This is a genomic window from Bacillus sp. 95MFCvi2.1 (assembly GCF_000374965.1).
Taxonomy (GTDB): Bacteria; Bacillota; Bacilli; order Bacillales; family Bacillaceae_G; genus Bacillus_A; species Bacillus_A pseudomycoides.
The window spans coordinates 1-115,343 of record NZ_KB895703.1 but is presented as its reverse complement, the minus strand read 5'-3'; the positions used below and the strand labels follow the sequence as shown (position 1 = coordinate 115,343).

Genomic DNA, 115,343 nt, shown 5'->3' with positions numbered 1-115,343 from the left:
ACACATTTCTTATAATAAGATGTGTTTCTTTTTTTTATGAATAAAAGATAGGGCTTTCATCGTGTGAATAAAGAATTCTTACGAACGAAATTGATAAAAGATAAAAAAATGTTCGTTTTTAAATTGACTTCTCTTTTCATTTTGGTACAATTATATTGTTTGAAAAGTTCGTTTGAAAATTGCGGAGGTGCTTGAATAATGTCTTCAGTAGTAGTTGTAGGAACACAGTGGGGCGATGAAGGAAAAGGTAAAATTACTGATTTCCTTTCTGAACATGCGGAAGTAGTTGCAAGATATCAAGGTGGAAACAACGCAGGACATACAATTGTTTTTGGCGGTGTTAAGTACAAACTACACTTAATTCCATCTGGTATTTTCTATAAAGAAAAAATTTGTGTTATCGGAAACGGTATGGTAGTAGATCCAAAAGCATTACTTGTAGAATTAAAATACTTACACGATCGTGGTGTAAGCACTGATAATTTACGTATTAGTAACCGTGCGCACGTTATTTTACCTTATCACTTAAAACAAGATGAGTTAGAAGAAGAGCGTAAAGGTGATAACAAAATCGGTACAACGAAAAAAGGTATCGGTCCAGCATACATGGATAAAGCTGCTCGCGTTGGTATTCGTATGGCTGATCTTTTAGATCGTGAAGCATTTAAAGAAAAGCTTGAACGTAATTTAGCGGAAAAAAATCGTCTATTTGAAAAAATGTATGATGCAGAAGGCTTTAATGCAGATGAAATCTTTGAAGAGTACTTTGAATATGGTCAAAGAATCGCGCAATACGTATGCGATACATCTGTTGTATTAAATGATGCGTTAGATGAAGGACGCCGCGTATTATTTGAAGGTGCACAAGGCGTAATGCTTGATATTGATCAAGGTACGTATCCATTCGTTACATCTTCTAACCCAGTTGCTGGTGGTGTAACAATCGGTTCTGGAGTTGGTCCTTCTAAAATCAATCGTGTAGTAGGCGTATGTAAAGCATATACAAGCCGTGTTGGTGACGGTCCATTCCCTACTGAACTTCATGATGAAATTGGCCATCAAATTCGTGAAGTTGGTCGTGAATATGGTACAACAACAGGTCGTCCACGTCGCGTAGGTTGGTTTGACAGCGTTGTTGTAAGACATGCACGCCGTGTGAGTGGTTTAACAGATTTATCTTTAAACTCTATCGACGTATTAACAGGTATTCCAACTGTGAAAATCTGTATTGCATATAAGTATAATGGAGAAGTTCTGGATGAAGTTCCAGCAAACTTAAACATTTTAGCAAAATGTGAGCCTGTATATGAAGAGCTTCCAGGTTGGACAGAAGATATTACTGGTGTAAAATCATTAGAGGAGCTTCCTGAAAATGCAAGACATTATGTAGAGCGTGTGTCTCAATTAACAGGTATCCAATTATCTATGTTCTCTGTTGGTCCAGATCGTAATCAAACAAACATCGTTCGTAACGTATACGGTGTTTAATTGATATAAAATTGGTTTATTTAAGAAAAAACTCATGTAAACATGAGTTTTTTCTTATCTTGTATAAAAAATATAAAAAAGGTATTGCAAAAACAAAAGTTATTATGTTATGATAACTCTTGTCGTCACGAAAATATGACGTTGGTGAGTATGAGCCATTAGCTCAGTTGGTAGAGCATCTGACTTTTAATCAGAGGGTCGAAGGTTCGAGTCCTTCATGGCTCACCATTTTATTTTTCGTGGCCCGTTGGTCAAGTGGTTAAGACACCGCCCTTTCACGGCGGTAACACGGGTTCGAATCCCGTACGGGTCATATCTTTTATATATGTTTTGTGGTCCCGTGGTGTAGTGGTTAACATGCCTGCCTGTCACGCAGGAGATCGCCGGTTCGACCCCGGTCGGGACCGCCACTTTTGTTTATACCACCATTAGTGGTTTTATATATATATGTTTTGGCTCGGTAGCTCAGTCGGTAGAGCAGAGGACTGAAAATCCTCGTGTCGGCGGTTCGATTCCGTCCCGAGCCACTCTCAGGATATTAAGTGGGCCCACTTAATATCCTTTTTATATTCTTCAATTTTACAAATGAGAGTAGTTATTTTACAATAGAATGAGGAGCCTCTAGCAGTTGAAGCTAGGGGTTTTTCTGTAGATTGTATAGTGTTCCACTTTTATGTGGATCATACGTGATTCTATGAGAATAGAGGAGAAAATACTCAAACAAAGGCTACGAATGTTTGATTATACGCTATACAGATAGCTGTGCATGTTTGAGGATGATTGACCATATTTTTATTAGGAGGAAACAAACAATGATGGGAAAGAAAATCTTAGTCGTTGATGATGAGAAACCGATTGCAGATATTTTAAAATTTAACTTAGAAAAAGAGGGCTTTGAAATTGTGATGGCGCACGATGGTGACGAAGCTATTGAAAAGGCAAATGAGGAACAACCAGATATGGTTTTATTGGATATTATGTTACCAGGGAAAGATGGGTTAGAGGTTTGTCGTGAAATACGAAAAAGCTCTGAAATGCCAATTATTATGCTAACTGCAAAAGATTCTGAAATCGATAAAGTATTGGGATTAGAGCTTGGAGCAGATGATTATGTAACAAAACCATTTAGTACGCGTGAATTATTAGCACGTGTAAAAGCAAACTTGCGTCGTCATCAACAAGGTGGCTCAGCTGAAAAAGAAGAAAATACAGAAATGGTTATTGGACCAATTGTGATTAATCCAAATGCGTACAGTGTAACGAAAAGAGAAGAAAGCATTGAGCTTACACATCGTGAATTTGAATTACTTCATTATTTAGCGAAGCATTTAGGACAAGTTATGACGCGTGAGCATTTATTACAAACGGTTTGGGGCTACGATTATTTTGGAGATGTACGTACAGTAGATGTAACAGTACGCCGTTTACGTGAAAAAATTGAAGATAACCCAAGTCACCCAACTTTAATTGTAACAAGACGCGGGGTAGGGTATTACTTGCGTGATCCAGAGCAGGAATAGTATATGAAGAAAGTTGGTTTTTTTCAATCGATTCATTTAAAGTTTGTGCTCATCTATATGCTATTAATTTTGATAGCAATGCAGGTTATTGGTGTATATTTTGTTCGTGAACTGGAGAAAAGTCTCGTACAAAGTTTTAAGGATTCATTAACACAACAAACGAATTTACTGTCTTATAATTTGAAGCAAGAGTTTGCAAAAGAGCGTGAAAAAACAGATCCCCCTTTAGAAGATGCACTTAAAACATCAATTACTGACTTTGCATCAGACCGGAAAAAGGATATTCAAGAAGTACGTGTGATTGACCCAAACAGGCGTCTATTAGCAATATCTAATTCATCTAAGCAAGGTATGGTAGGGAAAACAATAACAGACATAACAGTGCAAAGGGCTATTGTACAAAAAAAGGCTGAAGGAAAGATTGAGAAAGATGGAAAAACCGGTCATCGTGTTCAAGTTATGGCTACCCCAATTGAAGGAGAAAAGGGGAAAATAATTGGTGTCATTCACATCGTTGCTTCGATGGAAGATGTTTATAAGCAGATGAAGGATATCAATCAAATTTTTGCAACGGGGACAGTGATTGCTTTATTAGTAACAGCAGTTCTAGGGATTTTATTAGCTCAAACAATTACAAGACCAATTTCAGATATGCGAAGGCAAGCAATTGAAATGGCAAAGGGAAATTACTCCCGTAAGGTAAAAGTACACAGTCATGATGAAATTGGTCAATTAGCACTAGCGTTTAATAATTTATCAAAAAAATTACAACAAGCGCGTTCTTCGACTGAAAGTGAAAGACGTAAGCTTTCGTCTGTTTTATCTCATATGACAGATGGTGTAATTGCTACTGATCGAAAAGGGGACATTATTTTATTAAATGATCCGGCAGAAAAGATGTTAAACGTTTCACGTGAAACGGCATTAGATCAGTCTGTTTTAGAAGTGCTAGGCATTCAAGAGGAATTTACACTCGATCATCTATATGAAGAACCAGATTCTGTTTTATTAGATTTCAGTACGCGAAATGAACCGTATATCTTGAGAGCTAGTTTTTCTGTTATTCAAAAGGAAACAGGTAAAGCAAATGGTTTAATCGCTGTGTTGTATGATGTAACAGAACAAGAGCGAATTGACCGTGAGCGCCGTGAGTTTGTAGCAAATGTATCACATGAACTACGGACGCCGTTAACAACGATGCGTAGTTATTTAGAGGCACTTAGTGATGGTGCATGGCAAGATCCGAATATTGCACCGCAATTTTTAACAGTTACACAAGAAGAAACGGAAAGAATGATTCGACTTGTGAATGCCTTGTTACAATTATCTAAATTAGATAGTACAGAACATCGTTTAATGAAAGAATGGGTAGATTTTACGGATTTCTTTAACAATGTTATCGATCGTTTTGAAATGTCGAAGGAACAAAATGTAATTTTCAAGCGTTCATTCTCTAAGAAATCTCGATTCATTGATATGGATGCTGATAAAATTACACAGGTTTTATACAATATCATTTCAAATGCGTTAAAGTACTCTCCTGAAGGTGGAACAGTAACATATCGCCTGCGCGATCGAGAGGATATGTTAGAAATTAGTGTGAGTGACCAGGGAATGGGTATTCCAAAAGAAAATGTAGAGAAGATTTTCGAACGTTTTTATCGTGTAGATAAGGCGCGTTCAAGACAGATGGGTGGAACAGGCTTAGGTTTAGCCATTGCTAAGGAAATGATTGAGGCGCATGGTGGATCTATTTGGGCAAAAAGTGAGGAAGGAAAAGGGACAACCATTTATTTCACCCTTCCAATGGCGAAGGAAGAAGAGGACGATTGGGAATGAATATGGAAAACTTTAAAACCATTGTCCTTATTAACTTAGTTGTCATTAGTCTGTTTCTTACTTTTAATTTATGGACTTATGTACCTGATTCTAATTCATTGCAGAGCACAAAATTTGTTCCAGATAACGCAACAGCACCGAAACAAGATGTTTCAAATGTAATTGTCCCATCTTCTATGATTGTTCATAAGGATAACAATCATTTTGTAAGTGAAAAGAAAAATAATATTAATTTATTATATACTTTTATTCAAAAAGGGGAATTGCACGATTTTAAGGATATTACAAACTCTATATCTAAAGGTGATTTCCTCTCTTATGTGCACGGGGAAGGCAAGATTGAAATTGTCTTTCCGACAGAGGTTCCGTTTGATGCGATTAGGAGCGTATTAACAATTAAAGATAAGAAATTGGATATGTTGAGTTTTGATCGTATTGTTGTTGATCCTTCTAAAAGTCGTGATCAAAATATTGATGTGAATTTCGTTTCTTATAGTACTCGTAAAGTGTATAAAATGACATTAACAGGTGTGAATCTAAGGGACATTATAAATGCACAAAATCAATTTTTAGCTTTAGCAAGACCGTATTTTGCGTATGAAATAAATGATACGAAAAATATATTTTTACCAGATGGTTCAACAGAAATGCAGAATTTAATATATTTTGCGCGAGTCATGGAAGTAGAATCATTTAAAAATGCACTATTTAGTGATCCGCGTTATGTGCAACCTTTTTCTAACGAAATAGAGGATACATATACAGATGGCATTCGTCTTATGCGAATAAACAAACAGAATCGAATGTTAGAGTATACAAATTCATCTGTATCTGGTGGTGCACCTATGAATGGTACCTCTCTTATGCAGCGGAGTTTTGAATTTGTTAATAGTCATAGTGGATTAACTGATGCTTATCGATTTGATTATATAAATTCTAAAGGGACTAAAGGGACAACCAAATTCCGTTTGTATGAAGAAGATTTGCCAGTATTTAACCGAGAAGGAATGACCGAATTAAGGCAAGTATGGGGATCAGAAGAATTAATTAGTTATAGACGCCCATTATTTAAATGGTGGTCAATTGATAAAGATGGAGAAACAACGCTTCCAACTGGTCGGACGGTTATCCAATCCCTAGAAAAAAATTCGAAGATAGCTAAAAATTTGATTCAAAACATTGGAATAGGTTATAAATTAGTACCGGAAGTTGAGCAAAACGGACAAATTACAAATATAAAGTTAAAGCCAATTTGGTACGTAATTTATGGTGAAGATCATCACGCATATGAGTGGAGTGAAGAGAAGGAGGGAGAGCTAATTGGACTGGAATCGGATTAAAACAATATTTATTGTTACCTTTTTTATTTTAGACCTCTTTCTCGTTTTTCAATTCATTCAAAAACAAGATAGTAACCAATTAGAGCTCATGGCAGAAACAAAGGTTGATCAGCAGTTAAAAGATGATAAAATTACCATTGGTGATTTACCAAAAGAACCAAAGAAAGATTCCTTTATTACAGCGAAAAATAAGGAATTTAAAGAAGAAGATATACGTTCTTTAAAAAGTCAAACAGTTACTTTACGAGATTTAAACACAATTGAAAGTAAATTAAAGGAACCATTGTTAAATGCAAAAACACTTTCTAAAGATAAATATAGTGAGTTCTTGAAAAACTATGTGCTAGATGGTCAGAAATATGAGTTTGGTAAAGCAGAAGCAACGAAAATCTATTTCTTTCAAAAGTATAAAGATAAACCTATCTTTTATAATGATCATGGGATGATTGTTGTGGATGTAAATGAGAAAGGTGAATTTATTTCGTATACACAAACAATGTTAACCGATTTAAAAGAGATGGGTGAGAATGAAAAAGCAAAAGAGCAAGAGATTATTACCGCTCAAACAGCTTTAGAAAATTTATACTTTAAGACTGAAATAAAAATAAAACAAAATACACATTTTAAAGAAGCACAGATTGGATATGCAACTCTTGTAGCATCTTCTGCTTCTAATATACAAGTGCTTGCTCCGACATGGAATTTAAAAACAGATCGAAAAGTAGATTATTTTGTGAATGCCATTGAGGGACAAGTTATTAAGTTAGGGAAAGAAAAGGAAAATGAAAAAGAAAAAATAATGGAGTGAGCAGAAATGAGTTTGCATTTTAGTGTACTTGCAAGCGGCAGTACAGGAAATGCGCTATATGTAGGGACCGAGAAACAAAAATTGCTCATTGATGCAGGCTTGAGTGGAAAAGCGACAGAAGCCCTATTTCAGCAAGCTGAATTGGATATCCAAGATATATCAGGTATTCTTGTCACACATGAGCATAGTGATCATATTAAAGGTCTCGGCGTTTTAGCACGTAAATATCAGTTACCTGTGTATGCAAATGAAAAAACGTGGAGCGCTATGGAACATTTAATTGGTAACATCCCAACTGATCAAAAATTTGTTTTCTCAATTGGCGATGTGAAAACATTTGGAGATATTGAAGTGGAATCATTTGGCGTTTCTCATGATGCGGCAGAGCCAATGTTTTATGCATTTCATCATAATGGTAGAAAATTGGCCCTTATTACAGATACAGGTTATGTAAGTGATCGTATGAAAGGTATCATTAAAGGAGCAAACGCATTTGTGTTTGAAAGTAATCACGATGTTGAAATGCTTCGTATGGGACGTTATCCATGGAGTATAAAACGACGCATTTTAAGCGATGTGGGTCATGTTTCTAATGAAGATGCAGCACTTGCAATGGCTGATGTTATTACAGATGAGACGAAACACATTTATTTAGCGCATTTGAGCTTAGATAATAATATGAAAGAACTAGCACATATGTCTGTTGCACAGGTGCTAGAGGAAAAAGGTTTTGCAGTTGGGGAAGCGTTTGAGGTACATGATACGGATCCAAAGGCACCAACGAAAATTCAATACGTATAATTCTTGATTTTAGTAAACAATAAAGGGGAATATAGTTGTTTTCGGGAGGATTGGTGAACAAGTATGTCCTTTATTGATGAAGAGAAATTTCGTATGAAACGAACAGGTAAAAAGAAGCACAAAGGTATCGTTATTTCTAGCATAGCAGGAACAATCGTAGGGGCTTCATTGTTTGCATTTGGAGCTCCTTTATTTTCTCAATCTGAAACTGGCCCCTTGCAGCAAGCTGAGGCAAGTGAAGAGAATATGGTAGTAAAGCAATCACAAACAGCGAATCATTCTGGTTTTGTAGATGCTGTTGATCGTGCATCGGAAGCCGTTGTTGGTGTAATAAACATTCAACGTGATAATTTTTCAGAAGCAGATTCAGAAGCTGGAACAGGATCAGGCGTCATTTATAAGAAAACAAATGGTCATGCTTATATCGTAACAAACCATCATGTTGTTTCAGGAGCGAATCGTATTGAGGTGAGCTTAAGTGATGGAAAAAAGGTTCCTGGTAAAATATTAGGTAGCGATGTGGTTACAGATTTAGCTGTTCTAGAAATAGATGCAAAGCCAGTTAAGAAAGTAATTGAAATTGGTGATTCTAATACAGTGCGTCGAGGTGAAGCAGTCATTGCAATTGGGAACCCACTTGGATTACAATTTTCAGGAACTGTTACACAAGGAATTATTTCTGCAAATGAGAGAATTGTTCCTGTAGACTTAGATCAAGATGGGCATTATGATTGGCAAGTAGAAGTACTGCAAACAGATGCAGCTATTAACCCAGGGAATAGTGGCGGTGCACTTGTAAATGTAGCAGGACAACTTGTTGGAATTAATTCGATGAAAATTGCAGCGAAAGAAGTAGAAGGAATTGGGCTTGCCATCCCTGTTTCGAGAGCAGTTCCTGTTATGAATGAACTTGAAAAGTATGGGAAAGTAAAACGTCCTTATGTTGGAATTGAACTGAGATCTCTAAATGAAATTCCGAATTATTACTGGTCTAAAACGCTGCATTTACCAGGAAATGTAACAGATGGTGTCTGCATTTTAGATGTGAAAAGTCCATCGCCGGGTGCAGATGCAGGACTTAGGGAACATGATGTAATTATAGCTGTTGATGGAAAAACAATACATGATATTATTGGATTCCGAACGATATTATATAATAAAAAAATTGACGATAAAATGACTCTGACATTTTATCGTGGTACAAAACGAGCAACAACAACGGTGAAATTAGGCAGTCAAAATTATTAAGAAAACAGGAGGACAGCCCTCCTGTTTTCTATTGTGAAAAAGTGAGGTGAAAGATATGAAGTTACCTTGTTGTTTAGAACATGTAGAATTAGCGTTGGATATCATTGTGGATGAGTGTGAAGTAGCGCCAGTTATCAACAGTGTGGATAACTCAGAAAAAGAACAAAAAACATGTGAATTTTGTCAAAACAAGGCGACATATGTTGTATCGAACACAGATTCTCACACAATATGTGGGTAATACTTGTGGATATGTGGATAAGTTTTGTGGATAACGTGTTTGTAAGGTGGGGGATAGGTGTGAATATCTCGATTATTTCAATCGGAAAATTAAAAGAAAAATATTTAAAACAAGGTATTGCAGAATACTTAAAACGATTATCTGCGTATGCAAAAGTAGAAGTTATTGAATTGCCGGATGAAAAAGCACCGGAAAATTTAAGTGAGGCAGAAATGCTAATTGTAAAAGAAAAAGAAGGAATACGAATACTAGATAAAATTTCAGATGATACACATGTTATTGCATTAGCAATCGAAGGAAAACAAAAGTCATCAGAAGAATTTGCAGCGAATCTTGATCGTCTTGCTACATATGGAAAAAGTAAAGTAGCATTTATCATTGGGGGATCACTCGGGCTTAGCTCGGAAGTGATGAAGCGCTCTAACGAATCACTTTCATTCTCGAAAATGACATTGCCGCATCAGCTGATGAGATTGGTACTTTTAGAGCAAGTGTATCGGGCTTTTCGGATTAATCGTGGTGAACCTTATCACAAGTAAAAAGGAGACAGCTGTAGATGTGGTGTAACGATTAGGATAATTCGATATATGGCAGAATACTTTTTATTAAAATTTCTACAATATGATAGTTATCCATTAGATCATTACTATTAAGAAGACCATCGGAGAAAAATCCCCTGATGGTCTTTTTAACGCTTCATAATAATTGGACGAATTACGATTTAGATTGTAGTGAGATAAGTAAAATACAATCATATGCTTCCAAACAGAGAAATTGGTAAAATTAGTTTCCTTGAATAAGTATGTTTCTATTTATAAAAAATTATGCTGTAATATTGATAGAACAATATTTCATTTTGTTCTAAGTAGTTAAAGAAGTGGGGAATTGAGGTTGAAAAAGTTTAAGAAGTTTTATTTAGAGATTACTAGTGTATGTAATCTTGCATGTAGCTTTTGTCCGCCAACAGAACGACAGAAGCAATTTCTTTCTGTGGAGGATTTTTCTAAGAGATTAGACCAAATTAAACCTCACACGGACTACATTTATTTACATGTAAAAGGTGAGCCGTTGCTTCATCCTAAAATAGATCAATTGTTAGACTTAAGTCATGAAAAAGGGTTTAAGGTTAATATTACAACCAACGGAACGTTAATTAATAAAAAGAGGCATAAATTATTAAATAAACCTGCACTAAGACAGATGAATTTTTCACTTCATAGTTTTGATGGTCATCCAGGATCTGAAGATAAAGAAGGGTATGTAAGAAGCATACTTTCTTTTATTAAAGAAGCAACGAGTCAATCGGAATTAATTGTTTCGCTGAGACTATGGAATCTTACGCAAGACAATAAGACAAATCTTGAAATACAGCGAAACAGAAATTTATTAGAAATTATTGAGAAAGAATTTGATTTACCATATAAAATTGAAGAGAAGATTACACCAGGAAGTGGCGTGAAGATTGCGGATCGCATCTTTATTAACCAAGATTACGAATTTCAGTGGCCGGCATTGCATGAAGAAGAGGACGATGGGAAAGGATTCTGTCATGGTCTTCGAAATCAAGCAGGTATTTTAGCAAACGGGACTGTTATCCCTTGTTGTTTAGATGGTGAGGGAATTATCAACCTTGGAAATATTAATGATGCTTCATTTTCTGATATTATCGAAAGGGATAGAGCCCAAAATCTTATAGATGGATTTTCACGAAGAGTGGCAGTAGAGGAACTATGTAGAAAATGTGGATATCGTAAGAGGTTTGGAAAATAGAGAGATAATAAAAAAATGAGCAAGTACGAAATAAAGTACCTTGCTCATTTTTTATATAATAATCAATACTTATTGTATTTAAAGGGTAAATAAAGCTTAATATACTTTATCACCATTAAAGATTGAGTTTTTCACGACAACATAATCTACAGTACGAATTGCATCTAATTTCGTTCCACCAGCATAAGAAATAGAGGACTGAAGATCTTGTTCCATTTCGATCAATGTATCTTCTAAAAATCCTTTGTGCTCGACAAACATCTTTTTGCCTTCTACGTTTTTCTTTTCACCTTTTTGGAATTCTGAAGCTGAACCAAAGTATTCTTTGTAGAGTTTCCCATCTTTTTCAATTGTTTCCCCTGGAGATTCTTCATGTCCGGCAAACAATGAACCAATCATAACCATAGTTGCGCCAAATTTAATGGATTTAGCTACATCACCGTGAGTACGAATACCGCCGTCAGCAATAATTGGTTTACTTGCAGCTTTTGCACACCAACGAAGTGCAGCTAATTGCCAGCCGCCAGTCCCAAAGCCTGTTTTAATTTTTGTGATACATACTTTACCAGGTCCGATACCTACTTTTGTTGCATCAGCACCAGCATTTTCTAACTCTCTTACTGCTTCTGGAGTTCCTACATTTCCTGCGATAACAAAGCTCTCAGGTAAATGTGTTTTAATGTGTTGAATCATTTTTATCACCGCATTGGAATGCCCATGTGCGATATCTATCGTAATATATTCAGGAGAAAGCTGTTCAGCAGCTAATTGTTGTACAAATTCATATTCTTCTTCTTTCACACCAACACTAATAGATGCGATTAAGCCACGAGAGTGCATATCTTTAATGAAAGAGATACGCTTTTCTGGCTCAAAACGATGCATTATATAGAAATATTTATTTTCCGCTAAATATACAGCAATTTTTTCATCTATAATTGTTTGCATATTTGCAGGTACGACAGGTAATTTAAATGTATGTTTTCCTAAAGTTACACTTGTATCACATTCAGAACGGCTATTTACTATACATTTTGCCGGAATTAATTGAATATCTTCATAGTCGAATACTTTTTCCATGAATTACACCCCTAAATACGAATATTTTATTTTCAATTTAAAAAAATGTTCGCCCAAAAGATAATGTACATCATTTTTTTTGTTAAGTCAAAGCTTTTAGTTGATATTTAGAAAATATAGGGACGGAATTCAAAGGAATAATGAGTAATACCGAATTAAATAGTTTGTACATATCTATATTGTTCGTTTTTTTGGAAAAGTATATTGTAAAAATTTAATCGATAATAGTGAAATAATATTTCGGAATATCATAGTAAAATAACAGAGAAGCAGGGTGCTAAAATACCCTGCTTCTTTGTTATTTATTGTCTTCAAGAAATTGATACTTCTTTTTCAATTCTTTTAAATCATTTACCAATTGCTCTCCAATTGTAGGAGCAAGATCTTCGTATATAGGAGATAATGCTTTCTCCCACTCTTTTTTTTGTGAAGCCGTCAATTCGTGAATTTGAATCGGTGAACTTTGTTTAATAAGCTCAAGTTGTTCTTCATTCATTCGGATGGACTGACGATTGTTCCATTCAGTCGTTTCTTTCATTGCTTCAAGTAATATTTGCTTCGTTTTTTCCGTTTGTTGATTCCATGTTTTTTGATCCATCATTACAACATAGCCTAAATACCCATGATTACTAATTGTCAAATAGTTTTGAACGTTATAAAATTTTTTAGAGTATATATTTGAAATAGTATTTTCTTCACCATCAACTTTCCCTGTTTCAATTAATTTATATGTGGAATTAAATGAATCTTGATGTGCATGAACTTTTAATAAATCAAATTGGGATTGAATAACATCACTTTGCATAATGCGAAAGGATTGTCCTTTTATATCTGCAGGTGTATAAATAGGCCCCTTATTTGAAGTGATTTGCTTAAAGCCATTTGACCAATGGGCAAGCCCTTTAATGTTGTCTTTTTGTAAGGACTGAAGTAATTGTTCTCCAATTTTTCCGTTCAAGCCTTCTTGAATAGCTTCATAATTTGGAAAAGCAAATGGAAGGTCTAATACACCCCATTCGTGAGATAGCATTCCGAGCTTTGAGGTAGAGGGAGCAATAAAATGAACTTGCCCAGCTTTTAAAGCACGGATTTCTTCTATATCAGAATAGAGGCTCCCGTTTGGAAAAATTTCTATTTTTATAGTTCCGTTTGATTTCTCATTAACAAGCTCAGCAAATTTACTAGCAGCAAGCCCTTTAGGTGTATTTTCTGCTACAACATGACTAAATTTGAAAACAATTTGTTTTTTCAAGCCTGCTTGGTCATCGTCATAAGCAAGCTCACCTTGAGAAAAAAGACTTTGAAAACCTATAAATAAAGCACTAGTAATTAAAACAATAAAAAGGAGTATAAAAGCAACTATTTTTTTCATTTTAAACCTCCTCTTGGGTTGTTAATGTAAGCATACCGAGAAGATTTTTATTCGTAAAGATGCTTTTAGGGGAAAGGGGAACAAACAGTGAAACAATTGCCCATCCGCTGGAAAATTACGATTTTATCCTATGCGGTAGTTATTTTTTCATTACTGATAGGTGGAATTGTTATCATTGCAAATATTCAACAAAAAGAAGAAAAAGAAGTAAGAATTAGATCTATGAATACAGCTCGGACGGTAGCAGAACTGTCAGATGTAAAGAAATCACTTCAAGAAAAAACGGGATGGTTTACATTGAATCCTGTTATTGAAAATATTAGGGTGATTAATGAAACAGACTATATTGTAGTAATGAATATGGAGCGAATTCGATATTCTCACCCTGTGAAAGAAATGATTGGAAGGCCGTCAAAAGGGACGGATGAAGAACCGGCATTTGCGGAACATATTTACTTTTCAAAAGCAAAAGGAGAGATAGGTACTGTAATTCGTGCCTTTATGCCTATTAAAGATCAAAACTTAAATCAAATTGGTGTTGTTGTTGTTGGAAATAAAGTCCCGAATTTTTGGGAGATTATGCTGGGGCTAGCAGAAGAGATTTCTTTTATTGTTATATTAACTTTAATATTCGGATTAATAGGCTCATTAATGCTTGCCAACCATATTAAAAAACAGATGTTTCAGTTAGAGCCATATGAAATTAAAAGGATGTTAGAAGAAAGGACAGCAACCTTTCATTCGATTAATGAGGGTGTGATTGCAATTGATAACCAAGAAGTTATTACAATTTTTAATGAGAAAGCAAAGCAGGTTTTTCATGTAGATGGAAATGTTGTAGGAAAGCCTATTCGTACAGTATTAAAGGATACAAGACTTCCAGAAATCGTGGAGAGGAATCAGCCAGTATACAATGAAGAGATAAAAGTAAGTGGAAAGGTAATTTTAAGTAATCGTATACCAATCAAGAAAGATAATGAATTAATTGGAGCTGTGGCAATCTTTCAAGATCGTACAGAGGTTACAAAGCTCGCAGAGGAATTAACAGGAGTGAAAACATTTGTAGAGGCACTTCGAGTACAAAGCCACGAGCATATGAACAAACTTCATACAATAGCAGGTTTAATTCAACTAGGTAAAGCTGATAAAGCATTACAACTTGCTTTTCATACTTCAGAAGAGCAGGGGAGTGTAACAAACTTTTTAAATGAGACGATTAAAAATGATGCTATTGCAGGTCTCCTCTTGAGCAAAGTAAGCCGGGGCAAGGAATTAGGGATACAAGTTATAATTGACCAAAATAGTTATTTAGAAGCGTTTCCTTATCAACTGGATCAACATGATTTCGTTGTATTACTAGGTAACCTAATCGAAAATGCGTTTGGATCATTTGAGCAAACTGAGGTAGAGAATAAAAGAATTGATATTAGTATTGAGCAGTCAGAAGATGTATGTGCAATATTGATTGAGGATAATGGATGCGGCATAAAGGAGGAGCATTTACCAAGAGTGTATGAGAAAGGATTTACTGTGAATAAAATGAGTGGGACAGGTTATGGACTTTTTCTAGTAAAGCAAATTGTTGAAAAGGGGAGAGGGGAAATTAGTGTTTCATCTTTTCAAGGTGAAGGAACTTCTTTTATCATTACTTTTCCAATGGAGATGGAGGCGGAATTGTATGAAATATAAAGAGGAAATCAAAGTACTATTGGTTGAAGACGATCCGATGGTTCAAGAAGTAAATAAAGAATTCATTAGAAGTGTAAAAGGATTTCAAGTAGTAGCCGTCGCTAACAATGGCGAGGAGGGGATTAACCTTGTCCAAAAAATGAATCCAGATCTCGTTATTTTAGATATTTTTATGCCGAAAAAGGACGGTATTAAGGTATTACAGGAATTTAGAAAACAAGAGTTAGAAGCAGATGTAATCGTTGTTTCTGCTGCAAAAGATAGGGAAACAATTAAACTTATGCTTCAAAACGGAGCGATGGATTATATTATTAAGCCATTTAAGTTATACCGAATTCAGCAAGCTTTAGAAAAATATCGCCAATATAGAATGAGTCTGAAGGAATCCGGAGCGATTTCACAGGAACAGCTTGATTTATTATTATATTCTGGGCGTTCTAAAAAAACAGCAAACAATTTGCCAAAGGGATTAAATGAATTTACATTGAATGAAATTGAAGAGTATGTAAAAAAACAAGATGAACCTCGTTCTGCAGAAGAGGTAGCCAGTGCAATTGGGATAGCCAGAGTTACCGCGCGGCGATACCTAGATTATTTAGAAAAAAAGGGGTTGATTCATTTAGCAGTTCAATATGGAGGGGTTGGAAGACCAATTAATCGCTATGTGTATCGTGAAGTAAAAAAGTAAGACCAAAATGACCAAAATATTCGTTATGACCATAAACTTCTCACTTTTAATTGAAAACGCTATCATTATGTAAAACATAGGGATAGTAAAGTTTTCAAAGATGAAACAGTGGGGGGAGAAGTGAAGGTGAAACGACTGTTCAAAAATTTAACTTTTCAAGTATTAACGGCTATTGCACTCGGTGTATTAGTTGGGCTTATGTGGCCAAATGTTGGGAAGGAAATGAAGCCGATAGGCGATACGTTTATTAATGCTGTAAAAATGGTAATTGCACCAATTATTTTCTTAACAATTGTACTTGGTATTGCCAAAATGGGAGATATGAAGAAGGTTGGTAAGGTCGGCGGAAAGGCTTTTATTTATTTTGAGGTTGTGACAACATTTGCACTTATTGTTGGATTGATCGTTGTAAATGTTATGAAGCCGGGTTCAGGTCTTAGCTTTAATGAACTTGCAAAAGGAGACGTATCTAAATATACACAAGGCGGAGGACAGGGTATTAATTGGATTGATTTTGTTACTCATATTGTTCCTTCTAATATGGTTGATGCGTTTGCAAAGGGTGATATTTTACAAGTATTATTCTTTTCTATTTTATTTGGGGTTGGGCTAGCTGCTCTTGGAGAAAAAGGAAATTCGGTGATTGATTTCTTAGACAAACTTTCACACGTATTCTTTAAAATTATTGGTTATGTAATGAAGGCAGCGCCGCTTGGGGCATTTGGTGCTATGGCATATACAATCGGTCATTTTGGGCTTGCTTCACTTGTACCACTTGGAAAATTGATGATGTCAGTATATATAACGATGTTCCTATTCGTATTTGTTGTCTTAAATATTATTTGTAAGATATATGGGTTTAGCTTATGGAATTATTTGAAGTTTATTCGAGATGAAATACTAATCGTATTAGGAACAAGTTCTTCGGAATCCGTACTTCCGAGAATGATGAATAAGATGGAGCGATATGGCTGTTCAAAATCTGTTGTTGGCCTTGTTATTCCGACGGGCTATTCTTTTAACCTTGATGGTACATCCATTTATTTATCCATGGCAGTTGTCTTTTTAGCACAAGTATTTGGTGTCGATTTAACAATCGGACAGCAAATTACTATTATTCTAGTACTTATGTTAACGTCTAAAGGAGCTGCTGGTGTAACAGGAAGCGGATTTATCGTGTTAGCTTCTACGTTAGCGGCACTAAAGGTTATTCCTTTAGAAGGATTAGCATTACTTCTCGGTGTTGATCGTTTTATGAGTGAGGGAAGAGCAATTGTAAACTTAATTGGAAATGGAATTGCTACAATCGTTGTTGCAAAGAGTGAAAATGAATTTGATGAAATGAGGCATGCAGAAGCAGTTTCCAATATGAAGGTGTTAAAAGAGACAAAGACAGGGGAAGCTGTATAAATATCGGAATTATTCTAATGCAAGATAAAGTTTCTTATCTGGATATAATGTATGGGAATATAAAGGGACATAAATCGATAAATAAAAAGGGTCTATCTACTCTAGGGGGGAGAAAAGCCCTTTTTTATTTATTTTTCTATTTTTGGATAGTAAGACCCTTGCCTCAAGATTCAGAGGAAACACGAGGAAGGTAGGGGGAAGGAGGAATATCTATAAAAATCTGATTGGTTCAACTAATAATTAGCGGGAAATGAAACCCCTATTGGTTAGTATTTCACTCCATAAGTATTATTAAATACAAATAATAGGATATTAATAATTCCATTATTTATTTCGATTGGCAAAAATTGACGTTATTTGCATGGTATGATATCATTTGAAATTGTGATTTTAATTAATAATATTGAGATGAAATATAAAAAATGAGGAGGGTAAATATGGATTCATTAAGCAGTAGAAAAAGTGGCTTTCGCTTAAAAAATTTAAGTTGGCTTCATTTCTATTTCCTTATATTAATTGTATTTTCGTTTTTAATACGTATATATTTAGCTTCAAACTTACCAGGGTTTCTTGGTGATCAAAACTTTTTTGTTAACTGGATGGAAACTGTTGGAAAGTATGGGTTAGCCGATGTTTATGCATACGGTGACGGTGTAAATTATCCACCATTCTTTTTAGCACTTTTAGGTATATATGGAAAAGTGCTAGCTGCTTTTAATTTACAAGCAGTAGCTGGTGATGTTTTAGTTCGTTTACCACCTATTTTATTTGATATAGTGGCTATAATTATCTTGGCTATAGCTTCTAAAAAAATAGCAAATCCTTTTATAAGAGCGATATTGGTAACATTTTTGGCATTAAATCCTGCAGTATTACTAGATGGACCTATTTGGGGTCAAATAGACATGTTACATGCTATACTAATGGTTTGCTCAATATTATTACTTGTTTCTAATCCGCTATTATCTGGTGCTATTTTTGCTATAGCATTACTAGCAAAATTTCAATCTATTGTAATTGCTCCTGTTTTTGCTATTTATTTCCTAAAGGTAATGTGGGAAAAAAGGGAATTTAAACAACTGTTTAAATATATACTTGGATTTTGTATACCACTATTAATATTTGGGGTCTATTTTGCAGTTCATGGTACATTTTATGCTATGTTACAGCAAGGATATTTAAGTGCAGTAGGAACTTTTCCAGCCGTAACTTTAAATGCAATGAATATTTGGTATTATATAATTGGAACTACACCTGATGTAAGTGACTCAATTATTATCTTGCCACATTTAAGTTTAAAGAGGGTTGGATTATTGATTCTAGCCGCAGCAGTATTGTTGACATGGCTGTATGTTTTCTTTAACCGTAAAAGCAGTACAGTGGTGCTATTGAAAGCTTCAACATTTATATGTTTTGCATTTTATATGTTACCTACTCAAATGCATGAGAGATATAGTTTCCCAACGCTAATTTTTGTGATATTTGTATTATTATATGATATAAAATGGACAGGCATAACCCTTGGATTAACCTTTGCAATCTCTTTAAATTTAATGTTTGTTCTTTATTCACGTGAGAATAATATGGCAATGTTCATAGCAACATTAAACTGTTTTGTATTTTATTCTATGGGTAAAGCATTATTAAAAGATTATAGTGATGACATAGAATCCTTAGTGAGCAAATACAACAAAGAGTAATTTTATATTTTTGCTACTGTATTTTTAAATATCAAGTACGGTAATGGGTGTAAGAAGGGGAGTAGAGAATCTGAAGGGATTCTCTTTTTTTGATGCGCCCAGTATGCGTCTATTCTTTAGAGTTCAAGTCTCGAATCGCGAAGGCAGTAAGTAGTAGCAGTTAGCTTAAGACAAGGGTATCCATGGTGACGCGGTGGTAAATCTCCGGTCTGAGGAACATGAACTTCCACTGAATGGGATTTCCAAACAAATCAAAGTCCATACTGCCAAAGGTGATACAAAGTAGATGAAGCCGATTTTTAATTTAATGATGAACATAGATTTCGATTAGGGAAATAATTTCAGTATAATGAAGTATAGGCAATGACAAATATAATATTTAGGTTATGGTTAAATAATAAAAAAATTAAAATACATAACAAAATGAGGTTAGTATATGAGCAAAAAAAGCTTTAAAGAGTATGCATTAAGTAAGGAAATTGTAAGAGCACTTACTAGTTTAAAATATGAGCAGCCAACAGAAGTACAAGAAAAAGTAATTCCAGTTGCACTAGAAAAGAAAGACCTTGTCGTGAAATCACAAACGGGAAGCGGGAAAACGGCTTCCTTTGGTATCCCGCTTTGCGAAATGGTCGAATGGGAAGAAAATAAGCCACAAGCCTTAATTCTTACGCCAACGAGGGAACTTGCTGCGCAAGTGAAAGAAGATATTACGAATATAGGAAGATTTAAACGGATTAAAGCGACTGCCGTTTATGGAAAATCACCATTTGCACGACAAAAATTAGAATTAAAGCAAAAGACACATATTGTAGTTGGAACCCCTGGGCGTGTGTTAGATCATATTGAAAAAGGAACTTTTTCTTTAGAGCGTCTGAAATATTTGGTGATTGATGAGGCAGATGAAATGTTAAATATGGGATTCATCGATCAAGTAGAAGCAATTATTGATGAATTACCTACGGATCGAATGACAATGCTATTTTCCGCGACACTACCAGAAGACGTTGAAAATTTATCTCATACATATATGAAATCACCGACTCATGTCGAGATTAAAGCTTCTGGGATTACGACAGATAAAATTGAACATATCCTGTTAGAAGTGAGAGAAGAAGAGAAGTTTTCACTTCTTAAAGATATAACAACTCTTGAAAATCCAGATAGCTGTATCACCTTCTGTCGCACACAAGAAAATGTAGACCATGTGTTCAGACAGTTAAAACGTTCTGGCTATCCTTGTGATAAAATTCATGGTGGTATGATACAAGAAGATCGTTTTGCAGTAATGAATGACTTTAAAAGAGGGAAATTTCGTTATTTAGTCGCTACAGATGTAGCAGCGCGAGGAATTGATATTGAAAATATTACCCATGTCATTAACTATGACATTCCATTAGAAAAAGAAAGTTATGTACACCGGACAGGAAGAACAGGGCGCGCTGGTAATAGCGGAAAAGCAATTACATTCGTAACGCCGTATGAAGAGAGATTCTTGGTAGAAATTGAAGAGTATATCGGTTTTGAAATTCAAAAAATAGAAGCTCCGTCAAAAGAGGAGCTTGCAAAGGGAAAGGCAGCCTTTGAAGATAAAATAAATGCGAAACCAATTATGAAAAAAGAGAAAAGTGCAGGATTAAATAAAGATATTATGAAGCTGTACTTTAACGGTGGGAAGAAAAAGAAGATTCGAGCGGTAGATTTCGTTGGTACAATTGCTAAAATCCCAGGTGTCACAGCAGATGATATAGGAATTATTACGATACAAGATAATGTTTCTTATGTTGATATATTAAATGGAAAAGGCCCACTTGTTTTAAAAGTAATGAAAAACACAACAATAAAAGGTAAGCAGTTAAAGGTTCATGAGGCTATTAAGTAAAAGGAACTACCCACTCTCACAGGTGGGTAGTTTTTTTTATAAAAAATAAGGGGATTATGTAAGGATAAACTTGTTGTATTCGTATATATAAGTGAAGGGGGAGAAGATATGAATGATAGGGAATTAGTAGATGAAATAAAAAAACAAAATACGGAAGCATTGGATCAATTGATTCTTCAATATAGTAAATTGATTTATGGAGTAATCGGAAGTGTACTTGGAGAGAACCATGAAAGAGCAGAAATTGAAGAGTGCTATAACGATGTTCTTCTCATACTTTGGTATAAAATAGACAGTTTTCAAATAGAAAAAGGACAACTTAAAAACTGGATTATTTCTATTGCGAAGTTTAAGGCACTAGATTATAAAAGAAGGTTGAAGAGAAAAAGAATTGAACAAACAATAGAGCAACTTATTTTACAAGATGATGAAGATGTAGAAAAAGGATTGCTCAAAGAAGAGGAAAAAGAATTCGTTTTGAAAGCAGTTCGCCAGTTAGATGGTGTAGATCATAGTATCTTTTATCGAAGGTATATTGTGGATGAAAGCATAGAGGATATTTCAAGGAGACTACATATGAGTACCGGTTCAGTTTATACCAGATTATCAAGGGGAAAGGAGAAATTAAAAAGGATAATGGAGGGATATTATGAATTGTGAAAGCTATAATATAGATCAAATTGTTTTCGAGCAGTGGGATGAACAAGAAATATCTCGATTTGAAGCAATAGGGGAGCGCCTTGTTGGAAGCTTGGAGAAGAAGAAAAAAGATATCAGAAAACGAATTGCTAGAGAAAATTTTCAGGAGATAGAAGTAAAGGCAAATAATGAGTTAAAAGAAAATGAATTTATTGAATTACAATTCCAAGCAAGAGCTACAGGTGGCTACTATTTGGGTGCAATTATGTGTTCAGCAGACTATGCCGTAATGCCATTAGCGCTTATGGATGTAGGAAATCGATTTGTGGTTTTTGGAACAAGACATAAAGTTATGATTTATGAAGTAAAGGAACTTTATCAAATTCAAAGAGCATACATTATAGATTATGATGATATTTTTAAATACTATTACAAAATAAAAAAGAACGATACGATATTATGTTTTAAAGCCAAGAAAGATAAGTATGGGCAGCTAAGAGAATGCTCAAACTGGATGTTATATGGGTATTTGCAAGGGAGAATTAACATGATTATTAATAGTTCAGATAGAGATATCATAGCTAAGTACCTTGATAGGGAGATTAATTCGAAAAGAGGTCATTAAAAAGGAAAAAGTACATTCTTTTGGTGTAAGATGTACTTTTTTGATCAATAGGGATATGAAAAAGTTATTTGGTATTTATTTTTGAATTTTCCATTCGCATATCATATGAAGCTGCCCATCTTTTAATTTTGCTTGAAGTGAACCACCCATTTTCAGCATAAGTGTTTTTACAATAGCTAATCCAAGCCCTGTTCCTTTACCAGATCGATGATGATTAGTTGTATAAAAGCGGTCAAACAGGAAAGGAATGTCCTTTTCACTTACATTTTTAGCATCGTTACTAATGATAAATAGTAAGATGCTTTTTGCTTTTGTAGAGTAATGGATATATTACCACTTGCATGATTAAGGGTGTTATAGATTAGATTTTCCATGACACGCTTAACGGCAGATTCATCAGCAATGATTTGAATATCTTCGTTTTGTATATGAATACTTGGTTCCATTTTCTTTTCACTAAATTGATCATAAAAAACGACTAAGGTTTCCCATGCTAAGTGATTTATTTTTACCATATGAAGGTTTAATTGATAATCAACAGAATCAATAACGGACAGTTCAAAGAAGTCATTTACTAAGGCCTGTAAACGTGTTGATTTATTTTTAATAATCTTCAAATAGTGTTCTTTTTTATATGTTGTTAGTTCACTTGAATCTAATAACTGAATATATCCTATGATAGAGCATACTGGAGTGAACACCAATAGATTTAGCAATTGTTTTTCCACCTTCAGTCCTCTCTAAATATCGTCTCACCGCTCGTGTTTTTTCTTTCGAAGAAAATTTAGCCATAAAAAGTGCACCTCCAATTGTTAGACTGTGTCTAACAATTGGGGTGCACTTCAGAAGTAGGTGGCTTTATTCATGGTTAAGATTCTTTCAAATCGTCAACTAATTTTTCTGCTAAACGTCTATACATATTGCTCATTGTTACAAATGAAGTTAGCAATAAGAGTTTTTCTAATTCTTTATCCTCAAATGAAGCAGCAGCTTTTACCTCAGCCACCCGATTATCTACATCCCTTTTAAAGTTCTCAACATTTGTTTCTGTAAGTTCAAGATAATCTTTGTAGAGGGTATCCAGTTCGAAAGTATCCTCGTTTATGAGTCTTTCATTGAGAGTCACTAAAGAACTTTTAATATCATTAATCGAGAGGGCACCCTTTAATTGATAAATTAAACTAATTAAAATCATATGCTCTTTTGAGTATTTTTTATTTTTTATGGGGATGAATAATTTTCCCTTTGCATAGTTATTGATCATCGTTTTTGTAAGTACTTTTTCATCTTCTGTTCTTGTTGTATCACCGTAGTTATTTTCAAATAGTTGAACAACTTGATCTACATATAAATCCACATTAGGGATATCTTCAAGCCTAATGTTTTTTTCTAAATGTAATGTTTCGAGTAAGTTCTTTATGTTTTCCATATAAACCCTCACCTTTGTAGGAATAATGTACACTTTATCTTTAAATATGGTATTACGAAACAAATGAATTGTAAATGTTGACCTCTATATGAATTGTGTATATAATTACATGTAGTTATAAAAACTACATGTAATTATATAAGGGGTTGTTAATGTGAATGCTTATGTGAGAGAACCAGTTAATGCGTTTACCCATCTAGGAGGCGCCATTTTATCATTTATTGCTTTGCTAGCTATGCTTGTGAAAGTTTCTGTGAAAATGCCATCTATTTCTACAATTTCAGCGGTTATTCTATTTGGAGTAGGGATGATGATTCTTTATGCAGCTTCGGCTGTGTATCACAGTGTTGTAGCAAGCGAACGTGTTATTTATTTCTTTAGAAAACTGGATCATTCTATGATTTTCATTTTAATTGCAGGCACATATGCACCTTTTTGCTTAATTACATTACAGGCTGCAAATGGTTTACTATTATTTGTGCTAGTTTATGCTACAGCTATATGTGGTATTGTTTTTAAAATGTTTTGGTTTAACTGTCCGAGATGGTTATCAACAGCAATCTACCTTATGATGGGATGGTTAATTGTTTTATTCTTTGCACCGCTATCAGAAAATCTAAGCATAGAGGGTATTTTGTTTTTAGTACTTGGTGGTGTTTTTTATACGATTGGTGGATTTATTTACGGAGCAAAACCAAAATGGCTAGAATTTAAATATATGGGGCATCATGAAGTTTTCCATATTTTTGTGTTGTTAGGTAGTCTGGCCCACTTTGTATGTGTATATTGTTATGTGATTTAATAAGTTCTATGTAAGGGTTACATATCACGAGGTATGTGACCTTTTTAATGGGAATAATTTGAAGTGAAAATTTAATCTCACTATATTATAGATAGGAAGAGTGAGGGGGACGGCAAAATTAGAATCAACCTAAGATAGGGCGATTCTAATTTTGCTCAATTACGTGCATGTTCATTAAAGGATTTGATTAGGAATATATCCTTGATGAACTCGAACAAGTTGTTTATGATATACTTTATCACCTTCTTGTCCTGTAGATGAAGATGAGCTACGTCCGAAGCAATTTGTAATAATATTGGAATGATCGAAGTGAGTGATACGAATTTCATAAAGACTAATTTTGTCATCTAAGTTCGCATACAGAACTACTAATTTTTCACTATCAAGATAGTAGGGGGAATTTGCTTTTTCCTTTTCTCCAACTAGGATTGGTAGTTGTATAGGATTAGAATGGTTGGACCAATCCCATATCTCTACATTAATATAACGTGCATAATTTCTATCTAAGTTTACAATGTTTGCTACGACAGAAGCTGTTTGTGGTTCACGTGTTAATACATCTGTTGAGTGAACGACTTGTTTAGGCATATAATCTCACCTTTCATAAAACATAAATTTTAATTTACGATATTTTATGATAGAAGTGCTAGTTTGGTATATGGCAAATGCTTGCTTCTACTTGTTTCTAAAAGAAATGGGTAGGGAATAATATAGATTTTGAATTTTATTCCAGAATTTTCGGCGTTTATTTTTAGATATAATGCTGTTATGATGATGTTATCGTTTTCAGATTGTGTTATATGAGATTGACTTTATCTACTGTTGGAAAGAAATATACTATTTTGAAAACGCTTTAATGATATGGTACAGTGATTGCATTCTTTGGATTTCTTTTTGTTTTGAGGTAGGAAGTCTGACTTATTTTGAATAAAAAGTGCTAGTACGCATGAAATAATAATTGTTTCTTGTGTATGCAATTTGAAATGGGTAGGACAATATCACTAGTATAATTTTATGTTACGAGGAGGTTAAGGTGTGAAAAAATATGATTTTCACACGAACATATATGGGTTACGTTGGGTTATTGCTTTCAGGCGCAGCTTTGTTTTTAAACAGTCTTGTCATATTAGGAAAAGCAGAGGAAAAAAGCGCAGGTGTTTTTAATTTATTTGTAGGGGTGCTGCAAATTGTCATTCCGTTTTACCTTATTATGATTTCTGATCAAAGTAATTGGACTGTATATTCATATGCAGCCACTTTTTTATTTGGTTTAACGTATTTGTATGTGGGTATCACCTTTATTACGGGAGTGAGTGGCAATGGGCTAGGATGGTTTTGCCTCTGGGTGGCTCTTGTTGCACTATTTTATATGGTTGTGTCATTCGTTCAATTCCAAGATATTGTTAATGCACTGACTTGGTTTATGTGGGCGCTTCTTTGGTATTTATTCTTTGTGTTAAATGTACAAAAAAAGAATATAAACCAATACCTTGGTAGGATCGCATTTGTACAATCATGGGTAACGCTCACGTTGCCATCGCTTCTTTATTTTATGGGGATATGGGGAACACCAGTAGTTTATCAGGCATGGATTTATGTATCGGTAGTTTCTATTTTATATTTCTGCTATTGCATTTTAAAATATCGAGTACGTTAATAGTAGTAAGATGAGGGAAAGAGAATCTGGCTGGATTCTCTTTTTTATGTGGAAATAAATTCAAGTATAATGAAGTTACAAATACTTATTCAGTCACCATAGAACATTAAAGTAACTAAGGGAATGATACATATGACGAAAATATTAGTGTTAGGCGGAACAAGATTTTTCGGAAAACGATTAGTTGAAAGCCTCCTGCAAGCTGGGCACGATGTAACAATTGCAACGCGGGGACTTAAGACAGACTCGTTTGGTAGTGCTGTTAAAAGAGTCGTTGTAGATCGAGAAGATGAAGGGATGCTAAAGGAAATGTTAGCGGGTGCAAGTTATGACGTTGTGTATGATAACCTATGCTATAGTCCGAATGCAGCGAAGATTATATGCAAAGTACTTCATAGTAAGGTGAAGAAATATATTGTTACATCCTCAATGGCTGTATATGAGTCGGCACTATCTTTAAAAGAAGATGATTTCAATCCGTATCAGTATCCAATTGTTTATGGAGATAGGCAAGGTTTTTCTTATAGTGAAGGAAAAAGATTAGCAGAGGCCGTTTTGTTTAAACATGCAACATTTCCTGTAATTGCAGTGCGCTTTCCAGTTGTTATTGGTGAAAATGATTATACAAAGCGATTGCAGTTTTATGTTGAAAATATCGTGAAGAAAATACCTTTTGTAGTAGAAGATATAGAAGGCAAAATGTCTTTTATCCATGAAAAAGAAGCAGGTGGTTTTCTAGCATATCTTAGTACGATGAATATAGATGGTCCAATTAATGCATGTAGTAATGGTGTGATTTCTATGCGAGAAATTATTGATTTTATAGAAGAAAATACAGGCATAAAAGCTTGTATTGAAGCGGAAGGAAAAAATATAGCTCCGTATAATGGCATGACAAGTTGTACGATGAATAATACAAGAGCGAAAGAGTTAGGATTTCAGTTTAGAAAGTTAGAAACTGATGTGAATCATATATTGAAACACTATATTGAAGTAATATAATGATTATTCATAAATCCCCGGGTGGCAATGCGAGGGATTTTGGAGGATTTCGACGATACTAGTTTACATTATCAAATTTACCTTATACGCATGATTAATATTCTTGTGATTTAATTGCTTGTAAATATTTTTCATTTACTTGATCCCAGTTAACAGTATGCCACTAATTTGTAATAAATTCTGGACGGTGGTTTTGATACTGCAAATAATAAGCATGTTCCCATACATCAATTACGAGCAATGGGATTTTTCCTTCTTGCAAGGGTGTATCTTGATTTGGTTTGTTACTACACTCTTTTTTGCTTATACTGTAAAGTAATAGTGTCTTGTTAAAGTAGAAGGAGATTGTTTATGGATAAAATGAAAGAATTAATAGATGAAGCAAGGAAGTTTATTACAATTTGTTATCAAGAGCTTGCTAGAGAGCAGCAAATAGAAGAGCGTCTCAGCCAAATTGTGTCGGAAATAGAGCGGACAGGAACATATGAACACACCTTTGAGGAACTTGTTCATGGTGCACGTATGGCTTGGAGAAATAGTAACCGATGTATTGGAAGATTATTTTGGAATAAAATGCATATATTAGATGCTCGTGAAGTGAATGATGAGGAAGGGGTATATAATGCACTTATTCATCATATTCGATATGCAACGAATAACGGAAAAATTAAACCGACAATTACAATTTTTAAGCAGTATAACGGTGAACAAAATAACATTCGAATTTATAACCATCAGTTGATTCGTTATGCGGGATTTGAAACAGAAATGGAAGTGATAGGTGATTCTCATTCGATTCCATTTACAGCATTTTGTCAGAAACTTGGCTGGCCTGGAGAAGGTACGCATTTTGATGTATTGCCACTCGTATTTTCTGTTGATGGACGAGAACCTGTATATAGGGAAATTCCGAAAGAAGAGGTAAAAGAGGTTGAGATTGAGCACCCAGAATACCCATTTGTATCCTTAGGTGCAAAATGGTATGGGGTACCAATGATTTCAGATATGCGTCTAGAGATTGGTGGCATTTCTTATACAGCTGCTCCTTTTAATGGTTGGTATATGGAAACAGAAATTGGGGCTCGTAATTTGGCAGATCATGATCGTTATAATTTACTTCCAGCTGTTGCAGAAATAATGAATTTGGATACTTCGAGAAACAGTACATTATGGAAAGATAAGGCGTTAGTTGAATTAAATGTAGCTGTTTTGCATTCTTTCAAAAAGCAAGGAGTAAGTATTGTAGATCATCATACAGCAGCACAGCAGTTTGGACAATTTGAAAAGCAAGAGGCGGCTTGTGGCCGTGTCGTGACGGGAAATTGGGTATGGCTCATTCCACCATTATCGCCAGCTACTACCCACATCTATCATAAACCTTATCCGAATGATATTCTGACTCCAAATTTCTTTCATAAATAAAAACAAAAGCATTGAAATGTAGAATTTCAATGCTTTTTGATTAAGTTTAATCTAGTACTTTTCCTTTCGTTTCCGGTACACACACTAGCATTGTAATTAATCCAATTGGATAGATAATGAAAATAAGTGATAGAGCTCCGAATAAATTACCACCTGTAGCAAGTAAACCGATAATAACAGGGACAAATCCTGCGAGATACATATCATTCTTCTTGACGATACCTTCACTATTTTTCGATAATAAAACTAATTAAACAAATAAAGGATGAATCACAGATGCTAGATTTAGTGCTTATGATGATTGAACGAGTTGGATTAATTGTTATATTAGGTTTTTTACTTTCGCATATTAAAACATTTAGGCGCCTTCTTCATAAACAAGATGGATATAAAGATAAGCTCATGCTTATTTGTATTTTTTCGTTATTTACAATTATAAGCAATTACACAGGAATTGAAATTGCAGGGAATACCATTATGAATGAAAATTGGCTGCAAGGTGTCTCTTCATCGAGTACGATTGCCAATACACGTATTATGGGAGTTGGAATTAGTGGTTTACTAGGTGGACCGATTGTCGGGATTGGCGTTGGATTTATTGCTGGCATTCATCGTTATATGCTTGGGGGAACAACAGCCCTTAGTTGTGCGATTTCATCTATTTTAGCAGGAATTATTACCGGTTATATTGGCCGTGTTTTTCAAAAGCATAACCGTGTGATTACACCTAAATTCTCAGCTGTTTTAAGTGTTTTTATTGTATCTTTGGAAATGATTATGATCTTATCTATTGTAGAAGATGGATTTGACGTTGTAAAAAAAATCGCAATACCGATGATTCTTGTGAATAGTTTCGGGAGTTTTATTTTATTGTCTATGGTACAAGCTATTTTACGCCAAGAAGAAAATGCCAAGGCTTTACAAACTCATAAAGTACTTCGGATTGCTGATAAGACATTGCCTTATTTTCGCCAAGGCTTAACGGAGGAATCTTGTAAACATGTGGCACAAATTATCCATCGTTTTACAGGGACAGATGCGGTATCTTTAACAGATACAGAAAAAATATTGGCGCACGTTGGATTAGCGTCTGATCACCATATCCCTTCTCATAGTTTAATTACAGGATTATCAAAAGAAGTATTAAAAGCAGGGAAAATAATGAAAGCGAAATCACGAGAGATTATTAACTGTCAACATGAAGAATGTCCTTTGCAGGCAGCAATCGTTATTCCGTTAACTTCGCATGGCAATACAATTGGAACATTAAAGCTTTATTTTAAAAATCCGAACCAATTAAGCCGTGTGGAAGAAGAATTAGCAGAAGGGTTAGCGAAGATTTTCTCAACACAGCTTGAGTTAGGAGAGGCAGAATTACAAAGTAAATTACTTCAAGATGCAGAGATAAAAGCATTACAAGCACAAATTAATCCGCATTTTTTATTCAATGCGATTAATACAGTATCAGCTTTATGCCGTACAGATGTAGAAAAGGCAAGAAAGCTCTTATTGCAACTTAGTGTTTATTTTCGGTGTAATCTACAGGGAGCACGCCAGTTACTTATTCCATTAGAGCAAGAACTGAATCATGTACATGCATATTTATCATTAGAACAAGCAAGGTTCCCAAATAAATATGAGGTGAAAACATATATAGAAGAAGGATTACAGACAATTTTACTCCCACCATTTGTACTGCAATTGTTAGTGGAAAATGCACTTCGTCATGCCTTTCCGAAAAAACAACCAATTTGTCAGGTAGAAATTTATGCACACGCGCAGGGAGATATGGTTCATTTTAAAGTGAAAGATAATGGTCAGGGAATTGAACAAGGGCGCTTAGAGCAATTAGGAGGGGCAGTCGTTCCATCGGAAAAAGGAACAGGAACAGCGCTATATAATATTAATCAACGGTTAATAGGACTGTTTGGGAAAGATACAACACTTCATATCGAGAGTGAATTAGAAAAAGGGACAGAAATTTTATTTACAATTCCGATTCAAAACATAGGGGAGGAAGAAAGCGGTGTTAAAGGTATTAGTAGTTGACGATGAGATGTTAGCACGGGATGAATTGAAATATTTATTGCAGCGTACGAAAGAAGTGGATGTAATTGAAGAAGCTGATTGCGTGGAAGATGCATTAGAAAAGCTAATGGGGAATAAGCCGGATCTTGTCTTTTTAGATATTCAGCTTTCAGATGATAATGGATTTGAGATTGCGAATATATTAAAGAAAATGAAGAACCCACCGTCCATTGTTTTTGCAACAGCTTACGATCAATATGCGCTGCAAGCATTTGAGGTGGATGCATTAGATTATATTTTAAAGCCGTTTGATGAAGAGCGAATTGCACAGACACTGAAAAAATATAAGAAACGAAAGCAAACTGAAACAGAGAAAAACCAAGATGTAAGAGCTAAAGATGTAGCTGCGGAGATGCATAAGCTTGCATTGCCAATAGAAGAATCCATTGTGCTCGTGAATATTGAAGATATTGTTTATGTGGGACTTGTGGACGGGAAAGTAACTGTAAGGACGATTCGGGAAACATACGTAACCCATGATACGCTTGTTATTTTAGAAAAGAAGCTGCCGCAAACGAGCTTTATGCGCGTTCACCGTAGTTTTCTTGCGAATATCAACCATATTTCGGAAATACAGCCCTGGTTTAACTCTACTTATAATTTAATTATGAAAGAGGGATCTAAGGTACCTGTAAGTCGTACATATGCAAAGGAACTTAAAAAGCTGCTTCGTATTTAAGAAGCAGCTTTTGCATTTCATCCCGTTATTTTTGTAACTGATTCCGTATATTTGACGTCCTGATATGTAAACGCTTACTTAATCGTTTACATCATATACAATGAAGGTACCAAATCGAAAGAGGTGGCCAAAATGAGTACAAAAAAAGTATACAGTTTCTTATCACAAGCATTTGTTTTTTCAGCTATCATGTTGGTTTCTCATATTATTGCAACGCACTTACCAATTCCAATGCCTTCATCAGTAATCGGATTAGTCATTTTGTTTAGTCTATTATGTTTAAAGGTTATTAAGTTGGAGCAGGTTGAATCACTTGGAACGGTGTTAACAGGTATTATTGGATTTCTTTTCGTACCATCTGGTATTTCCGTTATTAACTCTCTTGGGGTAATGGGGCAATACTTTGTACAGATCATAACTGTAATTGTTGTCGCAACAATTATTTTACTAGCAGTAACAGGTTTATTTGCACAATTTATTCTAGGTAAAGATGAAAAAGAAACAACTGATACAAAACAATTAGATGTTGTAAATAAAGGACGCAAACACGGAAAAGTTGCGTAATATATCAGACCATATATGGTTAGGAGGTAATGAACATGGCAAGCACAATGACTCCATACTTCGGAATCGTCGTTTCATTAATCGCATACGGGATCGGAACATTCTTATTTAAACATTCAAAAGGATTCTTCTTATTTACACCACTGTTTGTAGCAATGGTACTTGGTATTGTCTTTTTAAAGGTTGGAAATTTTACATTTGAAGAATATAATACTGGCGGTAAAATGATTAGTTTCTTCTTAGAGCCAGCAACAATTGCCTTTGCAATTCCGTTATACAAACAAGTTGATAAGCTAAAAAAATATTGGTGGCAAATTTTATCCGCTATCGTTGTTGGATCTGTTTGTTCGGTGATTGTCGTGTTCATTGTCGCAAAAGCAATTGGTTTAGATACATCTGTAATGAACTCTATGCTACCACAGGCAGCAACAACAGCAATTGCACTACCAATATCTGAAAGTATCGGTGGTATTCCAGCAATTACATCTTTTGCAGTTATCTTTAACGCAGTTATTGTATACGCACTTGGTGCTTTATTCTTAAAAACATTTAAAGTGAAAAATCCAATTGCGAAAGGATTAGCGCTAGGAACTGCGGGACATGCACTTGGCGTTGCGGTTGGGATTGAAATGGGCGAAGTAGAAGCAGCGATGGCAAGTATTGCAGTAACGGTCGTTGGGGTTGTAACGGTAGTTGTTATTCCGATGTTTATGCCATTTATCGGCTAACAGAATATGTTTTGTGAAAAATATAAAAGCAAGCTATTCGTAGGACAGATTTCTACTGATAGCTTGCTTTTTGTGTTACAGTAGTGGTAAGACCTATTTTATATAAAAATAAATGAGATTTTCCTTAAATCTTCATTAATACTTTAGATAATACGTTCTGAAAAGGACTATTGTATTGTAAAATAGAAAGTAGCTAATGTATCTTGTTCTTAAATCTAGCGAAAGCAAAGAAGATAGGTAGGAGAGTCCATAAGCACTCGATTTGTGGGAGAGATAAAGAAAATCCCACTTATTAAAGTCTCACTTTATAGGACAGGAGAGATCACTCGTCGATTATGCAAATGAAAAGCCTGTTTCAAAGCAAAGGATTCCAAAGATTACTTGTACTGCTCTTGTTGGCTCTTATATTATATGGGCTACAAAGTATGTTTAATTTAATTTTAATTACGTTCATTCTTACGTATTTAATGGATCGATTCCAAAAGTTTATTTCTCGAAAACTCGATCATTTTATGCCGATTAATCGAAAAATTATTATATCGTTATTATATGTGATGTTAGTTGGTGGAATCACTGTTACGTTAGTTAAGTATCTGCCGGTACTAACGGTGCAAATCTCACAATTAATCTACCAGTTTAATGTATTCTTTAAAAATCCACCAGATAATGAAATTATAAAGGCAGCAATTAATGCCATTAACCATATGGAGCTTTCCAAATATATTGGGCAAGGTGTGGACATTCTTTATAAATCCATCGCCAATGTTGGGAAGTTTGGGCTGCAATTTTTCCTTTCTCTTATTTTAAGTTTATTCTTCTTACTTGAGAAGGCACGTATTGTCGCTTTTACCGCGAAATTTAAAGAGAGCAGACTTGCCGTTTTTTATAATGAAATTGAATATTTCGGAAAGAAATTCGCACGTTCTTTCGGAAAAGTAATTGAAGCGCAGTTTTTAATTGCTATTGTTAATTGCGTTTTATCTGTTATTGCGCTATGGATTTTAGGATTTCCACAATTGCTTGGTTTAGCGTTAATGATCTTTTTACTCGGCTTAATTCCAGTAGCTGGTGTAATCATTTCGCTCGTTCCGCTTTGTATGATTGCTTATAATATTGGTAGCATTACGTATGTAGTTTATATTTTAATAATTGTTGCTGTTATTCATGCGCTTGAAAGTTATGTGTTAAATCCAAAATTCATGTCACAAAAAACGAATTTACCGATTTTTTATACATTTATGGTATTAACTTTCTCTGAACACTTTTTAGGTGTGTGGGGGCTTATTATTGGTATACCAATTTTTGTGTTCCTATTAGATGTGTTAGATGTGACGAGCGATGAGATAGAAAAAGATTCTGCTAAAAAATAGAGTAAAAAAAGCATCAGACGCCGGTGCTTTTTCTTTTATAACTTCTAACTTCTTATGCCATACTGTAAGAAGAATTAAATAATTGGGGTGAAATAAATGGCTATAAATGAAAAGGTAGAAATTGCAACGTTTGCAGGAGGGTGTTTCTGGTGTATGGTTTCACCATTTGAAGAGATGGAAGGTATTATACAGGTTATTTCAGGTTATACGGGTGGGTATAAAGAGAACCCGACTTATAAAGAAGTTTGTTCTGAAACAACAGGGCATTATGAAGCGGTACAAATTACATTCGATGCAAATAAAATGCCATATGAAAAATTATTAGACATTTATTGGAGGCAAATTGATCCAACAGATATTGGAGGTCAATTTCATGATCGTGGACAATCTTATGAAACTGTAATTTTTTATCATAGTGAAGAACAACTTGAACAAGCAGAAGCTTCAAAATTGGCACTTGCTGAGAGCGGTTGGTTTTCGAAACCAATTGCTACAAAAATACTCCCAGCTACTACATTTTATCCAGCTGAAGAGTATCATCAAGGATATCATAAGAAAAATGCATTTCGCTATGAATTATATCGCCAAGGATCAGGACGCGATGCGTTTATTAAAAAGCATTGGCTGAAAGATAATGCGCATTTAAAAGAGCGATTAACAGATATGCAATTTTATGTAACACAAGAAAATGGTACAGAGCCTCCGTTCCAAAACGAATATTGGAATCATAAAGAGGAAGGAATTTACGTAGACATTGTTTCCGGTGAACCACTATTTACTTCTTTAGATAAATTCGATAGTGGATGCGGTTGGCCGAGTTTTACAAAACCAGTGATGTCCGCTAGTGTAAAAGAGAAAATGGACGTTAGTCACAATATGACGCGTACGGAAGTAAGAAGTAAAGAAGGTGATTCTCACCTTGGGCATGTGTTCCCAGATGGGCCAGGTCCGAATGGTCTTCGTTACTGCATTAATTCAGCGGCGCTTCGGTTTATTCCGAAAGAGGAATTGGAGAAAGAAGGCTATGGAGATTTTTTAATCTTGTTCGGAAATAAAAAATAACCTCGCATATTGCGAGGTTATTTCTTTATTTTACTGTTTTCTTTTTAAACTTACTGAGTACCTCATAAACAATTGGAACGATAAGAAGTGTTAGTAATGTTGAACTTGTTAACCCACCAATTACCGTTACTCCAAGACCTTTAGAAATTAATCCACTTCCTTCGAATCCTAGTGCAAGCGGGATAAGGGCACCAATTGTTGCGATTGCAGTCATTAGAATTGGGCGTAAGCGTGTTGCGCCAGCTTCTAACAATGCTTCGCGTGTTGATAGCCCCTCGCGCTCCTTATGAATAACACGGTCGATGAGAACAATTGCATTCGTTACAACGATACCGATTAACATAAGGGCACCAATCATTGCCGATACGCTTAACGTTTCACCAGAAATCAATAAGGCAACAAGGGCACCAATGATTGTAAATGGTAGCGAGAATAAGATTGCGAGTGGTGCAAGTGCACCGCCGAATGTAACGACAAGAACGAAGTATACAATGGCAATCGCAGCTAACATTGCTAGGCCAAGTTGTTTAAATGATTCTTGAATATCTTTTGTAACACCACCCATAGAAACATCTATACCAGAAGGAAGATCCATTTTATCTACTTCTTTCTGGACAGCAGCAGATGCTTTAGAAACATCATCAGATGTTAATTTTGCACTTACTTCTGCATAAACGCGACCATCACGATGTGTTACTGTATCGGAAGTTTCACCTTCTTTTACAGTCATAACATCTTTAACAGCAACCTCGTTGCCAAGTGGTGTTGTAATTTTACGATTTGTTAAATCATCAATTGTTTGATAATCATGTTTTTCTGCTTCTACATATACGTTAACATCTTTACCGTCTTTTTTGATTGTAGTAAGGACAGGGCGATCATGTTGGTTAGAAAGTCCCATTCCAATTTGGGCAGCGGTTAGCCCCATCTTACTTAATTTTTCTTGATCAGCGACTAATGTGTATTCTGCGTATGTTTTTGCAATACTAGAGTCAACATCTTTTAAATCTTTATTCTTTTTCATGATGTCCTGAATATCTTTAACAACAGGTTTGATGTCTTCTGAGCTATCTCCGTATACGTACAGCTTGATTTCATTGCTACCGCCACTTGCTCCGAAGTCTTGGCTTTTCCATTCACCTTTTCCTGCCATCTTTTGTAAGTCTTTAATAACTTGTTCTTTTTCTTTGTCGAAGTTCTTTGTGTCATTATCATACTGAACGAAGAACATAGCTTGATTTGTTTTACCTGGACTCATTGGGTTTTCTCCGCCTAATGAGAACTGAATTGTTTTTACATCTTTTTTATCTTGGAAGTGTTTTTCAGCTTTTGTTGTAATTTTTTCAACATCTTCTAAAGTTTGCCCTGGTGCAGGGTTATACGTTGCAATAATCATTTTCTCTTCTTCAGATGGTAAGAAACTTACACCGATAATTGGTACAAGTGCAAGGCTACCTACTAATAAAAGAACAGCAAGGCTAGATGTAATGATTTTATGGTTTAATGCCCATCCAAGCAGGCGTTTATAGCCATTTGCTAATTTACTTGGTTTTTCTTCATGATGTACTTGTTTTTCTCTTGTACTTTCCTTTTTAAATAAAGAGTGTGCTAACATTGGTACAATTGTAACTGCTACAAGTAATGAAGCTAACAAGGCAAAGACAATTGTTAAAGCGAACGGTAAGAACATTTCACCAATCATACCTTTTACAAGTCCAAGAGGTAAAAAGACTGCAATTGTTACAATTGTTGAAGACATAATCGGAACAAACATCTCTTTTGTCGCTTCACGAATTAAGTCTCTACCTTTTAATTTTTCGTCTGATAAGGACATGCGTCGGTAAATATTTTCAATAACAACGATCGAATCATCGACAACGCGCCCAATGGCAACGGTCATCGCTCCAAGCGTCATCATGTTAAGTGTAATATCCATCTGTTTTAATACTAAAACAGCAATTAATAAAGAAAGTGGTATAGAGACAACAGAAATCAATGTTGTTCGAATGTTTCGTAAGAACAACATAATAATAACAATAGCAAAGATGGCGCCAAATATTGCTTTGCTAAGCATAGTATCAACTGATTTCTCAATCGGTGCACCTTGGTCAAATGTTGAGATGATTTCTAAGTCTTTATATTTTTTCTCAAAGTCCTTCACTTTGTCTTTGACCGCATTTACGACATCAACTGTATTTGCATCAGCAGCTTTTACGATTTGGATACCGATTGCTTCTTTTCCATTTGTACGCGAAATAGATTCGGCTTTTCCTACTTCTTTAATATCAGCAATTTCTTCTAATGTAACAGTGGGAATTCCGTTGGCTGCAGCTGGATTCATCTGTGGCACTTGGGCTTGGGAACCTGCTCCTGTTCTAGTGTTACCTTGGCCACTTGCTGCTGAAGGGACAGCAGGAATTTTCATTTCTTTTAAAGCTTTGAGCGTTGTAATATTACCATCTACAACAACTGATTTCTCCGTATCTTTAAATGTATATAGGCCAAGTGGTAAGGATACGTCAGAACCTTTAATCATATTTTTAACAGTATCTTCACTTAAACCTAATTCTTTCATCTTATCTTTTTTGAAGATAAGTTGTACTTCATCTACTTGTTGTCCAGCAATTTGAACAGATGCAACACCATCAAGCCCTTTTAATCCTGGAACGATATTTTTTTCAACTTTTTCAGTTAAGGCAGCTAAAGATTCATCTTTACTTGCTACGCTTAATGAAATAACAGGGAAGGCATTAAAGTTTACTCGAGAAACTTTTGGGTCTTTCACGCCTTCTGGTAATTTTACATTTGCAAGTGCTTCTTTAATTTCAGTTTCAGCTTTTTCCATATTCTTATCAAAGTCATACTCTACTTGAATAGACGAAGCATTTTGATAAGAGGAAGAACTGACAACGTTCACGCCATTTAAATTCTGCAGCTGTTCTTCCATCGGTTTCGATACCTTATCAGCTACTTCTGCTGGTGTAGCACCAGGATAAACCGTTGTTACCGTTACAACAGGGGTTGTAATGTCAGGAATTGTTTCTAGCTTCATATTAAGGCCGGAGTAAATCCCTGCAATGGTAACAATAATGGTTAGTAGCCAAACTGCGAACTTATTTTTTAAAGAAAAGTTAATGATTTTGTTCATGTTTGCGCTCCCTTTTTAACGTGTATTGACCAATCGGTCAGTCTAATACATAATATAACTGACTGATTGGTCAGTCGTCAATGAAAAGGAATGGTATAATAAAGGGAAACTTCCATCAGTGGGGAGGGTTCTTCATCCCTCATTGATAGTTAGTCCTTACCAATTGGGCTTTTACAGGCAGTTACCCTCCATCTATCTTCCTCGTTTCTCTCTGAACCTAGAGGTGGAGGGACTGCCTGTTAATGCGGGATAAAGTTAAGGTGAAATTTTATGATGCGAGATCGAATTAGGAGAGAAAATATGAAAGAAAAAGAACGTTTAATTATAGAAATGGCAATGAAGTTATTTGCAACTAAAGGTGTGAACGCAACGTCGGTACAAGAGATTGTAACAGCATGCGGTATATCAAAAGGAGCATTTTATCTATATTTTAAATCGAAAGATGAATTGTTATTAGCGACACTCCGATATTATTATGACAAAATCCATAAAAAGATGATGGCTATTGATGGAGAATCATTACTGCCACGTGAAAAGTTTGAAAAACAACTACATTGTCAATTTAATGATGTACAAAAACATAAGGAATTCATTATTATGCACGCGAGAGAAAATGCAATTCCTTTTAATAAAGAAGTAGAAGCATTTATGATGAGAATGAAGCTCGAGTCACATGCATTTTATCGAAATAGTTTATTATCAATTTATGGTGGACAGGTTACTCCATATCTTTTAGATCTTGTTATTATGGTAGAAGGGATATGCAGGGGTTATTTAGAGTTAATTATTTTAAATGTAGCTGAAATAGATTTATTTCATGTTTCATCATTTATTTTAAAGAGGGTGGATGATCTTGTAGCAGGTCTTGTACAATCTAAGGATACGCCTGTTTTACATGAAGAAAAGCTGGGACAATTCTTTTGTAGTTCAGAGCTTATTAAAGAGCAGGCAAAAGAGCATTTTTTACAGGAAATTGTTATGTTCAAACGTACATTAGCAGATCAATTAGAAAATGATGAGTTGTTAGTTACTTTAGATGTTCTCGAAGCTGAAATGAGGTTGCTAAATCCGAGAGTTCCAGTTATTCAGGGAATGTTAGCAAATTTAAATGCCTATCCTGATTTAAAGGATTTTAAATTACGGCTTAAAGGGCATTATAATATAAAAGGGTTTTAAGTTTGTGGTTATCGTAAAGAGTTGATATGAGAAAAAGTCGGTTTTTTATATAAAGTAAAACTTTAGTCAGTGGGGTTTTCTTCATCCACCACTGATTATTAGGGCTCACTAATCGGGATAAAAAAGGTATCGTTACATTTTTGCAACGATACCTTTTTGTTTCTATATTATAATGAATGTACTGTTTCTCTTTTAGGATCAGAAGTATCTTTCTGATCGACATTTATTGTTTCTTTCACAATATAAATTGGACGGTTTTTACTTTCATCATAAATACGAGCAATATATTGACCGACGATTCCAAGGCCAAGTAATTGAATTCCACTGAAGAATGTAATGGCAACCATAATAGATGCCCAACCTGTTTGGATATCTTTTCCGATTAATTTTACAATAACAGAGTATAGTAGAACTGCAATGGAGATGAAAACAGACATTATACCTAAAGTCATGACGATTCTTAACGGCTTTGTGGAGAATGCGATAATACCATCTGATGCAAATTTAATCATTTTCTTTAGTGGGTATTTTGTTTCACCAGCAAAACGTTCATCTCTTTCATATTCAACATATGTTTGGCTAAATCCAACCCAAGACATCATCCCGCGAATGAAACGATTTCGCTCTGTCATTTGTTTGAAAACATCGGCTACTTTACGATCGATAATTCGAAAATCACCTGTATCCTTTGGAATATCGATATCAGACATATAGTTTAAGAAGCGATAAAAATATTTAGCTGTTAAAAGTTTAAACCAAGTTTCACCCTTACGTTGCTTTCTTTTTGCATAAACAACTTCATAGCCTTCTTGCCATTTTGCTATAAGCTCAGGAATGACTTCTGGCGGATCTTGTAAGTCTGCATCTATAATTACGATAGCATCTCCACTTGCGCAATCAATACCTGCTGTTACAGCTGTTTGGTGACCGAAATTACGTGCGAAATTAACGACTTTAGCACGATAATCGTTTGCAGCAATTTCTTTTAAAATTTCCATTGTTCGATCTGTACTTCCATCATTTACAAATACAAATTCATAATTGATATTATTTTGAATCATGACAGATTTTAAACGATTATAGCATTCCTGTGCTACTTCTTCTTCGAAATACATAGGAACTACAATTGAAACGAGTTTGTCCATGTTTCTGTCCTCCATAGTTTCAATAAATTTTAATAGATTCTAATTAGTAGGAGTTTTCGCTTTGATTAAACGTCCAAATTTTATTAAGGAAAAAGTTTATCATCATACCAATACCGATCGCAAAAATTTGTGCAATAAATTCATTATATAAAAGTTTGTCTACCAATATAAACAAGCTAAATGTATTAAAAGCTAATACGATTAGATTTACAATCAGAAATTTTAAAAAAATTGATAGATTTTTACCGTTAGATTGAAACACCCAATTTTTATTCCAATAATAGCTATTTGCAACGCCAATTAAATAAGAAATAATATTTGCAATAAGGTAATTCATTCCAAATTTAACTAAGATTATATAGCTAATAATTGTAATCAGTGTATTAAAGATTCCTACTAAACCGAACTTTAAGAATTTCTCCATAATAGTATCCTCATCTTTATAAAATATATAAATAAAATAGATTGTACTGGAATGTTATTCGTACATAACAACTAACAACTAACAATTATAGCATAGATGTTAGTAACATGTTACATATTTTGGGTAGATTAATTTTTTTACTACGAATAGCATTTTTTATTTTAATCCTAATATTTAGAAATAATAATGTTTTAATTGCAAAATTTCTTGAAGGAAAAAAGTTAGGCGAGATGAAGGGTGAATGGGGAATTTCTCCTAGAAATATAATTCTTATTGTTTACAAATTTGATATAAGGGACTAAAAATTTCCTTTTATATAACTTTGATTAGTCTAATCGTTGGTATCAAATCGAATATGGCAATCCCAGTGTTATTAATGTATAGTAATTTGTAGTGGAATCCAATGATTGGGATATATGAGAGTTGTTTTAATGAGGAAAATAATACTCGGGAATTTTTGGGTTATTCCGTGTTTTATAAAGTAATGCAGACCAGTATTTAGGAATGTTTTTGTGAACAATATAAAGATGCTCTTGTAATATTCTTGTATAAATATAATTTAAAAGGGGTGAAATTGTTGAACGCATTTTTAAAAGGGTTATCAACTTTTTCGGCACGAACCGTATACATTATTTACGGGTTTTTTGCTTCAGTATTAATTATTAATTACTTCTCTGATACGCAAAAACACAATTATGTATTATTGGTAGTTAGTTTTTTATTCTTGTGTTTGATTGGGACTTTTATACTTAGAAAAGGTTCAATGTATCTTGAAAAATTAAACGAAACAAAATGTTTTTTGGTATTATTAATTGTTTGTTTGGCAGTTAAATTAACTTGGATTTTCTTATATAAAATTGAGCCACTCGTAGATTATGCAACTTTTTATTATACTGCAGAATCACTCAGCAAAAATTTTGTTATTAGTAGCAGGTATGTAGCGCTGTTTCCACATATTTTTGGATATGCATCATTCTTAAGTATTTTCTTTAAAATATTTGGAGTAAGTTATATGATTCCACCTATTGTTAATGTAGTATTGTCGACGATATCAATGGGATTAATATATTTTATATGTAGAAAAATTGGCGGTGTTAAAACAGCAATAACTGCAAGTATTTTATGGATTCTTTTGCCTTCACAAACTATTTATAATATGTTTGCAATTTCTGAACCGCTGTATTGTACAATACTGCTGTTAATTTGGGCGATCATGATTATTGTTTATGAGAAGCTCCCCAATATGGGTGTTAAAAAATTGCTCCTTTATTCAGTTTTATTAGCTGCATTACTTACGTTAATGAATATGGTACGTCCAATTGCAGCGGTGCCTATCATAGCTTTAGCTATATGGCTTTTTATAATAGATACAGGGCATATGGGTAATAAAAAAATATTTTTAAATAAGGTGACATATATAGGTGTTATCATATTGGGATATTTTGTTTTTTCTTCAGCAGCAAATCATTATATAACATTGCGTTTGGGAGAAGAGATAGCATCAACACCTGGATACAATTTTTATGTAGGATTTAACACGGAAAGTTCAGGAACATGGAATGCGGCAGACTCTGAATTGCTTTTACATTACAATGATAGACCAGGATGGACTGCGAATGAGGTTCAAAAACAAATGTTAGAAGAAGCAAAGAAGAGAATACAAAGTGGTAGTATAGATTTTCCAAAGCTATTTTTTGATAAGTTTATCATTTTTTTAGGTGAAGATAGTCAAGCTGTTGGATATGCACAATCAGTAATAGATCATAATGTACGATACGCTGTAATGTCTAATATTTTTTATTATTTTTTAATTGCAACCTCATTGATAGGTGTTTTGAAAGCATTTAAAAATAGAAATAAATCTTCAGTTTTCATTATTTGTCTTTACACGATAGGGTTAACATTAGCACAAATGTTGGTAGAAGTAGCGCCAAGATATCATTATTCTGCTACAATGCCTATGGTTATTTTAGCTGCTTATGGTATTAGTCAAATTTATAATAAGAAAAATGATATCGATCCTATTAACAGGATGAATTATAAAATAAGATAGAAAGATATCATATCCTTAGAAGTATTATTAATAAAAAAGCTATATAGTTGTTCTTTTGGTAGTACTTATATGTTTAGTATGGAAGAATAAGCTAAGAAAACAAGCAGCTGTTCAGAACAGCTGCTTGTTTTTTATCTCGCATTAACGGAAGGATTTTTAATATAGATAATTAAGCGTTTTGCCCAGCCCATTCTTCTACATTCCAAACTTTCGTTATCCAATCTTCATAAAAGTCTGGTTCGTGACATACAAGAAGGATTGTTCCTTTATATGCTTTTAAAGCTTTTTTTAATTCTTCTTTAGCTGTAACATCAAGGTGATTTGTTGGTTCATCAAACAGGATCCAGTTGCTTTCTTCACCCATTAATTTACATAGACGGACTTTCGCTTGCTCTCCACCGCTTAATTGGCTTAATGGACGAGAAATATGCTCGTTTTTCAAACCACATCGTGCTAACATTGCCCGAACTTGGTGCTGATCTAGGCTTGGGAATGTATTCCATACATCGTCGATTGGTGTTAAATTCTCAGCTTTTACCTCTTGTTCGAAGTATGCAGGTTCTAAGAAGTCACCAAGGCTTGTTTTCCCACTTAATGGTTTGATTTTACCTAGGATTGTTTTTAATAATGTTGATTTACCAACACCATTACATCCAACAATCGCGATTTTTTCTCCACGCTCAATTGTCATCGTTAATTTTGGTAATAATGCATGTGTGTATCCAATTTCTACATCTTCACCTTCAAAGACAAAGCGACTGCTTGCGCGACATTCTTTGAAAGAGAATTCTGGTTTAATTGCTGTTTCTGGGCGATCAATACGCTCCATGCGATCTAGTTGTTTTTGACGGCTCTTCGCACGGCCTGTCGTAGAATAACGAGCTTTGTTTTTTGCGATAAAATCTTCTTGTTTTTTAATGAATTCTTGCTGCTTTTGATAAGCGTTTAAATGTTGATTTTTATTGATTTCAGCTAGCTCTAGGAATTTTTCATATGTCGCTGTGTAACGCGTCATTTTTGAGAATTCTAGATGGAAAATAACATCAACACATTTGTTCATAAATTCCGTATCATGGGAAATTAAAAGGAACGCATGTGGATATTCTTTTAGGTAATTTGTTAACCATTGAATATGTTCAACATCTAAATAGTTGGTCGGCTCATCAAGTAATAGTACCTCTGGTTGTTCAAGTAATAGCTTTGCAAGTAATACTTTTGTACGCTGCCCACCACTTAATGCAGAAACATCACGGTCTAATCCAATTGCATCAATTCCAAGACCACGTGCAGCTTCTTCGATTTTAATATCTAATAAATAGAAACCACCTGCTTCAAGCGCATCTTGAATCTCTGCCATTTGATCAAGAAGTTCTTCTAATTCTTCCGGCGTAGCTGTTCCCATTTTCTCAGTAACGATATTGAGTTCTTTTTCTTTCTCAAATAAAGGTAAGAACGCATCTGTTAATACGTCACGAATCGTTCTGCCCGGTGTTAATATTGTATGTTGGTCTAAATATCCGTAATGTGTACCAGGTGTCCATTCTACGCGTCCTTCATCATGGATAAGTTGTCCAGTAATAATATTCATAAATGTTGATTTACCAACGCCGTTTGCACCAACTAAACCAACATGTTCTCCTGCTAATAAACGCATTGATACGTCTTTAAATAGTGTACGATCACCAAATGTATGACCTAAATTTTCAACTGTTAATAAGCTCATAATGTCCTCCGTCCATTTCAAAATAGTATCTTGAATCATGATACTAAATTCTTGGATATAATGCTATCCTTTCAAAATGTATATTTTTTCAAAAATAGGGTTGCTTATTTTTATAAAAGGAATATACTGTAATTGAACGGTGGTTAATTAAATTGTGAGGTATGAGAAATGTCGCCAAGAAGAGCAGTTAAACAAGAATTAACGAGAGAAATGATTATGAATGCAGCGAGGGATTTATTTATAAAACAAGGGTATCAGCATACTTCAATGCGTAAAATCGCAGCAGAATTAGGATATAGTCATGGATCAATCTATTATCATTTTAAAAATAAAGCAGAGCTTTTTTATGCGATGGTTGAACAAGATTTTCAATTATTGGATCAAAGGCTAGATGAAACGATTGCTCAAAATTTACAGCGAGAAGAACAATTAAAAGCAGTGTTATTAGGTTTTATTGAATTTGGTCTACGAAATCAAAGTCATTATGAAATTATGTTTTTGATTAAAGATGAAGAATTAAAAGAATGTCTAGCAGATGAGCCAAATGCTAGTTATGATAAGTTCGCTAATGTTATATCTTCCTTATGTAATGGAAAGGTAAGCATAATGACTATATGGTCTGTTTTTTTATCATTACATGGGTTTGTATCCCATTATTGTAGAAATGTCCAAACGTTTGAAGATGTACAAGATTTAGCTAAAGCACATGTGAATTTTATTGCAAAATCGCTTCGTATGTAAGTGATTTTCTTTTTACAATTAATTGAACGGTGGTTAATTAAAAGGGGGATTAAGATGAAAAAGGCGTTAGTATTGGGAGCATCTGGAGCAATGGGATATGCAATTACAAAGGAATTGTGCGGGAGAGGGATTGATGTAATTGCTTTTGCGAGAAATAAGGAAAAGCTAGAAAAGCTGTTTTACGATGAGGAAAGAATACAAATAATAGCGGAAGATGTATTTAAGCAAGCAGATATAATGGAAGCTGCTAAAGATGTAGATGTGATCTTTCATGCTGTAAATATTCCGTATACAGATTGGGAGATAAAACAGCCAGAGTTACTAAAAAATATATTAGAAACGACGAAACATCACGGTGCTAAATTAGCGGTGGTAGATAATATTTATGCGTATGGAAGACAAGGACGAGGGAAGGTAACGGAAGAGGCTGTAAAGAATCCACATACAAAGAAGGGGAAAATTCGTTTACAGCTTGAATTGATGGCGAAACAGGCTGGTGTACCGGTACTTACTGCTCATTTCCCAGATTTTTATGGGCCAAATGCAGAAAGTACGCTTGTTCATCATACGTTACAAGGTGTTCTTGCAAATAAAATATCTAGCTTTGTCGGGGATAAGAAACTTGCTAGGGAATATATTTTTACGCCAGATGGAGCTAAGGCAATGGTTGAATTAGCATTACGTGATAGTGCATACGGGCAAAACTGGAACATACCAGGAGCGGGTGTAATTACAGGGGAAGAGATGATCGGGCATATAAGAGAATTAACTGGATATACAAAACCTATAATGACTGTAAAAAAACGTATGATTGGAATGCTTGGCTTATTTGATAAACAAATGAAAGAGTTTGTAGAAATGTTGTATTTGACAGAAGAACCGGTTGTATTGAGTGGAGAAAAGTATGAGAGTTGTATTGGTAAAGTGCCAAAGACAGCTTACCGTGAGGGACTAAAGGAGACTATTTTGTTTTTGGAGGGGGAAGCTAGATAAAAAAGAAGAGCAAACTGTTCTAATATTGAACGATTGCTCTTCTTTTTTCTTCTATTTAAAATATCCTCGAACGATTCCTTTTAAACGATTTGCATGGAATTTGCGTTTATCATTCGAAATATTTTGCGTCATACGGAATGTAGCGGCTGCAACCGCACGTAAAAAGTATGGGAAGCCATAATGTAAACGAATTACTCTTCCGAAACCACCGGCATAGGAAATGGCTCTTTTTAATGATTGCTCATTAATGACTTCTTCTTTTACTGGATGGTATACGAATAGTTTTTTTTTAAATAGTCCTGTATATCCATTTTTCATACCGCGTAGTACGAAGTCAGTTTCTTCACCAGCTCCGTAAATTGTTCCTGATCCAACACCTAAGTCTTCATCAAATGTACCAACATCGTGCACAAATTGTTTCGTAAAGAATAGTGTGAAAGACGGTCCCATGAATCCATATTTATCATTTAAAATAATATCTGTTTCTGGCGCATGTACTAATGAGCCTGTTCCTTCAACATTTGTAGTATTTGTTGATATAAATTGAATATCTTTATCCTTATTAAATGTTTCTAGAATGCTTTCCAACACGTTTGTTTCATAAATACAGTCATCATCCGGAAATGCGATAATATCACCATCAGCTACTTTTAATCCTGCATTACGGGCACGGGATAATCCTTTAATAGGCGTATAAATATAGTTGATGGAAAATTTTTCTTTATAATCTTCAAAGAGATCAGAAATTGGTGTATCGTTTTGGTCAACTACAATGAGCTCAAAGTTTTTATAAGTTTGTTTTTCTAATGAGTTTAGTAAATCAAGAATGTCATCACGTCTGCCGCAAGTGGCCATGATTAAAGAAAATTTCAATTGTAACAGCTCCTTCAAGAGGGTTCATTTGTTCATATACAGAAAATAGTTTGTATTTCTTACGTCATTTTACATTAAGCTCTTTTAAATCTTGCTTTTATTTTGTCTAATAGCATAAAGAGAATTTCATCTTTCGCTATGAATAGGATAAGTGCATAAGCCAATCCACATGCTAACATTGTGACGATCACTTGTAGAATTTGTCCGGAAATTATCGTATTCACTAAGAATGCTATTGGTAAAAATGTTAGTGAATAAAACAGGTATTTTAGCTTTTGCATATCGAATAATGTGTAATTTACTTTTAATTTCTTTTTTATATAAATATATTCCAATACAATCAATGCACAGTTAGCAATCGTTGTTGTAATAATTGCTGTTGTTGGTGTAAGTACATGGAAGAATACAAGCGCAAAATTTAATACAAGGTTTATAAAACCACAAATGAATAAAAAGCGAACTAAAATACTTTCTTTCTTTTTCACATAAATAATTTGGTTGGATAAAATAGATTCAATTCCTACCGAAATCATATAAAATGCGAAAACCATTAATGTGTCACCAGCTCGGGCATATTGCTTTCCGCCATAAATAATAACGGCTCCGTGAGCGATAAGCATTAAACCAATAGCAGCTGGGAACAACGTAATGAAATATACTTTTGAGATTTTGTTTAGTAATGATTCATATTCTCCTTCAGTTGCGTTTCCTGATAAATAAGAAAGCCTTGGAATTGTAACTTGGACAACACTTAGCATAAGTGTATTAATAATGGTCATAATTTGAAAGGGCATTACATAGAAAGCGACCGTAGCTTCTCCTTTATTTTGTAATAAGAAGAGGCGATCTAATTGTGTATATAACATATTGGCGTTTGAAAAGATAACGACTAATACTAAAGGTTTTAAATGTGGAACAATTGTTAAATTAGAAAAATCAAATTTGACTTGACGCTTCACATATACAAAGCTAATAATGTGGTTTAAAAATGTTGATAAAGCTAATAAGCCAGCGAATTTTTTATAGTCATCTACTCCGTGAATTAGAGCGAAAAGAAGCACGACATAAGTAAGTCGGACGATAACTGTTTTCTTCGTAATGAAATCATAATTTTCATGTGCCTCGTTAAACCATTCTACGTAAAACAAATTTGAAATAAAATTGAATCCGAAAATGAGCAGTACAGGAAATAAATTCTGATCACCATATCCAAGGTAGCTAAAGAGTACGAATGTCACTAGAGCCAGGATACTGGTTGTAAAGTTAATCACATATAGACTTGTGAACAATTGTGAAACTTTTTTCTTATCATTTTTTACTAAGCTGATTTCACGTAATCCATATTGATATACACCAAATACAGCAAAAATGAAAAAATAATTAAAAATGGTTTCAGCGGAGCTAACGGTTCCTATTGAAGTAGCCCCGAGTGTTCGGTATGCGTAAGGGCCTACTAAAATTGGAAGAATGATATTAAAGGTATTGAGCAATATTTTATAGAAAATATTTGATACAAGTGACTTTTGCATAATTTCACCTTTCCGTACAAATGAAAGTCAAATAAAGTACCTTTCATGTGAATCATATTAGTTATTGGAATAGATTCCTTAATGAATCAATTATTATTACTTGTAGTTAATAACTACGGGTATAAGTTTACCTCACATAAACTTTGTAAAGCAACTATTGGTTGATAGGTCAGATAGAATAAAGACTTCAGGTGAAATATGAGATTTGTTCTATTTGTATTTAGGCTAGTGGACGATTATATAGTAAGTATAGTGGTATTATGAAATCTCTGTAACGGTGAATACAAAGGAACATAGAGAGGGGATGCAAGTAAAAGATACGGAATAGATCTCTTTGAAATTCATGTGGTAACAAGAGTGAAATTAGACAGAATGCAATGCTAATTATATTAGAAAAGGAAGATTATTCTTATGTAAATAAAAAAGCTGCCCTAAAGTATCTACTCAGTTACTTTGAGGCAGTCTCCTTAATTGATGGATGTTTTAATTTATACACTCCAAGGTTTGCTCAGTGTTAATACATCAGCCATTTCTTTACTTTTTGAACGGTTTTCTTTTTTGCTTTGTGCACGTTCTTTTCCGGTTTTGTATAACCAATGTTCTTCTTCTGTTTCTGGTAACACTTGAGGTACAGAAGACGGCTTGCCATCTTTTAATGCTACGAATGTAATGAAGCAAGTAGCAGCAATGCGGCGTTCCCCTTCTAATAAATTTTCTGCAACGACTTTCACAAATACTTCCATAGATGATTTTCCCGTATAGCAAACGAATGCCTCATAGCAAACGGAATCCGTTTGATGGATTGGAGTTAAAAAGTCAACGGAATCAATGGAGGCCGTTACGCAATGTTTCCTACTATGTCTTGCTGCTGCAATAGATGCGATGCTGTCAATTTCCGCTAATAATTTTCCGCCAAATAATGTTTGATGATTGTTTAAATCATTTGGGAAAACACGCGTTGTTTTAATTGCTTTTGATTCTCTCATAAATTTCTTATCCATATAATCTACTCCTATTTCTGTTTCCTATATAAAAAAGATGGGTATTTTCTATCGAATATTATTTGTTATTTAGACGATTGAGATCCGATAAAAAGTTTACTTCATTAAAATAGAATAATATTGTATTTCTATGCGTGTAACTGAAAGAAAATTTAATTTGTATAGATTGTAGTGTAAAAGAGGTTTCGCTTACATTGCAAGCGAAAAAGTGAATGTTATATTTTTCTATATAAAGTGAAACTTTAATCAGTAGTTTTTTTCATCCCTCACTGATTATTAGCACTAATCAATTAGTACTTTTACAGGCAGTTCATCTCCTAGTTAATTCCGCTCCTTCTATTTGAATTTCGTGGTGAGAGTATTACTTGCTCGCAAATAGCGGGGTAAATTTTCTAACTGTCATGTGCCCATTCATGATAGAATCGTTGTGTTATGAATGGAAATAGAGGTGCAATATACATATGAATAACATACAAACAGGGTTTTCATCTTTTTTTAGTAAAATAATTATTGGAACTATGCTTGCCTTTTTTGTTTATTCTTGCTGGAACGCCTTCGAGGGAAGTAAGCAATTTTTGGGAGGAAGCGCCACAAGTTTAACGATTGTGCTATCAATTTTCGTGATACTCCTTTTACTTCTTGCTTCTATTTTGCAATATCGATTTACGGATAAACAGTTTCTCATTTTTCTAATGAGTATGACAGTGCTGGTTAGGCTTGGAGCAGTTCTCTTTTTTGATGCTCCAGTTATAGGTGATATGAGAGCTATGTATGAGACTGCAAAACAAGTTGCGCTAGGAAGCAGTAATGTAACTGTTGTTAGTCAATTACCTTTCATTATATATGAGTCAGTATTGATTCGTGTGTTTGGCGATGCTACATTTGTTTTGCAATTTTTTAATGTTTTGTATTGTGCAGGAACAGCGTTTTTCATTTATCGAATTGCTGCAAGTTTATTTCAAGAAGAATGTGGCCGAATTGCTGCAGTGTTTTACTCGCTATATTTGCCAAATATTCTTTCATGTTCATTATTAACAGGGGAATTATTCTCTATATTTTTATTTTACTTTGCGAGTTATATATTACTACATAAAGGATTGAGTCATTCTTACATGTGGGCATGTGCTGCGATACTACTTGCTCTTAGTAATATGATGTATCCAGTAGGCATATTTATACTTATTTTAGTAATTGTGTATGTCTTGCTAGTGGAAGTATTCCAAAGTGCAGATAAACAAAATGTATTGTTAAAATTAATAGGGATTTTAGTCGTATTTTATGTTACTCATTTTGCTGTGAATTATGGGATTCAAGCAATGGGAATAAAACAGTATGCCATTTCTAACGATGCGTATGTGCAATCGGTTTTAATCGGGGAAGAGCGTAATAAACAAGAAACCGTTCAAGCACAAAGTATGAAAGAGCGCTTGAGTCAAAAGTTAAAAGAGTTAGAAGCAGAGCGGTTAGCTGTGGTTAAGCCAAGTATAGATCAGGTATCATCAGAGGGAATGAATGGAATATTGCTAAAAGGTGAAAAACTCATCTTTATAGCTGTAACTTTATTTATGTCAATTGCGCTTTTACACTTCCTTATTCAGAAACAAAAGAGCGAAGGCTATATGTTGTTACTGTTACTTATAACAGGATATATTGGAATGAAGCTTTTTAATGCAGATATTGTGCACGATGGTTTAACGATACCAAGTCTTTTCATTTTACAAAGTTTAGGTGTATATATGTTGTCATCCTATTGTCAAAAGCTATTTTTCAAAAAATAAAGTGAAGCCTTGCGTAGCAGGAAGGTTTGATCTTATATTTAGGCAATAAGGAGTAACTATTATAAATAAAGAGAATTCGATTTGAATTCTCTTAATGACTTTTATTAGCTTTTGCATGAGCCTTAAAGAAGACTGGAAAATGCACATTATATATAACAGTGACTACACGTATGATGAACGTTACTAGTAAGCAGATATAAAAGGCTAATACGTGTGCACCCATTTCATACGTAATTAGGAAACTAATTGCACCTAGAATAGAAGCAATTGCATAGATCTCTTTACGGAATACATAGGGAATATCTTGAGCGCAAATATCGCGCATAATCCCTCCACCAATACCTGTAATAACACCCATCGAAACAACTAAAAATGAAGCATCAACGTGATGCGACATTGCAGCGTTTGCGCCAATAGCAGTAAAAACGCCTAAACCGACAGCATCTGAAAGCATGATTACAACTTGAAGTTTATTAATGCGTTCAAAAAACATACAAGTAAAGAGAGCTGCTAATACACTGACTAAAAAGTAAATCGGTTGTACAAATGCAACGGGAGGTAGGTTACCAATCATAATATCACGAATAATTCCGCCACCGAGTGCAGTAGCTACAGCTAAACAAAGGACACCAAATAAATCTAGATCTTTCTTTAAACCAACTAATGTACCAGAAATGGCAGCGGCGACAATGCCAAGAAACGTAAATATTTCGATTAATAACATAGCTCTAATCCCTTCCTCTTAAAGATGTTCCAGAGCAAAATATACACTAAAGTTTTAGAAATAACAATTACTTTTCGTTACATGTAGAAAAAAAGAAAAAATGGGAAAAGAAAGCGTTTGAAGATACCAGATATATGACATGTGAGAAGGGGATTTATTATCTTTTATCTGCATAAATAGGAAGTGGTTAACTAAAAAATTATGGTATAATAAATATTTGAGACGAGTTAGAAGTTTATTGTAAATTGTATAAAGTGAGATAAGGTAATGATAGTTATGGGGGTTCGAGATGTTAGGAAATAATAATTTAAGTAATAAATTCGGGAATTTTTTATTGATTTTCATTATGTTACAGCCGGTTTTAGACTTACTCACGTCATTTTGCATCATGGTTTTAAAGATTGATACGACAATTGGAATTATTACGCGTCTATTTGTAATGGTTCTTGGTGGAATCTATATTTTATTTCAGGCAAGAGAAAAAGAAAATCGTAAATATATCATATATTTAATAGTAGTTGGAATTGTTCTTGCTGCAGGTTTAGTAAATAATAAATTGGTTAAAAGCCCTATCATGTTGGGAGAAGAAATTAAATTTATAGCAAAAGCATTATATCCATTTATCATGCTTACTTGTTACATTTTTGTGTTTAAATCATTACGTGAAAAAGCAAATGCATATTCAAAAATGCGTAACTATATTGTGTATTCAGCATTAATTATAAATAGTATCATGGTTATTTCAATTGCGACAGGAACTGATTATAATAGCTACGAGTGGGTGAAACTTGGTTCACGTGGGTGGTTCTATGCAGGAAATGAACTAGGATCTATTTTAGCAGTTATATGCCCAATTGTTGTTCTATATTCAATTGAAAAAACAACAAGCATAGCGAAAAGTTATTTTTGGATTCCTTCTATTTTAATTATCTTCTCATTATTTGCTGTTGGTACGAAGGTGGGAGTTGGAGCCATTTTTGGCACAATGGTTGTTGCTGTTTTCATGTGCTTTGTTCAGGCATTTTTACAGCGTAAAGATAGAAATAAGAAGTCATATTTACTGAATGGCATCCTTGCAACTGTTGTTTTTGCTGGAGCACTAGCATATACACCGTTTTCGCCATTCTTAAAAAATATGGGATTTCACGTCCAAGGTCTTAATGAGAAAAAAGAAGTGAAAAAGGCGGAAGAAAAGAAGGAAGAAAAAACGCATCATAAACCGCCTGTAACACAAGAGGAAAAAGCAAAAGCAAAAGAAATAGAGAAAAAAGAGGAAACACAAGCAATAATCTTCAGTGGACGTGAGATATTTGAGAAAATGTATGAAGATTACTATGCAGAAGCTCCAACATCTCAAAAATTATTCGGTATGGGATATGCTGGGAATTTCAAAGAGAAACCGAAGCTAATTGAAAGGGACTTTCATGATTGGTTCTATACATTTGGGATTGTCGGTTTCATCCTACTTTTAATCCCATTTTTATACTTCGGTGTGAAAATTCTTCTCGTACTAGTAACTAGGTTTAAAGAGGTATTTACAGTAAGATACGGGTTATTAGCAACCGCATTAGGATTAGGTATGGGTATTGCATTTATAGCGGGACATGTATTTACAGCGCCTGGAGTAAGTATTTATTTCGCTGTGATTTTTGCATATTTAATCGTTGATTTAGAAATTGAATGATAGAAAAATAAAAGCTAGCGTCACGTTAGCTTTTATTTTTTGTTATAGTAAACTATAAGAGAACATAAAGATGGAGGAAGAAAGAGATGAAAGTGTTGCATATGAATGCTGGAGCAGAAGAAGGTGGCGGAAAAACCCACATTATTTCACTTTTGTCGCAATTTCCAAAAGCTGAAGTTGAACTAGTTGTGTTTGAAGAAGGTGCAATTGCTAGAGAAGCAAGAGAGCTCGGAATTAAAGTGCACGTTTTTTCTCAATCATCTCGTTATGACATATCGATTCTTTCTAAAATACGTACGTTTATTAACGAAGGACACTTTGATATTGTGCATACACATGGTGCGCGCGCGAACTTTTATCTTTCTCTTCTAAAAAGGAAGATACGTGCAAAATGGGTAACAACAGTTCATAGTGATCCAACTCTTGATTTTATGAAACGTGGTTTGAAAGGTTGGATCTTTACAAAGTTAAATTTACATTCATATAAGAAAGTTGATTTATTTTTTGCAATTACAGAACGTTTTAAGCAAAATACTGTGGCACTCGGTGTGCCAGCAGATAAAATTTGTACCATTTATAACGGGATTGAGTATGATGACATTCCAGCGAAACCTTATAACTTAAAAGATGAATTAGGTATACAAGAAGGAGTATTTACAGCGATTCAAGTAGCCCGCCTTCACCCTGTAAAGGGGCATAATATTTTATTCGATGCCTTGCAAAAAATAACAACTCCTAATATGAAAGTATTGTTAGTTGGCGATGGCCCGATTAAAGAAGAGTTGAAAGAAGCAGTAAGGCAGAAAGGGTTAGAAGATAAAGTATTATTTTTAGGTCATCGTTCGGATGTAAAAGAATTATATGCATCCGCCGATATTAATTTATTAACTTCTTATAGTGAAAGCTTTCCGCTTGTGTTATTAGAAGCTGCAAATCAACGTTTAACGTCTATTGCAACGAATGTTGGTGATATGGAACAGTTGATTGTCGATCCTACATACGGATGGATTGTGCCAATTGGTGATGCACATGCATTAGCAAGTGCATTAGAGGAAGGATATAAGAAGTGGGAGAATGGCGAATTAGCGGCGATGGGTGAACGTTTGTATGAGCATGCTTTTTCTCATTTCTCATTACGAAATCTATATGAAGATACTTATAAAGCATATAAAAAACTTTTATTGAAATAGAGAGGATTATAATTATGGCAGTACAAACAGTTGATATTTTAGGTGTCCCTTTTTCTACGATGACAATGGAAGAGACAATTCAATATATCATGAAGCAGCTAGAATCAGAACAAACTCATACATTTCAAGTTGTAACAGCGAATCCAGAAATCGTAATGTGTGCCAAAAAAGACCCAAGTTTTCATCAAACCCTTTTAGAAACAGATTTGATTACACCGGATGGTATTGGTGTTGTAAAGGCAAGTGGTATGCTAGGGACACCATTAAAAGAGCGCGTAGCAGGTTTTGATTTAATGAGTGATTTATTTGGAGCGTTATCGAAAGAGAATAAATCTGTATCTGTTTTTTTACTGGGAGCGAAACCACATGTTGTTAAGGGTGCTGCTGATCATTTAGCAAAAACTTATTCAGCTGTATCTATTGTTGGTACGCAGGATGGGTATTTTAAACAAGAAGAGGAAGAGGGCATCATTGCTCGCATTCAAGAAGTAAAACCGGATATTTTACTTGTAGCTCTTGGATTCCCAAGACAAGAAAACTTTATTCAAAATAATAAGCATTGCTTACAAACAAAAGTAGCTGTTGGTGTAGGTGGCAGTCTGGACGTTTGGGCAGGAGAAGTAAAACGTGCACCAAAATGGATTCAAGCAATTCATCTAGAATGGTTTTACCGTCTGTGTAGCAATCCGACGCGTTGGCGTCGGCAGCTTGTATTAGCTGAATTTCTAAAAGAAGTGATGCGTTCGAAAAAGTAGCGATATTTCGCTACTTTTTTTATTTGTGAAAGCTAAAAATGTAGTATTCTCCACTAATGGAAGCTCTATTTTATGGGAAGATTAAAAGGAAACTTTTAAGTGAAAATAGGGATAAAAGTATTTTACTTATACAATATACACATGTAAAATGAAGTGTAAAGACACCTGTGTAAGGAGGACTTCTAGTGGGGGATATAAAAGAAATTTCAAAGCGCAAGCTTCTTGGAATAGCCGGGCTTGGTTGGTTATTTGATGCAATGGATGTTGGCATGCTTTCATTTGTCATCGTTGCGCTGCAAAAAGAATGGGGAATAAGTAGTCAGGAGATGGGATGGATCGGAAGTATCAATTCTATTGGTATGGCGGTGGGAGCATTTTTATTTGGCATATTAGCAGATAAGTTGGGGCGCAAGTCTGTTTTTATTATGACATTATTATTATTTTCTATCGGTAGTGGGTTAACGGCATTAACAACAACATTAGCTATGTTTCTTATATTGCGTTTTTTAATCGGTATGGGGCTTGGTGGAGAATTACCAGTAGCTTCGACACTTGTATCTGAAAGTGTTGAGGCTCATGAACGCGGGAGAATTGTTGTATTACTAGAAAGCTTTTGGGCAGTTGGCTGGTTAATTGCAGCTCTAATTTCTTATTTTGTAATTCCAAAGTATGGCTGGCAAGTAGCGATGGTATTAAGTGCGATTCCAGCTCTTTATGCACTATATTTACGATGGAATCTACCAGATTCGCCGCAATTTGAAAAAGTTGAGAACAAACAATCTGTTATTACAAATATAAAGGCGGTTTGGTCTGGAGAATATCGAAAAGCGACGATTATGTTATGGATCTTATGGTTCTGTGTTGTCTTTTCTTATTATGGCATGTTTCTTTGGTTACCAAGTGTAATGGTACTAAAAGGATTTAGTCTAATAAAAAGTTTCCAGTACGTATTAATTATGACATTGGCACAGCTTCCCGGATATTTTACTGCTGCATGGTTTATTGAACGCCTCGGCCGTAAGTTTGTGTTAGTTACGTATTTAATTGGCACAGCATGCAGTGCGTACGTCTTTGGAGTAGCCGAATCGCTTACAACATTGGTGATAGCAGGAATGTTACTGTCCTTCTTTAATTTAGGAGCATGGGGTGCGTTATATGCATATACACCTGAGCAGTATCCGACAGTAATTCGCGGTACTGGAGCAGGTATGGCTGCAGCATTTGGCCGTATTGGTGGTATTCTCGGTCCATTGCTAGTAGGTTATCTTGTTGCTTCACAAGCGTCTCTTTCATTGATCTTTACAATTTTTTGCGGTTCCATTTTAATTGGAGTGCTTGCAGTAGTTATGCTAGGGCAAGAAACGAAGCAGCAAGAGTTGGTATAACGAAAGAAGGGAGTCCAAGAGGCTTCCTTTTTTGGTGTTTTTAAGGAAAGTGATGGTATAGTAAATAGAAAATAAGGCTAGAAAAAGGGATTGTTTCTTACTAAGGCGAATGTATACAACAAGACATATGGACAAAAGAATTAGGTGGTTGGGCAGATGAAAATTTTACTTATCATGGAAGATGCAGAACATCGAAATCGATTCATTGAGATATTTACAGAAAATATGCGAAATGTAGAGTGCTTTGAAGCAGGAACAGGAATGGAATCTTTACAAGTAGCTAAAAAGCATATTCCTGATTTCGTTTTTTTAGATACAGAATTAAAAGATGGTACAGGGTTTGAATTCTCTAGTTTATTACAACAATTAAATTGCGATACAAAGTTTATTTTTATCGGTGAGGATATAGAAGAGGCGATAACAGCTTTTCGCTTCCAAGCGTTTTATTATTTACTACGACCATTTCGTGAAGAAGATTTACAATTTCTCGTATATAGAATGGAACAAGACAAAGGAAAGAAAATAAAAAGCCATTTGCGAAAACTTCCGATTGAAAGTCACGAAGGGATTACGTATATTTTTCCAGAGGATATTGTATATGTAAGTAAGAATAAGGAGAATAAAACAGTTTCAATTTATACAGCGAATAATCAGTATATTTCAACATATACACTTCAAGAATTGGAAAATAAATTAACAGCATATGATTTTTTACGTGTTCATAAAAGTTATTTAATAAATGTTATGCATGTTCAGGCATTAAAGCCTTATTATAATGGAACGTATAACCTTTATTTAGATAGGTATGATGAGAAACCGATTCCTGTTAGTCGAAACTATGTAAAACGACTTCGAAATAAAATTGAACTATGACAAGTTGTAAGTGAATTTCAACATGTTAACATAAGAATCCTTCATGATAAGGAGGATTCAAATTAAATATTCAGAAAATTTAGTACAATCTCCACTAAGAAGTAGTATAGGGGGGATTGTATGTGAAGGCGTTTAAGTCAATTTTACTTTGGGGTATCATCGCAGCATTAGGAGCAACCGGATTTGGTGTAATTGCCCTATCACAAGGTGAAACAATTAATGCTGTATGGCTATTAGTAGCAGCTGTTTCTGTATATGCAGTTGCTTATCGTTTTTATAGTAGATTTATTGCACAAAAAGTATTTGAGCTAGATAATAATCGGCAAACACCTGCTGAGACGCTAAATGATGGAAAGGATTATGTTCCAACAAATAAATGGGTATTATTTGGACATCACTTTGCGGCAATTGCAGGAGCGGGTCCATTAGTAGGGCCGATTTTAGCAGCGCAAATGGGATATTTACCAGGAACAATTTGGATTATTGTTGGAGTTGTAATTGCAGGAGCAGTACAAGATTTTGTTATTTTATTTGCTTCCATGAGACGTAATGGAAAATCATTAGGCGAAATGATTAAAGATGAGATTGGTCCTGTAACAGGATTAATTGCGATGATTGGTATTTTAGGTATTATGATCATTTTATTAGCAGTATTAGCTTTAGTAGTTGTGAAAGCACTTGTCGGTAGCCCTTGGGGAATGTTTACGATTGCAGCGACAATTCCAATCGCTATTTTAATGGGTGTTTATATGCGTTATATTCGCCCAGGGCGTGTTGGAGAAGGATCAGTTATCGGTATTATTTTACTTCTTTTATCTCTTGTTGGAGGACAGTATGTAGCTGAGAATCCTACGCTTGCAAGCATGTTTACTTTTAGCGGTGAAACAATTGCAATTATGCTTATTGTATACGGTTTTATTGCGTCTGCATTACCGGTGTGGATGCTCCTTGCTCCACGTGATTATTTAAGTACATTTTTAAAGATCGGAACGATTGTTGGGCTAGCAATTGGAATTCTAATTGTAGCACCAAACTTACAAATGCCGGCTGTATCCAAGTTCATTGACGGAACAGGTCCAGTGTTTTCCGGAAATCTATTTCCGTTTCTATTTATTACAATTGCTTGCGGGGCTGTATCAGGATTCCATGCTTTAGTTTCCTCTGGTACTACGCCGAAGATGATTGAAAGAGAAGGGCACGCACAACCAATTGGTTACGGGGCAATGTTAATGGAATCGTTCGTTGCGGCGATGGCCATGATCGCAGCTTGTGTATTAACACCAGGAACATATTTTGCAATTAATAGTCCGGCAGCTCTTATCGGAACGGATGTATCACAAGCAGCTCAAGTTATTTCTTCTTGGGGATTTGCAATTACACCAAATGAATTAAAGGATCTTGCTGTAAATGTTGGTGAACAAACGATACTATCTCGTACAGGAGGAGCGCCAACATTAGCAATTGGGATGGCCTACATCTTTTCACAAGTAATCGGTGGAACTGCGATGATGGCATTCTGGTATCATTTTGCTATTTTATTTGAAGCACTATTTATTTTAACGACAATTGATGCTGGTACACGTGTAGGACGATTTATGATTCAAGATATTTTAGGGCATGTATATAAACCATTTGCGAAAACAGATTCTACACTGGCTAATGTGATTGCAACAACGTTATGTGTGTTAGGATGGGGGTATTTCTTATACCAAGGTGTAGTTGATCCGCTCGGTGGAATTAATACATTATGGCCACTCTTTGGAATTGCTAACCAGATGTTAGCGGGTATTGCGTTATTGCTCGGAACAACGATATTGTTCAAAATGGGGAAAAAGGCGTACGTTTGGGTTACGCTTATCCCAACGGTAGGTTTGCTGATTGTGACGATGACAGCAGGCTACCAAAAATTATTCCATGAGAATCCGAAAATTGGATTTTTATCGCATGCAAAAGTATTCCAGAGCGCCTTAGATGAAGGGGAAATACTAGCACCGGCCAAAAATGTGGCACAAATGAAGCAAATTATCTTCAATGATTATATCGATGCTACGCTTTGTGGAATTTTCATGTTAGTTGTAATAGCAGTTCTTATTTCTGCTATTCGTATATGGATTAAAGTATTGCAAAATAAATCTATACCATTAAAAGAAGCACCATATATTCCAAGAGATGAAAGTGAGTCGAGAAATTATGCTTAAAAAATTGGAGAAGGTGTGGAGAACACGAAAGCAATTTATTAGTTTGCTTGTTGGAGTACCAAGTTATGAAACGTACGTTACCCATATGAAAGAGTACCACCCAGAAGCACCGATTTTATGTCGAAAACAGTTTTTTGCTGAGGCGCAAGAAGCTAGGTTCAATGCGAAAGGTGGAAAAATATCAAGGTGTTGTTGAAGAGAAAGAGCGATTCGTCGCTCTTTTTTTACTTTTTTGTTGTTTCACGTGAAACAGCAAGAAAGTAAAAAGTTTTGGAATTGATAGAAGTAAAATTAGCATCATAAAAAACAAGCTATCTATAGATAGCTTGTTTTTATGATGCTATTTGCGGGCAGTAATACTCCCACCTCAAAGTTCAGCGAAAGCAAAGAAATTACGTGGGAGATAAACTACCCGTAAAAGTCCGATTGGTGAGGACTGATTAAAGTTTCACTTTATTCCTTATACAAGTTCTTTTCCAGCAGCAAATTTACGATATGCACCGTGATGTGTTGGTCCTACATATTCGTTAATCTTGAATGAGTGACGAATTGCTGCTGTGATGAATTCTTTTGCAGTTTTTACCGCTTCTTTTACAGATTTACCTTTTGCAAGTTCTGCTGTAATTGCTGCAGAGTATGTACAACCTGCGCCGTGTGTATTTGTTGTATCAATTTTCTCTGATTCTAAAAGATCAAATGTTTCTCCATCGTACAATACATCGATTGCAGTTTCTGTACCTAGCTTGCTACCGCCTTTAATTAGTACATATTTTGCACCTAAAGCATGGATTTTTTTAGCAGCTTCTTTCATGTCTTCAAGAGAATTAATTTTCACACCGCTTAGTTGATATGCTTCAAATAGGTTTGGTGTAACAACTAATGCTCTTGGAACAAGTACATCGCGTAAGCAGTCATTTGTTTCAGGATGCAATGCTTCATCTGCCCCTTTACAAACCATAACTGGGTCTACTACTACATTTTGTAGATCATGCTTTTCAATTGTTTCAGCAACCATTTCAATGATTTCAACAGATCCAAGCATACCCGTTTTTAAAGCATCAACACCAACACCTTCAATTGTTGTTTCTAATTGTGGTTTGAGTGTAGAAGCAGGAATCGGGAATACGTTATGTGCCCAGCCGTTATGTGGATCCATTGTTACGATTGTTGTAAGAGACGTCATTCCGTATACACCAAGTTCTTGAAACGTTTTTAAATCCGCTTGTATACCAGCGCCACCGCTTGTGTCAGAACCAGCGATTGTAAGTGCTTTGTTTAATGTCATTGTGAAAGCCCCCTCAGGTGATATAATGAAAACTACATTTTTAACCATTATATCAATCTTATGAATAAGTACAAAGTGAAAAAGTTACTTGTTTGTTTGAGAATATATTGAATTTAGTACAATGAGAAAAGAAAATATTGTATGTAGGAGACAATTTATGTTTCAGGAGAACCGTATAAGCGAATTAGCGATATTAAAAGAGATTGCAGAAACATTAAATACATCCAATGATACATATCATGTGCTACAAGCGGTATTAGAAAAATTGCTGCATGTAACAGGATTAACAACAGGATGGATTTTTCTTGCTGATGAAAATGGTAGGTATACAAAATTAATTGATTATCATTTACCAGCAGCGCTTACCTTTCAAGATAAAAAGCCAATGTGCGAAGGAGAATGCTGGTGTTTACGCCGTTTTGTGGAGGGGAAATTAGAACGAGCGGTTAATATTATTGAATGTAAACGAATTAACAATGCGGTTGAAAATAATTGGGGTGATACAGAAGGAATTCTTCATCATGCAACTGTTCCATTAAAAGCTGGCGGAGAAGAGTTTGGAGTCTTAAATGTCGCTAGTCCAGGGAAAACACATTTTTCTGAAGAAGAACTGATGCTATTACAATCGGTTGCCCTGCAAATTGGAACAGCTTTAAAACGAACGAAACTATATGAAAATGAAAAGAAACGGGCTCATTATTATGTGAAACTAGAGCGTTTTATTCAGGAACTAAGAAAAATTCATAAGTTAAATACATTACCAGAAGAAGTTGTAAAACAAGTGGGAGATGTATTTCTATGGGAGCAAGTTGCATTTTTTATACAAGAAGAAAAAAAGATATCCATGCGAGCTTGCTATAAGAAATATGTATCGGAAAGAGATATGGAGTTAGGGAGTATTGCAAAAGAAGCGATAGAAAAAAATCAGCCTGTTTTGTTGAAAAGACAGTCTAATGCCTCTAGCATTGTTGCTCTAATACAAATTCGAAATCAAGTGTTTGGTGTTTTATGCGTGAGTTCGAAGCATGGAGAGTTTGATGAGAACACTGTAGATATTGTACAAGCGTTAACGAATCATATTTCATTAATGATTGAGAATTTACGGTTAAATGAACAGCGGCGTGAACTTGCTCGGATGGAAGAACGAAACCGTTTGGCAAGGGATCTGCATGATTCAGTTTCACAAAAGTTATTCTCATTAACATTTATGACGAAGGGTGCCGAAGCTGTTTTAAAGGGACAAAATGAAACGGTAGATCAATCTCTTCATGAGATGAGGGAATTAGCACAAGGTGCCTTAAAAGAAATGCGAGCACTTATTTGGCAACTTCGTCCAGCAGGGTTAGAAAAAGGTTTGCTACTCGCTTTAAAGCAATATGGAGAGAACTTAGGGCTGAACATTCGTGAGCAAGTTAAAGGTGTGCGTGAGTTACCGCGTGTAGTGGAAGAAACATTATGGCGAATTGGACAAGAGGCTTTAAATAATGTGAGTAAACATGCAAGGGTAACAGAGGCGACAATTTATTTGAAAGTAACAGAGAAAGAAGTGTCCTTAGAGGTAGTTGATTATGGCCTCGGTTTTATAGAAAAAGATATAAAAGAGAAGAAATCGCTCGGTATGACAACAATGCGTGAACGCGCAGAGTTAATTGGCGGATGGATTACGATTGTAAGTGAGAAAAAGCGAACAAGTATAAAAGTTATCGTACCATTATAATGCGATGTGAAAATGAGGGAAACTTGTGAAGATAAAAGTATTATTAGTTGATGATCATACAGTTGTTTTAAAAGGATTAGCATTTTTTTTAAGCACACAAGAGGATCTTGAATTGGTTGGAGAGGCGAATAATGGGAAAGAAGCGTTGGTAAAGGTTCAAGAAGTACAGCCAGATATAGTTTTGATGGACCTGTATATGCCAGAGATGGATGGGATTGAAGCGACCGCATGCATCAAAAAGGAATATCCAAATGTGAAAGTACTCGTATTAACTAGTTTTTCCGATCAAGCGCATGTCTTGCCGGCTTTAAAAGCTGGGGCAAGCGGATATATTCTAAAAGATGTCGAGCCTGATCAACTTGTGGAAGCAATTCGTAGCGCATATAAAGGAAATATCCAGCTTCACCCTGATATAGCAAGTACACTTCTTTCTCAAACTTTGCCGCAAGAAGAGAAACAGGAGTCATCAAATATTCATGTAGATGTACTAACGGCAAGGGAGAATGAAGTGTTGCAGCTCTTGGCAAAAGGGATGAGTAATAAGGAAATTGCATCCGTGTTAGTGATTACAGAAAAAACAGTAAAAGCTCATGTAAGTAGTATTTTAGGAAAATTAAATTTATCGGATCGTACACAAGCAGCTTTATATGCAGTGAAAAATGGGGTCGTATAAGACAAAAGTCGTAGGACTTAGTTAGTCTTTAGGAGGCGGACTTTTTTTATGAAAAGATACGTCTATGTGAGGAAGAAATTGTTAGGATGAGAGGATAAAATGTATTTGTAAACAACAATAATTACAAGGGATTGTCCCTTTTTAGTGAGTAGATAATAAACAACGTAAGAGTAAGTAATAGGAGGAAAAAAGGCATGACAACAGTTTTATTTGTAAAAGCTAACAACCGCCCAGCGGACCAAGCAGTTAGTGTGAAATTATATGAAGCGTTTTTAGTAAGTTATAAAGAAGCACATCCCAATGATACAGTGGTAGAACTTGATTTATACAATGAAGAATTACCATATGTAGGAGTAGATATGATTAACGGCACATTTAAAGCAAGTAGAGGATTTGATTTAACAGCAGAAGAAGCAAAAGCAGTAGCTGTTGCTGATAAATATTTAGATCAATTCCTTGCAGCTGATAAAGTAGTATTTGGTTTCCCGTTATGGAACTTAACAATTCCAGCTGTACTGCACACATATATCGATTACTTAAACCGCGCTGGTAAAACATTTAAATATACACCAGAAGGCCCAGTAGGTCTTATTGGAGATAAGAAAATTGCGTTATTAAACGCACGCGGTGGTGTATATTCTGAAGGACCAGCAGCAGAAGTAGAAATGGCTGTTAAATATGTAGCAAGCATGATGGGCTTCTTCGGTGTAACAAATATGGAAACTGTTATCATTGAAGGTCATAATCAATTCCCAGATAAAGCAGAAGAGATTATTGCAGAAGGTCTTGAGAAAGCTGTTAAAGTAGCAAGCATATTCTAATGAACAAAATAATCGTTACTCAATAAGCAGTATCAATGTCTTTATGGCATTGGTACTGCTTTTTTATTGTCGTTTGAGTTCATCTGCTAACTGTTGTAATTGCTTTCTGTCTTGTATCAAATACATTCTTCCTTCTTTTTTTAACCAATTTTGCTGACAAAATTGCTTTAATACGTATAAGAGATGACGATAGCTAACGTTTAAGTATTCAGAGGCCTCTGTATGTTTTTCAAGGTAACAATTGCTTTGCTCTGTTAACAAAATGAACGCCGCTAATCGATTTTCTAAAGGGTAGTTATAGCTTTTGGCATATTGTTCAGTTCGAGTAATTGTTTTTTCTCCAATGAATTTGCACAATTGCTGTAAGAAATGGGCGTCTTGTAATAAGAGATGGCGACAATCTTTCAAGGGAAGAGCTAAACAGATACATGCTTCCATAGCCTCAATCCCTTTTGTTAATGTCTCTACTCCAATTAATCCTAATTCTCCAATGATTGATGGTGCTTTTATAAAATTAATTAAGGAAATCCTGCCGTTCTGATGGCTCATATATATTTTTGCTTTTCCTGAAATTAAGTAATAGAGGTAGGGAAATTCCTCTCCTTCGTTACAAATGGTTTCTTTTTTTTGAAACGAATGAACTTCTATATATGGCAAAATATCAAACGAAAAGAACGTTTGAAAGTTGAAGCATTTTACATAACTGGGAATCTTATCTGAATCTTTTTCGATTTTCATTTTTTCACCTCGCATTTAGTATGAGATATCTCCTATTCTTTTTACAAGCAGGAGTGATACGATTTGTTTGATGACAAAAGAAAAAGTGTATTTTGATAGAAGAAAGGGAGAGAAGCAACATGAAGAAATATCAAACATTACTATTTGATGTAGACGATACGTTATTAGATTTTAAAGCAGCGGAAAGAACAGCGTTACATTTGCTTTTTGAGGAACAAAAAATTCCTTTAACTGATGAAATTGCAGCACATTACAAAAAAACAAACCAAAATCTGTGGAAATCCTTTGAAGAAGGAAAAATAGAGCGTGATGAGGTAGTGAATACTCGATTTTCAATTTTATTTAAGAAGTATGGTCAAGAGGTGGATGGCCTTTTATTTGAAAAAAAATATCGTAGTTATTTAGAAGAAGGAAATCAGCTTATTCATGGAGTGTTTGAATTCATACAAAATATTCAAGCCCAATATGATTTATATATTGTGACAAATGGTGTTTCTAAAACGCAAGATAAACGTTTGCATAATTCAGGATTACATTCATTCTTTAAGGGCATTTTTGTTTCAGAAGACACTGGTTATCAAAAACCAATGAAGGAATACTTCGAGTATGTCTTTGCACGAATTTCTAATTTTTCTGTGGAGAAAGGATTAATTATCGGGGATTCTTTAAGTGCAGATATTAAAGGTGGGCAGCTAGCCGGGCTAGATACTTGCTGGTTTAATCCTGAAAAGAAGTTAAACGATAGCGGGATAGTTCCGACTTATGAAATTCAAACTTTTGATGAGCTGTATGAAATTTTAAAATGTTAGTTCTTTTGAGGTTTTAAGGAAAATTTTATCATTTTAACCGAGAAGACCCCCTCCTCTAAACGAAGTGAAGGTGGGGGTAGTTCAATTTACTATTCGATATTTGCGCTAGTCGCTTGTTTATTCTCACTATTGTTAGGAAGTGGAAATAAATTTCCAATCATTGCAGCTCCAAGCATCGGTAATAATAAATTAATTGGGAAAAACATAAGTAATAGCACTGTAATAGCGATTGGTTTTCGTAATGCATAGCTTGAAATGGCTGTCGTCACGATAGCTACAGAAGCAATTGGATCTAGCGGTATGACAGTGGCCATAGCATATCCAATACTTGCTCCAGCAAATATAATCGGAAAAATGTGTCCTCCACGCCAACCTGTATTTAAACAAACTGCCGTTATACATAATTTTAAAACACCTGAAAGAAACAGCACCCCAAATGATAATTCTGTCCACTCATTCACTAATTCTTTTAATTGGTGTTCTCCTGAAAACATAGTATATGGGAGGAAAGTTCCGGCAATCCCTAAAATAATGCCACCTATAATCCCTAATGTTAGTTTATATTCTTGAAAAGGATGTACTACTTTTTCCAATGTATGTTCTACCTTGAAGTAAAAATAGCCTATACTAGCACCTATACAAGCAAGAGGTAGAAAGGCAACCCATTCATGAAGCGCAAAAGATCCTTCTCCAAAATTAACAATAAAAGATCCTCGATTATCAAATTTACTAAGCAATAAATAAACAGAAAAACCAGCCAAAGTAGTAGCGACATATACGATAGCTTTTTTCCCTTTGGAAACTTCAGCAAGTCGTTCATTCTCATTTTCACTTGGAGCTAAGTAACCGAATAACGGTGCATTAAAAATAACACTTAAAGTAGCGCCGATTCCAATTTCTGTTAGTCCCTGCATTCCTTTTACAGCAAAATGAAAGCGATCGCCAACCCATGTACAAAGCCCGCCTATAATCCCGACAAGTGCTGCTTCGGGCCCTAAGCTTGCTCCAAATACTAAAACAATAATAGCTGTTAATGTAGCTTGATGTACAAAACGGTATTCAATCCTACCTGTTTTCTTATATTCAGCCATTACCTCTGGCATTAAACGTGGGTATGTACCAAAGTACTTTTGTGATAGTCCAATAAGAAAACCACCGATTATTGTTACACAAATTGTGTAATAAGATGGTAATGCAAATTCTTTGGGTAAATATTCCCAAACGAAATGAATTCCAGCATTGGTGACAACTAAAAATAACCAGACTGTGGCACCAACGATAGAACCTAGAAATATACCGTACACGATGAGTAAATAGTGCATATTTCTCCTAATAGTCAATTTTTATGCCTCCTCTATTTATACGTTATTATGAAAAGTTAGGGATTTTGATACGAAAATAATTGAGTAAGTAATTGAATATGCATATTATCTTTTTAAAGAAATACTTATTCAACATATATTATAAACATCATTAGTATTATTTCTTTTAAAGAAGCAAAATACAAGTGATGTTTAAAGCTTTTGATTTCATCGAAATGATACTGCTCATATCATGTACGGAAATAAATATAAATTGTCTAAAATGCTATTGTAATCCCTACGAGAATTGTATACTAGTATAAGTTAAAATACGCATTAGATTTAGGAGGTTTCTTGTTTGATTCGTGATTTGAAAGAACAAGCGCTTGATGAGCTTGATGAAAGATGGGGATTAGCAGTAGGAGTTACTACATTGTTCTTTATATTCCCTTTCGTATGGTCTTGGAGCTGGAGTAAAGTAATAGGATCGTTTATGATGGATATTATTGTCATGCTAATGGTTGGGCCCTTAACTTTAGGTGCTTACTATCTTGCCTTAAATACAGTTCGTGACAAGACAGTTGGGATTGGGCAATTATTTAAATGGTGTAAAGGGTTAAATAAGCTTATTAAATCAATTTTAATATATTTACTAATGGATATCTATATTACTTTATGGACATTGCTATTTATCATTCCAGGGATTGTTAAAATTTTCTCTTACACTATGACATTTTTTATTTTAAATGATCATCCGGAATTTTCAATGAACCAAGCTATTACGGAAAGTCGTCGTATGATGAACGGACATAAGATGGATTATTTCTTAATATGTTTAAGTTTTATTGGCTGGTTTATACTAAGTATCCTTACTTTAGGAATCGGTTTCTTATGGTTGATTCCATATTTTTATACTACAAAAGCAGCGTTTTATGAGAAAGTTTCAACAGACTATTATAAAAGAAAATCTTATGTTTAAAAACAACAAAGCATAAATGTTAATGGTTCATGCTTGTTGTTCTTTATAAGCATTTTATAAATTGTTATACCATTGAACGACTTGTGACCTCTTACTTTAACGATTGTGTTATGGTATATGATCTATATATCACTTACAGTAGATGCTTTACACGCAAAATAAGCAAATATTTCATAAATACGAAAATGGCCAAGGGTTCTTTCAAAAAATCCTTGGCCCTTAATTTTTTTAGAATATCACGTGCATGATATCAAGCAGTAGGCTTACCAAATTACCATTATAGAATTTTACAAAACTGTCATGTTGTTGTAAGGTCTAGCGATAGTAAAAGAATAGATTTCCCTACATAATAAAGGTATAACAACAAACACAATTTCATGAGGTGATACATATGAATGGAAATAAAGTTTTATCTTCTTTTTCATACTGGAGTGTTCTTTTTGCCACTGTCTTATTCCCGCCAATTGTTTGGATTCTCGGAGATCATGAAACAAAAGGTCATGCGAAACGAGCTCTATGGACACATCTTATTCCAGGAATTACTACTTTTATAGGAATTGTAGTATTGGGAATTATGGATGTCGGTTTTAAGCAACCAGGTACAACAATGGCTATTGGCGCAATGATTATGGTATGTATTTGCGGCCTAATTAGTCTATACTTTTTTATTTGGAATATTGTAAAAGGGATTCGAGTAATTAGAGCATAACCTCTAGGGTATCTACTATTCTTCGTATTCATCATTGTAATGCTTATTTAAGCTTACCTTGAGGACAAGGGGATATTTCCCTTGTTTCTTTAAATTCGAATTTTGATAATAAACAGTTATTAAAATCTTTTGTAAATATTCAGAAAAATAATTGACATTAGGAAATTATTGCTATAAAATCAACGGTAATTGCATAGTCTTATCAAGAAAAGGTGGAGGGACAGGCCCTATGAAACCTTGGCAACAGCCGTGTAACGGAATTGTGCCAAATCCTGCAGGTAATAACCCTGAGAGATAAGAAAGAAACTTTAGAGCGTGTTTTCAAACTGCTTCTTTCTTGTTCGGGAAAGAAGCAGTTTTTTTATTTTCTATAAAAGAAAGGAGAATAAGGAATGGGAGAATCATGGGGAAAAGGAACCATTTGTGTGCAAGGTGGTTATACACCGAAGAATGGTGAACCACGTGTTTTACCACTTTATCAAAGTACGACGTATAAATACGATACGTCCGATGATTTAGCAGCGCTCTTTAATTTAGAGGCAGAGGGCTATATTTATACGCGTATTGGGAATCCGACACTAGCAGCATTTGAACAAAAGTTAACAGAGTTAGAAGGCGGAGCCGGAGCTGTTGCGACAGCCTCTGGTCAAGCGGCTATTATGCTTGCTGTTTTAAATATTTGTGGCAGTGGTGATCATTTGCTTTGTTCTTCAACCGTTTATGGGGGAACCTTTAACCTGTTTGGAGTAAGTTTGCGTAAGCTTGGTATTGATGTAACATTCTTTAATCCGAATTTAACTGCTGATGAGATTGTGGCACTTGCAACTGAAAAAACAAAGCTGATTTATGCAGAGTCCCTTGGAAATCCAGCGATGAATGTTTTAAATTTTAAAGAGTTTTCAAACGCGGCAAAAGAACTGGAAGTACCGTTTATCGTGGATAATACTTTGGCGACACCATATTTATGCCAAGCGTTTGAGCATGGCGCAAATATTGTTGTTCATTCTACAACGAAATATATTGATGGTCATGCGAGTTCATTAGGTGGAATTGTCATTGATGGAGGAAATTTTGATTGGACAAATGGAAAATATCCTGAGCTTGTCGAACCAGATCCAAGTTATCATGGCGTAAGTTATGTGCAGAATTTTGGCCAGGCGGCATATATTGTGAAAGCTCGTGTTCAACTATTAAGAGACTATGGAAACTGTATGAGCCCATTCAATGCGTATATTAGCAACATCGGTTTAGAAACATTACATTTACGAATGGAGCGTCATAGTGAAAATGCTCTTGCAGTTGCGAAGTGGCTTGCTAACCATGATCGTATTGAATGGGTGAATTATCCGGGATTAGAAAGTAATGGGAATTATCCGCTAGCGCAAAAGTACTTAGCAAAAGGTGCAAGTGGTGTTTTAACATTTGGTATTAAAGGAGGACTAGAATCTGCGAAAGAGTTCATTGCAAATGTGAAGCTGGCAACTCTTGTGACACACGTTGCAGATGCAAGAACATGTGTGATTCATCCCGCTAGTACAACGCACAGACAGTTAAATGAAGAAGAGCAACGTTTAGCAGGTGTTACATCTGATTTAATTCGCTTATCAGTCGGTATCGAGGATGTTTCTGATATTATTGCGGACCTAGAGGAAGCATTAGTTGGAGGCAAAGCGCATGCCGATCATTGTTGATAAGGAGTTACCAGCCCGTAAAATATTGCAAAAAGAAAATATTTTTGTGATGACAAAAGAGCGAGCTGAAACACAAGATATACGTGCTCTAAAAATTGCAATTTTGAACTTAATGCCAACAAAACAAGAAACAGAAGCGCAATTGCTCAGGTTACTCGGTAATACACCACTTCAACTGGATGTGCATTTGCTTCATATGGAGTCTCATATATCCCGTAATGTAGCGCAAGACCATTTAACAAGTTTTTATAAAACATTTCGCGATATTGAGGGAGACAAATTTGATGGTCTCATTATTACAGGGGCCCCAATTGAAACACTTCCTTTTGAAGATGTAGATTATTGGGAAGAACTTGGACGCATAATGGACTATTCAAAAACGAATGTAACATCTACATTGCATATTTGTTGGGGAGCACAAGCGGGTCTGTATTATCACTATGGAATTCCGAAATACTCGCTTGAAGAAAAGATGTTTGGGGTATTCGAGCATGAAGTGCATGAGCAGCATGTGAAATTGTTACAAGGATTCGATGAGCTCTTTTTTGCACCACATTCACGCCATACGGAAGTACGCGCAGCTGATATTGAAAAAGTACTAGAGTTGACATTACTAGCAACATCAGAAGAAGCAGGTGTCCACCTTGTTATGGGGCAAGATGGAAAGCATATTTTTGTTCTTGGTCATAGCGAATATAGCTGCGATACGTTAAAACAAGAATATGAACGCGATAAACAAAGAGGGCTAGATATTAAGGTTCCCAAAAACTATTTTAAACATAATAATCCAGCTGAAAAGCCACTTATAAGATGGCGGAGTCATGGAAACTTATTATTTTCAAATTGGTTAAATTATTATGTGTATCAAGAAACCCCTTATATTTTGTAAGCTGATCATTATATAACACGTGGCAACGTTTTCTTTACACGGATTACTTTGTATTTTTCCGAATGTTCAAAATATATTGTTTTTCAGAATCTTAACTTATATAATGGCATCTAAATACAATTCTTTAGAGGGGTGGACAGTATCATGAATGAAATTCAAGTGGGCTTATTAGGCCTTGGAACGGTTGGCAGCGGTGTGGTTCGTATTATTACGAATCATCAAGATCGTCTTATGCACCAAGTTGGTTGCCCAGTGAAAGTAACAAAAGTATTAGTGCAAAATATTGAAAAAGAGAGAGAGGTCCAAGTACCCTCTACCTTATTAACGAAAAATGCAAATGAAATTATAGATAATCCTGATATTGATGTTGTCATTGAAGTGATGGGTGGCATAGAGGAAGCGAAAGCATATATTTTACAAGCTTTGAAAAATGGTAAACATGTTGTTACTGCTAATAAAGATTTAATGGCATTGCACGGAGCAGAATTACTGACGGTGGCAAAGGAAAATCAAGCTGACTTATTTTACGAGGCGAGCGTAGCTGGAGGGATTCCAATTCTGCGCAGCATTGTAGAAGGACTTTCTTCGGATCTTATTACGAAAGTGATGGGAATCGTGAACGGAACAACAAACTTTATTCTGACAAAAATGTCTGACGAGGGGAGAGCATATGACGACGTGTTAAAAGAAGCGCAGCAGCTTGGATTTGCGGAAGCAGATCCAACATCAGACGTTGAAGGTTTAGATGCAGCAAGGAAAATGACGATTTTAGCTACTCTAGGTTTTTCTACAAATGTAGAGCTTGGAGATGTGAAGGTGAAAGGGATTACTTCCATTACTGAGGAAGATATCGCATATAGTAAAAGCTTAGGATATACAATTAAATTAATTGGACTGGCGAAGCGTGATGGTGAAAAGTTAGAGGTAACAGTTGAGCCAACATTACTTCCGAATACACACCCTCTTGCAGCTGTTCAAAATGAATATAACGCCGTATATGTATATGGTGAAGCGGTAGGAGAAACAATGTTTTATGGACCTGGTGCAGGAAGTTTACCGACAGCGACAGCGGTTGTTTCTGATTTAGTTGCGGTAATGCAAAATGTGCGCCTTGGTGTAACTGGGAATAGTGCAGTTTCTCCGCAGTATGAAAAGGTATTAAAAGAGCCAGATGAAATTTTTGTGAAGAAGTTTTTACGCCTACATGTAAAAGATGAAATTGGTGTGTTTGCAAAAATTACATCTTTATTCTCTGAACGCGGTGTTAGCTTTGAAAAAATTATTCAAATGCCACTCGGGGAGAAAGGAAAAGCTGAGATTGTTATCGTAACACATCGTGCATCACTTGCAGACTATGAATATATTTTACATACATTGGGGACATACGAAGAAATAGATTGTGTGAAAGCAAACTATCGAATCGAAGGAGATGCTAGGTAATGTGGAAAGGTTTGCTTGCTGAGTATAAGGAGTTTTTACCTATTACGGAAAAGACACCTCCCTTAACATTGCATGAAGGTAATACACCACTTATTTTACTAGAAAACCTTTCAAAGCGGTGGGGCGTAACAATTTACGGGAAAATAGAGGGGGCAAATCCAAGCGGATCGTTTAAGGATCGCGGTATGGTAATGGCGGTAGCAAAAGCAAAAGAAGCAGGGAGCGGATCGATTATCTGTGCATCTACAGGTAATACGTCTGCATCTGCAGCAGCTTATGCAGCTAGGGCAGGACTGTTGTGCATCGTTATTATTCCAAATGGGAAGATTGCATACGGTAAATTAGCGCAAGCTGTCATGTATGGTGCTGAGATTATAAGTATTGATGGGAATTTCGATCATGCTTTGCAAATTGTACGTAAGCTTAGCGAATCATCACCAATTACACTTGTAAATTCTGTTAATCCATACCGAATTGAAGGGCAAAAAACAGCTGCATTTGAGATTTGTGATGCGCTTGGGAAGGCGCCGGATATTTTAGCAATTCCAGTTGGTAATGCAGGCAATATTACAGCGTATTGGAAAGGTTTCAAAGAGTATCACGAAAGACTTGGTACGGGTTTACCAGAGATGCGCGGCTTTGAGGCTGAAGGAGCAGCGGCGATTGTGCACGGACATAAAATTGAAGAGCCAGAAACAATCGCAACAGCAATTCGAATTGGAAATCCCGCAAGTTGGGAGCAAGCCGCCCTAACTGCAGAACAATCTCGAGGTAAAATTGACGAAGTAACAGATCGTGAAATTCTTGAAGCGTATGAATGGCTAGCCAAGTATGAAGGAATCTTTGCAGAACCGGCTTCATGTGCTTCTCTTGCAGGTGTTTATAAACAATTGCAAAGCGGGGAAATTACAAAAGGAAGCCAAATTGTAGCGGTATTAACAGGTAACGGTTTGAAGGATCCAAATATCGCCATTGATACGAAGGGAATTCAACCAGTCGTGTTACAAAATGATGAGAAGGTTGTCTTTGATTATATTCAGGGAGCTGTCTTTCGGTAAAATAGATGAAAAAAGCCTATTGTAGCGTTATTCGCTCAATAGGCTTTTTTCATGTGGAGGATTTTTGTACCAATCTGAATAAATGCTTGAATGATCCAGCCTGTTGTAAAGGAAAGGATAATTGTTCCGAAGTAAATAGGCCCATCTAATAAGAAACTGAGTGTCAAAAATAGCAAAGCTAATGAAATTTCTGTTCTGCGAAACGTCCATTTTTTCTTTTCAGACATTGTTAAGACAAAGGCCTCTTGTGGTGCTGCACATAATTGTGTGGAGACATAAATTCCAATTCCAGCGCCAACAAATAGATTTCCGCACACAAGTGTTATATATTTTGGAAGAGAGCGGATTGAATCCATAATGATAGTAATAGAACCAATCCAATCAACAAAAACAGAAATAAGAACCATAGTAACAATTGTTCCGATTGTAATATGCTTCTTATTCAAAAATAGCACAATAAGTGTAAAGGCGAAGTTAATCATAAAAATCCAAAAGCCAATACTTACTCCAAAGTTTTGATATAGCGCAATAAAAAACGAATCATAAGGACTAAGGCCAAATGAAGTAATAGTTGTCATCATGTTAATTCCAAGAGATAGGATGAGTAGTCCGCTAATAAAAAATATATAGTCTAGTTTTAGACGTATCATATGTTTCAAATCCTTTCTGAATGTATTTGCTAGAAAAGGATATATTGTGGAAAGCTTACCAGGTCAAGAAAGAATTTTTTGATGAGGTTTATTTAAATGATGGGAAGGGGAGGAAATAAGATGACAAATATAAAAAAGATTGCGGAAATTGCCGGTGTATCAGTGTCAACGGTTTCACGTGTATTAAATAATCATCCGTATGTAAGTGATAAAAAGAGGCAGGAAATTTTAGCAATCATTGAAGAGCTAAATTACACCCAAAATGTGAATGCGATTCATTTAGTAAGAGGAAAGACGAATGTGATAGGTGTTATTTTGCCGCATGTAAATGATCAATATTACAGTGCAATTATTGAGGGGATTTCTAAAGAAACGGCCAAAAAAAATTATAATATGATGCTCTGTCAGACGAACTATAGTGCCGAAAAAGAACTTGAAATTTTGCATATGTTAAAAATGAAGAAGCTTGATGGTGTAATTATATGCTCGAGAATGAATGGCTGCAAAACAATAGAAGAATATACAAATTTTGGTCCGATTGTAACATGTGAAGAAATAGAATCTAAGTGTATTTCTAGCGTACATATTGATCACTATAAGGTGTTTTCGCAGGGGATGAAATACGTAATAGAAAACGGACACGCCCACATTGGATATTGTATTGGCAGAAGTCATAGCGTAAATAGTCAAAAACGAAAACAAGCTTATGAGGAAGCGCTTCAGGAGATTTCTATAGAATCTCGAGAAGAATGGAAGTTTACAGAGCATTTTACAGTAGAGGATGGTCGTGAAGTGATAAGAGCGTGGATTAACATGTCTGTGAAACCAACAGCATTTCTCGTTTCTTGTAATCCAATCGCAGCAGGTATGGTAACGGAAGCAAAAAAACAAGGAATTCGTATTCCTGAAGATCTTGCAATTATTGGGTGCGATGACCAAGAGGTGGCTGATGTGTTAGGAATTACAACAATTGCTCATTCTAGTAAAGTAGTTGGTGCGAAAGCATTTGAAATATTATATGAGAAGATAGAGGATGAAAAAATAGATGTGAAGAACATTGAACTTTTACCACAATTGACCCTTCGTGAAACTACATAATGCATAAAGTATGAAAATCGCTTTTCGAAAAGGCGTTTGGTATAATTAGGGACAATCTATGAGGCTAAAAGGGGTTTTGACATGAGATCCAAATTAGTAAAAGGAATTTTACTCATTACAATTGCATCTTTTTGTTTATTTGCATATGGTTTTATTTCGGGGATTAATGATGTATTAAATCCGAAAGCTTCAAATTTAACTATGAAGACAGCACAAAAACAAGTAAAGGGGAAACAGCACCCTGGAACATTACAAGTTGTCAGTTTAGGCGATTCTTTAACGCGTGGCGTTGGAGATAAAGAAGGAATTGGCTATGTGGGACGAGTGAAAGAAAGTTTGCAGAAGGACTACAAACAAAAGGTAGCGTTAACGAATTTAGCTGTTAGTGGTGCGAAAATGCCGGATTTGTTGAAACAAATAGCAAGTAGTGGTGCACAGTACTCAATTAAGCAAGCGGATCTTATCATTTTAACAATTGGAGGAAATGACTTATTTCCAGGATGGGAATCACTTGGAAAGATAGATCTAGAAACATATCGCCCTAATACAGAAACATTTCAAAATCAGGCAAAACAAGTTTTAACAGAAATTCGAAAGCTAAATCCAGATAGCCCGATTTTCTGGCTCGGTTTATACAATCCTTTTGAGGATGTTGAAGATTTAAAAGGTTCTTCATCCATTGTTGTAGATTGGAATGCATCTTTAGAGAAGTTAGCAATAGATAATAAAAATGTATATATAACGCCAACGTTTGATCTGTTTCAAAACCGAGGGAAAGAATTATTATACTCAGATCATTTTCATCCGAATGAAATTGGCTACTCATATATGGCGAATCGCTTATTACAAGGCGTTGTAAGTAAGCTGAAGCTAAATGAAGGAGGGGCGAAATGACGACGGTACTTTCAGTACGAAATGTGAAAAAGGTCATTGGGAAAAAGACGCTTGTTGAAAACATTTCATTTGATGTGAACCAAGGAGAAGTGTTTGGATTTTTAGGACCAAATGGAGCAGGGAAAACAACAACAATTCGGATGCTAGTTGGTCTTATTAAAGCGACTGAAGGTACGATTTCTATTGGTGGTTATAATATTAAAGAGAACTTTCGAGAAGCGATGCGGCAAATTGGTAGCATCGTGGAAAATCCAGAGCTCTATACATATTTAACAGGGTGGGAAAATTTAAAGCAATTTGCACGTATGCTTGGCGGTATATCAGATGAACGTATTTTAGAAATTGCGAAAATGGTTCATTTAGATGAACGTATTCACGATAAAGTGAAAACGTATTCTCTGGGTATGAAACAACGCCTTGGAATCGCGCAGGCTCTTCTTGGAAACCCGAAACTCCTTATACTAGATGAACCAACAAATGGCCTAGATCCAGCTGGTATAAGAGAGATGAGGGAGTTTATACATAAGCTTGTGAAAGAAGAAAACATGAGTGTCTTTATTTCGAGTCACTTACTAAGTGAAGTACAAATGATATGTGATCGTGTCGCTATTATTCACAAGGGAAAAATGATTACAGTTGCACCTATTGAAGAGTTGATTAAAACTGCGAGCGATCGTGTTGAATGGATTGTTACACCGATTTCCCGAGCATTAGAACTTTTAAAAACTTCAAAAGAAGTTAGGGAAATTAGCATAGATGATGAACGTTTATTGTGCCGAATGGATATTAATACAATTAGTGCTTGGAATAAACGCTTTGTAGAAAACGGAATAGATGTACATAGTGTGAAGGAGCTTGTATTTACACTAGAAGATTTATTTATTGAACTCACAGGGAGTGAGAAACATGCGTGAATTTGCGAATCTTGTTTTAAATGAATCAGAAAAAATCTATCGAAAGAAACGTATTGTTGTCGTCATGCTCATATTGGCAATCTTAATTCCTTTGTTTGTTTATGCACAGTATCGTGAAGTGCAGACAACGCAAAAACGCCTTGGTACGAGCGATTGGAAGGTAGCACTTCAGCAGCAAATTGTTGATTCGCAAAATCGTTTAAATAATTCTAGGTTGCCAGAAGAATGGCGGGATTGGCTGAAAGTACGAGTGGAGCAGCAACAATATTATTTAGATCATGATATTAATCCAACAGCACCAGGAGCACCAACGTTTGTACGAGCATTCATTGAACAAGGAATTACATTGTTTATTCCGCTACTTGTAATGATTGTTGCAATTGACATTGTATCGGGAGAACGAAGTGATGGAACGATGAAAATGCTTCTAACACGGCCCATTCGACGCTTTAAAATTCTTCTCAGTAAATATGTGACGATGTTGTTATTTATCTCACTTATATTGCTCTTGGTGGGGATTTTCTCCTATGTATTATCGGGCGTTGTTTTCGGATATGCCGGGTGGAATTTACCGGTACTGACGGGTTTTGGAATTGATAAAGAAACATTGAATACAAATTTTGTCCACCTCATTCCGCAGTGGCAATATATTTTAATGGCATATGGATTAGCTTGGTTTGTTGCGATTGTTGTGGGAACCATATCCTTTATGGTTTCTGTGTTAATTCGTAATACACCAGCTGGTATGGGAGTCATGCTAGCGGCGTTAATTGCAGGTGGTATCTTAAGTTCCTTCGCAACGTCTTGGGAAGGGGCAAAATATATTTTTAGCGTAAATTTATCGCTCACAGATTATTTATCAGGGAAGTTACCGGCATTGCAAGGTCTATCGATGAGCTTTTCATTGATGAATTTAACAGCTTGGGCTGTAGTTTCTCTTATCATTTCATTTGTCGTATTTACGAAGCAAGACATGGTCAATTAAATGAATAGGAAGTGAAGAGATGGAACATATTTTAAAGAATGATTGGGAGCCGTTACTTGCACCAGAATTCGAGAAACCATATTATCAAAAACTAAGACAGTTTTTAAAAGAAGAATATAGTACCCATGTCATATATCCGAAAGCTAATGATATTTTTAATGCACTACATTATACAAGTTATAAGGATACAAAGGTTGTTATTTTAGGACAAGATCCATATCATGGACCAGATCAAGCGTATGGATTAAGTTTTTCTGTGCAACCTGGCGTGAAAACACCACCATCACTGCAAAATATGTACAAAGAATTGCATGCAGATCTTGGTTGTGAAATTCCGAATAACGGTTATTTAGTGAAATGGGCAGAGCAAGGCGTATTATTACTTAATGCGGTGTTAACTGTGAGACAAGGAGAAGCAAATTCTCATAAGGGAAAAGGATGGGAGCATTTCACAGATCGTGTTATTGAACTGTTAAATGAACGTGAAAAACCTTTAATTTTCATATTGTGGGGGCGCCATGCACAAGCAAAGAAAAAACTGATTACAAACTCGAATCATCATATTATTGAATCTGTACATCCAAGTCCTTTATCAGCAAGACGAGGTTTCTTTGGCAGCAAGCCGTTTTCAAAAGTAAATGACCTCTTATCTAGTATGGATGAGAAAAAAATTGATTGGCAAATTCCAAATCTATAAAAAAGGTAGCTAACAGTCATTCTGTTAGCTACCTTTTTTAATCACTGCGGTTCATTTTTTAATTTTGCATCTAGTACAAATGTACCAAATGGGATAACGGAAGCAATCAACGCACCTAAAGCCCATAAGATAGACTTACGATGTACGATTGTTACTTGAATCACGGCAAAGATGAATAATATAAATAGAACGCCATGAGCCATACCTGTAATTTTAACTGCTGTTGCAAACCCCGCAAAGTATTTTAACGGCATCGCTACAAATAATAGTAGTAGAAAGGAAATCCCTTCGACTAATCCAATTGCTCTTAATCTTCCGATTGGTGTAGATAACATAAAAGTGCCTCCTTAAACATGCGCTTGTATATAGTAAATTTGTATTCTTATTCCAAATAAAATAGTATGTTTTGTTTCATTATATACAAAAACAAAGTTTACACTACGAGAATGTTGTAAAGTTCGAAATATCTTCACAAAGCTACGTACATTTAAATAAAAACCCATTTGAAGTATTTGACTTCAAATGGGTTTTGTGAATGCATCTATATAAGTACAAAAAACCTTTCCTTTTAGATGAGAGAGAGCATCCGTCCATGCATAGAAGCGGTTAGGTCCTTTTTTAGCCCCATGCCCCAAGTTAAAAAAAGGGGGGAAATGAGTGCAGGTCACCTTTTGTTTTCAAAGCAGTAACTTGTATGTTGAAAAATTTATATATTAAACAAGAACTTCGGTTTTTAGCACAAATTTCTCTACAACTTTAGCAACGCCATCATTCATATTCGTGTCTGTTACGTAGTTTGCAATTTCTTTAATGTCATCTGGAGCATTGCCCATCGCAACACCAAGGCCAGCGAACTCGATCATTGTTTGATCGTTGTAGCTATCGCCCATTGCGATTACTTCCTCACGCTTAATACCAAGTTTTTGAATCAATTGATTTAAGCTTGTTCCTTTTGTTACACCAGCTTCTGTGAACTCTAAGAAGTATGGTTTTGAACGCATTACACTTAGTTTGCCTTCTAGTTGTTTTTGAAGTTTTTTCTCTACTTCTACAAGGCGTTCAGCTTCTTTATTCATTAATACTTTTACAACAGGTTCTTGTACAGCAGTGATAAAGCTGTCTACTTCAATAATTGACATGCCTGTAAGAGTTCCTTCAATTTCTGTATATGGATTATTTTCTTCCGTTATAATATCATCGCCCATATACGTATGAATCCAAACATCTTCTTCTTTACTAATTTCATATAGATTGTGAACGATTTCAGGAGATAGTGTACTGCTGAATAATTCTTCATCCGTTTTACAATTAATAATTTTTGCACCATTAAACGATAAGATGAAGCTTCCATATTCTTCTAGACGAAGCTCCTTTGCAATATGACGCATACCAAATGTTGGACGGCCAGAAGCAAGCACAACTTTTACACCTTGTTCTTGAGCAGTCATTAAGGCCTGTTTTGTACGTTCTGAAATCGTATGGTCATCACGTAGTAAAGTATCATCTAAATCTAAAACAATCATTTTATAAGACATATAGAAAGTTCCTTTCTTTGTTGAAAGTTGATATTGTTAGAAATTCGTTCTAGCAAAACGATGAGGATTAAATAGTAAGACATCGAACCTCTTTAAAGGTACATAAATTGAAAAAAAGATAGAAACCCTTCCTTTTTAGATGGAAGAGAGCATCCGCCCATGCATAGAAGCGGTCGGATCCTTTTCCTGCCACCACGCCAAGTTAAAACAAAGGGAGAAAATGAGTGCAGGTCATCTTTTGTTTTTAAAGCAGTAATGTATATGTGAAAAACCAAAAACCTGATTGGTGATGGAAGTTTCATTTTATATAGTGAGCCTGATCACTGTATTGTTAGTATATATTATCATGGGCATATTGCCCATGATAATTCTATCGTAACAACTCTGAAAGTAGAGTGCAATAATGGAAGTTTTCCAATTTACGATGGTTGTTTTTCCTTTGAACGGGAAAATAAAACTTCAAGCAAAATAGCCATGACAGAACCAAGTACAAGGCCATTGCTTAAAAATGATGCTAAAAATGGTGGCAGGGTCGAAAATGCCTGCGGCGGGACAAACATAACCCCGATTCCTGTGAAAAGAGACAGACCAGCGACGCGGAATAAACGCTCTTTATTTTCTACGGTGTCATATTCACGGAAGGCAAGACCAATCATACTTGCAAATACAGGATAAATAGCAGCATATCCAACGGCGACAGGAATAGCGGCGAAGAATGATGTAATCTTTGGAAATATACTAATTACAATAATAAAACTTGACCCTAATAGGAAAGGAAGGCGTTTATAAATATTTGTTGTTGCAATAAATCCAGCTGAACCTGAAATAGCTACTGGTCCAATTGCTGAGAAAAGACCACCTAAAAGCTGATTTATGCCCGTTATAATTCCGGCATGTTTGAATCGATTTTGAACTGCACCTTCTTCATATTTAGAAACAACCTTTTGCACAACACGGATGCTTGCCAACATGTTCGTTAAGAGCAATAGTGTGACAAAGACAACGGTAATTGCCATGTTCCATTCGATACGAGGCAATCCAAACACGAATAGAGACGGTAGACGGATGATATCTGTTACCGGTGTAACCTGATTAGATAATCCGAAGCATGCAAATAGGATCCATCCAAAGACAATGCTGAACAGAACAGAGTATTGTCCAATAATAGGTAGCTTCATAATAAAAAAAGATAGTAAAATAACAATGAGTGAAAGAATAAAGACGTTTGCTTGTACTTCAGTATGTTGTCCATCAAGGCCGAACATTCCTTTTAGAAAAGAACCGCTGAGCTGGGCAACGAGAAGGAATAAATATGTTCCAATTACTGTTGGTGTAAAATAACGGACAAGTTTATCAATAAGTCCAAAAATACTAAGGATAATACAGATGATGCCGCTTAACAGAAATGCGTATTGTAAGACGCGGAGTGTTTCATTATTTGATCCAAATAATACGACACCTAAACTCGCGTATAGTGAGAAGATTCCCCACCAAAGACCGGCTGGCCCTTCTTGAATCGGTAGCCTATGACCAAATATAGCTTGCAGAAGGCCAGCAAAGCCAAGAACAAATAACGTTCGTTGTACAAATGCAATTGCTTCAGCACCTTCAAGGCCATAACTAGCAGCAACACTAATTGGTACAATGAGGCTACCGGCCAAAATAAATAATGCCCATTGCAAGGCAGAAAGAAATGTTTTCATTATATCAACCTCTTTCGTAGATTCCGCTTCTAGTATATACGTATTTCATTTCCTCTGGCAAAGATTGTAGTAGAGAAAAGAGTTGAAGAATGAGATGAATGCACGCAGGCAATTATGGATTGCAGTTATATGTATGTGTTTTGTTGTAGTTCTTGGAACAATCGGATTTATGATGATAGAAGAGATTAGTTTGTTTCAAGCCTTTTGGATGACAATGATTACAGTATTAACGGTTGGATATGGAGATGCAGTTCCATTAACACAAGCTGGGAAGATTTTTGCACTTCTTATTATTCCTGTTGGTGTAGGAATTGTTACATATGCAATCGGGGTAGTAGCGGCAATGATTATTGAGGGGAATTTATTTCATGCAGTGCGGAGGAAGAAAATGGACAAACAAATAGCGCAAATACAAGACCATATTATTGTATGCGGTTGTGGCAGAGTAGGGCTCCAAGTTGTACACGAGTTACAAGAAAAGAATATTCCATTTGTTGTTGTTGATAAAGAAGAAGCAGTACTAGAGAAAGAAAAGCTTTTATATGTACATGGTGATGCCACGGAAGATCAGGTGTTATGTAAGGCGGGAATTACAAGGGCTGCTGGCTTAGTAGCGATTGTTGCAAATGATGCTGAAAATGTATTCATTACATTAACAGCACGAGGATTAAATAGTACAATTAAAATTGTGGCTAGAGCTGAAAAGCCAGAAACGGAAGGGAAATTACGCCGTGCTGGTGCCAATAAAGTTATTAATCCATCCAGTATGGCTGGAATTCATATTGCAAAAGGAATCGCAAATCCGTTAACGGTTCATTATATTGATACGGTACTTTATGGAACAGATCAGGCTTTTGCAATAGAGGAAGTTCAAATTGGCGAAAGGTCTTTTTTAATTGGAAAAACATTGATAGAAAGCAATGTGAGAAATCAATTTGATGTTACAATTTTAGCGATTTTACGAGATGGAAATATTATTCATAATCCAACAGGGCAGGAAAAATTACAAGAACATGATATGATAATAGTATTTGGTCCAGTAGAGAAGCTGGGGCAATTTGAGAAAGAACTACAAAGTACGAGGTGATTAGGAATGCAAATATCGAGCGATAAAATTTTAAATAAAATGGCAAATGAAGTTGCGAAAGCAAAAAATAGTGAAGGACGAAAGGCAAAAGAACATCTTTTAGTGGTTCGTGCTTTATGTGATTTATTATTAGATGAACAGGTTGAAACTTCTGCATATGTAGAGCCAAGGCTACAATCACAAGTTATAACACCACATCCGACGATGACGGTTCAACCGATTGCGGCGGTTTCTGGAGAACCTGTCTATATAAAAGAAGATGGTGCAAATGGTAATTCGTTATTTGACTTCTAAAAGCTAAATTGGTTGGCTAATATGTAAAAATTTCTTATTATAAAGATAAAAAAGGGGAATTCCAATGAAAATTTTCTTCTTATTGGGCTGTATTACAGCCGGGTTATCTGTCGCGTTAGGTGCTTTTGGTGCACATGGTTTAGAAAATAAGGTTTCTGCAAAAATGTTAGAAGTTTGGAAAACAGGTGTTACATATCAAATGTTTCATGCTGGAGGATTATTTGTTGTTGCGTTATTAATGGATAAGATTCAATCTTCTCTTGTAAGCACAGCAGGCTGGTTTATGGTAGCGGGAATTATTATGTTCTCTGGAAGTCTATATGCATTAAGTACGACGGGGATTAAGTTTTTCGGACCGATTACACCACTTGGTGGTGTAGCGTTTATTGTAGGCTGGATTTTACTAGGAACTGCAGTTGTAAAAGGATTATAAAGACAAAAACAAAAGCTGGCAAATGCCAGCTTTTTTTATGGTCTTGGAGCATAGGTTGCTGGTTGGCTAGGTAAATACGTGATTTCTCCAGGGAATTCTACATAATCTAAGTAAATCATAAGTAGTAAGAATCTTTTTCCGGATTTTGGTTCACTGATGACGATGTGATCACGTCCAGCTGCTTCAATAATACCTGTATAGGATTGTGTGCCAAGTGAACTGCCGCGCTCATATGTCATAACAATAGTTGCTGGTTTTCCTTTGTTTAAGCGAAGGATGTTTTCAATATATGATTGCTCTAGTGGGAGCATACCTTGAGATACTGCAAGTTGTGCTTGGGCAGTTTGTTGCTGCATAGTTTGTTGCTGCATAGCTTGCTGTTGCATAGCTTGTTGCTGCTGCGGCGTCATTTGTTGTTGTGGTTGCATATATCCCCCTGAAGGTTGATAAAAACCCGTTCCATAGTATGGATTTTGTTGCTGTGCCATTACAAGTCCCTCCTCGTTTTCATTCCTTAATATACTGCTGGGCAATCCCCGGCGGATGGTTGAAAGAAGCAGTGTTTTTTAAAACGGCCTGAATTTTGTTGATTATACCAAGTTGGTGGACAAGCACCTTCGGGCCTAAAAAACCATAAAGCAAAATTGGCAGGCCAAAAACGTTGCCCTTCAATTGTACGCCTTGCAAGGGCAATGTCCTGTTCACGGGCTCGTTGATAAAAGTATCCTTTTTGCGTTGCTTCAAAACCACCCGGATTTTGATAAACCATTTGGCGTAAATTCCGTATTTGTTTAAAATCTAAGCAATTTCCTCGAACTCGATTTACACCTACATTTCCAACCATCAGCATGCCTTGTTGCCCTTCGCCTTCAGCTTCTGCACGCATGAGTCTAGCTAATAATTTTACGTCTTCTTCTGTATAGTTGATAACGCCCATTATGTCTCACCTCTCTTTATGGATTGCACTAGAGAAAGAGGTTTATTTCTAGATGAATTGTGGAGCAATTACTAGTTCATACGTATGAGGAAAAGGACCCAGATATGACAACCAAACAAAGTTTTAGGGAGGGGAATTTTAGCGTTAGAGGGAGAAAGATAATGAAAAAGCTAGCAAATGTGCTAGCTTTTTTATCAATTAGAATATTTTTGACCACATATTTGAGAAGAAATCACCGATTGATCGCATTGTTAATACGAACCAATTTTCCTTTTCTACTTCTTCTGTTGTTTTTGCAGCGATTTTCATCTTCTTACTTCCGTCTAAGAAACCGTATTGATCAGTTGATTCTAAAACAAGTGAACCTACTTTAGCATCTTTTTTGATTGGCGCAACTAATTTCCCATCTTCGGCAAGTGATTTATCTGCCTCAGTAGAAACTTTATAAGATGGTTTACTTCCTTTTTTTGAGATCACCGTTATCTCTTTTTCAGGTGTCACAGTTACAGTATCTTCTTTTCCTTTTACAACAGAAATTGTATTGTTTTTATCTATTTTTAATTTCTGCTTTTCAAAGTTATTAAATCCGTAATCAATTAATTCGCGTGATTCTGTGAAACGTTCATCCATTGATTTTGTTTTAATAATAACGGAGATGAGACGTAGATCACCGCGTTTTGCAGAAATTGTAAATCCATACCCAGCTGTATCTGAACTTCCCGTTTTTAAACCATCTGTTCCTTCATAAGCAAAAGCAGCACCTGGTAACATCCAGTTCCAGTTTTCCATGCGAATTGGTTTTGGATGGTTATCTGGAAAGTTTCTAAATCTTTGTTTTGTATCCTCTAGTATTTCTGGATACTTTGTAATAATTGTTCTTGATAGAATACCCATATCGCGAGCTGATAAGGAGTTTTCTCCATTCGGATCTGTTCCTTCCGGATGTTTTCCTTTTAAATCAGCATTATTTAATCCAGTCGCATTTACAAATTTATATTTCTTTAACCCTAGTTTTTTTGCGTGTTCATTTGCAAGGTTTAAGAAGTTTTTTTCACTTCCCGCAAGAAGTTCAGCAAGCGCAATGCTGGATCCATTTGCAGAGAAGATAACAATAGAATGATATAATTCTTTAACTGTATATTGTAGGCCTTTTTCGAAAGGAACGTTAGAGAATTCATTATTACGGGAAATTTCATAAGCGTAATCAGAGATGTTTACTTTTGTATCCCATGCTATTTTTCCTTCTTTAATTGCTTCCAAAACGGAGTAAACAACAATAAGTTTTGACATGCTAGCAATAGCTAGTAATTCATCTGGATTTTGCTCATGCAGTATTTTTCCTGTATCTGCATCAAAAAGAATGGCAGCCGCCGCTTCTATATGTATTTTTTCTTCTGCATGGGAGGTTGTTACTCCTAAGGAAGAAAATGACAATAGAAACACTAGTAAAATAGATAAAATTTTCCTCATATACATTATCACCTTCGCATCGTTATTAGCATATAGCTCGCACCATTTTAGCATGATTTTGAATATAAGAAAGTTATAATTTAACAGGGGATTTGACGATTTCTTGTCTAATATTGTTTGAATTTGACGAAAAAATAGGATTTTGAAGAGTTTTGATAGGATATTAAGAAAAAGGAACGAATTTCGTTCCTTTTTTGTACTATACGTATAAAAATTTTGCTACTTTTTCGCGTGGTAAGATGTTACCAACAAAGAATGTTCCGAATTCACCATAGCGAGCACTTACTTCATCAAAGCGCATTTCGTATACAAGCTTTTTAAATTGAAGGATGTCGTCAGCGAATAGCGTTACACCCCACTCGTAATCGTCAAAGCCGACAGAACCTGTAATAACTTGACGTACCTTACCTGCATATTGACGACCAATTTTACCATGGCTGTACATAAGTTTTTTGCGTTCTTCCATTGGAAGCATGTACCAGTTATCATCACCTTGACGACGCTTGTCCATTGGATAGAAACAAATATGATTTGCTTCTGGTAATTCAGGGTATAAGCGTGCTAGGATTTGAGGGTTTTGGTATGGATCTTCATCAGCTGGAAGGTAGTTACTTAACTCAACAACAGATACGTAAGAGTATGCAGGAACCATATATTCAGCTAATGTTGTTTTATTTAATTCTGTTTCAATTTCATTTAATTCTTCCATTGTTGGACGTAAAATCATAAACATAATATCCGCCTTTTGACCAACGACTGTATACATTGCATGACTACCTTGTTTTGAGGATGCGACCTTGTTCCATTTTTCGATGACGTTTAAAAATTCAAACATTGCTTGTCCGCGTTCGTCACTAGATAATGTTTTCCAAGCTGCCCAGTCGATAGAACGTAAATCATGTAAACAATACCAACCATCTAACGTTTTTGCTGCTTCACTCATTCTATTCACCTCAGTTAATGATATTTTACACGTTAACTATAGCATATATAGATTTAAAGTCACCTGTGTAAAGCTTGGGTGCATAAAATTGTCACATTTTAAAAATGCTAGGAAGAGAATATGTATAAATCCATTTTGTTTTCACTTGGCATGGGGTGGGAAAATTTCCTGACTGCTTCTATGCATAGCCGGATGCTCTCTCCCATCTAAAAAGAAAGGTTTTTCATCAATGTTTTATAACAAATTAACCATGCTGAATTTTATGAAAATATAATCATTTTTATTTTACCTATTTTTTAAGAGCTATAAGTTTAAAATATAGATGAAAAGAAGTATTCTTAAAAGTAGAGTTTTTTTAACATTTGTAGGAGGGTTTATTCGTGAGCGATTTATTTACAGCAGTAAAAGAAAAAGTTCAAGGAAAAGGTATTTCTATCGTACTTCCTGAAGGAACTGATGAAAGAATTTTAGGCGCTGCAGAGCGTTTAGCAAAAGAAGAGTTAGTAAAGCCAATCTTAGTTGGGAATAAAGAGGAAATTAGTGCAAAAGCTGCTAGCATGAACTTAACATTAGCAGGTGTTGATATTTATGATCCAGCTACATATGAAGAAATGGATGCAATGGTAGCATCTTTTGTTGAACGCCGTAAAGGGAAAGCGACAGAAGAAGATGCACGTAAAATCCTTAAAGACGAAAACTACTTCGGTACAATGCTTGTATACATGGGTAAAGCACACGGTTTAGTAAGTGGTGCAGCTCATTCTACAGCTGACACAGTTCGTCCAGCACTTCAAATCATTAAAACAAAACCAGGTGTTACAAAAACTTCAGGCGTATTCATCATGGTACGTGAAGATGAGAAATATGTATTCGCTGATTGCGCAATCAATATTGCACCAAACAGCCAAGATTTAGCTGAAATTGGTATTGAAAGTGCGAAAACTGCTGAGTTATTCGGCATCGATCCACGTGTTGCAATGTTAAGCTTCTCTACAAAAGGTTCTGCGAAATCTCCAGAAACAGAAAAAGTTGTAGAAGCAACTCGCATTGCGAAAGAAATGGCTCCTGAATTAACATTAGACGGTGAGTTCCAATTTGACGCTGCATTCGTACCATCTGTAGCTGAGAAAAAAGCACCAGGTTCTGTTATTAAAGGTGATGCTAACGTATTTGTATTCCCAAGCTTAGAAGCTGGTAATATCGGTTACAAAATTGCACAACGCCTAGGTAACTTTGAAGCAGTGGGACCAATCTTACAAGGCTTAAACATGCCAGTAAACGATTTATCTCGCGGTTGTAACGAAGAAGAAGTGTACAAGCTAGCTTTAATTACAGCAGCTCAAGCACTATAATTAAAAAGCCCCGCTATATAGCGGGGCTTTTATTACTTTTCGAGATCAAGTGCTTTATTATTGCGATCGATGATACGTTGTAAATTCATTTCGTACAAAGGAACTTCATCAACTGTTAATTGTGATGGTGTTAATTTGGGTGCGAAATGCTGTAATGTTTTTAACAGGCGCATCATTAAGTCTTGAACAGTAATCGTTTCACCAAGTAGTTCAGACAATGAGGCCATTGTACTTGGAACAATTTCAGGATACGTGAATCTTGTTTCTTTTCCTTGAATTGCTAAGTTGTAGAAATCACGAACAAGTGCCGCGCGTTCGGAGCCACTGCCTGTAGCACATAAATAAATTTGTACGGCAATCCCTCCGCGAATGCGGCGCTGTGAAATACCTGCGAATTTTTGATCACGAATACTTAAATCATAGCTACCTGGACAATAAGAGCCAACGATTTCTTTTGCCTCGATATCGACATCGTAATCTTTTAACATTTCTTTAATTAAATGCCACATCGTATCGTATCCAAGATCGATATCAATTCCTTTTTCTGTTTCTTGGAATAGAAGTGATATATTTAAAACCCCTTCATCAAGTACGACTGCAAGACCACCTGAATTGCGGACAATGACATGGAAGTCGTTCTTTTTTAAAAAGGAAATCCCCTCATTTAAATGAGGAAGGCGAGAATCTTGAATGCCAAGAACAATTGTATTGTGATGAACCCAAGAGCGCATTGCTGAAGCAGATGTACCATTTCCGATTGTTGTACATAGCGTATCATCCATTGCAAATGACTGTAGAGCATGAAAAGTCTGGCCTAAACTAGACTGATCCACGATACGCCACTCTGGTTGAGATAAAATCGAACGGGAATTGCTCATATAACTAACCCCTTATCTATAAAATGACAATCTTTATTATAGCAAACATGGAGCAAAATGATGTAGTAGTTGACGGAAAGAAAATGAAATATGAAGGTAATGTAATTATTGGCGATGCACGTAAATATGCAGATATGTACGCAATCGTAAGCGATGTAGCATATCAAACAATTAGTCAGTCAGTAAAAACAATTGGGGTAGTAGCATGTAAAGGAAATCCGAAAAAAAGAGATTTCCCAGATATAAAGAGAGAGTCTAAAATATATAAATTTATTTTGATTTTTCAACATATAAGTCGCTACCTCGAAGAACAAAAGGTGACCTGCACTTGCTCTCTCTCACCTAAAGATTAGGTTTTATGTCGGTTTTTCAGTTTGTACTTATATAGAAGAAGCTTATATGATTGAATCAAAATAAAAAGGATGCGTTCATCGCATCCTTTTTATTCTGCAATTTTTTCTAAATTACCGTTTCGATCCATGCGAAATGAGGTTTGCGTTTGCTCTTCATCATCCATTAATGCTAATTTACGAGCACGGTTCATAATATTCATGAGTGTTTCGTAGTCTTCTTGTACTGTATTAGATTGTTGTTCTAGCTTTTCTAGTTTCTTCTCTAATTCTTCATTTCGAAGCATTTGCGCCTTAATTTCTTGTTTCAATCTCACATTCTCATTTTCAAGAGCTGTTACTTTTACGCTTGAAGACCCTACCGTTTGTAAAAAGTAAATTACATCTTGCATTGTTATAGAGGTACTAGATACAGCTGGTTCCGAACGTGGAACGGTGTTATTTACGACTGGCTCTTCATCGACTGTAATTACTGCTGAAGCTGATGGCGTATAAAGCAGGCGTTTTTTCGCATGTTCACCACTAGCAGCTCTCATTTTATCTTTTCGATGTCTTTTTGCTAGTTGCAGCGCCTGTTCATAGCTATAACGAACGACAGCATTCCAACGAAAACCACAAGCAGCTGATGTGCGATTTAACTGATCGCCAACTTCTTCAAATGCATTTAATTGTGTACTTCCTTCTCGAACATGACGTAGTACGGTTTCAGCGAGTAATAAATCATCTTCGTCTGTCCAAGCATCTTGTCTTACTTTCATAGATTCAACTCCCTTTCTTTTTATAAACTTCCTATTTTTATAATGGACAAAAGAAATTGCTTTTATACAAAGCTTTTAAAAATATGGTAGATTTTGATAAAGAAGAATTTCTATACAAATCCATTTTGATTTTCCAACATAAAAGTCGCGGTTATGAAGATGCACTCGTTTTCTCTCTTTGTTTTTACTTGGCATGGGGCAGGAGACCGCGCCTATGCATGGCCGGATGCTCTCTCCTACCTAAAAAGAAAGGTTTTTATATCGTTTTTTTAATTTGTACTTATATATGTGGATGAATTGTGCTTATAAAGAGAGGGATAACGAGAAAATATTAGAAATGAATCGTACAGAGGAAAACTTGCATCAACCTTCAAAGAGGGGTAAAATACCATTTAGTGTTTATTTTTAAATGTACTTGTGAAAAGTTGAAAATAGAGGAAGTGTTATATAGAATGGGAAATGAATTTCGTGTGTGTGATGATTGTCAGGCAACGAATATTAAGACGCTGATACCACGACTCAAAAAGGTAGATTCATGTGCAAATATCGAAGTTGGATGTCAATCATATTGTGGACCGGGACGTAAAAAGTCGTTCGCTTTTGTTAATAATCGTCCAGTTGCAGCACCAAATGAAGATGAACTGATTAAAAAAATTGAAGCAAAACTAAATAAATAAGAAAAAGAAGAGTAAACAATCTACTCTTCTTTTTTTATGTTCTAAAAAAGAAAAATTATTTTTAAATAAGGAAAGGTAGAGGACTGTTATTGGGTCATTTACTAGTGGATAAACTTCCTATTATGATATCGGTTTCGTATGAACTACATTAGTTTTATATTGCAAAATAATGGTTGACAGCCTTTTGTAATGGTAGGTAGAATAGAAAATGTGATTCTGATAATCATTATCAAAAGGGGTAGATACACCCAATTTTCTTTTTGCTGTTTCTTGAGAATAAATCTCATTTTGTTAAATATATGTTGTTGGTTAGGATGGTTGAGGGATGGAAGCTAGTGCGAGGAGTATAGAACAACAAGAAGTAAATGTGAAAGAGATTAAGAGCAGACCGCTTATTGCTTCTATTATTTTAATAGCGGGAACAATTTTATTAGCTTTAAGTATGGCAACTTCAATTTCATTTGGTGCAGCGGATATTAGTTTAAAGACTGTATGGCAAGCTGTCTTTCAGTTTGATGGTTCTTTGACGCATCATAATGTGATTTGGGAGCTGCGCATGCCTAGAGCAATTGGCGGTGTTGTTGCTGGTGCGTTTTTAGCGGTATCCGGTGCCATTATGCAAGGAATGACGCGAAACCCGCTCGCATCTCCATCATTAATGGGGATTACTGATGGGGCTGTGTTTGGAATTGCAATTATGTATGCGTTTTTTCCAAATTCACCGTATTTAATGTTTGTTATCGCTTCTTTTGTTGGAGCAGCATTTGGTGCAAGTATTGTATACGGCATTGGAGCTTCTTCACCAGGAGGATTAACACCTGTTAAGTTAGCGTTAGCTGGAGCGGCAATTAGTGCTTTACTTGGGGCTATTTCATCTGGAATCGCTTTGTATTTCAATCTTGCTCAAGAGGTGAGTATGTGGAATGCAGGCGGTGTTGCTGGTGTGAAGTGGCAAAGCATTGATATGTTATTGCCGATTGGACTTATTTGTCTCGTTATTGCGATTATGATGTCCAGGTACATTACAATCTTAAGTTTCGGTGAAGAAATTGCGATTGGACTTGGACAAAATACAACATTAATTAAATTTATCGGAACTGTACTTGTTCTTGTTTTAACAGGTTCAGCCGTATCTATGGCAGGATCCGTTGGGTTTGTTGGGCTTGTAATCCCCCATATGACACGTTTTCTTGTCGGTTCAGATTATAGATGGGTTATTCCATGTTCTGCTATATTAGGCGGATTGTTAATTGAATGTGCGGATATGTTATCTCGTATTATTAATCCGCCGTTTGAAACACCAATCGGTGCGATTACAGCACTAATTGGCGTTCCATTCTTCCTCTACTTAGCACGTAATGAAGGGAGAGGAAAAATGTGAGAACAAGCGTCTTAACAAAAAAGAACATTTCAATTGTAACGATTTTGGCTGGATTAATCTTTTCAGTATTCCTTATTAGTTTAAATACAGGAACGTTTAAAATTCCACCAATGGATGTGTTAAAGTCATTGGTCGGGCTAGGAGCAGAAGATCAGTCCGTTATTTTATTCGAATTTCGTATGCCACGTATGGTTATTGCCATCTTAGTTGGTTCAGCATTAGCGGTATCCGGTGCCATTATGCAAGGATTATCACGAAATCCACTTGCTGATCCTGGAATTATTGGTATTAATGCCGGGGCGGGATTGACAGTTGTTGTTTTCGTATATTTCTTTTTTGGAAAAGTCGGGACGGGTACACTTCTATCTGTATTCATTCTTCCATTCTTTGCATTAGTTGGTGCAGTGTTAGCAGCAGTTATCATTTATGCACTGGCATGGAAGGACGGCGTTTCATCAACTCGTTTAATACTTGTCGGTATTGCAGTAGCAGCTGGGTTTAGCGCTGTTAGCTTAATTTTTTCAATGAAAATGACATCGAATGATTTCCGGTTTGCAACGATTTGGTTAGCGGGAAGTTTATGGGGAACAGATTGGAAATTCGTATTAAGCGTACTTCCATGGATGCTCATCTTTTTACCAATTGCGATTCGGAAAGCGCATGTGTTAAATGTAATGAATTTAGGAGATGCAGCGGCAGTTGGACTTGGTGTAAACGTAGAGAAAGAAAGACGAAAATTATTATTCATTGCTGTTTGTTTAGCGGGAGCATCTGTTGCGGTTGCTGGTGGAATTGGTTTTATTGGTTTAATGGCACCGCATTTAGCAAGGCGACTCGTTGGCGGAAAGCATCAAATTATGTTGCCTACAGCGGCATTAATTGGAACGCTCTTGCTGTTATTTGCAGATTTAATTTCACGAAGTGTGTTAACGACATCAGAAATACCGGTCGGTCTTGTTATTTCTGTAATTGGTGCACCGTATTTCATTTATTTACTTATGAGAACAAAATAAAGGGAGGCATTTTGTATGGCAACTTTAGCGGTTGATTCGGTATCTGTTGGTTATAATGAAGGATTAATTATTGATGGATTGTCAGTTGAAATTCCAGAAGGGAAAATTACAACAATTATTGGGCCGAATGGATGCGGAAAATCCACATTGTTAAAAACAGCTTCTCGTATTTTGAAAGCAAAACGAGGTACTGTTTACCTAGATGGAAAAGCAATTGAGAAACAGCCAACAAAAGAAATCGCAAAGAAAATGGCGATTTTGCCACAAACTGCAGAAGTGCCAACTGGTCTTACTGTGTTTGAACTTGTTTCTTATGGCCGTTTCCCTCATCAAAAAGGGTTTGGCACGTTGAAGGAAGAAGATTATCGCTACATCCACTGGGCACTTGAGGTAACAGGGATGACAGAATTTGCGAATCGTTCAGCAGAAGCCTTATCGGGTGGTCAACGTCAACGCGTTTGGATTGCAATGGCTCTTGCGCAAGGTACGGATTTACTCGTACTAGACGAACCAACTACATACTTAGATATGGCTCACCAACTGGAAGTATTAAATTTATTAAAAAAATTAAATCAAGAAGAAGGCCGCACAATTGTCATGGTTATTCATGATTTAAACCATGCTTCTCGTTTTTCAGATCATATGGTTGCTTTGAAAGCTGGTAAGTTAATGAAGCAAGGGACACCAGATGAAGTAATGACAAGTGAGACGCTTCGCAATGTGTTTGAAATAGAAGCACAAATTGTTCCATGTCCTGTAAACTGTAAACCAATTTGTTTAACATACGATTTAATGATGATTAATAATCAGTTACGTGAGAAAGCATAGATGGAATCTTCCCCTCTTACTTTGATAGAGGGGAGGGATTCTAATGGACGTTGAGCTTCTCATTCGAGCTGGTAAGTTGAACGCCCGTTAGAACGGGTTACATATAACGATTGATAAATATATATTAATAAATTGTTGGTTGTAGTTTCTTATAGTGATATGTAGCTTATAAGAGAAATACATCCAGAAGGAGTGGGAATATGAAGAAATTCAAAGCGACGTTACTAGCAATGGTACTAGTAGTTACTTCTGTACTATTTGCAGCTTGTTCTTCTGATAAGAAAGAAGACAAGAAAGCAGATGCGAAAGTTGAAGAGCGCACTGTACAACATGCAAAAGGGGAAATTAAAATTCCTGCAAATCCAAAGAAAATTGCTGACCTTAGTGGTTCAACAGAAGAATTATTAATCTTTGGAATGAAACCAATCATTACTGCAAATACGTCTCAAGAGAAAATCGATGCACATATTGCAGATAAATTAAAAGATGTAAAACCAGTTGGCTCTGCATGGGGCGATAAAATTAACATTGAAGCAGTAGCTGCTGCAAAACCAGATTTAATTCTTGTGAACAACCGCCAAGAAAAAATTTATGATCAATTATCTAAAATTGCACCAACAGTTATGTTAAAAACTCCATTAGATCAATGGCGTCCCAAGTTTGAAGAACTAGGTAAAATCTTCGGTAAAGAAAAAGAAACAACTGCATGGTTCAAGGAATATGATGAAAAAGCAAGTAAATTACACGATAAAATCGTTGCAAAAACTGGTGATGCGAAGTTCATGAAGATGGCTGCATATCCAAATGCATTCCGTGTATATGGTGACTACGGTTACGGTAGCGTACTCTTTAAAGATTTAAAATTACCAGCTGTTCAAGGTACACCAACTGATAAACCGCTAGTACAAGTACAAAAAGAAGCTTTAATTGATTACAACCCAGACTACTTATTTGTATTTACAACTGGTGATGGTTCTCAGCGCTTAAAAGAATTCCAAGAAGAAACAATTTGGAAAAACATGAACGCTGTTAAGAACAACCACGTATTCACAATCAAAAACGAAGACCTAAACAAAGGGTACTTCCCACTTGGTAAAGAAATGATCTTAGACGAAATTGCTGAGTTTGTTTTAGGAAAATAATATATACAGAAAATCACTTTCGTTTTGGCGAAGGTGATTTTCTGTATATAGGGGAATTTTATGCATTTCTATAGTCTTTCGTTTATAATAAAGATAAGAATGTAGTAAGGAAGGAGGGTGTCGATATGGTATATTTAAACGACAAACTCAGCGAAACAAAAGTGTTTAAAGACCCAGTACATAAATATGTACACGTGCGTGATCGCGTAATTTGGGATTTAATCGGAACGAAGGAATTTCAACGTTTGCGCCGTATTAAGCAGCTTGGAACGACATTTTTTACATTTCATGGTGCGGAACATAGTCGCTTTACTCATTCATTAGGTGTATATGAGATTATTCGTCGTATGATTGATGATGTGTTTGATGGCAGACCAAATTGGAATGCAGAAGATAGATTATTATGCTTATGTGCAGCGCTCTTGCATGATGTTGGACATGGTCCGTTCTCACACTCCTTTGAAAAAGTTTTTTCATTAGATCATGAGAAGTTCACACAAAAAATTATTGTTGGTGATACGGAAATCAATGATGTACTCGGCCGCGTAGACCGAGAGTTTGCACAAAAAGTAGCAGATGTTATTGCGAAAACGTCTGATAATAAATTAGCAATTAGTATGATTTCTAGTCAAATTGATGCAGATCGTATGGATTATTTATTAAGAGATGCCTATTTTACTGGTGTGAAGTACGGGAATTTTGATATGGAACGTATATTGCGTGTCATGCGCCCATACGGAAATCAAGTAGTAATTAAAAATAGCGGTATGCACGCTGTTGAGCATTATATTATGAGTCGCTATCAAATGTACTGGCAAGTGTATTTCCATCCGGTAACGCGCAGTGCAGAAGTTATTTTAACAAAGATTTTACACCGTGCGAAAACATTGCATGAGCAGTATTATACATTTAAGTATCATCCTGTTCATTTCTATTCTTTATTTGAAGAAGAGGTAACAGTAGAGGATTATTTAAAGCTAGACGAGAATGTAATGTATTATTATTTCCAGGTATGGCAAGATGAAGATGACCAAATTCTAAGTGATTTATGTCGCCGTTTTATGAACCGAAATCTCTTTAAATATGTAGAGTTTACAGAGAATCATGGTTTAGATAATTGGATGGAATTAAGTAGTTTATTTAAAAAGATTGGACTCGATCCAGAGTACTATTTAGTTGTTGATTCAACATCGGACTTACCATATGACTTTTACCGTGCCGGAGAAGAAGAAGAGCGGCTTCCAATCTTGCTTCTTATGCCAAATGGAGATCTCAGAGAGCTTTCGCGTGAATCTGATATTGTAGAAGCGATTACTGGTAAGAAGAGAAGGGATCAAAAACTTTTCTATCCGCATGATTTAATCTATGAAGATGGAAGAAAAGGAAAATATAAAGAGAAAATTATTGAGTTATTAGAAGGAAAGAAATAAGAAGCAGTCATAGGACTGCTTCTTAGTAAAGAAAACTGAAATTATTTGTCGCTTAAGCGTTTTCCGCCAACTGCATAATGATTTTTAGACATTTCTTCGATGAAAACAACGATGTTTTCTTCTGGAGCACCAGTTGTTTCGCTTACTGCTGTTGTTACTTTCTCAGCAAGAGCTTTCTTTTGTTCTTCTGTGCGTCCTTCTAGCATTTTCACTGTTACGTATGGCATGTACAATCGCTCCTTTTATGTAAGTTACAATCTTATTATAACGGATTCTAAGGAAGAACAATTGGAAAAACAAATATTTTCTTTTTTTGACATAATGAAGAGGAGATGAAGTATGGATCAGTTATTTAGATATCCACTGCACCAAATTCCACTGGTAGCAATGGCTATTATTATCGCGTTGTCTATGCATGAATTTGCACATGCATATGTTGCATATAAGTTTGGTGATGATACAGCGAAAAGGCAGGGGCGTTTAACTTTATCACCAATGTCTCATTTAGACCCGATCGGAATGATTGCAGTATTAATTCTTGGGTTCGGTTGGGCACGTCCGGTACCTGTTAACCCTTATAACTTTAAAAGACCACGTCTTGCTGGTGTACTAGTTTCTATTGCAGGACCGATTAGTAACCTAATCTTAAGTGCTATCGGTTTAATCATTTGGTACAGTTTGTTAAGGTTTGGAGTACTAGATGCCATCCCATTTGCGGTGGCGGATACATTAGGTCAATTCTTCCAAATTTTTATTGTTCTGAATATCGTTTTATTTGTTTTTAACTTATTACCGATTCCACCGCTGGATGGATATCGTGTAATTGAAGACTTAGCACCGGCAAATGTTCGTGCGAAAATGACGCAATATGAGAAATATGGAGCAATTGCTTTATTGATTCTTGTTATTACACCGCTTGACCGTTATACAATTCAACCAATTTTCAGTGTAGTAATCCCGCACGTACTAGGATTTTTACAAAGTATTATTGCACCTATATTTGGGCTAATGTAATACATGAGTGAGGAGGAGTTTACATATGACAGAGAAAAAGAAAAAAATCGGTTTTAATATTGTGAAGAATGATTCAACAGATGGGCATGGTGGCTTTGGTGTTGGGGCGTTAAGTTTAGAAAATATTTCACCTGTTTTTGTAGATGTATTAGAGCAAACTGCATTTGTTGATATTGGTGCGATGCATGCGCGTAGTACTGTGGAAAAAGGGATTAAGTTTTTAACAAATAAAGATGAAGTTCCAAATGGAAAACCGTATTGGCTTGTGTGGGTAACAATTGAGAGAACGGCAAAAGGTGCTTACTATGCAGGTGTAACAGCTTGTGAGATGACAGTTGATCGTGAAATTCGCCGTGGTTATAAATCACTTCCAGAGCATGTAAACAAAATGGATAAATCATTAAAACGTTACATCATGGTTGACCATATGGATGAACCATCTAAGAAGGTGCTTGGTACATTCTTAAAAGAGCATAATGAAGCAATTTGGAACGAGTCTAGTGAAGAATTGCGTCATGCATTATTAGGAGAATAATTTTAAGGCTACCGGGAGAAATTCTGGTAGCCTTTGGTATTTTTGGGGTATGGTAGTATTTCTCTTTATGTCGTATATTGTCGGAACGTCGATATGTTGTGTCGAAGCACCGATATATTGATGCTACAAATAAGATAAGTATTTACCATGGAAAGTATTTTTTCCACCAGCTCTCTTTTTTCTTCTCTTTGCTAGCCTTCTCGAATTCTTCTTTATCATCAATATGATCCATGCAGTATTCAGTCGGTTCTGTTCCTTTTGCAAAATACATTTTCACGGAAACTGGACAGCCTTTCGTTGCGATTTTTCCATTTTCAGGATTGATATTTACAGCAATAATATCACTTGGTTGCTTGAATTCCTTTTTAGGCTGACCCTCTAGTCCTTTTTCCATCGTATCGGCCCATATTTTTTTTGCGTAGCCTTGTTCTGCTGGGTTTGTGATGGATTTTGGCTGATCGTATCCGACCCATACACCTGTTACTATTTGCGGAGTGAAGCCGATCATCCAGCTATCTGTTTCTGTGGAACCAGATTTTCCTGCATACGTACGTGATAGTTTTGGAAGCAGGGATTGTCCTGTAACAGAAGCATACCCACTTAGTTTTTTATTGAACATTCCTGTCATCATTTCTTCCATTACAAACGTATTATTTTTATCGAGCACTTGTTTACTTTCTAAATGTGCATCATATAAAATATTCCCTTCATGATCGACAACGCGGCGAATAAAGGTTGGTTTTACTTGTTTTCCCCCATTGGCAAACATACTGTACGCACCTACCATTTCAATTGGTTTTACAGGAGACGTACCAAGGGCAAGGGATGGTACATCTTTTAATGAACTTATAATCCCAAATTGTTTAGCGGTTTTTGCTAAAGAGTCCTCTCCTAAAAATAAATGTGTTTTCACGGCATATACGTTATCTGATACAGCAAGGGCTTGCGCCATCGTCACAAAATCATCGGCATAGTAGTCTTTATAATTTTTCGGTTTATATTTAGAAACACCGTCTCCTAATGTAAATACTGTATATTCGCTTTTTAAGCGAGTCGCTGGTGTAAATCCTTTTTCGAGTGCAGCATAATATAAAAAAGGTTTAAAGGTGGATCCTGGTTGGCGAGATGCCTGAATCGCTCGGTTAAATTGACTTTCTTTATAATCTTTTCCACCAATAAGAGCTGCTACTTCTCCTGTTTTCGGATTCATTGAGACAAGAGCCGTTTGTATATTAGTTGTTTCTGGAATCGTATCTTTTACAGATTGCTCGGCTATTGTTTGTAGTTTTGGGTCTAGTGTTGTGTAAATATGGAATCCACCGCGCTGTAATGTTTGTTCATCGAGTCCAATATCATGCAGGAGAGAGGAGTGTACAGCGTGTTGGAAATAAGGTGCTATTTCTGCGACTTCTTTTGTTTCTAATGAAGCAAATGTAAGCTTTTCCTTTTTGGCAGAGGAAGATTGCCCTTTCGTAATATAGCCCTGCTCTACCATTTCATCTAAAATGATTGATTGTCTTGTTTTTGCTCGTTCCTCCTTTAAATAGGGAGAATATACGCTAGGGCCTTTTGGGATACCAGCTAACATACTAGCCTCTGCTAATGTCAAGTCACTAGCAGATTTATTAAAGTAAAGACGGGAAGCGGCTTCAATACCATAAGCGCCGTGTCCGTAATAAATCGTATTTAAATATCCTTCTAAAATATGATTCTTGCTGTAATTAACCTCAAGACGAATGGTATATATTGCTTCTAACGCTTTTCGTTTCCAAGTTTTATCATGATCTAAATATAGATTGCGGGCATATTGCTGCGTAATCGTACTAGCACCTTGGACCTTTGCCATTGCTTTTATATCTGCAATGATTGCACCAGCAATTCTTTTTATATCGAAGCCATGGTGATCATAGAATCGTTGGTCTTCAATAGAGAGTGTCGCTTCTCTCACATAAGGAGAGATTTGGTCGAGAGATACGTTATAGCGCTTTTGCATCCCGTTGCTTTGTCCTATTACAGTATCATCATTGGCATAAAAGGTGCTCGTTTGCGGGACAGCGATGGGAGGCGGCCCCATAATCTTTGCTACTATGATGATGATAAAAAACGAAAAAACGAAAAAAAGAATGCATGAAAAAAGTGCGGTGAAGAAAAGACGTTTATATTTTTTCAGTTTTGGATTCACAGTTTGATCCATCTTTTTCATCCCCTCATCGTATACTTTTATTAGTATTGAGGGTTTTTTCGTATTTTAAACACAAAATGAAAAAGAGCCCTTTCAATTAAGAAAGAAGCTCAAAAGCGCGCATTGGCCAATCCGTAATAATTACATCTACACCGTAATCGATCATTGTTTGTAAGTCTTTATTTTCATTGATTGTATAGGGACGGAAAACATAGCCTTGCTGCTGTGCAGTTTGCACAAATTCTTTTGTTAGTAACTGAAAATTTGGGTGTAATCCGGACGCCTCCCTTTTCTTGGCTGCAGCAATTGGATCACTGAGTGGTTCATCGTATAAAATAGCTCTTGGAATTTCAGGTGCAATTTCCGCGAGTAGGGAAACGGAATCATGGTTAAAAGATGAGAATATAATTTGGTTTGAAAGATGATATTCACGAACGAGGTCGACAACCTTTTCTTCGATACCTGGATAGTGGATTACGTCTGTTTTTAATTCAATATTAAGTTGTAAATTTGTCGTAGAGAGCCAAATGAATACTTCGCGTAAGGTTGGAATCTTTGCTTCATGAAAAGAAGGGCTTTTATGGCTACCGGCATCAAGAGACTGTAATTCCACTACTGTTTTTTCAGAAACAAGTCCAATTCCACTTGTTGTGCGATCAACAGTTTCATCGTGAATCACAACAATCTCACCATCTTTCGAAAGGTGAACATCAAGTTCAATGCCATGGGCACCAACACGCTCTGCTTCTTGGAAAGCAATCATTGTATTCTCCGGATGTGTTCCTTTAACTCCGCGATGGGCAAAAATAAGTGGTTTTTTCATCTGAAAATCTCCTTATGAGTTCATTTCTTCCATTATGAAACTGCGACGAGAAAAATACAATCTATATGCCAAACATTTACAGAAGTATAACACTTGCATAAAAGTTAACGTTAACGTAAAATGTAATAATGTGATGAGGGGAGGAATAAACATGTATAAGATTGATGAGGTAACGAAGCAAGTTGGATTAACAAAACGTACACTTCGTTATTATGAGGAAATTGGTTTAATTTATCCGCCGGAGCGTAGCGAAGGGAATATTCGTCTTTATACAGATGAAGATATTGTACGTATTAAAAAGATTGTAGAAGCGAAAGAAGTATTAGGAATCACACTTCAAGAAATGCAGCATTTCTTATCATTAAAAGAACGCATGGAACAAAGACGAAATAGTGACAATCCACGTGACCGTGAAGTGATTCAAGAAATTAAGGATATGCTTGAGAACCAAGTGCAAACGCTAGATACAAAAATGAAACAAATGGAGCGCGTGAAAGCAGAATTAGAGAATAGTTTAGGGCGTGCACGTAAATTCTTGGAGGACACAAAAGGAGAGTAATGAATATGGAGAGCAAACAAAAGTTGGGGAGATTGATTACAGTACTGGCTACGTTTCTTGCCTTTTCAGGCATCGGAGTAGTCGATCCTATTTTGCCGATTATCGCTGAGAAGATAGGGGCAACGCATTGGCAAGTGGAGATGTTATTTACAGCTTATATTTTAACGATGGCAATTATGATGCTACCGGCTGGTTTATTCGCAGCACGGTTTGGTGATAAGAGAATGATGACAATTGGTTTATCAATTGTAACTGTATTTGCTTTTATATGTGGTATATCACAAACGATTGCCCAGTTATCTCTTTTCCGTGCTGGCTGGGGGCTAGGTAATGCGATGTTTTTCGCAACAGCGATGACATTATTAATTGCTCTTAGTAAAGAAGTACATGAAGCGGTTGGTTTATATGAAGCTGCGATTGGTTTAGGGATGGCCGGTGGACCATTATTAGGAGGACTACTAGGTGGACATTCTTGGCGTTACCCATTTTTTGCGACAAGTCTTTTAATTTTATTAGCATTTATTCTTGTTTTCTTTTTTGTAAAAGAGCCGGAGCGAAAAGTACAGCGAAAAGCAGCTGGAGTGGGGGAATTACTTAATCTTATTAAGTATAAACCGTTTATGCAAGGTGCAATTTCAGGTATGTTATATTATTACGGATTTTTCGTTGTATTAGCATATTCACCACTTATTATGCATTTATCGGCAATTCAGTTAGGTTTCGTATTTTGCGGTTGGGGACTTGCTTTAGCATATGGATCTGCAATATTAGCGCATAAATTAGAAGGGAAATATGAACCGAAAGCATTGTTACGATTTAGCTTACTTGTATTTGCAATTCTGCTAATCGCATTATTTTTTGTTAAAGTTATGTGGTTACAAATTGTTCTTATCGTCTTATCTGGATTAGCATCGGGACTAAATAACGCTTTATATACAAGCTATGTCATGGATATTTCACCTTATGAAAGATCTATTACGTCTGGTGTATACAATTTCGTTCGTTGGCTTGGCGGGGCAATTGCACCAATTTTATCAGGAATTATCGGCCATGCGATTTCACCGCAAAGTCCATTTTTAGTTGGGGGAATTGTTGTATTAGTTGGTTGTGTTATGATTTTGATTCCTGTTCGAGAAGGTTCTAAATTAGAATCAGAAACCCTTTCTTAAGAAAGGGTTTTCTTTGTTGTTAAATATAGTGTTTAAATAATATATGAATAAAAATACTTTTACCAAAATATATTTTCGGTATTTTTGTACTTTTAACTATACATTTTGTATGTTTTGTTTTATTTTTGTTAGGGGACATTAATGATGTCCCTATTATAAATTTGCAATGAAAGGCGTGATTGTACGATGGAACTATGGTTCACTGAAAAACAAACAAAACATTTTGGAATTACGGCGCGTATTAACCGCACATTACATACGGAGCAAACAGAATTTCAAAAGCTTGATATGGTTGAGACAGAAGAGTTCGGAAACATGCTTATTTTAGATGGCATGGTTATGACAACAGAGAAGGACGAGTTTGTGTATCACGAAATGGTGGCACACGTACCTTTATTTACACATCCAAACCCTGAGAACGTATTAGTTGTTGGCGGTGGTGATGGTGGTGTAATCCGTGAAGTATTAAAGCACCCAAGCGTAAAGAAAGCAACACTTGTTGAAATTGACGGTAAAGTAATCGAGTACTCTAAACAGTACTTACCATCAATTGCAGGTGCGTTAGATAACGAGCGTGTTGAAGTAAAAGTAGGAGACGGTTTCCTACACATCGCAGAAAGCGAAAATGAGTACGATGTAATTATGGTTGACTCTACAGAGCCAGTAGGCCCAGCAGTAAACTTATTTACAAAAGGATTCTACGCTGGAATTTCAAAAGCGTTAAAAGCAGATGGGATTTTCGTTGCTCAAACGGATAACCCTTGGTTTACACCAGAATTAATTTCAACTGTGTTTAAAGACGTAAAAGAAATCTTCCCAATTACACGTTTATACACAGCGAATATCCCAACATACCCAAGTGGAATGTGGACATTTACAATTGGATCTAAAGAATATGACCCATTAGAAGTAAGCGAAGAGCGTTTCCACGAAATCGAAACGAAATATTACACAAAAGAACTGCATAAAGCAGCATTCGTATTACCGAAGTTTGTTGGAGACTTAATTAAATAATAATTAAAAGCGGAAGCGGCTCGTTCAGAATGGGAGGGGGATGGTGCTTCAGACGTAGAGGCGTCTTTTGCCCTCGTAGGAAGAAGCGAAGCCACTGAGCGTTCTAGCCGCTGTAGCTGGACAAAAGAAAAGCGGAAGCAGCTCATTCAAGGTGTGCGATAGAACGGACATGCTAGCTGCTGACGCTATTATAATAAAATAATCTTCTATCGCTAAAAGAAGATTGAGGTAAATCGAGAAAGAGGAGTGTAGCACTCCAAATTTGAGAAATAATGAAAGGTTGGGATACCTTAAGTTCCACATAAGGAGGAAAAGAATATGCGTTTTGATGAAGCTTATTCAGGTAAAGTATTTATTAAAAGTCATCCAAGTTTTGAAGATGCAGAGGCAGTAATTTATGGGATGCCAATGGATTGGACAGTAAGTTACCGTCCAGGCTCTCGTTTTGGTCCTGCACGTATTCGTGAAGTATCGATTGGACTAGAAGAGTACAGTCCATATTTAGATCGTGAACTAGAAGATGTAAAATATTTTGATGCTGGTGATATTCCGCTACCATTCGGAAATCCACAACGCAGTATAGACATGATTGAAGAATATGTAACAAAACTATTAGATGCCGGTAAGTTTCCACTAGGTCTTGGCGGTGAGCACCTAGTGTCTTGGCCAATTTTTAAGGCAATGGCAAAAAAATATCCGGATTTAGCAATCATTCATATGGATGCTCATACTGATTTGCGTGAGTCATATGAAGGGGAGCCTTTATCTCACTCTACACCCATCCGTAAAGTGTGCGATTTAATTGGTCCGGAAAACGTATATTCTTTCGGAATTCGTTCTGGAATGAAAGAAGAATTCGAATGGGCAAAAGAAGTGGGCATGAACCTATACAAATTTGACGTATTAGAACCGTTGAAAGAAGTATTACCAAAGCTTGCAGGACGCCCAGTTTATGTCACAATTGACATTGACGTGTTAGATCCAGCACATGCTCCTGGAACAGGAACACTAGAAGCTGGTGGTATCACATCTAAAGAATTATTAGATTCCATCGTAGCAATTGCAAATTCAAATATAAAAGTAGTTGGAGCAGACTTAGTAGAAGTAGCTCCAGTCTATGATCATAGTGATCAAACACCAATCGCAGCAAGCAAATTCGTGCGGGAAATGCTTCTTGGTTGGGTGAAGTAAAAGCGGAGGCAGTTTGCTCAGAATCGCAGGTCATTGGAGCACTCGACCGAGAGTGTGAAATGGCCAGAGATTCTAGCTGGCGCAGCTGGATGAAGTAAAAGCGGAAGCGGCTCGTTCAGAATGGGAGGGGATGGAGCTTCTGACGTAGAGGTATTTTTGCCTTGTAGGAAGAAGCGAAGCCACCGAGCATTCTAGCCACTGTAGCTGGATAAAGTAAAAGCGGAAGCCGGCTCGCAGCATCCATATATCGACGCTTCTGCAAAATTCGACATCCGTTTACAAAACGTATAAGAAAAAAGGAGCTAGTCCAACCTGATGGAACTAGCTCCTTTTTCTTATGCAACTTTTTCTTCCGAAGCGATTCTGCGAATTTCATCAGCGGAACGAATTGGATACTTACGGAAAATAATTGTTCCGATATAACCAATAATTGTGGTCACGATTCCACATAATATAGCTGCAATGGCTACTTTCATTACATCGTTGAACCCAAAGAGAACAAGGAGTCCTGGAATTGGTGATGCTGTACCGGGGGCATTGTTCACAAGTTGGAATAAGGATGTAATAATACCAGCAAGTGCACCACCCACGAAGTTTGTCGTATAGATTGGAATGGGATTTGCTGCTACGACATCGGCTTGTGTTAATGGTTCAATTGCTACAGCAATTGTATCTTTCTTTGAACAGATCTTTAAACGTTTAAAGAAAATAAAATTCATTGGAGCAGAGGCTGCTACTGCAAGACTACCAATAGCCATTGGTAAACCTGTTAATCCAAGCATAGCAGTTAGCGCCATGGAGCTTAATGGAGATGTAGAAATAACTGTTATGAGTCCACCAAGCATAATTCCCATAATAATTGGGCTTTCTGTGGTTGCGATTGAAATAATAGAGCCGATTTTTCCAAGTGTAGCATTTACAACGGGGTCCATAAGCATAGCCATTCCGCGAGAAAGTGGTGCTGCAACGAATAAAATGGCAAGAAATTCTACACCAGCTGGCAATTTCTTTTCTAGAAATTTAACGACAAAGGCGCATACATATCCAGCAAAAAATCCTGGTAAAATACCAAATCCACTAGTGGCGATACCGATTAAAACAGCATATACAGGAGATACACCAATTGCGAGTGCTACTAAAATAGCAGCCGCGACACCGCTCATACTACCGGAAGCTTGTCCAACCGATTGTAAAAAGTTGTTATGAAACATTTCGCCGCCGATATATCGATGAAATGCTTCAATAAGAAAGCTTGCGATTGCAGCATTGGCCAGGGCCCCCATTGCTTTCATTCCGTAAGGAGCACGAAAGCTAAACAGTGTAAAAAGAAAAAGTACAACGAGTAGTAGTGCTAAACCTTGCAAGATAGCCATTTGAAAAATGTCCCCTTTTTAATTTTGTTTATAAAAATTTGTATTATTCAATAATAATACAAAAGTTGTTTAAACGGAAAATTTTTTTATTGGGAAAACACTGCGAGCGCTTTCCTTACAATAGTGTAAGGAAAGTGTAATACATTTCAATAGTATATAGTATGCTCTTATCTGTATAATACAGATATAAATATGTGACTGATAAGAATAAACAGGAGGCCATATATGAAATTGGTAATAAAAGTGTTAGTCGTCTTTGCCATTCTTTTAGGTGGTACGGCATATTATTTACAATCAAAAACAGAAGGTGTAGAGGCTTTTGTCGATAACTTCTTTTCAAATAAAGAAATACAAGATTATTACGCAGTTATAAATAAGGGTGAGAAAATAGACGATGAATATTTGTATACATTCAAAGGGTATACAGAGGATGGAAAGCAACAAACGATTAAAAAGATCATGAATCGTCAGCTACATTCAGGTGCTTTTATAAAAATTTATGCTAAGGGCATGCAAGGAAAAGGCTGGGCTGAAATTTCAAAAGAAGAAATTCCAGAAAAAGCCTTAAAACAATTACAGAAAGTGTAAAAGGAGCGAATTGTTCGCTCCTTTTTTTAATGTTTTAAAATTGTAATCGATGTGTTTGTTTGAGTAGAAACAATTTCTACACGTCCGCCAATTGGGAAAGTGAAGATTGGAGTTGTATGACCAAAGTTGGCATTTGCAATTACAGGAATGTGGGAAAGCTCTTGTTTTGAATAAATCATTTCTTGAATATCTTCTATGACAGCTTCAGAACCTTTTTGTAGTCTTCCAATTACAATGCCTTTTATATGTTCAAAATCTGGTTGTTGGATGAGAGAGTGTAAGTAACGATCAAAAGTCTTAACTGTAGCTTTTCCTGTAAGAGCATCTTCTTCTAAAAATAATATTTTATCTTGTAAGCTCGGCATATATGCTGTGCCTTGTAGTAAATTAAAGGTACTCATATTACCGCCAATAATTTCGCCAACTATTTCACCTTCATGTAAGGAAATATAACCTTCATTTTGGAAGAAAGTGCGATTTTCTTGGTCCATATACCAAGAGTCATCGCTCCACGTTTCAGCAGGTTGTATTTCTATTGGCTCTTCAGAAGTCATGCATTTTAAAAAGTAATCTATCGTATAATCGAGCCCTGTCTCCATTCCAAAAGAAGAAAAGTGAGGACCTGAATATGTAATAAGACCAGTCTTTGCATAAATTGCATTGCCTAGAGCTGTAATATCAGAATAACCACATAAAATTTTTGGATTGCTACGAATTAAGTCGTAATTTATATGGTTTAGTAGCCCATTGGAATTATATCCTCCAAGTGTTGTTAAGATTGCTTTTACATTGGAGTCTGCGAAAGCTTCATGGAGGTCTTGAACTCGAGAAGAAACGGAAGAAGAAGCAAAACGATCAATTTCTTCAGCGTTTTTTGAAAATGTAACACGAAATCCCATATCTGCTATTCGTTTCATAGCAAGCTCACGATTATAATTTGAGACAATACTTAAACTACAAGAAGGTGAAATGACTCGAATTTCATCACCTTGTTTTAACTTTGGTGGTATCATTTGGAGCACTCCTTTTAATGAAAGAAAATTTAGATTTAAAAGACATTTTATCATAAGAGATAGATCTTTATAAATTGTTTTTTCGAAACAGGGTTTTCCTGATTTTTCAGCAGACAGACATAGGTTTTTTTTGATATGATAGGAAAAGTGATTTATTATAAAGTTTATTTAATATCTATAACATATTGAAAGGTGTGCAAGACGTGGAGAAACAACTTGCAGGCTTGCCAGTACACGTTCATTTCGTAACAGAAATCCGTGAAGGGGCACGAAAGGAGACCGTTGCTTTTGAGGCAAATGGTCAATACTATGTAAAAGGTCAAGGTACATATGTAACGTTTCAAGAGCCGAACGAACAAGGCGAAGTAAAGACAATCATTAAAATTCAAGGTGAACAAGTTCTCATTATGCGTTCAGGTGCTGTTTCTATGCGTCAGACGCATGCGAAAGGTGAATGGACAACTGGTACGTATACGAGTGAACTTGGTACGTTTGCATTGCAAACGAAAACTGATAACGTTCTTTTTAAATGGTCGGACGAGAAGAAAAAAGGACAACTCTTTTTAACGTACGCATTGCTTCTAAGTGAACAAGAAGCGGGCCGATATACAATTACGATTAATTTGAAGGAGGCAAAATAATGAACTCTTTAGAACAAGTAAAAGAATTGATTAAAGAAGAAATTAAAGCTGCCGTATTAAAAGCAGAGTTAGCAACAGAAGAACAAATTCCAAACGTTGTATTAGAATCTCCAAAAGATAAAACGCATGGTGATTTCTCTACAAACATGGCGATGCAGCTTGCACGCGTAGCAAAAAAAGCTCCTCGTATGATTGCAGAGGAATTAATTGCAAACTTCGATAAAGCAAAAGCTTCTATTGAAAAGATTGAAATTGCTGGTCCTGGTTTTATTAACTTCTATATGGATAATAGCTATTTAACAGACTTAATTCCGGTAATTGTTACAGCTGGCACGAATTATGGTGAAACAAACACTGGTAAAGGTGAAAAAGTACAAGTTGAGTTCGTATCTGCAAACCCAACAGGTGACCTTCACTTAGGACATGCACGTGGTGCGGCAGTAGGTGACACATTATGCAACGTATTAGCAAAAGCAGGATACGATGTATCTCGTGAATACTACATTAATGACGCTGGTAACCAAATTCATAATTTAGCGCTTTCTGTCGAAGCTCGTTACATGCAAGCATTAGGGCTAGAAAAAGAAATGCCAGAAGATGGATACCATGGTGCGGATATCATCGGAATCGGACAACGCTTAGCTGAAGAGTTTGGCGATCGTTATGCAAAAGCTGATGAGAAAGAAAGCTATGAATTCTACCGTGAGTACGGTTTGAAATACGAATTAGCAAAACTTCAAAAAGACTTAGAAAGCTTCCGTGTTAAGTTTGACGTATGGTTCTCTGAAACATCACTATACAAAAATGGAAAAATTGATCAAGCTCTTGCGGTATTAAAAGAGCGCGATGAAATATTTGAAGAAGACGGAGCAACTTGGTTCCGTTCTATGACTTATGGTGATGATAAAAACCGCGTATTAATTAAAAATGATGGTTCTTACACATACTTAACGCCAGATATCGCGTATCACCGTGATAAATTAGAGCGTGGATTTGATAAATTAATCAACATTTGGGGCGCTGACCACCACGGTTACATTCCTCGTATGAAAGCAGCGATTCAAGCGCTTGGTTACGATAAAGATACGTTAGAAGTAGAAATCATCCAAATGGTACAACTATACCAAAACGGTGAAAAAGTAAAAATGAGTAAGCGTACAGGTAAAGCTGTTACACTTCGTGAGCTAATGGAAGAAGTAGGCGTGGACGCAATGCGTTACTTCTTTGCAATGCGCAGCGGTGACTCTCACTTAGACTTTGATATGGATTTAGCGGTATCAAAATCTAACGAAAACCCTGTATACTATGCACAATATGCTCATGCACGTGTATGCAGTATCCTTCGTCAAGGTGAAGAACTTGGATTAACTGCAGGTGGAGATATCAATTACAAACTTGTTGCTTCTGAAAAAGAAGTAGACTTACTGAAAAAACTGGGTGAATTCCCAGCAGCAGTTGCAGAAGCAGCGCAAAAACGTCTGCCACACCGCATTACAAACTATGCGTTTGAATTAGCAGCAGCGCTTCATAGCTTCTACAATGCAGAAAAAGTATTAAATCCAGATAACTTAGAATTAAGTAAAGCTCGTTACGACTTAATGCGTGCAGTACGCATTACACTTCAAAATGCATTAGCATTAGTTGGTGTATCTGCACCTGAGAAAATGTAATAGGCAAAAGAAAAGATGCTTATTTTTGTTTAAAAGTGATATACAGGTTGATATAAAAACATCTGATCAGTCTATAGACTGATTAGATGGCAAAGAAAGCAGACCATCGAAAAGCCGTATGGGGGAGAACCTCACGTACGGCTTGATGAGGGGAAGCTGGGCAGAAAAAGAGATAGCAAAGCTATCTCTTTTTCTGTTTCAGTTTTCTACTCTAAATATATGTTATGGTGATGAAGTGAAAATAGAAAAACATCAATTAACTATTGATTTTTTAGAACAATTCTAGAATAATAGGTTGTCGGGGGTAAAATTATCAAAAAGCTATACATGTAGTATTAGTAGATGAAATGTTACCAGTAAATGGTGTGATTGTTGTAAATGATGTTGTTACAACTATGCCAAATACTAAACTAACACTTCATCTAACCAAGTATCTACACAATTAGTAATTAATCTTGAAAACTTCCAACCTAGTCAAAAAACTAGGGATTTTATGTCTAAAATAGTACATATAGTCCAACTAAAGTTTTCATGATTTGATAAAAATAATGAAAGGATATAAATCTCTCGATTTTGATATTATCATCACTTATATATATAAATCTCTCGATATTAAAATGTAATGTCGCCCTAGAAAAGCTAACTCTTCTTAGCGAGTAAGTGAAATGTATGTATAAGTTCATTTTAATTCTTCGACATAGCCATAGATCCATTAGGCAAATTACTTTTTCTCGACACTCATTTATAGACTCCAAAAATGAAAAGGCTGAATTTCATATTTCTGCACGATTCACATGAAATTAGTTGCCCAGTACACTCTTTTTTAGTTACCCCCAAATTCGTTCCACTGTATTCAGATTTGGAGAATATGACTTTTATCTTCATAGGTAAAATACTTCGTCCGGAGCATTTTTAATCATATAGCGTTTATATTGGAACATTTCTTGTCTGATTGTTTCGGTGTGTAGTTCAGTTGTGCAACGAAACATAAAACGTTTTAACATATGGCTAATTTCACTTCGACTCATGATGACAGAAAACGAAGACATATCTTCAATGACATCCTTTAGAATACGAGTATCCTAGCACGTTTCAAAGCCATAACTCTCTTCGGCTGGGGTGCTAAATTCGATTATACGCTGTACTTCTTGTTATTCTTTATGAGGATAATTATGGGGGTCGACCAAATGCATATTTGCTGTGAAGTAGCTCGTCTATACTTGCTCACACTAAAATTTTTTGCGTATGGAGCAATCGTTTGCGCTAGATATGAAGAAATTTAGGAAACTCTACGGCATAATAAGACGAATGACTGTCATGAGTTTTATCGTGAATGCTTGTTGAATTGTCTTCTCCTGACTCTGAAGTTGTTCTATGGCCATTCATGTGTATTTGTAATTGGAATTCCTTTATCAAAGTTTGTCCTTTCCCTTATCTATTTTTGGTAAACAATATAGACCAGAAATAAAACAGTTTAGACATGTGGGAGAAATTAGATGAATCTATATAAAAAGCAAATTTCAAGTTTCTAAACAATAGAAGAGTTGAAAAAAGAGAAAAAGATGATAATAGCTATCAAACATATTTAAATAAAATAGCTTAATGACATTGAATAATAGAATCTTTGTCATAGTATGTTTGTACCAGAATCTAGCAACATTTAATTTTATAGGGAGGATAACATAAAGCATGTATTTAAAAAGAATAACTTCGATTTTTTCGATTATAATGATTTTTATGTTTACTATAGGTCAGAGTTTTTTAGGTATAGTAGCAAATGCACAAGAGTTAAATACAGCAGGGTTTGTGGATAGTTTTCAGATTGGTAAAACAAATCTACAGACCACAGAACGGACTAAAGTAACTGTAAACTTCAGTGAAAAAAATGGACTTAGGCTGAAGCCTGGAGATACACTAACATTAACGCTGCCTCCAGAATTAAAAGGATTAGATAGAGAGTTTCTATTAGATGACTATGGTACTTGTAAAGTCACTGCAGGTACTGTGGTATGTACATTTAATGATAGAGTGAGTACACATCAAAATATTAAAGGGTATTTAAACTTTTACGTGGAAGCCGCTAATGTAGGAACGGATCAAAAGAAAGAGATTGAAACCAATTTCGGTACAAATGTAGATAAGCAATCTGTAACAATTACCGGCCCAAGCGGTGGTGGTGGTACAGATCCTGGAAAGCCACCGTTTTTTTATAAAACTGGTGATATGAACTCAGGTAAGGACAATGAAGTACGTTGGTTCTTGAATATAAACTTAAATAAAGAAGAGTTAAGTCGCGATATTGTTGTGACTGATAATTTACAGGAAGGTCAAACACTTAATAAGGATAGTTTCTATATAATTATTGATGATTATATAGGTCGTCGATCTTTAACTCTACAAGAGTTTGAAAAGCAACGTTACGGAACGATTACCTTTACTGGTGACAAATCATTTAAAGTTGTGCTTTATAAGGATAAAGCACGTCTTGCCTCCTTTTCGATTGGTTATACATCTACTATAACGGAAGCCGGAAAGAAGCAAGAGTTTTTTAAGAATGATTATACGATTGATTACCAAGTTCTGCACAAAGACCCAGTTACTGAATCGGGTAGTTACCCAGTCGAAAATATGACAGCTGGCGGTGGTGCTGAAGGTGACTTGCCTTCAAAAGGAACGCTAAAAATTGTTAAGTATCTTGAAGGGAATGAAGATAAATTCATACCGAATGTTTCATTTAAGTTGTATAAAGAGTCGGGTGAACAAGTTGGAGATGTATATACAACAGATGGGCAAGGTATAATCGAAATTCCTAATTTACAACCAGGTAAATATTATGTGCAAGAGGTTTCAGCTCCAGACTATGTTGATTTCGATCCTCAAGCAAAAGTAAGTTTCGAAGTTAAATCAGGTGTTGTAAATGGAGTTAAGTTGCCAATTCCAAATAAAGTGAAAACTACATCCATTGCAGGAACAAAAACATGGAAAGGCGATAATACGAAAGATCGTCCGAAAACAATTAAAGTCGACTTACTACAAAATGATAAAGTGATCGCAACGCAAGAAGTAACAGAAGCAAGCGGTTGGAAATATGAATTCAAAGATTTAGCGGCATATGATGCCGAAGGTAAGGCGTATAAGTATGAAGTAAAAGAACAACCGGTAGATGGATATCAAACAGAAGTAAATGGTTATGATATTACGAATACAAAAGTGGTACAAACAACAAAGGTAGAAGGAACGAAAACATGGAAAGACGATAACGCACCAGATCGTCCGAAGACGATCAAAGTAGAATTACTACAAAACGACCAAGTAATCGCAACACAAGAAGTAACAGCGGAAAAAGGTTGGAAGTATGAATTCAAAGATCTAGCGGTATACGACGCCGAAGGAAAAGCATATAAGTATGAAGTAAAAGAACAACCGGTAGATGGATATCAATCCGAAGTAAAAGGTTATGACATCACGAATACAAAAGTAAGCCAAACAAAAGTAGAAGGAACGAAGACATGGAAAGACGACAATGCGAAAGATCGTCCAGCAATGATCAAAGTAGACCTACTACAAAATGGTAAAGTGATTGCGACGCAAGAAGTAAGCGAAGCAACAGGTTGGAAATATGCATTTACAGACTTAGCGGCATATGATGCCGAAGGTAAGACATATAAGTATGAAG

General features: G+C 35.7%; 108 protein-coding genes, 4 tRNA genes, 4 pseudogenes and 1 riboswitch. Of the genes and pseudogenes, 81 read left to right on the top strand and 35 right to left on the bottom strand.

Annotated features, from left to right (window positions below):
- Positions 1-198: 198 nt before the first annotated feature.
- The 14 genes from C568_RS0118980 to C568_RS0118915 all read left to right on the top strand — a co-directional run bounded on the left by C568_RS0118980 (position 199) and on the right by C568_RS0118915 (position 11,055).
- Complete coding sequence (locus C568_RS0118980; RefSeq protein WP_003202567.1) at positions 199-1,488, top strand: adenylosuccinate synthase; 1,290 nt, start codon at positions 199-201, stop codon at positions 1,486-1,488.
- Positions 1,489-1,640: 152 nt separating this feature from the next.
- A tRNA-Lys gene (locus tag C568_RS0118975) sits at positions 1,641-1,716 on the top strand.
- Positions 1,717-1,729: 13 nt separating this feature from the next.
- A tRNA-Glu gene (locus C568_RS0118970) sits at positions 1,730-1,801 on the top strand.
- A gap of 21 nt (positions 1,802-1,822) precedes the next feature.
- A tRNA-Asp gene (locus C568_RS0118965) sits at positions 1,823-1,898 on the top strand.
- Between the two features lie 44 nt (positions 1,899-1,942).
- Positions 1,943-2,015: transfer RNA gene (locus tag C568_RS0118960), tRNA-Phe, on the top strand.
- A 285-nt stretch (positions 2,016-2,300) separates the two neighbouring features.
- Entirely contained in the window at positions 2,301-3,008 is a 708-nt protein-coding gene (walR, locus tag C568_RS0118955) for a cell wall metabolism DNA-binding response regulator WalR (protein ID WP_000971870.1), read from the top strand.
- A gap of 3 nt (positions 3,009-3,011) precedes the next feature.
- A complete protein-coding gene (gene walK, locus C568_RS0118950; protein ID WP_003202552.1) occupies positions 3,012-4,847 on the top strand; it encodes a cell wall metabolism sensor histidine kinase WalK in 1,836 nt (611 codons plus the stop codon).
- A complete protein-coding gene (locus C568_RS0118945) occupies positions 4,844-6,187 on the top strand; it encodes a YycH family regulatory protein (protein ID WP_018782452.1) in 1,344 nt (447 codons plus the stop codon). Before walK ends, C568_RS0118945 begins: the two co-directional genes overlap by 4 nt.
- Positions 6,168-6,995, top strand: a complete 828-nt coding sequence (locus tag C568_RS0118940) for a two-component system regulatory protein YycI (RefSeq protein WP_018782451.1) — start codon at positions 6,168-6,170, stop codon at positions 6,993-6,995. Before C568_RS0118945 ends, C568_RS0118940 begins: the two co-directional genes overlap by 20 nt.
- 6 nt (positions 6,996-7,001) lie before the next feature.
- The gene (locus C568_RS0118935; protein ID WP_003202558.1) at positions 7,002-7,796 is read left to right on the top strand and encodes an MBL fold metallo-hydrolase; all 795 of its coding nucleotides are present in this window, start codon (positions 7,002-7,004) and stop codon (positions 7,794-7,796) included.
- A 63-nt stretch (positions 7,797-7,859) separates the two neighbouring features.
- A complete protein-coding gene (locus C568_RS0118930; RefSeq protein WP_018782450.1) occupies positions 7,860-9,044 on the top strand; it encodes a S1C family serine protease in 1,185 nt (394 codons plus the stop codon).
- Between the two features lie 55 nt (positions 9,045-9,099).
- Entirely contained in the window at positions 9,100-9,285 is a 186-nt protein-coding gene (locus C568_RS0118925) for a CxxH/CxxC protein (RefSeq protein WP_026008486.1), read from the top strand.
- A 59-nt stretch (positions 9,286-9,344) separates the two neighbouring features.
- A complete protein-coding gene (gene rlmH, locus C568_RS0118920; protein WP_003209320.1) occupies positions 9,345-9,824 on the top strand; it encodes a 23S rRNA (pseudouridine(1915)-N(3))-methyltransferase RlmH in 480 nt (159 codons plus the stop codon).
- Positions 9,825-10,176: 352 nt separating this feature from the next.
- Complete coding sequence (locus C568_RS0118915; RefSeq protein WP_018782449.1) at positions 10,177-11,055, top strand: radical SAM/SPASM domain-containing protein; 879 nt, start codon at positions 10,177-10,179, stop codon at positions 11,053-11,055.
- 96 nt (positions 11,056-11,151) lie between these two features.
- On the opposite strand, the gene guaC is transcribed toward C568_RS0118915, so the two are convergent.
- Positions 11,152-12,135 carry a GMP reductase gene (gene guaC / locus C568_RS0118910; RefSeq protein WP_018782448.1) on the bottom strand — a complete coding sequence of 328 codons (984 nt, stop codon included), beginning with the start codon at positions 12,133-12,135 and terminating at the stop codon, positions 11,152-11,154.
- A gap of 298 nt (positions 12,136-12,433) precedes the next feature.
- Positions 12,434-13,507: a DctP family TRAP transporter solute-binding subunit gene (locus C568_RS0118905; RefSeq protein ID WP_006096762.1), complete on the bottom strand. Its 1,074-nt coding sequence runs from the start codon at positions 13,505-13,507 to the stop codon at positions 12,434-12,436.
- Between the two features lie 87 nt (positions 13,508-13,594).
- Between C568_RS0118905 and C568_RS0118900 the strand changes: the two genes are divergently transcribed.
- From C568_RS0118900 to C568_RS0118865, 7 genes are all read left to right on the top strand, one after another.
- Positions 13,595-15,196 carry an ATP-binding protein gene (locus C568_RS0118900; protein WP_018782447.1) on the top strand — a complete coding sequence of 534 codons (1,602 nt, stop codon included), beginning with the start codon at positions 13,595-13,597 and terminating at the stop codon, positions 15,194-15,196.
- On the top strand, positions 15,186-15,884 hold the full coding sequence (locus C568_RS0118895; RefSeq protein ID WP_018782446.1) for a response regulator: 699 nt from the start codon (positions 15,186-15,188) through the stop codon (positions 15,882-15,884). The genes C568_RS0118900 and C568_RS0118895 overlap by 11 nt, the downstream gene beginning before the upstream one ends.
- Before the next feature lie 126 nt (positions 15,885-16,010).
- A complete protein-coding gene (gene dctP / locus C568_RS0118890; protein WP_018782445.1) occupies positions 16,011-17,294 on the top strand; it encodes a C4-dicarboxylate transporter DctP in 1,284 nt (427 codons plus the stop codon).
- Positions 17,295-17,731: 437 nt separating this feature from the next.
- Complete coding sequence (locus C568_RS0118880; protein WP_018782443.1) at positions 17,732-18,994, top strand: hypothetical protein; 1,263 nt, start codon at positions 17,732-17,734, stop codon at positions 18,992-18,994.
- Between the two features lie 436 nt (positions 18,995-19,430).
- A complete protein-coding gene (locus C568_RS0118875) occupies positions 19,431-20,876 on the top strand; it encodes a DEAD/DEAH box helicase (protein ID WP_018782442.1) in 1,446 nt (481 codons plus the stop codon).
- Positions 20,877-20,984: 108 nt separating this feature from the next.
- A complete protein-coding gene (locus C568_RS0118870) occupies positions 20,985-21,536 on the top strand; it encodes a sigma-70 family RNA polymerase sigma factor (protein WP_018764839.1) in 552 nt (183 codons plus the stop codon).
- Positions 21,526-22,140 carry a hypothetical protein gene (locus C568_RS0118865; RefSeq protein WP_018782441.1) on the top strand — a complete coding sequence of 205 codons (615 nt, stop codon included), beginning with the start codon at positions 21,526-21,528 and terminating at the stop codon, positions 22,138-22,140. The genes C568_RS0118870 and C568_RS0118865 overlap by 11 nt, the downstream gene beginning before the upstream one ends.
- Before the next feature lie 75 nt (positions 22,141-22,215).
- On the opposite strand, the gene C568_RS35615 is transcribed toward C568_RS0118865, so the two are convergent.
- From C568_RS35615 to C568_RS0118855, 3 genes are all read right to left on the bottom strand, one after another.
- A complete protein-coding gene (locus C568_RS35615; protein WP_331271562.1) occupies positions 22,216-22,389 on the bottom strand; it encodes a sensor histidine kinase in 174 nt (57 codons plus the stop codon).
- Positions 22,390-22,400: 11 nt separating this feature from the next.
- Positions 22,401-22,856, bottom strand: a complete 456-nt coding sequence (locus C568_RS0118860; protein WP_231398902.1) for a histidine kinase dimerization/phospho-acceptor domain-containing protein — start codon at positions 22,854-22,856, stop codon at positions 22,401-22,403.
- Positions 22,857-23,008: 152 nt separating this feature from the next.
- On the bottom strand, positions 23,009-23,569 hold the full coding sequence (locus tag C568_RS0118855) for a DUF1836 domain-containing protein (protein WP_018782439.1): 561 nt from the start codon (positions 23,567-23,569) through the stop codon (positions 23,009-23,011).
- A gap of 154 nt (positions 23,570-23,723) precedes the next feature.
- Here C568_RS0118855 and trhA point away from each other — a divergent pair, with 154 nt between their 5' ends.
- The gene (gene trhA / locus C568_RS0118850) at positions 23,724-24,371 is read left to right on the top strand and encodes a PAQR family membrane homeostasis protein TrhA (protein ID WP_018782438.1); all 648 of its coding nucleotides are present in this window, start codon (positions 23,724-23,726) and stop codon (positions 24,369-24,371) included.
- Between the two features lie 174 nt (positions 24,372-24,545).
- On the opposite strand, the gene C568_RS0118845 is transcribed toward trhA, so the two are convergent.
- Positions 24,546-24,959 carry a hypothetical protein gene (locus C568_RS0118845; RefSeq protein ID WP_018782437.1) on the bottom strand — a complete coding sequence of 138 codons (414 nt, stop codon included), beginning with the start codon at positions 24,957-24,959 and terminating at the stop codon, positions 24,546-24,548.
- A 478-nt stretch (positions 24,960-25,437) separates the two neighbouring features.
- Between C568_RS0118845 and C568_RS0118840 the strand changes: the two genes are divergently transcribed.
- Both C568_RS0118840 and C568_RS0118835 read left to right on the top strand, forming a co-directional pair.
- Positions 25,438-26,028, top strand: coding sequence for an AmiS/UreI family transporter (locus tag C568_RS0118840; RefSeq protein WP_006096751.1), 591 nt, complete (start codon positions 25,438-25,440; stop codon positions 26,026-26,028).
- A 132-nt stretch (positions 26,029-26,160) separates the two neighbouring features.
- Positions 26,161-27,030 carry an NAD-dependent epimerase/dehydratase family protein gene (locus C568_RS0118835; RefSeq protein ID WP_018782436.1) on the top strand — a complete coding sequence of 290 codons (870 nt, stop codon included), beginning with the start codon at positions 26,161-26,163 and terminating at the stop codon, positions 27,028-27,030.
- A 94-nt stretch (positions 27,031-27,124) separates the two neighbouring features.
- On the opposite strand, the pseudogene sodA reads toward C568_RS0118835, so the two are convergent.
- Positions 27,125-27,310, bottom strand: a pseudogene (sodA, locus tag C568_RS33255) (superoxide dismutase [Mn]); the annotation flags it as partial.
- A gap of 71 nt (positions 27,311-27,381) precedes the next feature.
- Between sodA and C568_RS0118830 the strand changes: the two are divergent.
- The gene (locus C568_RS0118830; RefSeq protein ID WP_018782435.1) at positions 27,382-28,452 is read left to right on the top strand and encodes a nitric oxide synthase oxygenase; all 1,071 of its coding nucleotides are present in this window, start codon (positions 27,382-27,384) and stop codon (positions 28,450-28,452) included.
- A gap of 46 nt (positions 28,453-28,498) precedes the next feature.
- Here C568_RS0118830 and C568_RS0118825 read toward each other — a convergent pair.
- A pseudogene (locus C568_RS0118825) lies at positions 28,499-28,648 on the bottom strand (MFS transporter); the annotation flags it as partial.
- Positions 28,649-28,728: 80 nt separating this feature from the next.
- Between C568_RS0118825 and C568_RS0118820 the strand changes: the two are divergent.
- From C568_RS0118820 to msrB, 7 genes and pseudogenes are all read left to right on the top strand, one after another.
- On the top strand, positions 28,729-30,501 hold the full coding sequence (locus tag C568_RS0118820; protein ID WP_018782433.1) for a sensor histidine kinase: 1,773 nt from the start codon (positions 28,729-28,731) through the stop codon (positions 30,499-30,501).
- Positions 30,479-31,219: a LytR/AlgR family response regulator transcription factor gene (locus C568_RS0118815; protein ID WP_018782432.1), complete on the top strand. Its 741-nt coding sequence runs from the start codon at positions 30,479-30,481 to the stop codon at positions 31,217-31,219. Before C568_RS0118820 ends, C568_RS0118815 begins: the two co-directional genes overlap by 23 nt.
- Positions 31,220-31,351: 132 nt before the next feature.
- On the top strand, positions 31,352-31,783 hold the full coding sequence (lrgA, locus tag C568_RS0118810) for an antiholin-like murein hydrolase modulator LrgA (protein WP_018782431.1): 432 nt from the start codon (positions 31,352-31,354) through the stop codon (positions 31,781-31,783).
- 35 nt (positions 31,784-31,818) lie between these two features.
- Positions 31,819-32,511, top strand: a complete 693-nt coding sequence (gene lrgB / locus C568_RS0118805; RefSeq protein ID WP_003202485.1) for an antiholin-like protein LrgB — start codon at positions 31,819-31,821, stop codon at positions 32,509-32,511.
- 335 nt (positions 32,512-32,846) lie between these two features.
- Positions 32,847-33,881, top strand: coding sequence for an AI-2E family transporter (locus C568_RS0118800; protein WP_003202488.1), 1,035 nt, complete (start codon positions 32,847-32,849; stop codon positions 33,879-33,881).
- 96 nt (positions 33,882-33,977) lie between these two features.
- Positions 33,978-34,445, top strand: a pseudogene (gene msrA / locus C568_RS36510) (peptide-methionine (S)-S-oxide reductase MsrA); the annotation flags it as partial.
- Between the two features lie 45 nt (positions 34,446-34,490).
- Entirely contained in the window at positions 34,491-34,943 is a 453-nt protein-coding gene (gene msrB / locus C568_RS36505) for a peptide-methionine (R)-S-oxide reductase MsrB (protein ID WP_391509571.1), read from the top strand.
- A 25-nt stretch (positions 34,944-34,968) separates the two neighbouring features.
- Here the strand turns inward: msrB and C568_RS0118790 are convergent, their stop codons facing one another.
- Positions 34,969-38,091 (bottom strand): efflux RND transporter permease subunit, encoded by a 3,123-nt coding sequence (locus C568_RS0118790; protein WP_018782429.1) that lies wholly within the window; start codon positions 38,089-38,091, stop codon positions 34,969-34,971.
- 300 nt (positions 38,092-38,391) lie between these two features.
- Between C568_RS0118790 and C568_RS0118785 the strand changes: the two genes are divergently transcribed.
- Positions 38,392-39,267, top strand: coding sequence for a TetR/AcrR family transcriptional regulator (locus C568_RS0118785; RefSeq protein ID WP_018782428.1), 876 nt, complete (start codon positions 38,392-38,394; stop codon positions 39,265-39,267).
- 167 nt (positions 39,268-39,434) lie between these two features.
- Here the strand turns inward: C568_RS0118785 and C568_RS0118780 are convergent, their stop codons facing one another.
- Both C568_RS0118780 and C568_RS0118775 read right to left on the bottom strand, forming a co-directional pair.
- The gene (locus C568_RS0118780; protein ID WP_018782427.1) at positions 39,435-40,412 is read right to left on the bottom strand and encodes a glycosyltransferase family 2 protein; all 978 of its coding nucleotides are present in this window, start codon (positions 40,410-40,412) and stop codon (positions 39,435-39,437) included.
- A gap of 43 nt (positions 40,413-40,455) precedes the next feature.
- Positions 40,456-40,836 (bottom strand): GtrA family protein, encoded by a 381-nt coding sequence (locus tag C568_RS0118775; RefSeq protein ID WP_018782426.1) that lies wholly within the window; start codon positions 40,834-40,836, stop codon positions 40,456-40,458.
- Positions 40,837-41,413: 577 nt separating this feature from the next.
- Here C568_RS0118775 and C568_RS0118765 point away from each other — a divergent pair.
- Positions 41,414-42,889 (top strand): glycosyltransferase family 39 protein, encoded by a 1,476-nt coding sequence (locus tag C568_RS0118765; RefSeq protein WP_018782424.1) that lies wholly within the window; start codon positions 41,414-41,416, stop codon positions 42,887-42,889.
- Positions 42,890-43,058: 169 nt separating this feature from the next.
- Here C568_RS0118765 and C568_RS0118760 read toward each other — a convergent pair whose 3' ends face one another.
- A complete protein-coding gene (locus tag C568_RS0118760; protein ID WP_080740116.1) occupies positions 43,059-44,651 on the bottom strand; it encodes an ABC-F family ATP-binding cassette domain-containing protein in 1,593 nt (530 codons plus the stop codon).
- A gap of 129 nt (positions 44,652-44,780) precedes the next feature.
- On the opposite strand from C568_RS0118760, the gene C568_RS0118755 reads away from it, so the two are divergent.
- Both C568_RS0118755 and C568_RS0118750 read left to right on the top strand, forming a co-directional pair.
- Positions 44,781-45,353: a TetR/AcrR family transcriptional regulator gene (locus C568_RS0118755; protein WP_018764853.1), complete on the top strand. Its 573-nt coding sequence runs from the start codon at positions 44,781-44,783 to the stop codon at positions 45,351-45,353.
- A 54-nt stretch (positions 45,354-45,407) separates the two neighbouring features.
- Positions 45,408-46,346: an SDR family NAD(P)-dependent oxidoreductase gene (locus tag C568_RS0118750; RefSeq protein ID WP_018782422.1), complete on the top strand. Its 939-nt coding sequence runs from the start codon at positions 45,408-45,410 to the stop codon at positions 46,344-46,346.
- 51 nt (positions 46,347-46,397) lie between these two features.
- Here C568_RS0118750 and C568_RS0118745 read toward each other — a convergent pair whose 3' ends face one another.
- From C568_RS0118745 to C568_RS0118735, 3 genes are all read right to left on the bottom strand, one after another.
- On the bottom strand, positions 46,398-47,219 hold the full coding sequence (locus tag C568_RS0118745) for a glycosyltransferase family 2 protein (protein ID WP_018782421.1): 822 nt from the start codon (positions 47,217-47,219) through the stop codon (positions 46,398-46,400).
- Positions 47,220-47,293: 74 nt separating this feature from the next.
- Positions 47,294-48,748, bottom strand: a complete 1,455-nt coding sequence (locus C568_RS0118740; protein ID WP_018782420.1) for an oligosaccharide flippase family protein — start codon at positions 48,746-48,748, stop codon at positions 47,294-47,296.
- A gap of 488 nt (positions 48,749-49,236) precedes the next feature.
- The gene (locus tag C568_RS0118735) at positions 49,237-49,749 is read right to left on the bottom strand and encodes an acyl-CoA thioesterase (protein WP_003209287.1); all 513 of its coding nucleotides are present in this window, start codon (positions 49,747-49,749) and stop codon (positions 49,237-49,239) included.
- A gap of 461 nt (positions 49,750-50,210) precedes the next feature.
- Here C568_RS0118735 and C568_RS0118730 point away from each other — a divergent pair, with 461 nt between their 5' ends.
- Positions 50,211-51,527 carry a glycosyltransferase family 39 protein gene (locus C568_RS0118730; RefSeq protein ID WP_018782419.1) on the top strand — a complete coding sequence of 439 codons (1,317 nt, stop codon included), beginning with the start codon at positions 50,211-50,213 and terminating at the stop codon, positions 51,525-51,527.
- 91 nt (positions 51,528-51,618) lie between these two features.
- On the opposite strand, the gene C568_RS0118725 is transcribed toward C568_RS0118730, so the two are convergent.
- Positions 51,619-52,251 carry a trimeric intracellular cation channel family protein gene (locus tag C568_RS0118725; RefSeq protein ID WP_003202516.1) on the bottom strand — a complete coding sequence of 211 codons (633 nt, stop codon included), beginning with the start codon at positions 52,249-52,251 and terminating at the stop codon, positions 51,619-51,621.
- Between the two features lie 289 nt (positions 52,252-52,540).
- On the opposite strand from C568_RS0118725, the gene C568_RS0118720 reads away from it, so the two are divergent.
- The 7 genes from C568_RS0118720 (at position 52,541) to C568_RS0118690 (ending at position 60,532) form a co-directional block, all read left to right on the top strand.
- A complete protein-coding gene (locus C568_RS0118720; RefSeq protein WP_018764861.1) occupies positions 52,541-53,935 on the top strand; it encodes an O-antigen ligase family protein in 1,395 nt (464 codons plus the stop codon).
- Positions 53,936-54,021: 86 nt separating this feature from the next.
- Positions 54,022-55,125, top strand: coding sequence for a glycosyltransferase (locus C568_RS0118715; RefSeq protein ID WP_006096730.1), 1,104 nt, complete (start codon positions 54,022-54,024; stop codon positions 55,123-55,125).
- Between the two features lie 14 nt (positions 55,126-55,139).
- Positions 55,140-55,880, top strand: a complete 741-nt coding sequence (locus C568_RS0118710; RefSeq protein WP_018782418.1) for a WecB/TagA/CpsF family glycosyltransferase — start codon at positions 55,140-55,142, stop codon at positions 55,878-55,880.
- 185 nt (positions 55,881-56,065) lie between these two features.
- Positions 56,066-57,265 carry an MFS transporter gene (locus tag C568_RS0118705; protein ID WP_018782417.1) on the top strand — a complete coding sequence of 400 codons (1,200 nt, stop codon included), beginning with the start codon at positions 56,066-56,068 and terminating at the stop codon, positions 57,263-57,265.
- 156 nt (positions 57,266-57,421) lie between these two features.
- A complete protein-coding gene (locus C568_RS0118700) occupies positions 57,422-58,138 on the top strand; it encodes a LytR/AlgR family response regulator transcription factor (protein ID WP_018782416.1) in 717 nt (238 codons plus the stop codon).
- 122 nt (positions 58,139-58,260) lie between these two features.
- On the top strand, positions 58,261-60,336 hold the full coding sequence (gene cstA / locus C568_RS0118695) for a carbon starvation protein CstA (protein ID WP_018782415.1): 2,076 nt from the start codon (positions 58,261-58,263) through the stop codon (positions 60,334-60,336).
- Positions 60,329-60,532, top strand: a complete 204-nt coding sequence (locus C568_RS0118690; protein ID WP_026008488.1) for a YbdD/YjiX family protein — start codon at positions 60,329-60,331, stop codon at positions 60,530-60,532. Before cstA ends, C568_RS0118690 begins: the two co-directional genes overlap by 8 nt.
- Before the next feature lie 264 nt (positions 60,533-60,796).
- Here the strand turns inward: C568_RS0118690 and pdxK are convergent, their stop codons facing one another.
- The gene (pdxK, locus tag C568_RS0118685) at positions 60,797-61,621 is read right to left on the bottom strand and encodes a pyridoxine/pyridoxal/pyridoxamine kinase (RefSeq protein WP_003202349.1); all 825 of its coding nucleotides are present in this window, start codon (positions 61,619-61,621) and stop codon (positions 60,797-60,799) included.
- A 157-nt stretch (positions 61,622-61,778) separates the two neighbouring features.
- Here pdxK and C568_RS0118680 point away from each other — a divergent pair, with 157 nt between their 5' ends.
- The 3 genes from C568_RS0118680 (at position 61,779) to C568_RS0118670 (ending at position 64,832) form a co-directional block, all read left to right on the top strand.
- On the top strand, positions 61,779-63,338 hold the full coding sequence (locus C568_RS0118680; RefSeq protein WP_018782414.1) for a GAF domain-containing sensor histidine kinase: 1,560 nt from the start codon (positions 61,779-61,781) through the stop codon (positions 63,336-63,338).
- Positions 63,339-63,363: 25 nt separating this feature from the next.
- Positions 63,364-64,011, top strand: a complete 648-nt coding sequence (locus tag C568_RS0118675) for a response regulator (RefSeq protein WP_018782413.1) — start codon at positions 63,364-63,366, stop codon at positions 64,009-64,011.
- A 194-nt stretch (positions 64,012-64,205) separates the two neighbouring features.
- Positions 64,206-64,832 (top strand): FMN-dependent NADH-azoreductase, encoded by a 627-nt coding sequence (locus C568_RS0118670; protein WP_018782412.1) that lies wholly within the window; start codon positions 64,206-64,208, stop codon positions 64,830-64,832.
- Positions 64,833-64,895: 63 nt separating this feature from the next.
- Here the strand turns inward: C568_RS0118670 and yeiL are convergent, their stop codons facing one another.
- Positions 64,896-65,570 carry a transcriptional regulator YeiL gene (gene yeiL / locus C568_RS0118665; protein ID WP_029427499.1) on the bottom strand — a complete coding sequence of 225 codons (675 nt, stop codon included), beginning with the start codon at positions 65,568-65,570 and terminating at the stop codon, positions 64,896-64,898.
- 119 nt (positions 65,571-65,689) lie between these two features.
- On the opposite strand from yeiL, the gene C568_RS0118660 reads away from it, so the two are divergent.
- On the top strand, positions 65,690-66,379 hold the full coding sequence (locus C568_RS0118660; RefSeq protein WP_018782411.1) for a YjjG family noncanonical pyrimidine nucleotidase: 690 nt from the start codon (positions 65,690-65,692) through the stop codon (positions 66,377-66,379).
- 89 nt (positions 66,380-66,468) lie between these two features.
- On the opposite strand, the gene C568_RS0118655 is transcribed toward C568_RS0118660, so the two are convergent.
- A complete protein-coding gene (locus C568_RS0118655) occupies positions 66,469-67,701 on the bottom strand; it encodes a chloride channel protein (RefSeq protein WP_371388580.1) in 1,233 nt (410 codons plus the stop codon).
- A gap of 337 nt (positions 67,702-68,038) precedes the next feature.
- Here C568_RS0118655 and C568_RS0118650 point away from each other — a divergent pair, with 337 nt between their 5' ends.
- The 6 genes from C568_RS0118650 to thrC all read left to right on the top strand — a co-directional run bounded on the left by C568_RS0118650 (position 68,039) and on the right by thrC (position 74,446).
- The gene (locus C568_RS0118650; RefSeq protein WP_018782409.1) at positions 68,039-68,659 is read left to right on the top strand and encodes a DUF975 family protein; all 621 of its coding nucleotides are present in this window, start codon (positions 68,039-68,041) and stop codon (positions 68,657-68,659) included.
- Positions 68,660-69,050: 391 nt separating this feature from the next.
- Positions 69,051-69,368: a DUF4870 domain-containing protein gene (locus C568_RS0118645; protein ID WP_018782408.1), complete on the top strand. Its 318-nt coding sequence runs from the start codon at positions 69,051-69,053 to the stop codon at positions 69,366-69,368.
- Between the two features lie 196 nt (positions 69,369-69,564).
- Positions 69,565-69,669: riboswitch (SAM riboswitch) on the top strand.
- A gap of 91 nt (positions 69,670-69,760) precedes the next feature.
- Positions 69,761-71,059 carry a bifunctional O-acetylhomoserine aminocarboxypropyltransferase/cysteine synthase gene (locus tag C568_RS0118640; protein WP_018782407.1) on the top strand — a complete coding sequence of 433 codons (1,299 nt, stop codon included), beginning with the start codon at positions 69,761-69,763 and terminating at the stop codon, positions 71,057-71,059.
- The gene (metA, locus tag C568_RS0118635; RefSeq protein ID WP_018782406.1) at positions 71,043-71,948 is read left to right on the top strand and encodes a homoserine O-acetyltransferase MetA; all 906 of its coding nucleotides are present in this window, start codon (positions 71,043-71,045) and stop codon (positions 71,946-71,948) included. Before C568_RS0118640 ends, metA begins: the two co-directional genes overlap by 17 nt.
- Positions 71,949-72,092: 144 nt before the next feature.
- Complete coding sequence (locus C568_RS0118630) at positions 72,093-73,388, top strand: homoserine dehydrogenase (RefSeq protein WP_003202371.1); 1,296 nt, start codon at positions 72,093-72,095, stop codon at positions 73,386-73,388.
- Entirely contained in the window at positions 73,388-74,446 is a 1,059-nt protein-coding gene (gene thrC, locus C568_RS0118625; RefSeq protein WP_018782405.1) for a threonine synthase, read from the top strand. The genes C568_RS0118630 and thrC overlap by 1 nt, the downstream gene beginning before the upstream one ends.
- 35 nt (positions 74,447-74,481) lie before the next feature.
- Here the strand turns inward: thrC and C568_RS0118620 are convergent, their stop codons facing one another.
- Positions 74,482-75,096, bottom strand: coding sequence for a YczE/YyaS/YitT family protein (locus C568_RS0118620; protein ID WP_026008491.1), 615 nt, complete (start codon positions 75,094-75,096; stop codon positions 74,482-74,484).
- A gap of 120 nt (positions 75,097-75,216) precedes the next feature.
- Here C568_RS0118620 and C568_RS0118615 point away from each other — a divergent pair, with 120 nt between their 5' ends.
- The 5 genes from C568_RS0118615 to C568_RS0118595 all read left to right on the top strand — a co-directional run bounded on the left by C568_RS0118615 (position 75,217) and on the right by C568_RS0118595 (position 79,684).
- Positions 75,217-76,194, top strand: coding sequence for a LacI family DNA-binding transcriptional regulator (locus C568_RS0118615; protein ID WP_018782404.1), 978 nt, complete (start codon positions 75,217-75,219; stop codon positions 76,192-76,194).
- A gap of 81 nt (positions 76,195-76,275) precedes the next feature.
- Positions 76,276-77,088 carry an SGNH/GDSL hydrolase family protein gene (locus C568_RS0118610; protein WP_018782403.1) on the top strand — a complete coding sequence of 271 codons (813 nt, stop codon included), beginning with the start codon at positions 76,276-76,278 and terminating at the stop codon, positions 77,086-77,088.
- Entirely contained in the window at positions 77,085-78,002 is a 918-nt protein-coding gene (locus tag C568_RS0118605) for an ABC transporter ATP-binding protein (RefSeq protein WP_018782402.1), read from the top strand. Before C568_RS0118610 ends, C568_RS0118605 begins: the two co-directional genes overlap by 4 nt.
- Entirely contained in the window at positions 77,995-78,987 is a 993-nt protein-coding gene (locus C568_RS0118600) for an ABC transporter permease (protein WP_018782401.1), read from the top strand. The genes C568_RS0118605 and C568_RS0118600 overlap by 8 nt, the downstream gene beginning before the upstream one ends.
- A gap of 19 nt (positions 78,988-79,006) precedes the next feature.
- A complete protein-coding gene (locus C568_RS0118595) occupies positions 79,007-79,684 on the top strand; it encodes a uracil-DNA glycosylase (protein WP_018782400.1) in 678 nt (225 codons plus the stop codon).
- A gap of 41 nt (positions 79,685-79,725) precedes the next feature.
- Here the strand turns inward: C568_RS0118595 and C568_RS0118590 are convergent, their stop codons facing one another.
- The 3 genes from C568_RS0118590 to C568_RS0118580 all read right to left on the bottom strand — a co-directional run bounded on the left by C568_RS0118590 (position 79,726) and on the right by C568_RS0118580 (position 82,922).
- Positions 79,726-80,019, bottom strand: a complete 294-nt coding sequence (locus C568_RS0118590) for a DUF3817 domain-containing protein (protein WP_003202389.1) — start codon at positions 80,017-80,019, stop codon at positions 79,726-79,728.
- 378 nt (positions 80,020-80,397) lie between these two features.
- Positions 80,398-81,219 (bottom strand): Cof-type HAD-IIB family hydrolase, encoded by an 822-nt coding sequence (locus C568_RS0118585; protein WP_003209257.1) that lies wholly within the window; start codon positions 81,217-81,219, stop codon positions 80,398-80,400.
- 419 nt (positions 81,220-81,638) lie between these two features.
- On the bottom strand, positions 81,639-82,922 hold the full coding sequence (locus C568_RS0118580; protein ID WP_018782399.1) for a purine/pyrimidine permease: 1,284 nt from the start codon (positions 82,920-82,922) through the stop codon (positions 81,639-81,641).
- Positions 82,923-83,016: 94 nt separating this feature from the next.
- On the opposite strand from C568_RS0118580, the gene C568_RS0118575 reads away from it, so the two are divergent.
- The 3 genes from C568_RS0118575 (at position 83,017) to C568_RS0118565 (ending at position 84,736) form a co-directional block, all read left to right on the top strand.
- Positions 83,017-84,009 (top strand): potassium channel family protein, encoded by a 993-nt coding sequence (locus C568_RS0118575; protein ID WP_018782398.1) that lies wholly within the window; start codon positions 83,017-83,019, stop codon positions 84,007-84,009.
- A gap of 6 nt (positions 84,010-84,015) precedes the next feature.
- Complete coding sequence (locus C568_RS0118570; RefSeq protein WP_018764884.1) at positions 84,016-84,303, top strand: YwdI family protein; 288 nt, start codon at positions 84,016-84,018, stop codon at positions 84,301-84,303.
- 64 nt (positions 84,304-84,367) lie between these two features.
- Positions 84,368-84,736 carry a DUF423 domain-containing protein gene (locus C568_RS0118565; protein ID WP_003202398.1) on the top strand — a complete coding sequence of 123 codons (369 nt, stop codon included), beginning with the start codon at positions 84,368-84,370 and terminating at the stop codon, positions 84,734-84,736.
- 35 nt (positions 84,737-84,771) lie between these two features.
- On the opposite strand, the gene gerQ is transcribed toward C568_RS0118565, so the two are convergent.
- The 4 genes from gerQ to hemQ all read right to left on the bottom strand — a co-directional run bounded on the left by gerQ (position 84,772) and on the right by hemQ (position 88,086).
- Positions 84,772-85,224, bottom strand: coding sequence for a spore coat protein GerQ (gene gerQ / locus C568_RS0118560; RefSeq protein WP_018782397.1), 453 nt, complete (start codon positions 85,222-85,224; stop codon positions 84,772-84,774).
- 26 nt (positions 85,225-85,250) lie between these two features.
- Positions 85,251-85,673, bottom strand: a complete 423-nt coding sequence (locus C568_RS0118555; RefSeq protein WP_003202402.1) for a cell wall hydrolase — start codon at positions 85,671-85,673, stop codon at positions 85,251-85,253.
- 198 nt (positions 85,674-85,871) lie between these two features.
- Positions 85,872-87,149 (bottom strand): serine hydrolase, encoded by a 1,278-nt coding sequence (locus C568_RS0118550; RefSeq protein ID WP_029427496.1) that lies wholly within the window; start codon positions 87,147-87,149, stop codon positions 85,872-85,874.
- 193 nt (positions 87,150-87,342) lie between these two features.
- Positions 87,343-88,086, bottom strand: a complete 744-nt coding sequence (gene hemQ / locus C568_RS0118545; protein ID WP_006096706.1) for a hydrogen peroxide-dependent heme synthase — start codon at positions 88,084-88,086, stop codon at positions 87,343-87,345.
- Between the two features lie 380 nt (positions 88,087-88,466).
- On the opposite strand from hemQ, the gene pta reads away from it, so the two are divergent.
- Entirely contained in the window at positions 88,467-89,438 is a 972-nt protein-coding gene (gene pta / locus C568_RS0118540; protein WP_003202407.1) for a phosphate acetyltransferase, read from the top strand.
- 32 nt (positions 89,439-89,470) lie between these two features.
- On the opposite strand, the gene C568_RS0118535 is transcribed toward pta, so the two are convergent.
- Entirely contained in the window at positions 89,471-90,316 is an 846-nt protein-coding gene (locus C568_RS0118535) for a lipoate--protein ligase family protein (protein ID WP_018764888.1), read from the bottom strand.
- 41 nt (positions 90,317-90,357) lie between these two features.
- Between C568_RS0118535 and C568_RS36305 the strand changes: the two are divergent.
- Positions 90,358-90,579: pseudogene (locus C568_RS36305) on the top strand (lipoprotein BA_5634 family protein); the annotation flags it as partial.
- A gap of 179 nt (positions 90,580-90,758) precedes the next feature.
- Here the strand turns inward: C568_RS36305 and C568_RS0118525 are convergent.
- Positions 90,759-91,424 carry an RsfA family transcriptional regulator gene (locus tag C568_RS0118525; RefSeq protein WP_006096703.1) on the bottom strand — a complete coding sequence of 222 codons (666 nt, stop codon included), beginning with the start codon at positions 91,422-91,424 and terminating at the stop codon, positions 90,759-90,761.
- Positions 91,425-91,876: 452 nt separating this feature from the next.
- On the opposite strand from C568_RS0118525, the gene C568_RS0118520 reads away from it, so the two are divergent.
- The 6 genes from C568_RS0118520 to C568_RS0118495 all read left to right on the top strand — a co-directional run bounded on the left by C568_RS0118520 (position 91,877) and on the right by C568_RS0118495 (position 97,895).
- A complete protein-coding gene (locus C568_RS0118520; RefSeq protein WP_003202417.1) occupies positions 91,877-92,101 on the top strand; it encodes a DUF1450 domain-containing protein in 225 nt (74 codons plus the stop codon).
- Positions 92,102-92,426: 325 nt separating this feature from the next.
- Positions 92,427-93,482, top strand: a complete 1,056-nt coding sequence (locus tag C568_RS0118515; protein ID WP_003202419.1) for a FecCD family ABC transporter permease — start codon at positions 92,427-92,429, stop codon at positions 93,480-93,482.
- A complete protein-coding gene (locus tag C568_RS0118510) occupies positions 93,479-94,495 on the top strand; it encodes a FecCD family ABC transporter permease (protein WP_018764889.1) in 1,017 nt (338 codons plus the stop codon). The genes C568_RS0118515 and C568_RS0118510 overlap by 4 nt, the downstream gene beginning before the upstream one ends.
- 15 nt (positions 94,496-94,510) lie before the next feature.
- Positions 94,511-95,323, top strand: coding sequence for an ABC transporter ATP-binding protein (locus C568_RS0118505; RefSeq protein WP_003202423.1), 813 nt, complete (start codon positions 94,511-94,513; stop codon positions 95,321-95,323).
- 200 nt (positions 95,324-95,523) lie between these two features.
- Positions 95,524-96,465, top strand: a complete 942-nt coding sequence (locus tag C568_RS0118500; RefSeq protein WP_018782394.1) for an ABC transporter substrate-binding protein — start codon at positions 95,524-95,526, stop codon at positions 96,463-96,465.
- Between the two features lie 125 nt (positions 96,466-96,590).
- Positions 96,591-97,895, top strand: coding sequence for an HD domain-containing protein (locus tag C568_RS0118495; RefSeq protein ID WP_018782393.1), 1,305 nt, complete (start codon positions 96,591-96,593; stop codon positions 97,893-97,895).
- 41 nt (positions 97,896-97,936) lie between these two features.
- Here the strand turns inward: C568_RS0118495 and C568_RS0118490 are convergent, their stop codons facing one another.
- A complete protein-coding gene (locus C568_RS0118490; protein ID WP_001147172.1) occupies positions 97,937-98,122 on the bottom strand; it encodes a 2-hydroxymuconate tautomerase in 186 nt (61 codons plus the stop codon).
- Positions 98,123-98,234: 112 nt separating this feature from the next.
- Between C568_RS0118490 and C568_RS0118485 the strand changes: the two genes are divergently transcribed.
- Positions 98,235-98,909, top strand: a complete 675-nt coding sequence (locus tag C568_RS0118485; RefSeq protein ID WP_003202430.1) for a site-2 protease family protein — start codon at positions 98,235-98,237, stop codon at positions 98,907-98,909.
- A 25-nt stretch (positions 98,910-98,934) separates the two neighbouring features.
- Positions 98,935-99,444, top strand: coding sequence for a YwhD family protein (locus C568_RS0118480; RefSeq protein ID WP_003202432.1), 510 nt, complete (start codon positions 98,935-98,937; stop codon positions 99,442-99,444).
- 142 nt (positions 99,445-99,586) lie between these two features.
- On the opposite strand, the gene C568_RS0118475 is transcribed toward C568_RS0118480, so the two are convergent.
- Complete coding sequence (locus C568_RS0118475) at positions 99,587-101,638, bottom strand: transglycosylase domain-containing protein (RefSeq protein WP_018782392.1); 2,052 nt, start codon at positions 101,636-101,638, stop codon at positions 99,587-99,589.
- 85 nt (positions 101,639-101,723) lie between these two features.
- Positions 101,724-102,449 (bottom strand): glycerophosphodiester phosphodiesterase, encoded by a 726-nt coding sequence (locus C568_RS0118470; protein WP_018782391.1) that lies wholly within the window; start codon positions 102,447-102,449, stop codon positions 101,724-101,726.
- 151 nt (positions 102,450-102,600) lie between these two features.
- Between C568_RS0118470 and C568_RS0118465 the strand changes: the two genes are divergently transcribed.
- The 4 genes from C568_RS0118465 (at position 102,601) to speB (ending at position 106,382) form a co-directional block, all read left to right on the top strand.
- Positions 102,601-103,008: a MerR family transcriptional regulator gene (locus C568_RS0118465; protein ID WP_018764893.1), complete on the top strand. Its 408-nt coding sequence runs from the start codon at positions 102,601-102,603 to the stop codon at positions 103,006-103,008.
- A 5-nt stretch (positions 103,009-103,013) separates the two neighbouring features.
- Entirely contained in the window at positions 103,014-104,177 is a 1,164-nt protein-coding gene (locus C568_RS0118460) for an MFS transporter (protein ID WP_006096692.1), read from the top strand.
- Between the two features lie 186 nt (positions 104,178-104,363).
- Positions 104,364-105,191 (top strand): spermidine synthase, encoded by an 828-nt coding sequence (gene speE / locus C568_RS0118455; protein ID WP_003202439.1) that lies wholly within the window; start codon positions 104,364-104,366, stop codon positions 105,189-105,191.
- 318 nt (positions 105,192-105,509) lie between these two features.
- Positions 105,510-106,382 (top strand): agmatinase, encoded by an 873-nt coding sequence (gene speB / locus C568_RS0118450; RefSeq protein ID WP_003209245.1) that lies wholly within the window; start codon positions 105,510-105,512, stop codon positions 106,380-106,382.
- Positions 106,383-106,717: 335 nt separating this feature from the next.
- On the opposite strand, the gene C568_RS0118440 is transcribed toward speB, so the two are convergent.
- Positions 106,718-107,755: a PTS sugar transporter subunit IIC gene (locus tag C568_RS0118440; RefSeq protein ID WP_018782390.1), complete on the bottom strand. Its 1,038-nt coding sequence runs from the start codon at positions 107,753-107,755 to the stop codon at positions 106,718-106,720.
- Positions 107,756-107,980: 225 nt separating this feature from the next.
- On the opposite strand from C568_RS0118440, the gene C568_RS0118435 reads away from it, so the two are divergent.
- A complete protein-coding gene (locus tag C568_RS0118435) occupies positions 107,981-108,343 on the top strand; it encodes a YxeA family protein (protein ID WP_018764896.1) in 363 nt (120 codons plus the stop codon).
- A 26-nt stretch (positions 108,344-108,369) separates the two neighbouring features.
- Here the strand turns inward: C568_RS0118435 and C568_RS0118430 are convergent, their stop codons facing one another.
- The gene (locus C568_RS0118430) at positions 108,370-109,356 is read right to left on the bottom strand and encodes a S66 family peptidase (protein WP_018782389.1); all 987 of its coding nucleotides are present in this window, start codon (positions 109,354-109,356) and stop codon (positions 108,370-108,372) included.
- 203 nt (positions 109,357-109,559) lie between these two features.
- Between C568_RS0118430 and C568_RS0118425 the strand changes: the two genes are divergently transcribed.
- From C568_RS0118425 to C568_RS35610, 3 genes are all read left to right on the top strand, one after another.
- Positions 109,560-109,997, top strand: a complete 438-nt coding sequence (locus C568_RS0118425) for a DUF1934 domain-containing protein (RefSeq protein WP_016112723.1) — start codon at positions 109,560-109,562, stop codon at positions 109,995-109,997.
- Positions 109,997-111,667 carry an arginine--tRNA ligase gene (gene argS / locus C568_RS0118420; RefSeq protein WP_018782388.1) on the top strand — a complete coding sequence of 557 codons (1,671 nt, stop codon included), beginning with the start codon at positions 109,997-109,999 and terminating at the stop codon, positions 111,665-111,667. Before C568_RS0118425 ends, argS begins: the two co-directional genes overlap by 1 nt.
- 118 nt (positions 111,668-111,785) lie before the next feature.
- The gene (locus C568_RS35610; protein WP_170959223.1) at positions 111,786-111,953 is read left to right on the top strand and encodes a hypothetical protein; all 168 of its coding nucleotides are present in this window, start codon (positions 111,786-111,788) and stop codon (positions 111,951-111,953) included.
- Positions 111,954-112,548: 595 nt separating this feature from the next.
- Here the strand turns inward: C568_RS35610 and C568_RS35605 are convergent.
- Positions 112,549-112,695, bottom strand: a complete 147-nt coding sequence (locus tag C568_RS35605; protein WP_231398899.1) for a hypothetical protein — start codon at positions 112,693-112,695, stop codon at positions 112,549-112,551.
- A gap of 661 nt (positions 112,696-113,356) precedes the next feature.
- Here C568_RS35605 and C568_RS31005 point away from each other — a divergent pair.
- Positions 113,357-115,343, top strand: a 1,987-nt coding sequence (locus C568_RS31005; RefSeq protein WP_018782386.1) for a Cna B-type domain-containing protein, incomplete at its 3' end; no start/stop codon positions are given.

Excerpts from the sequence above, each read along its gene's own strand:
- C568_RS0118980 (WP_003202567.1), top strand. The coding sequence starts at position 199 with ATGTCTTCAGTAGTAGTTGTAGGAACACAGTGGGGCGATGAAGGAAAA.
- walR (WP_000971870.1), top strand. The coding sequence starts at position 2,301 with ATGATGGGAAAGAAAATCTTAGTCGTTGATGATGAGAAACCGATTGCA.
- walK (WP_003202552.1), top strand. The coding sequence starts at position 3,012 with ATGAAGAAAGTTGGTTTTTTTCAATCGATTCATTTAAAGTTTGTGCTC.
- C568_RS0118945 (WP_018782452.1), top strand. The coding sequence starts at position 4,844 with ATGAATATGGAAAACTTTAAAACCATTGTCCTTATTAACTTAGTTGTC.
- C568_RS0118935 (WP_003202558.1), top strand. The coding sequence starts at position 7,002 with ATGAGTTTGCATTTTAGTGTACTTGCAAGCGGCAGTACAGGAAATGCG.
- C568_RS0118930 (WP_018782450.1), top strand. The coding sequence starts at position 7,860 with ATGTCCTTTATTGATGAAGAGAAATTTCGTATGAAACGAACAGGTAAA.
- C568_RS0118925 (WP_026008486.1), top strand. The coding sequence starts at position 9,100 with ATGAAGTTACCTTGTTGTTTAGAACATGTAGAATTAGCGTTGGATATC.
- guaC (WP_018782448.1), bottom strand. The coding sequence starts at position 12,135 with ATGGAAAAAGTATTCGACTATGAAGATATTCAATTAATTCCGGCAAAA.
- C568_RS0118905 (WP_006096762.1), bottom strand. The coding sequence starts at position 13,507 with ATGAAAAAAATAGTTGCTTTTATACTCCTTTTTATTGTTTTAATTACT.
- C568_RS0118895 (WP_018782446.1), top strand. The coding sequence starts at position 15,186 with ATGAAATATAAAGAGGAAATCAAAGTACTATTGGTTGAAGACGATCCG.
- C568_RS0118880 (WP_018782443.1), top strand. The coding sequence starts at position 17,732 with ATGGATTCATTAAGCAGTAGAAAAAGTGGCTTTCGCTTAAAAAATTTA.
- C568_RS0118875 (WP_018782442.1), top strand. The coding sequence starts at position 19,431 with ATGAGCAAAAAAAGCTTTAAAGAGTATGCATTAAGTAAGGAAATTGTA.
- C568_RS0118870 (WP_018764839.1), top strand. The coding sequence starts at position 20,985 with ATGAATGATAGGGAATTAGTAGATGAAATAAAAAAACAAAATACGGAA.
- C568_RS0118865 (WP_018782441.1), top strand. The coding sequence starts at position 21,526 with ATGAATTGTGAAAGCTATAATATAGATCAAATTGTTTTCGAGCAGTGG.
- C568_RS0118855 (WP_018782439.1), bottom strand. The coding sequence starts at position 23,569 with ATGGAAAACATAAAGAACTTACTCGAAACATTACATTTAGAAAAAAAC.
- C568_RS0118845 (WP_018782437.1), bottom strand. The coding sequence starts at position 24,959 with ATGCCTAAACAAGTCGTTCACTCAACAGATGTATTAACACGTGAACCA.
- C568_RS0118840 (WP_006096751.1), top strand. The coding sequence starts at position 25,438 with ATGGGTTACGTTGGGTTATTGCTTTCAGGCGCAGCTTTGTTTTTAAAC.
- C568_RS0118835 (WP_018782436.1), top strand. The coding sequence starts at position 26,161 with ATGACGAAAATATTAGTGTTAGGCGGAACAAGATTTTTCGGAAAACGA.
- C568_RS0118830 (WP_018782435.1), top strand. The coding sequence starts at position 27,382 with ATGGATAAAATGAAAGAATTAATAGATGAAGCAAGGAAGTTTATTACA.
- C568_RS0118820 (WP_018782433.1), top strand. The coding sequence starts at position 28,729 with ATGCTAGATTTAGTGCTTATGATGATTGAACGAGTTGGATTAATTGTT.
- lrgA (WP_018782431.1), top strand. The coding sequence starts at position 31,352 with ATGAGTACAAAAAAAGTATACAGTTTCTTATCACAAGCATTTGTTTTT.
- lrgB (WP_003202485.1), top strand. The coding sequence starts at position 31,819 with ATGGCAAGCACAATGACTCCATACTTCGGAATCGTCGTTTCATTAATC.
- C568_RS0118800 (WP_003202488.1), top strand. The coding sequence starts at position 32,847 with ATGCAAATGAAAAGCCTGTTTCAAAGCAAAGGATTCCAAAGATTACTT.
- C568_RS0118790 (WP_018782429.1), bottom strand. The coding sequence starts at position 38,091 with ATGAACAAAATCATTAACTTTTCTTTAAAAAATAAGTTCGCAGTTTGG.
- C568_RS0118785 (WP_018782428.1), top strand. The coding sequence starts at position 38,392 with ATGAAAGAAAAAGAACGTTTAATTATAGAAATGGCAATGAAGTTATTT.
- C568_RS0118780 (WP_018782427.1), bottom strand. The coding sequence starts at position 40,412 with ATGGACAAACTCGTTTCAATTGTAGTTCCTATGTATTTCGAAGAAGAA.
- C568_RS0118775 (WP_018782426.1), bottom strand. The coding sequence starts at position 40,836 with ATGGAGAAATTCTTAAAGTTCGGTTTAGTAGGAATCTTTAATACACTG.
- C568_RS0118760 (WP_080740116.1), bottom strand. The coding sequence starts at position 44,651 with ATGATTCAAGATACTATTTTGAAATGGACGGAGGACATTATGAGCTTA.
- C568_RS0118755 (WP_018764853.1), top strand. The coding sequence starts at position 44,781 with ATGTCGCCAAGAAGAGCAGTTAAACAAGAATTAACGAGAGAAATGATT.
- C568_RS0118750 (WP_018782422.1), top strand. The coding sequence starts at position 45,408 with ATGAAAAAGGCGTTAGTATTGGGAGCATCTGGAGCAATGGGATATGCA.
- C568_RS0118740 (WP_018782420.1), bottom strand. The coding sequence starts at position 48,748 with ATGCAAAAGTCACTTGTATCAAATATTTTCTATAAAATATTGCTCAAT.
- C568_RS0118735 (WP_003209287.1), bottom strand. The coding sequence starts at position 49,749 with ATGGATAAGAAATTTATGAGAGAATCAAAAGCAATTAAAACAACGCGT.
- C568_RS0118730 (WP_018782419.1), top strand. The coding sequence starts at position 50,211 with ATGAATAACATACAAACAGGGTTTTCATCTTTTTTTAGTAAAATAATT.
- C568_RS0118725 (WP_003202516.1), bottom strand. The coding sequence starts at position 52,251 with ATGTTATTAATCGAAATATTTACGTTTCTTGGCATTGTCGCCGCTGCC.
- C568_RS0118720 (WP_018764861.1), top strand. The coding sequence starts at position 52,541 with ATGTTAGGAAATAATAATTTAAGTAATAAATTCGGGAATTTTTTATTG.
- C568_RS0118715 (WP_006096730.1), top strand. The coding sequence starts at position 54,022 with ATGAAAGTGTTGCATATGAATGCTGGAGCAGAAGAAGGTGGCGGAAAA.
- C568_RS0118710 (WP_018782418.1), top strand. The coding sequence starts at position 55,140 with ATGGCAGTACAAACAGTTGATATTTTAGGTGTCCCTTTTTCTACGATG.
- C568_RS0118700 (WP_018782416.1), top strand. The coding sequence starts at position 57,422 with ATGAAAATTTTACTTATCATGGAAGATGCAGAACATCGAAATCGATTC.
- C568_RS0118690 (WP_026008488.1), top strand. The coding sequence starts at position 60,329 with ATGCTTAAAAAATTGGAGAAGGTGTGGAGAACACGAAAGCAATTTATT.
- pdxK (WP_003202349.1), bottom strand. The coding sequence starts at position 61,621 with ATGACATTAAACAAAGCACTTACAATCGCTGGTTCTGACACAAGCGGT.
- C568_RS0118680 (WP_018782414.1), top strand. The coding sequence starts at position 61,779 with ATGTTTCAGGAGAACCGTATAAGCGAATTAGCGATATTAAAAGAGATT.
- C568_RS0118670 (WP_018782412.1), top strand. The coding sequence starts at position 64,206 with ATGACAACAGTTTTATTTGTAAAAGCTAACAACCGCCCAGCGGACCAA.
- yeiL (WP_029427499.1), bottom strand. The coding sequence starts at position 65,570 with ATGAAAATCGAAAAAGATTCAGATAAGATTCCCAGTTATGTAAAATGC.
- C568_RS0118660 (WP_018782411.1), top strand. The coding sequence starts at position 65,690 with ATGAAGAAATATCAAACATTACTATTTGATGTAGACGATACGTTATTA.
- C568_RS0118655 (WP_371388580.1), bottom strand. The coding sequence starts at position 67,701 with ATGCACTATTTACTCATCGTGTACGGTATATTTCTAGGTTCTATCGTT.
- C568_RS0118645 (WP_018782408.1), top strand. The coding sequence starts at position 69,051 with ATGAATGGAAATAAAGTTTTATCTTCTTTTTCATACTGGAGTGTTCTT.
- C568_RS0118640 (WP_018782407.1), top strand. The coding sequence starts at position 69,761 with ATGGGAGAATCATGGGGAAAAGGAACCATTTGTGTGCAAGGTGGTTAT.
- metA (WP_018782406.1), top strand. The coding sequence starts at position 71,043 with ATGCCGATCATTGTTGATAAGGAGTTACCAGCCCGTAAAATATTGCAA.
- C568_RS0118630 (WP_003202371.1), top strand. The coding sequence starts at position 72,093 with ATGAATGAAATTCAAGTGGGCTTATTAGGCCTTGGAACGGTTGGCAGC.
- thrC (WP_018782405.1), top strand. The coding sequence starts at position 73,388 with ATGTGGAAAGGTTTGCTTGCTGAGTATAAGGAGTTTTTACCTATTACG.
- C568_RS0118620 (WP_026008491.1), bottom strand. The coding sequence starts at position 75,096 with ATGATACGTCTAAAACTAGACTATATATTTTTTATTAGCGGACTACTC.
- C568_RS0118615 (WP_018782404.1), top strand. The coding sequence starts at position 75,217 with ATGACAAATATAAAAAAGATTGCGGAAATTGCCGGTGTATCAGTGTCA.
- C568_RS0118610 (WP_018782403.1), top strand. The coding sequence starts at position 76,276 with ATGAGATCCAAATTAGTAAAAGGAATTTTACTCATTACAATTGCATCT.
- C568_RS0118605 (WP_018782402.1), top strand. The coding sequence starts at position 77,085 with ATGACGACGGTACTTTCAGTACGAAATGTGAAAAAGGTCATTGGGAAA.
- C568_RS0118600 (WP_018782401.1), top strand. The coding sequence starts at position 77,995 with ATGCGTGAATTTGCGAATCTTGTTTTAAATGAATCAGAAAAAATCTAT.
- C568_RS0118595 (WP_018782400.1), top strand. The coding sequence starts at position 79,007 with ATGGAACATATTTTAAAGAATGATTGGGAGCCGTTACTTGCACCAGAA.
- C568_RS0118590 (WP_003202389.1), bottom strand. The coding sequence starts at position 80,019 with ATGTTATCTACACCAATCGGAAGATTAAGAGCAATTGGATTAGTCGAA.
- C568_RS0118585 (WP_003209257.1), bottom strand. The coding sequence starts at position 81,219 with ATGTCTTATAAAATGATTGTTTTAGATTTAGATGATACTTTACTACGT.
- C568_RS0118580 (WP_018782399.1), bottom strand. The coding sequence starts at position 82,922 with ATGAAAACATTTCTTTCTGCCTTGCAATGGGCATTATTTATTTTGGCC.
- C568_RS0118575 (WP_018782398.1), top strand. The coding sequence starts at position 83,017 with ATGAATGCACGCAGGCAATTATGGATTGCAGTTATATGTATGTGTTTT.
- C568_RS0118570 (WP_018764884.1), top strand. The coding sequence starts at position 84,016 with ATGCAAATATCGAGCGATAAAATTTTAAATAAAATGGCAAATGAAGTT.
- C568_RS0118565 (WP_003202398.1), top strand. The coding sequence starts at position 84,368 with ATGAAAATTTTCTTCTTATTGGGCTGTATTACAGCCGGGTTATCTGTC.
- gerQ (WP_018782397.1), bottom strand. The coding sequence starts at position 85,224 with ATGGCACAGCAACAAAATCCATACTATGGAACGGGTTTTTATCAACCT.
- C568_RS0118555 (WP_003202402.1), bottom strand. The coding sequence starts at position 85,673 with ATGGGCGTTATCAACTATACAGAAGAAGACGTAAAATTATTAGCTAGA.
- C568_RS0118550 (WP_029427496.1), bottom strand. The coding sequence starts at position 87,149 with ATGTATATGAGGAAAATTTTATCTATTTTACTAGTGTTTCTATTGTCA.
- hemQ (WP_006096706.1), bottom strand. The coding sequence starts at position 88,086 with ATGAGTGAAGCAGCAAAAACGTTAGATGGTTGGTATTGTTTACATGAT.
- C568_RS0118535 (WP_018764888.1), bottom strand. The coding sequence starts at position 90,316 with ATGAGCAATTCCCGTTCGATTTTATCTCAACCAGAGTGGCGTATCGTG.
- C568_RS0118525 (WP_006096703.1), bottom strand. The coding sequence starts at position 91,424 with ATGAAAGTAAGACAAGATGCTTGGACAGACGAAGATGATTTATTACTC.
- C568_RS0118520 (WP_003202417.1), top strand. The coding sequence starts at position 91,877 with ATGGGAAATGAATTTCGTGTGTGTGATGATTGTCAGGCAACGAATATT.
- C568_RS0118515 (WP_003202419.1), top strand. The coding sequence starts at position 92,427 with ATGGAAGCTAGTGCGAGGAGTATAGAACAACAAGAAGTAAATGTGAAA.
- C568_RS0118505 (WP_003202423.1), top strand. The coding sequence starts at position 94,511 with ATGGCAACTTTAGCGGTTGATTCGGTATCTGTTGGTTATAATGAAGGA.
- C568_RS0118500 (WP_018782394.1), top strand. The coding sequence starts at position 95,524 with ATGAAGAAATTCAAAGCGACGTTACTAGCAATGGTACTAGTAGTTACT.
- C568_RS0118495 (WP_018782393.1), top strand. The coding sequence starts at position 96,591 with ATGGTATATTTAAACGACAAACTCAGCGAAACAAAAGTGTTTAAAGAC.
- C568_RS0118490 (WP_001147172.1), bottom strand. The coding sequence starts at position 98,122 with ATGCCATACGTAACAGTGAAAATGCTAGAAGGACGCACAGAAGAACAA.
- C568_RS0118485 (WP_003202430.1), top strand. The coding sequence starts at position 98,235 with ATGGATCAGTTATTTAGATATCCACTGCACCAAATTCCACTGGTAGCA.
- C568_RS0118480 (WP_003202432.1), top strand. The coding sequence starts at position 98,935 with ATGACAGAGAAAAAGAAAAAAATCGGTTTTAATATTGTGAAGAATGAT.
- C568_RS0118475 (WP_018782392.1), bottom strand. The coding sequence starts at position 101,638 with ATGGATCAAACTGTGAATCCAAAACTGAAAAAATATAAACGTCTTTTC.
- C568_RS0118470 (WP_018782391.1), bottom strand. The coding sequence starts at position 102,449 with ATGAAAAAACCACTTATTTTTGCCCATCGCGGAGTTAAAGGAACACAT.
- C568_RS0118465 (WP_018764893.1), top strand. The coding sequence starts at position 102,601 with ATGTATAAGATTGATGAGGTAACGAAGCAAGTTGGATTAACAAAACGT.
- C568_RS0118460 (WP_006096692.1), top strand. The coding sequence starts at position 103,014 with ATGGAGAGCAAACAAAAGTTGGGGAGATTGATTACAGTACTGGCTACG.
- speE (WP_003202439.1), top strand. The coding sequence starts at position 104,364 with ATGGAACTATGGTTCACTGAAAAACAAACAAAACATTTTGGAATTACG.
- speB (WP_003209245.1), top strand. The coding sequence starts at position 105,510 with ATGCGTTTTGATGAAGCTTATTCAGGTAAAGTATTTATTAAAAGTCAT.
- C568_RS0118440 (WP_018782390.1), bottom strand. The coding sequence starts at position 107,755 with ATGGCTATCTTGCAAGGTTTAGCACTACTACTCGTTGTACTTTTTCTT.
- C568_RS0118435 (WP_018764896.1), top strand. The coding sequence starts at position 107,981 with ATGAAATTGGTAATAAAAGTGTTAGTCGTCTTTGCCATTCTTTTAGGT.
- C568_RS0118430 (WP_018782389.1), bottom strand. The coding sequence starts at position 109,356 with ATGATACCACCAAAGTTAAAACAAGGTGATGAAATTCGAGTCATTTCA.
- argS (WP_018782388.1), top strand. The coding sequence starts at position 109,997 with ATGAACTCTTTAGAACAAGTAAAAGAATTGATTAAAGAAGAAATTAAA.
- C568_RS35610 (WP_170959223.1), top strand. The coding sequence starts at position 111,786 with ATGGGGGAGAACCTCACGTACGGCTTGATGAGGGGAAGCTGGGCAGAA.
- C568_RS35605 (WP_231398899.1), bottom strand. The coding sequence starts at position 112,695 with ATGAGTCGAAGTGAAATTAGCCATATGTTAAAACGTTTTATGTTTCGT.